The sequence below is a fragment of the Citrobacter sp. Cc139 genome (genome assembly GCF_030334645.1).
Taxonomy (GTDB): Bacteria; Pseudomonadota; Gammaproteobacteria; order Enterobacterales; family Enterobacteriaceae; genus Citrobacter; species Citrobacter werkmanii.
Genome location: NZ_JAOWDM010000082.1, coordinates 285,777 through 401,119 on the forward strand (window position 1 = coordinate 285,777; position 115,343 = coordinate 401,119).

Below are 115,343 nucleotides of genomic sequence, written 5' to 3' on the forward strand. Positions count from 1 at the left end.
CGAAATGTATTGCCCCTGTTGGACAGGTCTTGACGCAGGCAGGCTCCTGCCCGACGCTGACGCGGTCCACACACAGCGTACATTTATACACGCGGTTATCCTCTTTATTGAGGCGCGGAATATTAAATGGACACCCGGCAATACAGTAGCCGCAGCCAATGCAGTGCTCTGACTGGAAATCGACAATCCCGTTGGCGTACTGAATAATCGCCCCGGCAGACGGGCACGCCTTCAGGCAGCCCGGATCTTCACAGTGCATACAGCCGTCTTTACGAATTAGCCACTCAAGCTTGCCGTTCTGTTCGGTTTCGCTAAATCGCATCACCGTCCAGGATTTGGCGCTGAGATCGGCGGGGTTGTCATACACCCCGACGCAATGACCGACTTCATCGCGGATATCGTTCCACTCTGAACATGCCACCTGGCAGGCCTTACAGCCTATACAGGTGGACACATCGATCAGTTTCGCGACCTCTGCTTTGTAATCACGGGCCTGAGGCGGCGGCGTGATGGAGTTTGTTGCGGACCGTTTGATGATGTCCTGCGTTTCCATAGACATATATTCGCCCCCTTACGCCTTCTCGATGTTTACTAAAAACGCTTTGTATTCCGGCGTTTGCGAGTTTGCATCACCGACATTCGGCGTCAGGGTGTTGGCGATATAGCCTTTACGCGCGACTCCTTCAAAGCCCCAGTGGATCGGGATCCCAACCGTTTCGACCTGCTGACCATTGACGTTCAGGGTACGCAGACGACGCGTAACCACCGCAACTGCGCGAATAAATCCACGCTTGCTGCTGACTTTCACGCGATCGCCGTTATTGATACCTTTCGCTGCCGCCAGCGTTTCGCTGATTTCCACAAACTGTTCTGGTTGAGCAATCGCATTCAGCAATGCGTGCTTGGTCCAGGTATGGAAGTGTTCGGTCAGACGATAAGTCGTCCCAACGTACGGGAAGTCCTGTTTGGTTCCCATGCGTAGCTTATCCGCCTCGTACAGACGGGCTGCCGGGTTGGAGATTACGTTCGGGTGCAGCGGGTTGGTACCCAGCGGCGTTTCCATTGGCTCGTAGTGTTCCGGGAACGGCCCTTCCGCCATCTTATCAATGGCGAACAGACGACCCAGACCTTCCGGCTGCATGATAAACGGATTGGTGCCGCTGCCAGGCGCCGCGGTGTTGAAGTCCGGGATGTCGTTCCCCGTCCACTTCGTACCGTTCCACTGGATCAGCATGCGTTTGGGATCCCACGGTTTACCCTGCGGATCCGCCGACGCGCGGTTATACAGAACGCGACGGTTCAGTGGCCATGCCCATGCCCAACCCAGCGTATTACCCAGCCCTGACGGGTCGGCGTTATCGCGGTTGGCCATCTGGTTGCCCTGCTCGGTCCAGCTCCCGGTATAAATCCAGCAGGAAGATGAGGTTGTGCCATCATCACGCAGAAGCGCAAAGCTATTGAGCAACTGGCCTTTCTTCGCAATCAGCACACCGTTGGCATCATAGAGATCTTCCAGCGCATAGCCGTTGTTCTCTTTCGCCACTTCCTCTGAATGCGGTTCGTCCGGCTGCTTATAGTTCCAACTCATTTTCAGCACGGGTTCAACTGCTTTACCGCCTTCAGTGCGGTACATGTCGCGCAGACGGTGGTAAATGCCGGCCAGAATTTCGCCATCGTTACGGGCTTCGCCCGGCGCGTCCTGACCTTTCCAGTGCCACTGCAGCCAGCGACCGGAGTTGGCGATTGAGCCATCCTCTTCCGCAAAGCAAGTCGACGGCAAACGGAAGACTTCGGTCTGGATAGATGCCGGATCAACGTCGTTCGATTCGCCGTGGTTTTGCCAGAACGTTGAGGTTTCTGTCACCAGCGGATCGATAACGACCAGATACTTCAGTTTGCTCAGGGACTGCACCACTTTGTTTTTGTCCGGGAAGGACGCAACCGGGTTAAAGCCCTGACAGATGTAGCCGGTGACTTTTCCGCTATCCATCATATTGAAGTATTTGATGACGTCGTAGGACTGATCCCACTTCGGCAGCCACTCAAAGCCCCAGTCATTCTCTTTCTGCGCCGCATTGCCGTAGAAAGATTTCATCAGGCTAACGAAAAACTTCGGATAGTTGCCCCAGTAGTTAACCTGATCGGCCAACGTCGCTTTTGGCGTGTTCGCAGCCAGATAGGTTTGCAGATCTGTCTGTTTTTCTGACGGTAGCGTCAGGTAGCCCGGCAGACTGGTAGAGAGCAGTCCTAAGTCTGTTAACCCCTGGATGTTGGAGTGACCGCGCAAGGCGTTGACACCGCCGCCGGCCATCCCCATGTTGCCGAGCAGCAACTGGATCATCGCCATGGTGCGGATGTTTTGCGCCCCGACGGTATGCTGCGTCCAGCCCAGCGCATACAGGAAGGTGGTTGTGCGATCGGCTGCGCTGGTGGAAGCCAGCACTTCGCAGACTTTCAGGAAGTCTTCTTTTGGCGTACCGCAGATATTTTCCACCACATCTGGCGTGTAACGGGATACATGCTGTTTCAGCAGGTTCCACACGCAGCGCGGATGGCTTAATGTTTCATCGCGTTTGGCGTAGCCGTTTTCATCGAACTGATAGTTCCAGGACGATTTATCGTACTGACGTTTATTCGCGTCATACCCGCTGAACAGACCCTCTTCGAAAGCAAAATCATCCCGCACCAGCAGGCTGGCGTTGGTGTAATGCTTAACATATTCAGCGTTGATTTTGTTATTTTCAATCAGGTACAGCAAAACGCCGGACAGGAACGTAATGTCCGTGCCGGAACGAATCGGTGCGTAAATATCCGCCACCGAGGCTGTACGTGTAAAACGTGGGTCAACAACAATCAGCGTGGCGTCATTGTTGTTTTTAGCTTCCATCGCCCAGCGGAATCCCACCGGATGTGCTTCAGCGGCGTTACCGCCCATCACCATCACGACGTTAGCATTTTTAATATCAACCCAGTGGTTGGTCATCGCACCGCGACCAAATGTTGGAGCAAGACTTGCTACCGTTGGTCCGTGTCAGACGCGCGCCTGGTTGTCTACTGCCAGCATGCCGAGTGAGCGCACAAATTTTTGCGTCAGCATGCCGGTTTCATTACTTGCTGCAGATGCGCACAGCATCCCGGTTGAAAGCCAGCGGTTAACCGTTACGCCCTGCTCATTTTTCTCAATAAAGTTGGCGTCACGGTCAGTTTTCATCAGCTTCGCGATGCGGGAGAAAGCTTCATCCCAGCTGATACGCTGCCATTTGTCGGAACCAGGAGCTCGATATTCCGGGTAACGCAGACGGTTTTCACTGTGTACGTAATCCAGTAATCCTGCGCCCTTAGGACATAATGCCCCCCGGCTCACCGGATGATCCGGATCACCTTCAATATGGTAAATCGACTCTTTGGCGTTTTTTGCTCCATCACCCAGGCTATACATTAATAGCCCGCAACCTACGGAACAGTATGTGCAGGTGTTTCGGATCTCTTTGGCGCGTAATAACTTATAGTTTCGTGCCTGAGCCAGTGCCATTTTGGGTGCAAAACCCAGAGCGGCTACTGTTGTTCCCGCCATACCGCCCGCGCAGATTTTAAAAAATTGTCTGCGGCTGACGTCCATTGCTTTCCTCTTTTTTGCAGGGATTCGTACAAGAAATCTCTCAAAGTGCGTAATCGAGGCAGCCTGAAAGATGACATGTACAACTTCGCGACGAAACTATCAGCTATATCCATATTTTTTTTGCGTCAAATCAAAAACGAAACGGTTCCGCTACTAAATAGTGCACTTTGTTTAACCCTTGTACCCACAAGGAGGTATGCAAAAGGTAATTAATTAGCGTGCTACGGTGTAAAAGTGCTATAAATTTCAGCTTATTTTTTGCCAGTGGTATGAACAGAGAAACAGAATGACAAAACAAAAAGCAACGTTAATTGGTCTGATTGCCATCGTACTCTGGAGCACGATGGTTGGACTTATTCGGGGTGTGAGTGAGGGACTGGGGCCTGCTGGCGGCGCAGCGATGATTTTTTCATTAAGCGGCCTGTTGCTCATATTTACTGTCGGATTTCCAAATATCAGAAAAATTCCTGTTCGCTATTTAATCGCCGGTAGCGTGCTTTTTGTTAGCTATGAAATTTGTTTAGCACTGGCCCTGGGTTATGCCGCTACCCGTCATCAGGCTATTGAAGTCGGGATGGTAAATTATCTCTGGCCAAGCCTGACGATATTGTTCGCCATATTATTTAATGGTCAAAAATCAACCTGGCTGGTCATTCCTGGATTAATTATCGCATTGACCGGTGTTTGTTGGGTATTAGGTGGTGAAAACGGCCTCAATCCTGGCGAAATTATCAGCAATGTTGCCAGTAGTCCACTCAGCTATTTTCTCGCCTTTCTGGGCGCTTTTATCTGGGCCACATATTGCACAGTGACCAATAAATATGCAAAAGGCTTTAACGGCATCACGGTGTTCGTCTTACTGACAGCCGCTAGTCTGTGGGTTTACTATTTTGTCACCCCTCAACCGGAAATGGTTTTCAGCACTCCGGTGACGATTAAAATGTTCACTGCAGCATTAACGTTAGGATTTGCCTATGCTGCGTGGAATATTGGTATTTTGCACGGTAATGTCACCATTATGGCGGTGGGTTCTTATTTTACTCCCGTACTGTCCTCCGCGCTTGCCGCCGTGCTACTCAGCGCCCCGCTATCACTTTCTTTCTGGCAAGGCGCGCTGATGGTTTGCGCTGGCTCGCTACTTTGCTGGTTGGCAACGCGCCGCGCCTGAAAAAAAACCGGGTTTTATCACAAATAAATAAAATCCGGCTATACTTTAGCCAGGCTGATGGATAATTATTGCGCATTGCTCTTGTATTTTTTGTTTATATTTGTTTAATTAAATGTTAAATATATGAATATTAGTTAATGCGCGAAAGTATTTCACATTTATCTATATCCCTCCATATGTATATATTACACATGCGAAACTAACGCCATTTAAACCATAGCTGTCATAATAGTCCCCTGCGTAAATATATCTCATCAGATTTGTCACATATTAAGATTAATACAATCAGCTGTATTATGTAGATCTGGATCACACAACTTCAAATATTTCGCAATATTATGAAACTTATTATTGAACTTATACCACTGCGTCATTTAAAAATGGTTTGCCATTGACGAACCCCTTCGTTTAGCAATGGTTTAGGAAACACACCAAGAAAAAATTATAAGGATTATTTAGAATGAAACTTAAATTAGTTGCAGTGGCAGTGACTAGCCTGTTGGCGGCAGGTGCAGTAAACGCGGCTGAGGTATATAACAAAGACGCAAACAAACTGGATATCTACGGTAAAGTTCACGCTCAGCATTATTTCTCTGATGACACCAGCAGCGATGGCGACAAAACCTACGCACGTCTGGGCTTCAAAGGCGAAACTCAGATCAATGACCAGCTGGTTGGTTTCGGTCAGTGGGAATATGAATTCAAAGGCAACCGTTCTGAAGATCAGGGTTCCGAAGCAGACAAAACCCGTCTGGCATTCGCTGGCCTGAAATTCGCTGAATACGGTTCTTTCGACTACGGTCGTAACTACGGCGTAGCTTACGACATCGGCGCATGGACCGACGTTCTGCCAGAGTTCGGTGGCGATACCTGGACCCAGACTGACGTATTCATGACCCAGCGTGCTACCGGCGTTGCAACCTACCGTAACACCGATTTCTTCGGTCTGGTTGAAGGTCTGAACTTCGCTGCTCAGTATCAGGGCAAAAACGATCGTAACAATGAAGTAGAAGCAAACGGCGACGGTTTCGGTCTGTCTACTACTTATGAGTACGAAGGTTTTGGCGTTGGTGCGACCTACGCGAAATCTGACCGTACCGACCGTCAGGTTCGTAACGGTAACAACGGTCTGTACGCATCCGGTCAGAATGCGGAAGTATGGGCTGCTGGTCTGAAATATGATGCGAATAACATCTACCTGGCGACCACCTACTCCGAAACCCGCAACATGACTACGTTCGGTAAAATCGACGGTATTGCTAACAAAGCTCAGAACTTTGAAGCTGTTGCTCAGTACCAGTTCGACTTCGGCCTGCGTCCGTCCGTTGCTTACCTGAAATCCAAAGGTAAAGATCTGGGTTATTTCGGCGACCAGGATCTGGTTGAATACGTAGACCTGGGTGCTACCTACTACTTCAACAAAAACATGTCTACCTTCGTTGATTACAAAATCAACCTGCTGGATGACAACAACTTCACCCGCTATGCAGGTGTAAGCACTGACAACATCGTGGCTGTTGGTCTGAACTACCAGTTCTAATTTTGTTGTAGTCTGAATACAAAGCCAGTCCTTTCGGGGCTGGCTTTTTCTCTTGATGTAGTCTCGGTCATAAGGAGTATGCCGTGCAGACGTTCACTGGTCGTTGTCTTTGCGGACAGAGTCATTTTACCGTTGACGTCGAAATGCTGGATGTCTATGCCTGCCACTGTACGTTGTGTCAGAAATGGTCGGGTGGCATCGCTATGTATCTGGAGGCCAGCGCTCATCCGCAGATGTCGCCGGATTCAGCCCAACCCTCACACTTTCCTTCTTCAAATCGTGGTGAACGTTTCTTCTGTTCCGGCTGTGGGTGCCCGCTGTGGTTTACCCTGACGGGTAGCGAACGCTATTTTGTGCCGTGGACGCTACTGGAACTTAACGAGGTAGATCGCCGCCGCCTGGTGTTAGCAGCAGAGATCTATACGGAAACTCAACCTGCATTCTGGAGACTGACGGGGCAATACGCTCGCTTGAGTGGAAAAGAAGTCGAAGAGATGGATTACCCCTGTCATTTAGCCCACTAGTTATTGACGCTGTAGCTTTGCCAGACTGAACCACATCCCTATCGCTAATACGATAAGCATACTGCCAGCGCTGCTTAAGGCCACGCTATGTGACCAGGTAAAGGCTTCTCTGGCAGCCGCCAGCACTGCCTCACTCAGCGACGACGGGAGCGAATGCGCAAGTTGCACCGCTTCGCCCATTGATGATGAGGCGCGCTCTATCTCCTGCGGATTGAGTCCGGCAGGCGGCAGAATCGAGGCAGAAAAGCTCCGGCTCAACAGCAAGCCAAAGATAGCGATGCCAAGCCCGGCGCCAAGCTCATAGGCCATTGTCTCAATGGCGCCAGCAGCGGCCGCTTTTTCTGCCGGGGCTGCGGCCATGATCGCCGCCGTTGAGGCCAAAAGCGCACTCGCCGCGCTGAATCCGAGCAAGGCCATCAATATCCACGCTTGTATCTGCTGCGTACTGAAATCCGTCATCGCCAGACCGTAAAAACTGACGGCGCTGAGCGCCATGCCCGCCGTTGCCACACAACGTAATCCCAGACGTGACACCAACATGCCGGCAATGGGGCCGCTGAAACCACTTGCCAGCATCACCGGTAGCATAAACAGACCGGCCTGATACGGCGTCAAACCGTGCACAAACTGGAGCTCCTGAGCCATCAGCAATTCGAAACCAACCAGCGTAATCATCGCGGTCATCGCCATCACTACGCCGCTTAAGATAATGCGATGCGTAAACAGCCGCATATCAATCATTGGCCGCGAAGCTGCAAGCTGGATACGGACAAACTGCCCCAACAGCAATGCTCCGGTTAACAATGTCAGCACGATGGCAGTGGTCGCCATATGACCTTTCAGGGCGGTTTTGGCGCTATAGACCAGCAGCAGAATAGCGACAATCAGCATTATCGCATGACCAAAATTTAACGATTGATCGCGACGTCCAGCCTGGCGTGGCACGAAACGGGCCGTCAATGCCATTACCACCACAACAATAGGCACATTGATTAAGAACACGGATCCCCAATAGAAGTGCTCCAGCAGTATGCCGCCCACTAATGGCCCAAACGCCGCGCCGCCGGAACCGACAGCGGCCCAGACGCCGAGCGCCATATTGCGATGACGCTGTTCGGCAAAGGTGGCGCGAATACCCGCGAGCGTAGCCGGAACAATCATCGCCGCCCCGATCGCTAATACCGCCCGCGTGGCAATCAGCCAGCTGGCGCTGTGGGCAAACGCAGCGGCCAGCGATGCCAGGCCAAATAAGCCCCCACCCAACAGCAGCAGACGTTTAAAACCGATGCGATCGCCCAATGCCCCCATTGGCAACACCATGCCAGCCATTACCAGCGAATAAATATCAATAATCCACAGCAGCTCGTTACCACTGGCACCCAGCGTCATACTCAGCGTGGGCGCGGCAACGTGCAGCACCGTTGCATCAATCGCAACAGGGATGTAGACCAGTACAATAATGACTAACGTTAACCACTGACGAAACATAAAACTCCCTAACGAAACCGAAACTGGACACATGTCCAGCTTTAGCGATCCTACGGAAAATTGAACGTATGTCCAACTTTTTGTTAGACTGCGTGCTATTGAGATACAGGAGGAATGATGAGCTATCTGAACCGGGATGAACGTCGGGAAGTGATTCTGCAAGCGGCGATGCGCGTTGCGCTGGAAGAAGGGTTTACTGCCATGACCGTACGACGTATAGCGGCGGAAGCCCATGTGGCGACGGGTCAGGTGCATCATCACTTTTCCTCTGCCGGTGAACTCAAGTCTCAGGCTTTTGTGCGCCTGATCCGTACCCTGCTTGATGCTGAACTGGTCAGCGAAAACGCCAGTTTTCGGGAACGGCTGCATGCCATGCTGGGCAGCGAAGATGGCGGGTTCGAACCCCATATCAGGCTGTGGCGTGAAGCACAGGTGCTGGCAGATAAAGATCCTGAGATCAAAAGCGCCTATCTGCTGACCATGCGGATGTGGCATGAGGAAACGGCTAACATCATCACTCAGGGACAGAAAGCCGGTGAGTTTTTATCCACCCCAGATGCCGCCGATGTCGCATGGCGTTTAATCGCACTGGTCTGCGGCCTGGATGGTATGTATGTGTTGGGCATAGAGGAAATGGCCGATCCCGCTTTCGAACACCACCTGGATCGTATGATTACGCTTGAGTTATTTAGTTGATGTTATAGATGAATAAACAATACATCATTTAAGTTTACAATTAGTAACACTTAACCAACATGTAATTCTCCCCTTATCCCGCGCTATTGCGCTTTTTTATCTATTCTTTCAGTCAATATTCCCAAAACCTTTCAGTAGTTTCTAAAAAGAAGCCGCGCGGCCTGTATGCATTTATTTCTTTTTCATGAACGGCATGTGCATGGAGAATAATATGTCATCATCAAATGAGAAAAATAATCGTTATCTTTTGACTGACTGGAAACCAGAAAACCCTGCCTTTTGGGAAAACAAAGGCAAGCACATTGCCCGTAGAAATCTTTGGATATCAGTAACTTGCCTTTTGCTTGCCTTCTGCGTCTGGATGCTGTTTAGCGCCGTAGCCGTCAATCTGAATAAAATTGGTTTTAATTTCACCACCGATCAACTGTTTTTATTAACGGCATTACCCTCCCTTTCTGGTGCAATATTGCGCGTTCCCTACTCCTTTATGGTACCTATATTTGGCGGTCGCCGTTGGACCATTTTTAGCACGATTATTCTGGTTATTCCCTGCGTCTGGCTGGGATTTGCCGTGCAAAATACCGCTACTCCGTTTGGAGTATTTATTATTATTGCGCTGATGTGCGGTTTTGCTGGCGCTAACTTTGCCTCCAGCATGGGCAATATTAGTTTTTTCTTCCCCAAAGCAAAGCAAGGCAGCGCGCTGGGCGTTAACGGCGGTCTTGGCAACCTCGGCGTCAGCGTGATGCAGTTGATCGCGCCGCTGGTGATTTTTCTGCCCATATTTACCTTTTTGGGCGTCCAGGGCGTACCGCAAGCTGATGGCTCGTTATTGTCGCTGGCCAATGCCGCATGGATTTGGGTTCCACTTCTGCTAATAGCCACCCTGGCGGCAGGTATGGGAATGAATGATATTGCCAGTTCGAAGGCTTCTATTGCTTCCCAGTTACCGGTCCTCAAGCGTTTTCACTTGTGGCTGTTAAGCCTGCTGTATCTTGCAACTTTCGGGTCATTTATCGGCTTTTCGGCGGGCTTTGCCATGCTGGCGAAAACGCAATTTCCTGACGTGGATATTCTGCAACTGGCGTTCTTCGGCCCCTTCATCGGCGCGCTTGCGCGATCGGCGGGCGGCGTCATCTCTGACAAGTTCGGCGGTGTACGCGTCACGTTAATTAACTTCATCTTTATGGCACTGTTCAGCGCCCTGCTGTTTCTTACTCTGCCGGGGTCCGGTGAAGGAAACTTTGTCGCCTTCTATCTGGTGTTTATGGGGCTGTTCCTGACCGCGGGTCTGGGAAGCGGGTCGACCTTCCAGATGATTGCGGTGATCTTTCGCAAAATCACGATTTACCGGGTGAAACTGCGCGGTGGTACAGAGGAACAGGCCCAGCGTGAAGCGGTAACCGACACCGCCGCCGCGCTTGGATTCATCTCAGCCATTGGCGCTGTGGGCGGCTTCTTCATCCCCAAAGCGTTTGGTTCATCCCTGGCGCTAACCGGCTCTCCGGTGGGGGCTATGAAAATATTTTTGGTGTTTTACATCGTCTGTGTGCTGGTGACTTGGCTGGTCTATGGCCGTAAATCACAAAAAAAATAACGAAATGGATACCGCTGGATCGGACATTCAGGCAGGCCTGGTGTGCGATCCATCGTCGGCAATATTATCGAAGCAGGAGTTATGTCATGAGTAAACTGTTAGATCGCTTTCGCTACTTTAAACAAAAGGGCGATACGTTTGCCGAGGGGCATGGGCAAGTGATGCACACCAATCGGGACTGGGAAGACAGTTATCGTCAACGCTGGCAGTTCGATAAAATTGTGCGCTCTACCCACGGCGTGAACTGTACCGGTTCATGTAGCTGGAAAATCTACGTCAAAAACGGACTGGTGACCTGGGAAACGCAGCAAACTGACTACCCGCGTACCCGCCCTGACCTGCCAAATCATGAACCCCGCGGCTGTCCGCGCGGCGCCAGCTACTCCTGGTATCTTTACAGCGCCAACCGCCTGAAATATCCGTTAGTGCGTAAACGTTTGATTGAACTGTGGCGCGACGCCCTGACCCGCCAGTCCGACCCGGTGCTGGCCTGGGAATCGATTATGAACGACCCGCAAAAATGCCAGAGCTACAAGCAGGTACGCGGTCGCGGTGGTTTTATCCGTTCTAGCTGGAAAGAACTTAATCAGTTGATTGCCGCCGCCAACGTCTGGACGGTAAAGACCTACGGCCCGGATCGCGTGGCCGGATTTTCACCTATTCCGGCAATGTCGATGGTCTCCTATGCCGCAGGCACGCGTTATCTTTCCCTTCTTGGCGGCACCTGCCTGAGCTTTTATGACTGGTATTGCGACTTACCGCCTGCGTCGCCAATGACCTGGGGCGAACAGACCGACGTTCCTGAATCCGCCGACTGGTATAACTCCAGTTATATTATTGCCTGGGGTTCTAACGTCCCACAGACCCGTACGCCTGACGCGCACTTTTTTACCGAAGTGCGCTACAAAGGCACTAAAACCATTGCCGTTACGCCCGACTACTCGGAAGTCGCGAAACTGTGCGACCAGTGGCTGGCACCAAAACAAGGCACCGACAGCGCGCTGGCGATGGCCATGGGCCACGTCATCCTGAAAGAGTTCCACCTCGACAGGCCCAGCGACTACTTCCTCAATTACTGCCGCCGCTATACCGATATGCCAATGCTGGTCCTGCTGGAGGCTCGCGAAGACGGCAGCTACGTGCCTGGCAGAATGATGCGCGCTTCAGACCTTGTTGACGGTCTGGGCGAAAACAACAATCCGGAGTGGAAAACCGTGGCCTTTAACAGCGACGGTGAGCTGGTCGTGCCGAACGGCTCCATCGGCTTTCGCTGGGGTGAGACGGGAAAATGGAACCTCGAGTCGTTGGCCGCAGGGGGAGAAACAGAACTTTCCCTCTCGTTGCTGGGTCAGCATGATGACGTGGCTGGGGTAGCATTCCCCTACTTTGGCGGCAACGAAAACCCGCATTTTCGCAGCGTAAAACAACAGCCGGTGCTGGTACGGCAACTTCCGGTAAAACGCCTCAGCCTCGCCGATGGCCGCAGTTGTCCGGTAGTGAGCGTTTATGATCTGGTACTGGCGAATTACGGTCTCGATCGTGGTCTGGATGACGTTCATAGCGCGCAAGATTACAGCGAAGTGAAAGCCTACACCCCGGCCTGGGGAGAACAAATTACCGGTGTGCCACGCCGTCATATCGAACAAATCGCCAGAGAGTTTGCCGATACGGCACACAAAACTCACGGCCGGTCGATGATCATCCTCGGGGCTGGCGTTAACCACTGGTATCACATGGATATGAACTACCGTGGCATGATTAACATGCTGGTGTTCTGTGGCTGCGTGGGGCAAAGCGGCGGTGGCTGGGCGCACTATGTGGGTCAGGAGAAACTGCGTCCGCAAACCGGCTGGTTACCGCTGGCGTTTGCGCTGGACTGGAACCGCCCGCCGCGTCAGATGAACAGCACTTCGTTTTTCTACAACCACTCCAGCCAGTGGCGTTATGAAAAACTTACCGCGCAGGAGCTCCTCTCTCCGCTGGCCGACGCGTCGAAATTTAGCGGGCATTTAATCGACTTTAACGTACGCGCCGAAAGAATGGGCTGGCTGCCGTCCGCCCCGCAGCTTAACCTCAACCCATTGACCGTGAAAGCGAAGGCTGAACAGGCTGGCTTGTCTCCTGTTGAATACACCGCACAAGCGCTGAAATCGGGTGATATCCGTTTTGCCTGCGAGCAGCCGGATAGCGGCCACAACCATCCGCGCAACCTCTTTGTCTGGCGCTCTAACCTGCTCGGCTCCTCCGGTAAAGGGCATGAATACATGCTCAAATATTTGCTGGGTACCGAAAGCGGGATCCAGGGAGAAGCGCTCGGTTCAAGCGAGGGCATTAAACCTGAAGAGGTGGAATGGCAGGCTGCGGCGATTGAAGGCAAGCTTGATCTGCTGGTCACGCTCGATTTCCGTATGTCCAGTACCTGTCTGTTCTCCGATATCGTTCTGCCTACCGCCACCTGGTACGAAAAAGATGATATGAACACCTCGGATATGCATCCGTTTATTCACCCGCTGTCGGCGGCGGTCGATCCGGCGTGGGAATCGAAGAGCGACTGGGAAATCTATAAAGGCATCGCCAAAGTGTTCTCGGAGGTCTGTGTCGGGCACCTTGGGCAAGAAACCGATGTCGTCCTGCAACCACTGCAACACGACTCACCAGCAGAACTGGCGCAGCCGTTTGACATCCTCGACTGGCGCAAAGGCGAATGCGATCTTGTTCCAGGAAAAACTGCGCCTAATATCGCCGTCGTGGAGCGTGACTACCCTGCCACCTACGAACGTTTTACCTCGCTCGGCCCGCTAATGGACAAGCTTGGAAACGGTGGCAAAGGTATCTCCTGGAACACCCAGACCGAGGTCGATTTCCTCGGCAAGCTGAACTACACCAAACGCGAAGGTCCGGCGAAAGGTCGCCCGCTGATCGACACCGCACTGGATGCGTCGGAGGTGATCCTCGCCCTGGCGCCGGAAACCAACGGTCAGGTGGCAGTCAAAGCCTGGGAAGCGCTGGGCGCCATGACCGGACGCGACCATACGCATCTGGCGTTGAACAAAGAAGATGAGAAGATCCGTTTTCGCGATATTCAGGCGCAGCCGCGCAAAATTATCTCCAGCCCTACCTGGTCCGGTCTTGAAAGCGAACATGTCTCCTATAACGCAGGCTATACCAACGTCCACGAGCTGATCCCATGGCGCACCCTGTCCGGTCGCCAGCAGTTGTATCAGGATCACGCGTGGATGCGTGCATTTGGTGAAAGCCTGGTGGCCTACCGTCCGCCTATCGACACCCGCAGCGTTAGCGAAATGCGCGACGTTCCGCCTAACGGTTTCCCGGAAAAAGCGCTCAACTTCCTGACGCCGCATCAGAAATGGGGGATCCACTCCACCTACAGCGAAAACCTGCTGATGCTGACGCTGTCGCGCGGCGGCCCCATCGTCTGGATCAGCGAGACCGATGCCAAAGAGTTGGGTATTGAAGATAACGACTGGATCGAAGCCTTTAACGCCAATGGCGCGCTTACCGCCCGTGCGGTAGTGAGTCAGCGCGTGCCACCGGGAATGACCATGATGTATCACGCTCAGGAACGAATCATGAACATTCCCGGCTCAGAAGTCACCGGGATGCGTGGCGGGATCCATAACTCGGTCACCCGCGTCTGCCCGAAACCGACGCATATGATCGGTGGCTATGCGCAGTTGGCGTACAGCTTTAACTATTACGGTACGGTCGGCTCTAACCGCGATGAGTTCATCATGATTAGAAAAATGAAAAATATTAACTGGCTGGATGATGAAGGTCGCGATCAGGTACAGGAGGCGAAAAAATGAAAATACGCTCACAGGTAGGCATGGTTCTTAATCTTGACAAGTGTATCGGCTGCCACACCTGCTCCGTCACCTGTAAAAATGTCTGGACCGGGCGCGAAGGGATGGAATATGCATGGTTTAACAACGTCGAGACCAAACCAGGCATTGGTTATCCGAAAAACTGGGAAGATCAGGAAGAGTGGCAAGGCGGCTGGGTTCGCGATGTCAACGGCAAGATAAGACCGCGTCTGGGCGGCAAGATGGGGGTGATTACCAAAATATTCGCCAACCCGGTGATCCCGCAAATCGATGATTACTATGAACCGTTTACCTACGATTATCAGCATCTGCATAGCGCACCGGAAGGCAAAAACCAGCCCACTGCGCGTCCACGTTCTTTGATCGACGGTAAACGGATGGACAAGATTATCTGGGGCCCCAACTGGGAAGAGCTGCTCGGCGGCGAGTTCTCAAAACGCGCCCGTGACCGAAACTTCGAGAAAATGCAGAAGGAGATGTACGGTCAGTTCGAAAACACCTTCATGATGTATTTACCGCGACTCTGTGAACACTGTCTGAACCCAAGCTGTGTCGCCACCTGCCCGAGTGGTGCCATCTATAAGCGTGAGGAAGACGGCATTGTGCTGATCGACCAGGACAAATGCCGCGGTTGGCGTTTGTGTATCAGCGGTTGTCCATACAAGAAAATCTATTTTAACTGGAAGAGCGGTAAGTCAGAGAAGTGCATTTTCTGTTACCCGCGTATTGAGTCCGGCCAGCCGACGGTATGTTCGGAAACCTGCGTTGGGCGTATCCGTTATCTCGGTGTATTGCTGTACGACGCCGACCGCATCGAGGAAGCGGCCAGTACCGAGCATGAGACCGACCTGTATGAGCGTCAGTGCGATGTGTTCCTCAATCCGCACGATCCGGCGGTCATCGAAGAGGCGTTAAAACAAGGCATTCCACAGAATGTTATCGACGCCGCCCAACGTTCGCCGGTCTACAAAATGGCAATAGACTGGAAGCTGGCGTTGCCGTTACATCCTGAGTATCGCACTCTGCCGATGGTCTGGTATGTGCCGCCGTTGTCACCGATTCAGTCGGTCGCTGATGCCGGTGGCCTGCCGCACAATGGCAATATTTTACCGGCGGTGGAATCACTGCGTATCCCGGTACAGTACCTCGCCAATATGCTAAGCGCTGGCGATACCGCCCCGGTACTACGCGCGCTCAAACGCATGATGGCGATGCGCCACTATATGCGCTCACAAACCGTCGAAGGCGTGACGGATACCCGCGCCATTGAGGAAGTCGGTCTGACCGTTGAGCAGGTGGAGGAGATGTATCGCTATCTGGCTATCGCCAACTATGAAGACCGCTTCGTGATCCCGACCAGCCACCGTGAAATGGCGCGCGACGCTTTCCCGGAGAAAAACGGTTGTGGTTTCACCTTTGGCGACGGCTGTCACGGTTCGGATACCAAGTTCAACCTGTTTAACAGCAGTCGTATTGATGCCATCGACATTACCGAAGTGCGCGATAAAGCGGAGGGTGAATAATGCAAATCCTCAAGGTTATCGGACTGCTGATGGAATATCCGGACGAACTGCTGTGGGAGTGTAAAGACGACGCGCTGGCGCTGGTGTCCAGCGATGCCCCAATGCTTATCGAATTTAGCCAGGCACTGCTCAATGCGCCATTACTGGATAAGCAAGCCGAATGGTGCGAGGTGTTTGATCGGGGGCGCGCCACCTCACTGCTGTTGTTCGAACATGTCCATGCCGAGTCGCGTGATCGCGGCCAGGCGATGGTTGATCTGCTGGCGCAGTACGAAAAGGTCGGGCTCCAGCTTAACTGCCGCGAGCTGCCGGATCATCTACCGTTGTATCTGGAGTATTTAAGCGTGCTGCCGGAGGCCCAGGCCAAAGAAGGTTTACAGAATGTCGCCCCCATTCTGGCACTGCTTGGCGGTCGCTTAAAACAGCGCGATACGCCGTGGTATCAGTTGTTTGACGCCTTGCTGCTGCTTGCCGGTAGCCCCCTTTCAAGTGACAGTGTCACCAGGCAGGTTGGCGCAGAAACACGTGACGATACCCGTCAGGCCCTGGATGCGGTCTGGGAAGAGGAACAGGTGAAGTTTATCGAAGATAACGCCACCGCTTGTGACAGCTCACCGTTACAAAACTATCAACGACGCTTTAGCCAGGACGTGGCGCCGCAGTATGTCGACGTCAGCGCGGGAGGTCCGAAATGATACAGTATCTGAACGTCTTCTTTTACGATATCTACCCGTATTTGTGCGGCACGGTGTTTATCCTCGGCAGTTGGTTGCGTTACGACTACGGGCAATACACCTGGCGCGCCTCTTCCAGTCAAATGCTGGACAAACGCGGTATGGTGTTATGGTCAAACTTGTTCCATATCGGCATTCTGGGGATTTTTTTCGGTCACCTGTTTGGCATGCTGACCCCGCACTGGATGTATGCCTGGTTCCTGCCGATTGCGGTGAAACAGCAAATGGCAATGATTCTTGGCGGTGTCTGCGGCGTGTTAACGCTGATTGGGGGCGCGGGGTTGCTGGTGCGGCGCCTGACTAATCCACGCATTCGCGCAACATCATCCACCGCTGATATTCTGATCCTGTGCATTCTGCTGGTTCAATGCATTCTCGGCTTAACCACTATTCCGTTCTCCGCACAACACCCTGACGGTAGTGAAATGCTGAAACTGGTCGGTTGGGCGCAGTCGGTGGTGACTTTCCAGGGGGGCGCATCTGCGCATCTGGATGGCGTGGCGCCGATATTCCGTGCCCATCTGGTGTTAGGCATGACGATATTCCTACTGTTTCCATTCACACGTCTGGTACACGTGTGGAGTGCGCCGTTTGAGTACTTCACCCGCCGCTATCAAATTGTGCGCTCGCGCCGCTAATTGACTCTGATGCTTGGTGGCCTAAGCGCCACCAGGTCTGCATCGCTATCCCGCTTTTTGTACGCTATGATGCTTCTCCATTCCAGGGAGAACGCTAATGAAACCACAGGTTTACCACGTCGATGCCTTGACCTCGGTCCCCTTTCGCGGCAATTCAGCGGGCGTGGTGCTGCATGCTGACGGACTGAGCGAAGCGCAGATGCAGCTCATTGCCCGCGAGCTGCGTCATTCGGAAACTGCATTCCTGCTGACCAGCAACGACAGCGATGTACACATCCGCTATTTCACGCCGACGGTCGAAGTTCCCATCTGTGGACATGCTACCGTCGCCGCGCACTACGTGCGGGCCAAGGTACTGGGTCTGAGCAACACGACCGTCTGGCAAACCTCGCTGGCCGGGCGCCATCGGGTGGATGTTGAAACTGTAGGGAATGACTATCGCATTAGCCTTGAGCAAGGAGCACCTGGATTTGAACCACCGCTGCAAGGCGCGGTTCGCGCTGCAATTATCCACGCCCTGCATCTGAGCGAAGACGATATGCTGCCAGGGCTGCCGATCCAGGTTGCCACCACCGGCCATTCGAAAGTGATGATTCCGCTAAAGCCTGAGGTAGACCTGGACGCCCTTGCCCCAGATTTGAAGGCTCTGGCGACCATCAGCCAACAAATTGGCTGTAACGGTTTCTTCCCTTTTCAAATCCGTAAGGGCGAAAACGCCACCGATGGACGCATGTTTTCACCCGCAATTGGTATTGTGGAAGATCCAGTCACCGGCAATGCCAACGGGCCGATGGGCGCGTGGCTGGTTCACCACCGACTGATGGCGCATGATGGCAAAACGTTACGTGTTCAGGGGCATCAGGGCCGTGCGCTGGGTCGTGACGGTATAGTTGATGTGACGGTCGCTATTCGTGATAACCAGCCGGAAAAAGTCACCATTACCGGTTCGGCGGTGATCCTGTTTCATGCAGAGTGGGCAATAGATTTTTAATCTATTCCTGTGGGCCGGATAAGACGGTTACGCCGCATCCGGCACTATTCCCGATGGTGTTATTTCCCCGCTTCCGGGTGCGTATCAAACGCCGCCATTACCGTCGCCAATTCTGCTTCAGTAAATCCATGCTTCACATCATCCACGCCCAATCCAAACCGCGCCTGCAATAAGGCGTACAGGCTGGCGGTGTCGGGCAGATTAATCTGCTCTACCGCATGGCCATCCTGATAATGGGTAAAATGAAAATTGGTTAACGTAAATTTACCGCCGTCTGGCAGATGACGACACATCAGCAGATGATGACGAAAATGCGACTGCGGCCAATGCGCCGACCAGAAGTTGCCCATCAGATAATCGCTCTGATGCTGCATAACCAGGTCAAAACGGTACATTGATTGCCAGTGTTCGTGATGACGGAACTGCAAAATCCAGTCTTCACCGTCCTGAATCAGACGATACTCTCCGTGTGGTGTGTGCTGTGCAACATCTGCCTGCAGACGAATCGGCGCTGTCAGCGTTTGCCCACCGAATCCGACGTCAGCGATCCACTGCTCTCCCTGTAGCTCAACCAGCAGCAGACGATGCGTGCGTGGCGGTAGGCTTGACGGATTCGCCAGTACCACACGTCCAAGTAAACTGCGAACGGTAAAACCGATTTCGCGGAGCGCCCGCTCAAATAACCCATTTTGCTCAAAACAATAACCGCCGCGACGCGCCGTTACCAGTTTCTCTTCCAGCGATGCGTCGTCGAGTTGCATTTCGCGTGGCAGCAGCACATCGAGATTTTCAAAAGGAATGGCGCTGTTGTGCAGTAAATGTAGCGCTCGCAGGGTTTCAATGTTGACGTTGGCCGAACCTGACCAGCCAATACGGGCAAAATAAGCGTTTAAAAAAGGCGTCATACCAGCTTCCTGTTTGTGTAATGTTGTACTTATAACGCATTTTTAATTTTACGCTGTCGATTTTGTGCGTTGTTCTTCCTCACGAGGCGACAAAATCGCTAATACCGTTAATATCTAAGTTAATTGTGGTGTGTTATCTCTCAGCCAAGGAGCATCCATGAGCCATTTTCGTCCTCTCGAATTAAAACATGCCAGTCGACTGCTAAATCACGGCCCTACCATTTTAATCACCAGTCGGGACGATCATACAGAGCGGCGGAATGTGATGGCCGCTGCGTGGTCAATGCCCGTGGAGTTTGAACCACCGCGTATCGCAATTGTGGTTGATAAAACCGCCTGGTCGCGGGAACTGATTGAACGCAGCGGCATGTTTGGCATCGTTATTCCGGGGGTTGCCGCCGCCAACTGGACCTGGGCCGTTGGCAGCGTTTCCGGTCGCGTGGAAGATAAATTCAACTGCTACGGCATTCCTGTGGTGCAAGGACCGGTGCTGGGTTTACCGCTGATAGAAGCAAAATGCCTGGCCTGGATGGAATGCCGTCTACTGCCTGCAACGGCGGCACAGGAAAAGTATGACACCCTGTTTGGGGAAGTGGTCTCGGCGGCCGCTGATGAGAGAGCCTTCGTGGAAGGACGATGGCAGTTTGATGATGACAAGCTCACTACCCTGCATCACCTTGGGGCCGGAACGTTTGTCTCCAGCGGAAGACGCATTACCGCAGGTGAATAATTGCCTGCTAACGAATGGCGGCTCATGTTTTTCATCCCTCACCGTCTTCTTAAAACTTCTGAAAAACCAGTCGGATGAATCGCTGTCCTTCCTTGCTGAATCATTTGCGTGAATTATAGTTAAACTTGCTCTAAGTCAAATATCTATTCCAAATCCAATCAGTCAAAGCAGCATCTCCCCAGAACTGTACTTATAAAGTGTCAGAGAGGTTTTACGATGCAACTGAATAAAATCGCACAAAGTTTTATCCTTGCCGGGTTACTCACCTCTGCCTCTGCTCCCCTGATTGCCGCTGAAGCGCCAAAAGACGCAACCGCTTCCACGCAACAAGCGAACAATGCGCTTTTCAATCAACTGCCCTTCTCCGATAACACCGACTTTACCGATGCTCATAAAGGCTTCATCGCCCCTATTCCTCAGGATGTGATCAAAGGTGAGCAAGGAAATGTCATCTGGAATCCGCAACAATATGCGTTCATTAAAGAAGGCGATAAAGCCCCGGATACGGTAAATCCGAGCCTGTGGCGTCAGTCCCAGTTGATCAACATCAGCGGACTGTTTGAAGTGACGGAAGGCGTTTACCAGATCCGTAACCTCGATCTGTCCAACATGACGATCATTGAAGGTAAAGAAGGCGTCACCGTTGTTGACCCGCTGGTATCAGCAGAAACGGCCAAAGTCGGGATGGATCTTTACTTTAAAAACCGCGGTCAAAAACCCGTTGTCGCGGTGATTTATACGCACAGCCACGTTGACCATTACGGCGGCGTACGCGGCGTTGTTGATGAAGCAGACGTTAAAGCGGGCAAAGTGAAGATTTATGCACCTGCCGGCTTTATGGAGGCGGCGGTGGCTGAGAATATCATGGCCGGCAACGTTATGAGCCGTCGCGCGAGCTATATGTACGGCAATCTACTAAAACCTGATGCCAAAGGTCAGGTTGGTGCCGGACTGGGAACCACGACCTCCGCGGGAACCGTCACCCTGATTGCGCCAACCAATATAATTGAAAAAGATGGGCAAAAAGAGGTCATTGATGGCCTGACCTATGACTTCATGTTGGCCCCAGGCTCCGAAGCGCCTTCAGAAATGTTGTGGTATATCGAAGAGAAGAAACTGATTGAGTCTGCTGAAGATGTCACCCACACCCTGCACAACACCTACTCCCTGCGCGGGGCCAAAATTCGTGAGCCGTTGCCATGGTCCAAATACATTAACGAAGCGATTGTACGCTGGGGAGATAAAGCAGAAATCCTGATGGCGCAGCACCACTGGCCAACCTGGGGTAATGACAAAGTCGTGAACCTGTTGAAAAGCCAGCGAGATCTATATCGTTACATCAACGACCAGACGCTGCGTATGGCTAACGAAGGTCTGACCCGCGATGAAATCGCCGCGAACTTTAAACTGCCGGACTCACTGGCGCATACCTGGGCTAATCGCGGTTACTATGGTTCCGTCAGTCATGATGTGAAAGCGACCTATGTGCTCTATCTAGGCTGGTTTGATGGCAACCCGGCAACGCTGGATGAACTGCCGCCGGAAGAAGCGGCGAAGAAATTCGTCGACTATATGGGCGGAGCGGACGCCATTCTGCAGAAAGCGAAAGCCGACTATGACCAGGGTAACTATCGCTGGGTGGCCCAGGTGGTGAGCAAAGTGGTGTTTGCCGATCCCAATAACCAGGCCGCGCGCAACCTGGAAGCTGATGCGCTGGAACAGCTAGGATACCAGGCTGAATCCGGTCCGTGGCGCAACTTCTACCTGACCGGCGCGCAAGAGCTGCGTAATGGTGTGGTTAAAGGCCCAACCCCGAACACCGCCAGCCCGGATACCGTACGCGCCATGACGCCGGAAATGTTCTTCGACTATCTGGCGGTACATATTAACGGGCAGAAAGCGGGTGATGCCAAATCGGTGTTTAACATCGACCTTGGCAGCGACGGTGGTAAATATAAGCTTGAACTGGAAAATGGCGTGCTAAACCATACCGCCAATGCCGAAGCAAAAGAGGCTGACGCCACGATCACATTGAATCGCGACACGCTCAATAAAATCATCCTCAAGGAAGTGACGCTGAAACAGGCGCAAGACAGCGGCGATGTGAAGATAACCGGCGACGGCGCTAAACTTGACGCTATGCTCGGCTATATGGATAAGTTCGAATTCTGGTTTAACATCGTTACACCGTAAACCTGTTGAAAACGGGCGGAAAATTCGCCCGTTTTATCTCACATGCTGTAGCCAGGTTTTTTAATTAACGTTGCCATCTGCGGCTTAATCTCCGCATCCCACACGCCCTGCCACGCCTCTGGCTCAACTTGATTCAGCGCCACGCTTACCGAGCTGTCTTTGCTTTGCAAATGACGAATAATGACGTCGGTAATATCCGCCGCCAGCGCGGATTTTTGCTCGTCGCTCAGATCGCGGGGAAAACATTTAATATCAACGTGCGGCATAGCAGGTTCCTTATTGTTTTGGTCAGAAGTGTATTTTCTCAAATAATCTTATTGTTTTTCAGCACGGAACGTAGCCGTGGGTGCTGGCAAACCGCATCAGCGATAGCGCTAATATTCGGCGTGTTGTCCTGGAACCAGTCATGTCCCGGCCCCCAGCTACGCATCACACAAATATAGACGTCCAGCAAGGTTAGCTGCTCTCCGAACGCGTACGGCTCGGCGCTTAGCTGGTCATTCAACCACATATAGAGAGATTTTCGGTACTCAATACAATTTTTTTTCAATTGCGTCGGAGCATCCGGCACCCAGCGTTCAGGATAATCGGCATAGGTAAATGTGGGATAGACATTTGCCACCAGCCATATCAACAGACGCTGGAACTGCTGACGCTCGCTGCGCCCAACGGAGGGCGAAAGCTCGGGACAACGATCGAGGATCATCAGGGCGATCGCCGCTGTTTCCGTCATGACTTCGCCATTTTCCAGTACCAGTGTGGGCACCTGGCATAGCGGATTCATTGTCTTAAGCAACTCCCGCGAAGGACCATCGCTGTCAAAACCGTCGACATTAATAAAACTGTAAGGGATCTCCGTCAGTGTGAGCATCACTTCACTGATGGCCGATCCCCAGCCCGGCACCCCATAGACCTTAATCATGCTGTAACCCTCAACGTTAAAACACTAAGTGTAGAGCAGCATTCAATAACCTATGCAGGCATGATTATTACTCTCATAATAACAATGATCGGATATCGGGAGAAATAAGCGATGCGTTCCAGTATGTTTGAATATATGACCATTTTTATACAGGTTGTTGAGCAAGGTGGATTTGCCAGAGCAGCAGACGTATTACACCTGCATCGCCCCGCAGTGACCAAAGCCATCCAGCATCTTGAAGACGAACTGGGGGCAAAGTTGCTTAACCGCACAACCCGTAAAGTGACGCTGACCGATGAAGGTGACGCTTTTTACCAACGCACAAAAATACTGCTTGGCGACGTTGATGACATCATGGCCTCTTTCTCTCCAACCCGCCCGCCACGCGGAAAACTCAGGGTTAATGCCCCTCTGTCGCTGGCGCATTCCGTGTTAGTTCCTGCGCTGAAAGATTTCCAGTCGCGATATCCTGACATCGAGATGGTACTCACCTCCACCGACCGTAAAATCGATATGCTTGCCGAAGGTATCGACTGCATGATCCGTATCGGCGAATTACAAGACTCTTCCCTGATATCCAGGCGACTTGGTGAAGTAAAGATGGTGACCTGCGCGTCACCGGATTATTTGCAACAACATGGCGTACCACAGACGCCAGAGGATTTATCCCGACACCAGGCGCTTAACTTTTTTAGCGAGCGTCACCGGGAAGCGCTGGAGTGGTCCTTCATTAGCGGAGGTAAAACTTTATCGTTCACGCCCACCGGGCGGATAAGCGTTGATAACTCCGATATATTGCTGACCGGCTGTTTATCTGGACTCGGCATCATACGTGGTGTTCATGCCGTGCTGGCCCCCTACCTCCAGTCGGGTCAGCTCGTTGAGGTGCTGGCCGATTACGCCGGAGAATCAAAACCGGTTTCTGTGCTTTACCCCGACAGACGTCACCTCACTCCTCGCGTACGGGTATTCATTGACTGGCTGTGCGAACTTTTTAGCCAACAAAAACCGCGGCTTCAGGGATTGTTACGAAATGAGTAATAGTGAAGTTCCGCAACTGCGGTTTTTCACTCTCATCTGAATCGTTAAATTGTGCGGACCCAATACAGAACAATTTACTGAGGTCTGCTATGTCTAAGGTCGTAGTTTTTAATCAAATTGGTGACGCTGACGTCTTGAAGATTCAGGACATGCAGGTTCCCGCGCCTGATGCAAATGAGGTTCAGATCCGCGTACGGGCAATTGGTATCAACCGTGCGGAGATTATGTACCGCACAGGCCAGTATATTTACCAACCTAATTTCCCGGCACGGTTGGGTTATGAAGCTGCCGGAGTCGTTGAATCCGTAGGAGACAACGTAGGTGAGTTTGCACCAGGGGATTACGTTAGCGTCATTCCGGCTTTCAGCTTTCATCAATATGGTATGTATGGAGAAGTCGTTAATGCCCCGGCACACGCGGTCGTAAAACATCCGCAAAACCTCAGCTTTGCCGAAGCCGCCGCCAGTTGGATGATGTATGTGACTGCATTCGGTGCACTGGTTGAATATGCGGATATTAAACCTGGAGATAATGTGCTGATCAATGCTGCTTCCAGTAGCGTGGGACTGGCGGCAATTCAGATTGCTAATATGCTCGGCGCAAAGCCTATTGCGATGACACGAACCAGCGAGAAGCGAAGCCAGCTTTTGCAGCTTGGGGCAGCAGATGTTATCGCCAGTCATGAGCAAGATCTTGTCACTGAGATCTCACGCATTACTGATGGCAAAGGAACCCGTGTGGTCTTCGATCCGGTCGGTGGCCCGGGAGTGGCAAAAATTGCCCAGGTGATGCCAGCCGGTGGGATCTTTTTCCAATATGGCTCGCTTGATGCACGCGACCTTTCTATACCGGTCATTGAGATCCTCGGTCGCCATTTGACTTTCCGTGGTTATGAAATTTTTGAAATCACCTCGGACGCAGAAAAACTTTCGCGAGCGAAACGGTTTATCTTTGAAGGATTGCAGTCCGGGCAGCTCAAGCCGCTGATTGATAAAACCTTCGCCTTTGATGATATCGTCGAGGCACATCAATACATGGAAGCCAACGGTCAGGTAGGCAAAATCGTCGTCACTGTATAACCCCTGTGCGGCAATGTGTCTCAAAGCACGTTTCTGCTGCTGACATCCTGTGAGTTCTGCATCATTATCGATAATTGACTGGTGTCGCGGGTGTTTAAAGTACCCGCGCCACTGCTGGTATATTGTGTGGCTGTACCAAAAACATAGTGATTGGAGCAGCCACACAACACCCTGTCGCCAGTAGCTACATATGCTTTACCATTTTCCATCCAGTCCACTGCAGAAGCGAAAATTGGAAAATGTCCATTGCATTTCCGACAAATTGCCCTGTCACCGGTTTGGGCAAAAGCTCTATCACCATCATACCAGGATGCAGAAGCAGTAATAATTTTTCCATAACTTGTTTTATCGCCGAGACAGGCCAGTGCTCTTACCATTTTCAATTCCTTAGTTAAAAAGTGGTAATACTCAATGGCATGATACATAACACATGATTTAAGCAAAGTTTTACTATGCTTGCTCACAACTTTACTAAGGGTGATATATTCCAGATCCAAGTCATTATTCAACTGATAATAAAGTGATTTTTTGATAATTAGTCACTAATATTGTTACTCAAAAGGAAGACTAATTTAGGATTAACGGACGTTCATATTTTCTTGATAATTTCACTCTTTGGACGCAGTACTCAAAGCACTTTCGACAAAAACTGCTGGGTACGCGTGTGGCGTGGATGATTCAGCACCTGCTCGCTGCTGCCCTGCTCGACAATTTTGCCATCGACCATAAACACCACCTGATCCGCCACTTCCCGGGCGAAGCCAATCTCGTGCGTTACTACAACCAGCGTGGTTCCCGACTGCGCCAGCGCTTTGATAACATCCAGCACTTCGCCCACCAGTTCGGGATCAAGCGCTGATGTGGGTTCATCAAACAGCATGACACGCGGATTTAATGCCAGTGCACGGGCAATGGCGATACGTTGTTGCTGTCCGCCGGATAAGTGACGCGACCAGGCATCGGCTTTATTACGCAGTCCTACCGCATCAAGCAGGGTTAATGCCCGCTCGGTAGCGGCTTTACGTGTTGCCAGACCGTGCGCAATGGGCGCTTCAATCAAATTCTCCAACACCGTTAAGTGCGGGAACAGGTTAAAGTTCTGGAACACATAGCCGACGTTAACGCGCTGACGCAAAATTTCCGCCTCTTTCAGCTCATACAGCTTATCTCCCTGCCGACGATAGCCAATGTAATCGCCATCAATTTGAATAAAACCTTCATCGACGCGCTCCAGATGGTTGATAGTCCGCAACAGAGTGGATTTCCCGGAGCCGGATGGGCCAAGAATAACGGTTACCGTACCGGGTGGGATCTCCAGCGACACATTATCCAGCGCTTTGTGGCGACCGAAGTATTTGCTGACGCCGGTAATAGAAATATGGCCTTCAGGCGAGTGGGACATGGGCGGCCTCCTGCTGTGGACGTTGACGACTGCGTTTTTCTGCACGACTCACCCGGGCGGTATTGATCGCTGAACGTCGTTCGCTACGTGCCAGCGCGCGTTCGACCAGGTGCTGAATTAACGACAGGACGCTGGTGATCACCAGATACCACACTGCGCCGACCATCAGCAGCGGGATCACCTCCTGCGTGCGGTTGTAGATCATCTGGATGGTGTAGAACAACTCAGGCATGGCCAGCACGTATACCATCGCCGTCCCTTTCGCCAGACTGATGATTTCATTGAACCCGGCAGGCAAAATAGTGCGCAGCGCCTGCGGCAGGATAATTCGCAGCGTACGTCGCCATGCCGGTAAGCCCAGCGCCGCAGCAGCCTCGTACTGACCGTGATCAACCCCCAAAAATCCACCACGAATAATTTCAGCGGTATAGGCGCTTTGCACCAGCGTCAGGCCGACTACCGCAGTGGAAAACTGGCCGAGTACATTGATGGTCTCAAAACTGCCCCACTGAATGGGAGTAAACGGAATACCAATCGTCAACGTGTCGTACAGATAGGAGAAGTTGTACAGAACGATTAACACGACAATCAGCGGTAACGAGCGAAACAGCCAGATGTATCCCCATGCCAGACCGTTCAGCAGCCAGGAAGATGAAAGTCGCGCCAGCGCCAGCAGACCGCCGATGAGAATACTCAACAGCGTACCGATAAGCGTCAGCAACAATGTTTGCCCAAGACCGGACAAGATAACCGGATCGAAGAACCAGCGGGCAAACACGCCCCATTCCCAGCGCGGGTTAAACGCCACGGACTGGATAATCACCGCCAGAACAAACAAAGCAATGATCGCTCCGACGGTACGCATGGGATAGCGCGCCGGTACGACTTTAATGCTATCAGTCGTTTTCATTTTATCTCCTCAGGCTATTCTGGCCTGACCGGCGATGGTCAACAGTTTAGTAAAGCGCAGTCGTCCATCAAACGGCGGCTGGCTGTACTCTTCGGGATCGCGCTCCGTATCAAACTGCGGATCGTAGCCCTGACTTAAATACAGCCGGACGGCCTCCGGCTGGCGAAATCCTGTGGTCAGATAAATCCGGCTGTAGCCCGCGAGTAGCGCCCTACGCTCCAGCTCCTGCACTACGCGCGCCGCCAGCCCCTGCTGTCGCAGGCTACTTTTCGTCCAGATACGCTTAATCTCGGCGGTATCTTTGTCGTAAGGTTTGTAGGCCCCGGTGGCGATGATCTCACCGTTACGTTCCAGTACTACGAATAGCCCCTGCGGCGCCAGATACCATTCGGTCAGTTCCACCTCTGCGTCGCGAGAAAAATAATCGCCATAGCGGGCGGCATATTCACCAAACAGACCGTTCAAAATGGGTTGCAGCTCGCTGGCTTCAGGTGAGACCACGCGAAATTGATCGCTCACGATAACCTCCTTAGTCGCCTAACCCGGCTGGGTTGATCTCAGATTGCGGAATGCGTTCCACCCCTTCCCCCCAACGGTTCAGTACCTTGTCGTAGTCGCCGTTGCCAATCACGCCGTTGAGGGCGGTTTGCACAGGCAGAACCAAACCGCTGTCCTTTTTCAGCGTCACGGCGATATGTGCCGCTTTTGGCCAACCGCCATCAACGCTACCCACCAATTGTGTTTTACCGTTGAGCGCGGCTTTCCACGCGCCAATAACGTTAGGACCGAAGTAGGCATCAGCGCGACCTGACTGCAGGGCCAGAGTCTGGGCGGCATCGTCTTTGGTATACACTGGCGTAAACGGCTGTAACCCTTTCTTCACGTTTTCATCGTTCCAGGCCAGCAGGATGGCTTCCTGGTTCGTCCCCGAACCGACGATAATGCGCAGACCGGCGATATCTTCCGCCTGCTCGATTTTCTTCAGCTTGCTGCCGGTTTTGACATAAAAGCCCAGGGAGTCCTTACGATAGGTCGCGAAATCGAATTTCTCTTTGCGCGCTTTTGTGACGGTAATATTGCTGATCGCGGCATCATATTTGCCGGAGGTGACGCCCAGCGGCCAGTCTTCCCATGATGTGGGCACAACGTTGAGTTCCAGCCCCAGACTGTCTGCCACCAGACGGGCAATGTCCGCCTCGCTGCCGATCAGTGTTTTATTGTCATCGGCAAACACAGTCAGCGGCGGCTGACTGAGCCCGGCAATCGCCACGGTGAATTTGCCCGGTACGGCCAGGTGCAGGTTCGCAGGTAATTGCGCAATCGCCTGCGGATTTTTTGCCGTATTAATCGGCGTTTTATTGGCTTCCAGGCTTACGCCCGTGCCGTTAATAGTCACGTCATTTGCCCAGACGGTCGCGCTGAAAGCCAGCGACAGCGCGAGGAACACTGATTTTTTCTGCATAGCGCTTTTCTCTTATTGTGTGAATTGATTTGCAGGTGTCGCTAATCCCAGGCTTGCACGCAGGGTCGTACCGGGATATTCATGGCGGAACAGGCCACGAGCCTGAAGCACGGGGATAACCTGTTCGACAAAACGTGGGAAGGTATCCGGCGTTCCTCCCTGAATGATAAAACCGTCAGCCGCTTTCTCGTCGAACCACTGTTGAAGGCCGTCGGCTACCTGCTGCGGCGTGCCGCTAAAACGCGGACGCGGGCTGGCGGCTTCCAGGGCAACCTGACGTAGCGTTAACCCCCGTTCGCGCGCATTACGCTTGATCTCATCGGTCGTGCTGCGAAAGCTATTTTGTCCGAGGGAACCCAGATCCGGGAACGGTGCGTCCAGCGGATATTGGGCAAAATCATGATGTTCGAAGTAGCGGCCAAGGTAGTTCAGTGCGTCAGTAATGGAAACCAGCGCAGCGGTAGTCTGATACTGCTGCTCTACGTCCTCTGCACTGTCGCCAACAATGATGCTGACGCCCTGGAATATATGCAGTTGTTCGGAACCGCGCCCGGTGGTTGCTAATTGGCTTTTTACATCCTGATAGAACGCTTTAGCCTCCGCCAGCGACGCCTGATGAGTAAAAATGGCATCAGCATGCTGCGCCGCTAATTTCTTGCCATCGGATGAAGCCCCAGCCTGAAATATAATTGGACGGCCTTGTGGTGTTCGCCCGATATTTAACGGCCCGGCAACCTGAAAATAATCCCCATGATGGTTAAGCGTATGCAATTTTTGCGGATTAAAAAATTCTCCGCTTGCCTTATTACGGGTAAAAGCATCATCTTCCCAGGAATCCCACAGTCCTTTCACTACCTGTAAATATTCATCGGCAATACGATAACGCTGGGCATGCTCTGGATGCTGGGCGCGGGAATAGTTTTTTGCCGACCCTTCCAGAGGCGACGTCACCACGTTCCATCCGGCACGGCCCTGGCTGAGATGGTCGAGGCTGGCAAACTGCCGGGCGGTGGTAAAGGGCTCGCTGTATGACGTGGAGACGGTGCCAACCAGTCCCAGATTGCGGGTGATGCTGGCCAGCGCAGATAATACCGTCAGCGGCTCAAAGCGATTTAAAAAATGTGGAATTGATTTTTCATTAATATACAGACCATCGGCGACAAAAATAAAATCCAACTTCCCTTTTTCCGCAATAAGCGCTGTTTCTTTAACAAAGTCAAAATTAATACTGGCATCGGCCTGCGCCGCCGGATGACGCCATGCAGACATATTTCCCGATGCGCCATGCAGAATAGTGCCGAGCCGTAGTTGCCGATTTTCAGCCATAATAACCCCTACCCAACAGGTAAAATTAAATGTGTGCAAATGCCGTCTTTGCTAAATGAGCAAAGTAGTGCGCGGCGGGTTCTATTAAACGTTCATCCGGATTAAATCCCGGATGATGTAATCCGTATTCGCTGGCGCTACCAATACTGACGAACGCTCCAGGCGTATTTTGCAGGTAGACGGCAAAATCCTCCCCGCCCATATGCAGGTCGGCATAGTGGGTAGCGTAGCCTGATTGTTTCGCCACGGCGGTGGCGATATCCGCCCAACGATCATCGTTCACCAGCGCGGTCGGTCCCGCATGCCAGATAACATCAATTTGTGCGCCAAAAGCGTGGGCAAATCCGGCGGCGATGTCATTTACCCGGGCTTTGACCTGCTGCTGCACCTCAATGCGATGCGTTCTGAGCGTCCCTTCCAGCTCTACGGACTCTGGCAGCACGTTCCATGTGTTTCCTCCCTGAATACGGGTCACGCTGAGCACCACTGAATCCAGGGTGTTAACGTCGCGACTGGCAACGCTTTGCAATACTGTTACCAGTTGGCTGGCGAGCAGGATGGCGTCTTTGCCTTCATGCGGACGCGCCGCATGTGCGCCTTTGCCATTGATACGTAACACAAAGCGATCAACATTGGCATAGAATGCACCGCCGCGCGTGGCGAACTCCCCTACCGGCAAACCCGGTTCATTGTGCATGCCAAAAATAGCCGCGACGTTTTGCAGTGCACCGGCGCGAATCAGTGTTTTGGCGCCGCCAAAACTCTCTTCCGCGGGCTGAAACAAAATACGTACTCGCCCCGGTAAGTCTGCTTCCTGCTGCTTAAGCAGCAGCGCGGCGCCAAGCATGACGCTGGTGTGAATATCGTGCCCGCAGGCGTGCATCACCCCCGGCGTGAGTGAGCGAAACGGAACATCGGCGCTTTCTTCTATCGGCAAGGCATCAATGTCCGCCCGCAAGGCGATGATCTCTTCTCCCTGACCAATTTCCGCGACCAGACCGGTTTTCAGGTTGAATGGCAGAATCTGGACATCAGCACTGCGCAACCAGTCGCGAATACGCGCCGTCGTCGCCACTTCCTGCAGGGAAAGTTCCGGGTGTTGATGCAATTCACGACGCCAGTTGATAAGCGTTGTCGCCAGTGTCATCAGACCACCTCCACGGCGTTATGGGCTTGTGCCAACAACCGTAGCGACGTCAGACGCGCGTGCCCCTCTGCCACTGGCGTGTCGATAATGAACTCATTAATGCCAAATTGCGTATGCAGGGCATTCAGTTTTGCCAACACGTCGTGGGCAGTACCGTGTAACAAGGCCTGTTCACGACGCGCGATTTTGCGGGGCGGACTGCCAGCCTGCGCAGCGAATGCCAGCGCTTGCTCTTCGCTGGCAACCGTGATGCGTTGGCCATTTTCGAGTTCCACGCCCCAGATCTGCACGTTTTCCGCAAGCTGCGCGGCGGTGTCGTTACTGTCAGCCACAATCACCTGGACGGCGACTATCGTCGGGCGTGTGCTGTGGGTCTGCCAGAAGGACAAAACGTCACGCAATAACGCTCTGTCACCGTTGAGGTGTGCCGCGAAGATGAAATTCCAGTCGGATTGCGCTGCCAGCTGAGCGCTTTGTACACTGGCTCCCAGCACAAACCCTTCTGGCGGTCGCGGTGGGATTGGCGTCGGGAAAACCGTTTCCCCGCTTTCCGTGCCGTTCAGCGCCAGCCAACCGTTAAGCTGAGAAAGTTGGTCAGCAAAACTGCCTTTTTCATCCTGATGAAGTCCCAGCTGTAACGCCTGAGTCGACAGGGGTAAGCCGCCAGGCGCTTTTCCGACGCCAAGATCGACACGTCCGGGGGCCAACGATGCCAAAAGATTAAAGTTTTCCGCCACTTTGTACGGGCTGTAATGCTGCAGCATCACGCCGCCGGAACCGACGCGGATACGCTGGGTTTGCCCAAGGATCCAGGCGATCACCAGCTCCGGCGACGGGCTGGCCAGCTGTGGTGTATTATGGTGTTCCGCGATCCAGAAACGATGGTATCCCCACTCTTCTGCCAGTTGCGCCAGACGCAAGGTCCGGGCAAGCGCCATCACGGCAGTTTCTCCTTCCCCAACGGGGCTTTTATCCAGAATACTCAGGCGATATGACATGTTACAGGCCCATATTTGTTAACATGTCTTTATTATTAAATTATCAAATAACCATAATGAAACACTTAATTCACATTTGCTCAGCAAAAAAGTAGATAACCAGCCCTGTTGCTGTCAGGGATAAGATTCGGCTTATCTCTCACGGGCGAAACACGCCGCAAAAACAGCCTGCACGTATTACCTACAAAATATAATAGGGTTGTTGTTACTACCGTAATACCCTCCTTATCCTTTCTGCCAGTGTGCTTTTTATGGGGATTTTTTTAGCGTGATTTACATTAAGTCAGATTAAATAGCTTGCCACGTTATATATTTGTATTAGATGTTTCACTTTCATGACAATTAACAACTTTTATACGTTGGGATTTTTATTATAACTACTTCCACCGAAATCATGATTAGTAGAGAATACAGCGTTTCTTATTAAAATGGTTTAAACAGTTTTTAATATCCCCTGGCTTTATTGCGGGGATTTTTTATGGCTTATACATACCACCTGGGGCCTCTATGAAAAGTAACATGCCTGTTACACAAATTGAGTACGCACTTAACGATAAAGCGACGCTGCTTTCGACAACAGATAAAGAAAGTCATATTACCTACGCCAACTCTGCTTTTATTGACGCCAGCGGATTCAGCGAACACCAGTTAATGGGCGAGCCGCATAATATTATTCGCCACCCTGATATGCCCTCTGCCGCTTTCGCCGATATGTGGTACACGCTACAGCAGGGGGACAGTTGGACGGGAATGGTGAAAAACCGGCGGCAGAATGGCGATCATTACTGGGTGCGGGCCAACGTGACGCCGGTCTGGCACAATGAAAAACTCACTGGTTACATCTCGGTACGCACTGTTCCTTCGCGCGATGAAATAACCCAAAGTGAAAACTTATATCAAAAAATAAATAGTCAGCAGCTTAAAGGCTTTCGTCTGTTTAAAGGTATTATCATTCGTCGCGGCATAATGGCATGGGTTTCAATGTTTAAATGGCTGAGTATTAGCCAGCGCGTCAATTATAGTTTAGGGGTAACTGCCCTGCTGGCGTTGTTATTTATCTTATCCCCTGTGAATTCTATTATTCAGGCGGGTGGGCTGTTGATGCTGTTTCTGGCACTGGCTATTTACCTTAAGTATCAAATTTGTCAGCCAGTTAATACGATACTGACGCAAATGAAGAAAGTGGTGTCTGGTCGTAAAGCCGATAACTGTCATTTAAACAGGGTCGATGAAATAGGAATGTTGATGCGTCTGGTTAATCAATCCGGGCTTAATCTGAATTCACTGGTCGATGACGTCAGTACGCAAATATCCGGTATTCGCGCCATCAGTCAGCGGGTATCAAAAGAAGGTACTGCGTTGCACAAGCGTTCAGAAGAAACCTCCGCTGACCTGCAACAAACGGCTGCCGCCATCGAAGAAATTGGCAGTGCGGTACAGCAAACCGCTGAAACGGCGGCGCAGACCATGACCATGGCAGATAAAACCAGCGCCAACGCGGCAGCAGGCGGCGATATCATGAAACAAACCATTGCCATGATGCAGGCAATCTCGCGTGATAACGGACAGATAGTCGACATCATTGGCGTTATCGATAGCATTGCCTTTCAGACCAATATCCTGGCGCTCAATGCCGCGGTTGAGGCCGCGCGAGCCGGAGAATCCGGGCGCGGCTTCGCCGTTGTCGCAGCAGAAGTTCGCAATCTGGCGCAGCACTCGGCGTCGGCGGCAAAAGAGATCAAACAGTTGATCGAGAAGAACGTCGCCAACGTTAACAGCGGCGTCAAAATGGTGGAGCGAACGGAAACGCATCTCACCGGGATGATTGGTGATGTCCTACAGATGTCGATGATGATCAAAGAGATTAGTCTGGCCACGCGAGAGCAAACCCAGGCGCTGGATCTGATTAACGATTCAATTTCACGCGTGGGCGCCATGACACACAATAACGCCGAAATGGTGGAACGTGTTACTGATGCTACCGCCGATCTGACCCAGCGATCATCACGCTTACAGCAGGCCGTTCAGGTCTTTGGCGTATCAGCATAACGTTACGGCGCTTATCGGGCGAATGTCTTAATAAGCGCACTCCTCTCCCTGGTTAAAACGCCCCTTTATTTTATTGGCTGAATCGAGGCCACACCGCGCCAGTTCCGGCTGCACAAAAATGCTGAATTCTTGTTATCGGGGCTTTGCGCAAGTGAACAATTGAATGTAGGATGCTCGGCCGGCAGTTTTCCCCCGTAACACAATGAAGGGTAACGCTGTTTTCGCCGCAGCAGGTGCGGCAAAAAGGATTTTGTAAATCAGTCAGGTCAACAGGAAACGTAATGAACACACACAACACGCAAGCCGCGGAACAACATGCGGCGAAACGACGCTGGTTGAATGCTCACGAAGAGGGGTATCACAAGGCGATGGGCAATCGACAGGTACAAATGATCGCCATTGGCGGCGCGATTGGTACCGGATTGTTTTTAGGGGCAGGCGCACGGTTGCAGATGGCTGGCCCCGCTTTGGCGCTGGTCTATCTGGTGTGCGGTATTTTTTCGTTCTTTATTCTTCGCGCGCTTGGCGAACTGGTTTTGCACCGCCCTTCCAGCGGTAGCTTTGTCTCCTACGCCCGCGAATTTTTAGGTGAGAAAGCCGCCTATGTGGCGGGCTGGATGTATTTCATCAACTGGGCGATGACCGGTATTGTCGATATCACCGCAGTTGCGCTGTATATGCATTACTGGGGCGCATTTGGCGACGTGCCGCAGTGGGTGTTCGCCCTCGGGGCGCTGGCCATTGTCGGCACCATGAACATGATCGGCGTGAAGTGGTTCGCAGAGATGGAGTTTTGGTTTGCGCTGGTCAAAGTGCTGGCGATTGTGATTTTCCTGGTTGTGGGTACCGTTTTCTTAGGTAGCGGAAAACCGCTGGATGGCAACGCCACGGGTTTTCACCTGATAACCGACAATGGCGGATTTTTCCCGCATGGCCTGCTGCCAGCGCTGGTACTGGTTCAGGGGGTCGTCTTCGCGTTTGCCTCCATCGAACTGGTCGGTACTGCCGCGGGTGAGTGCAAAGATCCGCAAACGATGGTGCCGAAAGCGATCAATAGCGTTATCTGGCGTATCGGTCTGTTTTACGTGGGTTCGGTGGTCCTGCTGGTTCTGCTTCTGCCCTGGAATGCCTACCAGGCGGGGCAAAGCCCGTTTGTCACCTTCTTCTCCAAACTTGGCGTGCCGTATATCGGCAGCATCATGAATATTGTGGTGCTCACCGCGGCGCTTTCCAGTCTGAACTCCGGCCTGTACTGCACCGGGCGTATTTTACGTTCCATGTCGATGGGCGGTTCCGCGCCAAAATTTATGGCTAAAATGAGCCGCCAACAGGTGCCATGGGCCGGGATCCTCGCCACACTGGTCGTGTATGTTGTAGGGGTATTCCTGAACTATCTGGTGCCGTCGCAGGTGTTTGAGATCGTGCTTAATTTCGCCTCGCTGGGCATCATTGCGTCGTGGGGATTTATCATGGTTTGTCAGATGCGTCTGCGCCGGGCGATTAAAGAAGGTAAAACCGCAGACGTCAGTTTTAAACTGCCGGGTGCGCCGTTTACCTCATGGCTCACGTTGCTGTTCCTGCTGAGCGTGCTGGTGCTGATGGCGTTTGATTATCCAAACGGCACTTATACCATCGCATCATTACCGTTAATCGCCATCCTGCTGGTTGCGGGCTGGTTCGGCGTGCGTAAACGCGTAGCGGAAATCCACCGCACCGCGCCGTAAGGATAAAAGGCCTGACAGGTTACCCCTTCAGGCCTTCTTTTTTAGTCTGCTTCAATGAGCTGCGCAACATCGTTGCTATTAATTTCCCGCGCATTCCCATCCTGATCGGTATAGCTGGTCATTCCCGTGTCTTTATCCAGCTTTGGCTTGCCCTGGGTGGTAATCGTTTGTCCGCTTTTGGTCGTCATAACGTAATTGGTTGTGCAACCTGCCAGCGTAAACAGCATGACGCCTGCACAAAGACACATAAATGGCTTTTTCATGGTATTCCCGTGTTATTCAGTTAGCCGTTGAGGGCGTAGTGTAAGTCCCTGAAGTTAGTCAGGCTACTGGCGGGGTGTAACGAGGCGTATCGTGAGGTTTAGAGAAATGACAGGAGGGGTTTCCCCCTCCGGTTAATTACAGCGCAATACGAATCACATCGTCCGGCTGAGTAGCTTCCTGCTCGCGGGTAGATTTCTGTTTCACGCTAACGTACAGCGTTTTACCGTCGGCGGAGAGCGCCAGGCTGTTCGGGAATGTTGGAGTCTCGAACGTTTTGACAACTTTGTAGCTTTTCGCGTCGATCACGCTTACTTTACCGGCCTGACGATGGGTCACATAGGCCTCGTTGCGCGCCGGGTTGAACAGCACGGCCAGGGATTCCGGCGCGGCGACTTTCGCCAGTACATTGCCGTTGCGGGTGTCAATAACCAGCACTTCCGCAGCCTTAGAGTCGGTAACAAATGCGCGGTTACCCGCCGTGTCAAGACTCAGGTTGATAAAGAAGTGCTCTTTTCCATCATCCAACAGCTTTTTACGGCTGAGAATTTTGTTATTGGTGGTATCGATAGTGATAAATTCGCCGTCCGCATTGGCGGTGTACAGGCGTTTAGCCTTGCTGTCGACAGCCAGAGCGGTGCTCATTTTGCCAGTATTTTGGATTGTGTCCTGAAGTTTGATCGTCTCACCGTCCACGACCCAAATTACGCTCTCTTTACCAATACCGCTAATGTAGACCGTGTTGGTCGCATCATCGGCGACCAGCTCACGCGGCTGCAGCGGGCGCACATCTTCAGAACGCTTACGCGCATCCAGCACCAGGCGCCCTTTCACCGCGCCTGTTTTGGCATCCATCGCCGTCACCGCGCTGTTTACCGTATTACCAAACCACAGCGTTTGCGTGGTGTTATTGATGGTGGCGCCAAACGGTTTGAGATCGTTATGGATAACCTGAGTCACTTCGAGCGTCACCGGGTCAAGACGGTAAACCACGCCCCCGGTATCCAGTTTGCGGCTCTGTGAGGTCGCCAGCCACAGCGCGTTCTCTTGCTGGCTGTATGCCATTTCATAGGCACCTTTGCCCACGGCTTTGCGCAGCAATTCTTCCGCAGCCTGTGTCGTAAAAGATGATGCCACGAGCAGTGAACCTAACAGTAAAGAACCACGCAGGCGCGGCGAAAACAGATGACGTAAAGACATGACGACTCCCTTTGATAAATTCGTTTGTTACTGCTTCACATAGCTTCAATGAGCAAAATCATGGTTTTGCCTTTTTAAGAATGAGAATAGTAATCATTATTCATCGCAAAGTGGAGCACTTCTTCACATATTGACTACACTCGTTTTCATTGCCCGAAAAATTACCGCAATTCAGTAGAGTTAAAATTCATCTTTTTTATAAAAAAATTCACATGCTTACCGTCCGTTTTCCGGCGTCAGCATCATAAACTGGCCTTATTCATGACGATTTTTTCAGCCCGCTATACTGTCTTTCCTGTTTCATTACTGCCTGTCTTTCTCTCGACTTTTGCCGCGGCAGACAGTGAGATAAACGAGCAAACGCTGATCGTTAGCGCGACGCCACAATCCGTTTCAGAACTGGATACCCCTGCCGCCGTCAGCGTTGTTGCCGGTGAGGATATGCGTCTGGCAACACCGCGCATTAACCTGTCCGAATCGCTGACCAGCGTCCCTGGGCTACAGGTGCAAAATCGGCAGAACTACGCGCAGGACCTCCAGTTGTCGATTCGTGGTTTTGGTTCACGCACCACGTATGGCATCCGCGGCATTCGTATGTACGTAGACGGAATCCCAGCCACCATGCCGGATGGGCAAGGCCAAACATCCAATATCGATATCAGCAGCGTACAAAATATTGAAGTCCTGCGGGGTCCCTTCTCTGCGCTGTATGGCAATGCTTCCGGCGGTGTGATTAATGTCAGTACTGAAACAGGGCGTGAGCCGCCCACCATTGAAGCCAGCAGCTATTACGGTAGTTTTGGCACCTGGCGATACGGTTTAAAGGCCACCGGAGCGCTGGGCGATGGTACTCAGCCAGGCGATGTGGATTACACCGTTTCAACGACCCGATTTACTACCCATGGGTATCGCGATCACAGCAGCGCGCAAAAAAATCTGGCTAATGCCAAACTGGGCGTACGCATTGATGACGCGAGTAAACTGACGCTGATTTTCAACAGCGTGGATATTAAGGCCGACGATCCCGGAGGCCTGACGAAGTCAGAGTGGGATGCCAATCCGCAGCAATCGCCCCGCGCCGAGCAATTCAATACGCGAAAAACCATCAAGCAGACCCAGGCGGGATTGCGCTATGAACGCCAGCTTAGCGCGCAGGATGATCTCAGCATCATGACCTATGCGGGGGAGCGCGAAACCACCCAGTATCAGTCGATCCCAATGGCCCCACAGTTAAGACCCTCCCATGCCGGAGGCGTTATCACTCTGCAACGTCATTATCAGGGGATAGATAACCGTTGGACTCACCGTGGCGAATTGGGGATCCCGGTAACCTTCACCACCGGCATAAACTATGAAAACATGAGTGAAAACCGTAAAGGCTATAACAACTATCGGCTTGATAATGGTGTGCCTGAGTATGGTCAGAAAGGCGACGTGCGACGCAATGAACGTAACCTGATGTGGAACCTCGATCCCTATCTGCAAACCCAGTGGCAATTGACGGAGAAGCTTTCGCTGGATGCCGGCGTTCGTTACAGTTCCGTGTGGTTTGATTCCAACGATCGCTACATTACGCCGGGTAACGGCGATGACAGCGGGGACGCCAGCTATCACCAATGGCTCCCTGCCGGATCGTTGAAATATGCGATGACGGACGCCTGGAACCTCTATCTGGCTGCGGGGAGAGGATTTGAAACGCCGACAATTAACGAACTCTCCTACCGTTCCGATGGCCAAAGCGGTATGAATTTTGGTTTACAGCCGTCCACAAATGACACCATTGAAATCGGCAGCAAAACGCGCATCGGCGATGGGCTGTTTACCGCGGCCCTGTTCCAGACCAACACGGATGACGAAATCGTCGTTGATAGTAACAATGGCGGTCGTACGACCTATAAAAACGCCGGGAAAACCCGCCGTCAGGGAGGCGAGCTATCCTGGGACCAACGCTTTGCCACAAACTGGCGCGTAAAAGCGGCATGGACCTGGCTGGATGCAACCTATCGCAGCAATGTCTGCGGCGATCAAAACTGCAACGGCAACCGACTGCCCGGCATAGCGCAAAACATGGGATTTGCTTCACTGGGCTACGTGCCTGATGAAGGCTGGTATGCGGGAGCAGATGTGCGTTATATGGGGGACATTATGGCTAATGATGAAAATACGGCGAAAGCCCCGTCATATAGCGTAGTCGGCCTGAATACCGGCTATAAATTTTATTACAGCAACCTTATGATCGACCTGTTTGGCCGGGTGGATAACCTGTTTGATAAGACCTACGTCGGTTCGGTGATTGTGAATGAATCAAATGGCCGATACTACGAACCGGCGCCAGGACGAAACTATGGCGTGGGTATTAATCTGGCCTGGCGTTTTGAATGATACTGGCGGGAATCGCTCCCGCCAGCACTCTTTACGCATCGTCTGCTACGCGAATAACCACCTTGCCGAAGTTTTTACCGGTCAGCAAACCGATAAAGGTCTGCGGCGCATTCTCCAGACCGTCAGTGACCTGCTCACGGTAGTGGATTTTACCCTCTTTAACCCAGCGCCCCATCTCCCGCTGAAACTCATGAATGCGGTGACCATAATCCTGACCAATGATAAAACCCTGCATCCGGATACGCTTTTTCAGTAAGGTTGCCATCAGCAACGGTAATCGGTCAGGGCCGGTCGGAAGCGATGTCGCATTGTAACCGCTGACCAGTCCGCAAAGCGGAATGCGCGCCGAGGTATTGAGTAACGGCAGCACAGCGTCAAATACCTTACCGCCAACGTTCTCGTAGTAAATATCAATCCCCTGCGGACACGCTTTTGCCAGTTGTTGTGCAAAATCGTGCGCATGGTGATCGAGACAAACATCAAAGCCCAGCACTTCGGTGGCATGCCGGCATTTCTCTGCCCCGCCCGCTACACCGATCACCCGACACCCTTTGAGCTTACCAATCTGTCCAACCGTTGCGCCCACCGGGCCAGTTGCAGCGGCAACAACCAGCGTTTCCCCTGCTTTCGGCTGGCCAATGTCCAGCAAGCCCATATAGGCGGTAAATCCCGGCATCCCTAAAACACCCAGCGCCCAGGAGGGATGTTCAGGATTATCGCCAAGCTTCACCAGCCCGTTGCCGTCCGAAATGTCATAGTCCTGCCAGCCACTGTAGCTCAGCACCCATTCGCCAGGCTGGTAATCAGGATGGTTGGAGGACACGACGCGGCTCACAGTGCCGCCGACCATCACACCGCCAATCTCAACGGGAGGCGAGTAAGACGGTTCATCGCTCATGCGCCCACGCATGTAAGGATCGAGAGAAAGGAAAACGGTGCGCAGCAAAACCTGACCTTCTCCCGGCGTTGCGACTTCATCTTCTTCAAGACGGAAGTTATCCGGGATTGGCGCGCCATGTGGGCGGGAAGCCAGTACCCAACGGCGGTTACGATTAGTCTGTTGACCCATGATGTGCTCCTCTGCTTTTAGCATGAATCCATCAATAGTAGCAGCCTGCGCCAGCATTTAGCTCACGACATGGTTTAATCGCACAACCAGATAAACGCAGGTTTGCGTGGTTTCATTGATAAACCGACAGTCATTCGGCGGCCCCAGTTCCAGACAATCGCCCGCTTTCATTTCATGACGCACATCGCCTTCCACAAAGACTAACTCCCCCTGCTGTAGCCAGATAAGCTGTCTGGCCTGCACGTAGGAGGATGCTGGCATTGGGATATCGCTTCCGGCGGGCAATTCGATTTGTACCAGGTCGATGGGGAGATCGCTGCGCGGTGAGACATGGCGTCGCAGATAGTGGCTCTGCGGATCGTGCCAGACGGGCTGGTCAGCGAGGCGCAGCAGCTTGCCCTCCTGCATTTCGGCTCGCGCAATCAGCATCGACATGCTGATGCCAAACGCCCCGGAGAGCCTGCCCAGCAGCGTGGCCGTGGGGCTACTCTCACCACGCTCTATTTTATGGATCATTGCCCGCGACACGCCTGCACGCTCAGCGAGTTCCGTCAGAGACCAGCCGCGAGATTCTCGTTCAAGGCGAATTCTTGCACCGATCCGTTGATTTATGCTGTCTTCAATAGTATTCATATTGTAATACTATAGTGAACAATCCCTGAGGTTCAACATGTCAATTCGATTTGCCAGCAAAGCTGACTGCGCCGCTATTGCTGAAATTTATAACCACGCGGTACTGCATACGGCGGCTATCTGGAACGATCAAACGGTCGATGCCGAAAACCGTATCGCCTGGTTCGAAGCCCGCCAGTTGATGGGCTATCCCGTGCTGGTAAGTGAAGAAAACGGCGTAGTCACTGGATATGCTTCGTTCGGCGACTGGCGTAACTTTGACGGATTTCGTCATACCGTTGAGCATTCGGTGTATGTCCATCCTGATCATCAGGGCAAGGGCCTGGGACGAGCGCTGCTCAGCCGACTGATAGAAGAAGCGCGGGCGTGCGGAAAACATGTAATGGTGGCGGGGATTGAGTCTCAGAATCAGGCGTCGCTGCATCTGCACAGTATGCTGGGATTTAACATCACCGCACAAATGCCGCAGGTTGGCACCAAATTTGGTCGCTGGTTGGATCTGACCTTTATGCAGTTACAGTTAGACGATCGTCGCGATCCGGATGCCGGCAGATGAACCAGACGCTGACCCTCTCCTTTCTGATTGCCGCAGGTATTGGTCTGGTGGTGCAAAATACCTTAATGGTGCGTATCACGCAGACCTCCTCGACGATCCTGATTGCCATGCTGCTGAACTCACTGGTTGGGATTGTACTGTTTGTCAGCATTCTGTGGTTTAAGCAAGGCGCCGCGGGGTTTGGCGAACTAGTCTCCAGCGTGCGCTGGTGGACGCTGATCCCCGGTTTGCTGGGGTCTTTTTTTGTTTTTGCCAGTATCAGCGGCTATCAAAATGTGGGAGCCGCCACCACGATTGCGGTACTGGTCGCCAGCCAGTTAATTGGCGGACTGGTGCTGGATATTGTGCGCAGTCATGGTGTATCACTCCGTGCGCTGGTGGGGCCAGTTTGCGGCGCGGTGCTGCTGGTCGTCGGGGCCTGGCTGGTCGCGAGACGCTCTTTTTAACTGCCGGATGGCGCTTCGCTTATCAGACCTACGGAATTTATCCAGCCTGAACATACAGGCCGGATAACAGTAATAACGAATTAAAGGATTGTGCCGCCTTTGGTCAACTGTTCGCGACGGGCTTCCATATCCTCTTTATGCTGACGACCATGATGTGCGATAGCCGTACGCAAACGCTGTTGCTGGGTGTAGCGATCTTCCCGGCTCAGCGCGGCATCATCGCTGAGTTCAATCAGCAATTCATTCATATGCGTAATGACGCTCTCTTCAATGGCGGCATCAACTCGTGCGCTGACCTCATCCAGATGCGACATAACCTCTCCTTAACTCATTAATTTAATTTTGCTTTTGAAAAATCACTGCCCATCAGGCTGACGCTGTATCCGCTGACGTTGCTACGCGTGGCATAGAACGTTTTGCCATTTGCCAGGGCTATCCACGGAGCCTGCTGGTAGAAAATCTCTTGCGATTGCTGGTACAGCGCGGTGCGTTCTTCAGGTTTGCTCACCAGTTTCGCCTTTTGAACCAGAGAATTATACTCTTTATCGCACCAACGCGCGGCGTTAGATCCGGTTTTAATGCTGTCGCAGCCCAACAGTACATCCGCGAAATTATCCGGATCGCCGTTGTCTGACATCCAGCCGAACAGCGCGGTGTCATGCTCGCCTTTGCGCATTCCGGAGAGATATTCGCCCCACTCGTATGACACTATTTTTGCCTTTACGCCGACTTTTGCCCAATCGCTCTGGATCATCTCGGCAATACGTCGGGAGTTCGGGTTGTATGGACGCTGAACCGGCATTGACCACAGCGTCGCTTCAAATCCGTTTTCCAGCCCAGCCTGTTTCAGCAGATCTTTCGCTTTTTGCGGATCGTAAGCGTAATCTTTTAGATCGTTATTGAACCCCATCATATTCGGTGGAATCGGCGATTTTGCCACCGTACCGGAACCTAAAAAGACGGCGTTAATAATGGCTTTTTTATCGGTCGCGTAGTTCAACGCCTGACGCACCAACACGTTATCAAACGGTTTTTTCTCGGTATTAAACGCCAGATACCCGACGTTCAGCGCTTCAACCGAATGCAGCGTCAAATCTTTATTCTTGTTGATCTCGTCAAACTGGATTGGCGCAGGCGCCGGGATAATCTGGCATTCGTTAGTTTGCAGTTTTGCCAGTCTGGTCTGTACATTTGGAGTGATCGAGAATATCAGGTGCTTCGTCGGGACGGCGCCATCCCAGTAGTTCGGGTTGGCCAGATAACGGATTTGGGAATCCTGTTTGTACTGCTGCAACACATATGGCCCGGTGCCAATCGGCCAGTTATCAACGTTTTCCGGGGTGCCTTTTTTCAGCATCGCGTCAGCGTATTCCGCAGAAAGAATGGAAGCGAAATCCATCCCCCAGTCGGCAAGAAACGCGGCGTTAGGTTCATTCAGCACAAACTGAACGTGATAATCATCCACCTTCTTCACTTCTTTGATCAGTTTATCCAGACCGACATCGTTAAAGTATTCGTAGCTACCCTGAGAAACCTTGTGGTAGGGATGATCGGCATCTTTCTGGCGTAATACCGAGAAAACCACGTCATCGGCGTTGAAGTCGCGGGTGGGTTTAAAGAATTTATTACTGTTGAATTTCACCCCCTGACGCAGGGTAAACGTGTAAGTCTTCCCATCGGGAGAAATTGTCCAGTCCGTTGCCAAAGACGGTATTGGGGTATTCTTTACCGGATCAAAGTTAATGAGTCGGTTGTAGAGCACCTGTGAACTTGCCACAAACGACGGACCGGAACTGGCGATTTGCGGGTTAAATGACTCCGGCGACGCTTCTGAGCAGTAGATGATGGTGTCAGTGCTGGCCGCGAACGCAGCGCCTGAGGGTAAGGCGGCGCTGAGCGCCAGCGCGAGTAACGTTTTCCTTGCAATCATGGTTATAAGCCTTCTTATTTTATTATTAACCGGAATATCAGAGCATAGCTGACAAAAACTGACCAATAACAAATCACTATCAGGTTATTCTAATCCGGTGGTTTTCGCTGAATTATTCATCACCACAAGCGAATTAATTTCCCTTAAGTCTTTTTCAAAACGTCAAGATTTTTCCCGGCACTCTATGCCATGAAAATTCGCCCCTTTTTGCCTCTCTTCTGCCGTTTGCTCGTTTTTATAAACCGTAAAGTAGATGTGTGAAGAAGTCTAAGGGGTAACAACGTGGCAAAAACTCTCTTGCGCAGCGGCAATTTGGATGACTATCAGGCCGTGGGTGGCGGTGGTCAGGCCGTGTTTGATTCAGCACTGCAAATTCGTGAAACGCTTCGCTTGCGTAAACAGCAGGCGATGGTGGATTGTCTGGCGATCCCACAAATTAACGACAACGGCGATCGGGTTGACTGGTATTCTCCGGTTGAAGGAAAAGTCGTTGCGTGGAAAGCCGCTGATGAAGAGGCACGTTTTCGTGCGCTGCGCTATCTGGGGAGCACGCTGGAAAATGCGGCGGCCCTGAGCCGTAAAAGCCTGCAATCGGGGAAAACCGCCCTCCAACTGTTTGGTTCATTGCTCGAAAAAGCCATCCAGTTTCCTGGCGAGAATCACGTGTTTCTGGTTGATGGTAAACCCGTTATTACGTTCTGGGGCTTCGTCAATCTGAATGAAAATCCCCGCGACGATGTGCTCGATTGCCTGCGCCTTGCCGATATACCACCGGTTGTCACTGTGACAGAGCCTGACCCGGAAGAAGAGACTTCACCTGCAATCACCTTCACTGAGGCCGATGCCCCTTTACTGACGCCGGTCATTGAACCGCCAAAATCGGTTGAACCTGAACCACAACCGCTGGCCATGATCAACGAACCGGAAGTCACACCGCCACCGGTACAGGTGAAGCCCGCACGTCGCCTGCCGCTGTGGAGTCTACCCGTTGCCGCCGTAATTATCGCTGCCATTGTCGGACCGTTGCTGTGGAAACAACAAGCCGTTATCCCTACCCCCTCAGTTGCCCCCATTGCAGTGGCTAAAGCAGACATGACGCCGTTGCCCGAACTGACCTCCGCACTACCTTTGCATCGGGCTGAAGTCATTCCGGTAGCGAAAAAAGAGAAACCTGACGCAGGACCGGTAGTGATTGCCGCTATTCCCAAAGATGCGCTGGTCATGGATGCCAGCCAGATGAAGGCAGGAACGACGCGTTTCCTCAACGGTAACTGGCGCGTCATGGTCGACGTGAAAGATCCGGTCAGCGGCAAAGCGCCGTCGCTACGTTATCAGATCCAGACGAATAAAGGCACTGCACGCGTCGTTCATGGCGACAATATTGTTTGTCGTGCCGAGATTTTCTCTGGTTTGCATCAGACTGGCGAATTAATGATTAAGAGTCGCGGCAATGCCCGTTGCACGGACGGATCACGTTATCCGATGCCTGAAATTACCTGCAAAGCGGGAACCAATGACGTCGCCACCTGCACCGCACGATATGACGATCACGCGGAAATCCCTCTGACGATCAAAAAGATAGGTGCCTGATTTTATGTTGGTGAATCTGTGTGACTACAAACAAAGCGTGACGCTCATTGCCAATAGCGGTGTGCAATTTCTGGATTTTGGCCTGACGCCGCAGGAATCTGCGCATCATGGCCGCTTTGTGCGCAAAACGGCCAACGGTCCCCTGCTACGGCTGGACTTCGATCTGACAACGGGACGCTATACCTTGCCGGGCAGCACCGGCGGTCAGCCCGAAGTGGTGAAGCCGGAAAGCACCCAGACGCTGCATTATTCTCTGGATGTGCTCGACGGCGTCTGGCTACCGCTGCCGTTCCTACGCTTTAATCCGCCGCGTACGTTTGTTGACGGCCCGGATAACTGGGCGCGTGTACAGGTGCGAAAACTGGCGCAACCAGACAGCGCGGGCAACACTCACCGCGTTACCCTGGCGCTGGACAGCCAGCTCACTGAAAATGCCCCGGCAGCGTTAACCCCCAACGAAAATGACCTGCTTAACGGTACGCGATTTGCACTGGCCTGGCATGATAACGAAATTGCCGATTTCCTCGACCAGACCTGGATTGACGGCTGGCTGCGCGAATCCTTTATGCATCATGTCACGCAGCATGAGAATCGCTCAGAACATGAGATCCAGCAGGCGCTGCGTAATTTTGAATATCAGGCGCACTGGTTAAATTTGTTAACCCTGTTAGGTGAACAGCTTTCTATTCCGGAAGTCAAGCTGGTCACACATACGCTCAGCACACCGGCGATTCCCGTCGATCTGATCCTGGACATTGGTAATACCCATACCTGCGGCGTCCTGATTGAGGATCACGGCGATGCCAATGATGGACTGCGCCAGACCGCTGAATTACAGGTGCGGTCATTAAGCGAGCCGCAGTTTCTTAACGATCCACTATTCACCAGCCGACTGGAGTTTTCCGAAGCGCGGTTCGGTAAACAGCACTTTTCCGTTGAGAGCGGTCGTGATGACGCCTTTATCTGGCCGTCGATTGTTCGCGTGGGCGATGAAGCCCGAAAGCTGGCGATGCAACGTATGGGTACGGAAGGCAGCAGCGGGATCTCCAGCCCGCGCCGTTATCTGTGGGATGAAACGCCGGTGCTGCATGACTGGCGCTTTAGCCAGATGAATGGCAAAACCCAGCGCGAACCGCTGGCTACCGCCTTCCCGCTGATGAATCTCATGAATGATGACGGACAACCGCTGTTCAGCCTGCCGCAGGATGACCGTCTGCCGGTGTTCTCACCGCAATACAGCCGCAGCACGTTGATGACGCATATGCTGTGTGAGATCCTGGCTCAGGCGCTGGGTCAAATTAACAGCGTGGCGACGCGTTTGCGCCTTGGTTTCCCGGCCTCTCCTCGCCAGTTGCGCACATTGATCCTGACCCTACCCTCAGCGATGCCAAAACAGGAGCGCGAGATTTTCCGCCTGCGTATGTTTGAAGCCATTGCACTGGTCTGGAAAGCAATGGGCTGGCACCCGCAGGATGAAGACTTCACCACCCGTAAGCAGCAGGAAAAGAGCGTGGTTCCCGTCCCTGAGATCCAGATGGAGTGGGATGAAGCCAGCTGCGGTCAGTTGGTGTGGCTGTATAACGAGGCGATTTCCCACTACGATGGTCACACGGAATCGTTTTTTAATGCCCTTGCCCGCCCGGACCGTCTGCCGGAACCTGGTGAGATAAAAGGCCGTGCGCTGCGCGTGGCATCCATCGATATTGGCGGTGGGACCACGGATATGGCCGTCGTCCATTACCAACTTGATGACGGCGTTGGCGCGAACGTCAAGATCACCCCGCATTTGCTGTTTCGCGAAGGCTTTAAGGTTGCGGGCGATGACATGCTGCTGGACGTGATTCAGCGTTGCGTACTACCTGCCCTGCAAACCCGCTTGCAGCAGGCTGGTGTGACCGACGCCGCCGCATTACTGGCTACGCTGTTTGGCGATTCCGGGCGCATCGATACTCAGGCGATCCTGCGTCAGCAAACGGCATTACAACTCTTTATGCCGCTCGGTCATGCGGTGCTCTCCGCCTGGGAACAAAGCGATATTAACGATCCGGTAGCCGGACTGCATGCCACCTTTGGCGAGCTGCTCAGCCAGCAACCCACGCGTAACGTGATGAACTATATCCAACAGGCTATCGATCATGCGTTGCCGTCTGGTTCACCAGCGTTTGATGTTTTGAGCGTGCCGTTACAGGTGCAGTTCAGGCAGTTACAAGAAGCGTTACTGGCGGGGCAATTTACCCTGACCTCGCCGCTGCACGCGGTTTGTGAGGCTATTTCACATTATCGTTGCGATATTTTATTAGTGACCGGCAGACCCGCTTGTTTACCGGGCGTACAGGCGTTGATCCGCCATCTTCAACCCGTTCCGGTTAATCGTATGATCTGGATGGATAACTATCGGGTGCACGAGTGGTATCCGTTCAGTCAGCAAGGGCGGATTGGCAACCCCAAATCCACCGCAGCAGTCGGTGCAATGCTATGCAGCCTGGCGCTGGATCTGCGTTTACCGCGCTTCAATTTTAAAGCTGCCGATATCGGCGCTTACTCGACCGTACGTTATCTTGGCGTGCTGGATAATACGGTCAACACGCTACGCGATGAGAACATCTGGTATCACGATATCGATCTGGATAAACCCGGCGCGAAGCTGGATACTCGTTTGCACTTCCCGCTGCGCGGCAATGTAACGTTAGGCTTCCGCCAATTGGCAAACAGCCGCTGGCCTGCCACGCCGCTGTATACGCTGAGCATAAATTCTGCCGAACTGGCAAAAAGTATCGCCGGAGATGGCGTGTTAAATGTACGGCTGCAGTTACGCGGCGGCAGCAAAGAGAGCGGCCCGGAATGCTTCGTACTCAGCGATGCCTGGTTACAGGATGGCACCCCCGTTGCCGCCAATGCCTTAACGTTAAAATTGAATACGCTGGCGGATCGTCGCCATAGCGGTAGCCATTACTGGATTGATAGCGGGAGCGTGTACCTGAAATGAGTAAGATGTTAAACACTGCGCAGGCCGCCATCGAGTGGGTGACAGAGACCCGCCAGCGTTCGGTACGTCTTGATGATGAGGCGGATGCCCTGCTGACACAACTTACGTTAGCCGCGGTTAATGAATCTGCGCTGACAGCGACCTTTTCAGCACGAGGCTGTGTTGGGTTATATGGGCACTCACAGTCAGCGAAAGCGCATCTGCTCGCGGCATTGTGCAGCAATGCCAATGGCAAAGTGAACATCGTGACCCCGGATCGCAGTTTTGATTATTTTTCGCATATTAATCCGGGGCATGCACCGACCAATATGGCGATTCGCTTTACGCGTGAAGATAATCCGCTCAATAGCGAATGGCCGCTGCGCTTACGCTTACTCAGTGAAGCCGAACTGGTACAGCTGTTTATCACACAGTTCTGTGCGCCCCCGGACAACCGCCAGGTTGAGAAATCGATTATTGAGGCGCGCCTGGAAAAATGGCAAACCCTGCGTCAGCGTCATCCGGTGCAAGGCATCACGGCTCAGGATGTCGCGGCAATCGGTCGTTTCTGGCGCTCCTGCGTACCGGCTAATCAGCAGCAAATTGACGATGCGCTATGGCATCAGTTTGCTACGCTTCTCCCCGCACTGGATCTGACGACCCGGGCAAACGCCTGGGCATTATTGTGGGGAGAACAACCAGAGCTAACGCAGCAGTGGCTGGCGCTGGCGCATACGCTGCAACAAACCGGGAACGCGCAAGAACTGGCGGCTCCGCTGAGCCTGCTGGTTGACCATTTTGGTTTACCTGCTGAGAGTTTTCTCACTCAGGTGGCATTGCACGGGAGTGAGGCGCAAAGTGATGTGGTTGTTCATCCAATTGAAAACCATCAGTTGCTCAATGCGGTCAGTCTCTCACAGGCATCACTAGCGCTGTTGACGCGCGAGCTGATCCTGACGGTGGAAGATGCTGTGCTGGAGAATGTCGATCTGCTCGATATCCCTCTCGCCCCGGATGCTCATCCCCATCCGCTGTGGCAAGCAAAATTAGGCTGGATGCTGGAGCATTATCGCCAGCAACTGCAACCGGATATGCTCTTAATCTGCAATGCGGTATCTACCCGCGCCCAGACGCCAGCCATTACCCGCAAGCTGCTGGGCTGGGTCAACGATACGCAACCCGTACATGACGCCGCATTACCGGGCGTAGTCTGGGCCATCACCCCACAGGATGCGCGTTTTAGCACCCAGCAAAACCTGGATGAGTCCGTGCAGCAATTAATGGGCAAACCGGGACTGCACTGGGGTACGCTGCAGGCGCTGGATAACCACAGCTTACAACGCCTTGTCGAATGGCTGACTCAGGCGACTTCACCACAACAGCGTCAGGCCAGGCTGACCTCTCTGCGCGAACAGCACCAACAGCGCATCCGCGAAACGCTGATGAGTTGGATTAATACCCGCGATGATGAGTCAGGTAGCAGCGAGTCGGTGATCCGCCAGTTACAATCCCAGGCGGCAAAACATGGCGAGCTACTGGAGGGGTTACTGCCGCCAATGCGCCTCTTTGAATCGCTGCTGCGTGTTCATCAGCCGCGCGAGGAACAGGTGAACGGGCTATTTAATGAAGAGATCGACCTGTTTGCTGAAGTGCGTGACATACCGCACTCGCCGGAGAGCAAAGAAACTGGTTATCTGGCACACAAAATGTGGGTTAATCACGTACGTCAGTGGTGTCGCGATGAAAATAATGCGCGCCGTTTAGGCCTCGATCCTCGTACGCTAAGGCAGGTGGCTGACATTCTTGTGACCACCAGTTATCGCCTGGAGATGCCGCAACGCTTACAGCGCATGATGCAGCGCGAAAACGTCTGTGCGGCGCAGCTACATGCCGATATTGGGGATTTTATTACCTGGCTTGGATTTAGCAACGTTGCTGAGGAACAGCGCCCTGCCAGCAGGATACAAAAAGGCGCGGCTATTTTTAGCGCGCCAAAGCAACAACCGATGTCGCGCCTGGCCAAACTGGAAGAACAGCCCTCGCACGGCGCAAGCCGCTATGTTTACGACTGGCTGGTTGCTTTGTACACCCGCGCGAATGAGAACGTGGGATATCAGCACCCACAGGATGTTACTGAAGTCGACAAAAAACGTTTAGATGCCCTGCTTTCCGTCTGAAACGGCCTCATCAGAAAAGTGAAAACATCAGCGCGACGGGAAAGCTCATTGGCCAGGTCGCCCCGACTAATACCGCGCTGAGAAAACGAATCCGCTTTTTCTCGCGTGACAGAAACCAGGTGATGATTGCCGTGATAGCGGCCATCACCGCATAAAAGACCAACATTTTTTGGTACAGAGACATGTAAGGCATCCTGGCCGGAAGGTGAAATCGCGCGCAATATGCTCTTTTTCATGACTCACATCAAGTTTTATTAATTATTTTAAGAGAAACGGCGGTAAAACAACCCGTTTTCATTATGTTCAGAATTCGTACTATTGCGGATAGTTATAACCCGTACTATACCCATAGGGGTTAAAACGAAAGGTGGCACAAATGAATGTTTCCAGTAAAACTGTGGTGCTGATAAATATATTTGCTGCTGTAGGACTTTTCAGTCTGATTTCCGCAAGGTTCGGCTGGTTTGCTTGATGTGACTCTTCTGAATTAATTGCAGCGTCCACTGGCAGAGAGGGTTTTCTCTCTGCCATTAGCCAACGATTTTCCCACTCTGCCTTCATCCGGTAAATCATCCTTAGGATGTATTATCCCTAATCCTTCTGCGGCATTATTTGCCTGTAAAACGGGCTGGCGTGGTGCCGGTATGCTGACGGAAAAATGCGATAAAAGCACTGTCACTGACAAATTCCAGATGTTGCGCCACCTGACTACCAGGACTCCCGTCAGCCAGCATTTCCATGGCTTTTAACAGTCTAAATTGCTGCCGCCAGTGCTGATAATGCATCCCGGTATCTCTGATGAAGATCCGGCTGATGGTCTTCTCACACGCCCCAACCCGTTGGGACAACTGATTCAGTCGCGGTGGCAACGCGCCCATGCGCAATTGCTCAAGCCATACGTCCAGCCGTGGATCTGAGGGAAATTGTAATGTCCAGTTTTCACTACGCGCGGCCCGCAATTCCTCACAAAAAACAGTGATGAGGCTGGCCTGTTGCACCGCAGGCATATCCCATGACCAAAAGGCCATGCGTTCTATGACTTCGAAAAAAAGTGGATTAACCTCGACGATATGCATGGGCAGATCGGATAACGGCAGCGAGGTTGAAAAGTACAAAGAACGATAAGCCATTACGCCACGCATGATGGCGCGATGAACCGTACCGGCCGGGATCCAGACCGCACGCCGTGGCGGCAGCAGGCACAGGGCCTGCTCCAGTTCAATCGTGATGCTCCCCGCCGCCGAAAAAAGGAGTTGATGACGAAGGTGGCTATGGCGTCCGGAATCGTGTACGCCCATATCGGCGGCAATCCCGATTACCGGGTTATCAAAGCTATCCGCATCGAAAATTTCATCGGGGGCAATTTTCATTATCTGTCCGATATTTGATATATAAAGTCCTGATAATAGTAATAAGACATCCCCCTTTCAGCAATAATTCCCGCCTGTTTTCGGTCTCTTCGGATATTGCTATGAATATTCTTCGTCGTCCGCCGCTTTGGCTGCTCACTCTGCTGATAATGTTTCCACAACTGGTGGAAACCATTTACAGCCCGGCATTGCCAGGTATCGCTACCGCTTTTCACATAAGCAGTGAACGTGCAGCTCAAACACTCTCCGTTTACTTTGTGGCCTTCGCCGTCGGTGTGGCGATGTGGGGGTGGCTGAGCGACAGTATCGGACGACGGCGGGCGATGCTGGCAGGACTAATCTGCTACGGCACAGGTTGTGCATTGGCCGTTGTTGCCACCAATTTCAACGTGTTGCTGCTGGCGCGGATGGTGTCAGCCATCGGAGCGGCTGCCGGGTCAGTCGTGGTACAAACCATATTGAGGGACTGTTATGAATCAACCACGCTATCCCGCATCTTTTCCGTGATGGGGGCTGCGCTGGCCCTGAGTCCGGTTTTCGGCCTGCTAAGCGGAGGTTGGCTGGTAAGCCTGTATGGTCATATCGGTGTATTCGTTGCTCTTGTTTTGCTGGCGATATTACTGCTCATACTGACAGCAACCCGTTTGCCGGAAACAAGGCCGGAGAATACGATCCGCCCGCGGATGGCTGTGCTCCTGCCCCGCATGGCTCGGGACGATGAGCTGTGGAAAAATGCTATGCTGGTCGCCCTGTTAAATACCATGCTGTTTAGCTATTACAGTCTGGCGCCATTTCTTTTCAGGCAGTTGGGATAGAGTTCCAGAGCCTTTGGCTGGACGGGGGTGTTACTTGCGCTTGCTTCGCTGTCGGGAAGCCTGTTGAATCGGCGTCTGTTAACGACAGGTCTGACGCCGCAACAGCTGGTACGTCATGCCTGTGTGCTGGCCATGTTCTCAGGTCTGGCGGCGTGGTGGCTACAGCATACTGAATGGATCCTGATACCGGTGTTTGGGGTGGTACTGGCCTATGGTATCGCCATTCCCAATGTATTGAGCCAGGCACTGCGTCGCTATCGTGAACAAGCCGGGGCCGCTGGTGCTTTGTTCGGGTTAAGCTATTACCTGTTGCTGGGAATGATGCTGGGATTGGCTGGCATGGTGCAACAACTGGGGCTGGTGCTGAGCGGCTGTGCACTACTTGCCTGGCTTTGCAGCTACCGCCGCTGATAACCGGACGGTATACCTGAAAGCACAAAGCCCCGGCGTTAAGCTGGGGCTTTGTCGTATCAATTAGCCTGACCTCGCGGATATTTCCAACTTACCGCCGTCCGATGGCGACGAGGCCAGTGGCGCGAATAGTATAGAGACCCGTTTGCTAATTTTTAGCTATCCGTGCCTCATTAGGTGTTCACGTCTAAATTGTTACTCATGCTTGATCATGACATGGCGAACAATCGTGTAATCCTCAAGCCCGTACACCGACATATCTTTGCCATAACCAGACTGTTTTTGCCCACCGTGCGGCATCTCGCTGACCAGAGTGAAGTGGGTATTGACCCAGGTGCAACCATATTGCAGACGAGCACTGAACCGATGCGCGCGGCCGACGTCCCGGGTCCAGACAGAAGATGCCAGTCCGTATTTCGAATCATTCGCCCACGCCAGCACCTGGTCTTCATCATCAAATACGGTCACGCTGACCACCGGACCAAAAACTTCCCGCTGCACGATGGCATCTTCTTGCTTTGCCCCGGCCAGCAGCGTTGGGGCAAAGTAGTAGCCTGCGCCGTCCACTTTTTTACCACCGGTGATAACCTTGATATGCCCCAGGGCTTTGGCCTCATCGACCGCTTTGGCCACGCGATCAAGATGTGCCTGCGAACTTACCGGTCCCAGCTCCGTCGATTCGTCGTTCGGCGCGCCAATTTTCAGGCTGGCAACCGCGGCGCCAAGTTTCTCAACCAACGCGTCATAAATGCCTTTCTGGGCATAGATTCGACAAGCGGCGGTACAGTCTTGTCCGGCGTTGTAATAACCAAAGGTTCGCACGCCGCTCACTACCGCATCCAGATCCGCATCATCAAAAATGATGACCGGGGCTTTGCCGCCCAGTTCCATATGTGTGCGCTTAATTGAAGACGCGGTATGCTGGATAATGTGTTCGCCAGTGGCAATAGAGCCGGTCAATGAAACCATGCGGACCTTTTCATGTCCGGTCAGCGGATCGCCCACGGTTTTTCCACGGCCAAACAGCACGTTGACAACGCCTGCCGGATAAATATCTTTGGCAAACTCGGCCAGTTTAAGCGCCGTCAATGGGGTAATTTCCGACGGTTTAATCACCACGCAGTTCCCCGCCGCCAGCGCCGGAGCCAGTTTCCACGCCGCCATCATCAGCGGATAGTTCCACGGGGCAATAGAGGCGACCACGCCCAGCGGATCCCGGCGAATCATTGACGTATGCCCTTCCAGATACTCTCCGGCGGCCTGTCCTTGCAGGGTGCGGGCCGCCCCGGCGAAGAAGCGGAAAACATCGACGATGGCCGGAATTTCATCGTTGAGCACACAGTGCAGCGGCTTACCGCAGTTGAGCGATTCCAGCTCAGCGAAGGTTTGCGCGTTATCCGCGATAGCATCCGCCAGTTTCAGCAGTAACTCGGAACGTACTTTCGGTGTGGTTTGTCCCCAACTGGCAAAGGCACTGTCGGCCGCACGGACCGCGGCATCAACCTGCGTGGCTGAGGCCTCGGCAATCTCCAGAATGCATTCACCAGTTGCAGGGTTATAGACTGGCTGCTTTTCACCTTCACCGTTGACCAGCTCGCCATTAATCAGTAATTGATGTTGCATAGCAATTTCCCATATCGTCGTTTATTTACCGTTTCCGGCGAGAGTGTCGCCTTCACGCGTTAGCCACCAGGCCCCTAAAATTGGCAGTGTAGTCACCAGCATTACCAGCAATGCCACAACGTTGGTGACAGGCACATCCCGTGGACGACCCAGTTGATTGAGCAGCCACAAAGGAAGTGTTCTTTCATGTCCGGCGGTGAACGTTGTCACGATGATTTCATCAAATGACAAGGCAAACGCCAGCATTCCGCCCGCCAGCAGTGCTGATGCCAGGTTCGGCAGCACCACGTAACGAAAGGTTTGCCAGCCGTTGGCGCCAAGATCCATAGACGCTTCAACCAGACTCCATGAGGTACGGCGAAAACGCGCCACAACGTTGTTAAACACCACCACCACGCAAAACGTCGCATGCCCCACCACGATCGTGAGAAAACCCGGTTCCAGGTTGATGGTTTTAAACGCCGTCAACAGCGCCAGACCGGTGATGATCCCCGGTAACGCGATTGGCAACAGCAGCAACAGCGATATTGCACTCTTGCCAAAAAAGTCCCTGCGCCACAGCGCGGCAGCGGCCAGCGTCCCCAGAACGAGAGCAATAGCCGTCGACAACGCAGCGATTTTAAGTGACAACGTCACAGACTCCAGAATATCGCTACGCTGCGCCGCAACGCTAAACCACTTCAGCGTCAACCCCTGCGGTGGAAAACTAAAAGCAGCCTCCTCAGTATTAAAAGCATAGGTGGCGATGATGAGGATGGGAAAGTGCAGGAAAATAACCCCGCCCCATGCCGCCAGTTTGAGTAACCAGGGTGCGCGTTCAGAGTGCATCGAAAGCTCCCAGACGCTTCACGAACGCCAGATACAGTGCGATTAACACAATCGGCACCAGAGTAAATGCCGCCGCCATCGGCATATTGCCGATCGCCCCTTGTTGCGAATACACCATGTTGCCGATGAAATACCCCGGCGGTCCCACCAGTTGCGGCACGATAAAATCGCCCAACGTCAGAGAGAAAGTAAAGATAGATCCCGCCGCGATACCGGGTATTGCCAGCGGAAGAACCACATAGCGGAAGGTTTGACGCGGGCGCGCGCCCAAATCAGCGGAAGCCTGTAACAGTGACGGCGGAAGCCTCTCCAAAGCAGCTTGTACCGGGAGGATCATAAACGGCAACCAGATGTAAACGAACACCAGAAAGCGCCCTAACCCTGAGGTCGACAACGTATTGCCGCCGACAGCAGGTAGCGTCAGGAACGAAAGCAGCAGCGGCTCCAGCCCAAGATGGGTTAAAAACCACTGCGCCACACCGTCTTTCGCCAACAGTAACGTCCACGCGTAGGCTTTAACAATGTAACTGGCCCACATCGGCAGCATCACCGCAATGTAAAAAAAGGCTTTCATTTTGCCGCTGGTATAGCGCGCCATATACCACGCCATCGGAAACGCCAGAATCGCGCTGGCAATGGTGACCGCTATCGCCATCGTCAGGGTACGCAAAATGATGTCGTAGTTGGCGGGATTAAACAGCGCCTGCAGATTCGCCAGCGTCAGGTCCGGCGTGACCGACATGGTGAAATCGTCGAAGGTATAAAAACCTTGCCACAACAGCGTCAGCAGTGAGCCAAAGTAGACGATGCCAAACCACATCAGCGGCCCGAGAAGCAGTAAAAACAGCCCCAGCCCCGGATTACGCCAGAAAAAACCGGAAATCTTGTTCAGATTTGTCGGTTGCGATGGCGAATGTAAGACGTTCATAGCCATTCACCTCTCCTCAACCAACGGCACCATCACGTCGCGTGACCACGATGCCATCACCTGCTGACCCGGCGACAGCGTTGACGGCAGCATTTCTCCCGTCAGGTTCGCCTGGCTCACCAGTAATTTTTCACCGCCAGCCAGTTTCAGTTCAAACCGTGTCGCCGCGCCCTGGTACTGCACCGCCTGGATAACGCCCGGAGCCTGGACTTCTCCCCCGGCATCATTCAACCGAATGTGTTCCGGACGCAGGGAAAACATTCCCTGTAGCCCGCAAACGTTCGCTGACATCGTGGCATCAAAGACATTGGACGTCCCGACGAAGCTCGCCACAAACGGTGTCCGTGGACGCATGTACAGTTCACGCGGAGAATCCACCTGTTCGATACGACCGTTATTAAACACCGCCACACGGTCAGACATCGACAGCGCTTCGCCCTGATCGTGAGTGACAAAAATGAAGGTGATACCGAGAGATTGCTGTAACTTCTTCAGCTCTAATTGCATCTGTTCGCGCAACTTAAGATCCAACGCCCCGAGCGGCTCATCCAACAGCAGAACGCGCGGTTCATTGACCAGCGCCCTGGCAATCGCCACGCGCTGACGTTGTCCGCCGGAAAGCTGTGACGGTTTGCGCTCATGAACAAAACCGAGTGCAACTTTATCAAGCGCCTCACGGGCTTTGGCGTGACGCTGTTTTTTATCAATCCCTTTGACCATCAGCCCGTAAGCGACGTTGTCGAGGATCGACATATGTGGGAATAGCGCGTAGTCCTGAAATACCGTATTGACGTCCCGCTCCCAGGGGGGCAATTCGCTGGCCTGTTTTCCAAAAATGGTGATTGCGCCGCCTGAAAGCTGCTCGAACCCGGCAATCAGGCGCAGGCAGGTGGTCTTGCCGGAGCCGGATGGCCCCAGCATTGAGAAAAACTCCCCGTCGTTAATCGCAATACTCACGCCATCAACTGCACGAACATCCCCGTACAGACGCGAGACGTTATGAAACTCTACTGCGTACGTCATAAAACCCCCAGCGGAATTAACGACCGCCCATAATGGCGATGTAATCCTGCGTCCAGCGACTGTAAGGAACGAATTTGCCGCCTTCCGCAATTGGCGTTTTCCAGAAAGCGATTTTGTCAAAGTAGCTATAGCCGTTGGTTTCACAGCCCTTTTCACCCAACAGCGGGCTGGCTTTACATCCTTCAGGCACCACTGGCAGAGAACCAAACCAGGCCGCTACGTCGCCCTGTACTTTCGGGGTTAATGACCAGTTCATCCATTTGTAAGCGCACACCGGGTGTTTCGCTGCACTGTGCAGCATGGTGGTGTCAGCCCAGCCGGTAACCCCTTCTTTTGGGAAAACCGTGGCAACAGGCTGCCCTTCGGCTTTCAGGGCGTTAGCCTGATAAGGCCAGGCGCTGGATGCCACCACGCCTTCGTTTTTGAAGTCACTCATTTGCACAGTGGTATCGTGCCAATAGCGATGGATTAGCGCATGTTGATCGCTCAGGACTTTGATAACCGCCTGGTACTGTTGTTCGGTGAGTTGGTAGGGATCGGTGATGCCTAATTGCGGCTGGGTGGCTTTAACGAATAACGCGGCATCGGCAATATAGATCGGACCATCATAGGCTTGCACGCGTCCTTTATTGCTTTTTCCATCCTCGAGTTTTTGCTCAACAAACACCACGTTCCAGCTATCCGGCGGCGTTGGGAAGGTTTTGGTGTTATACATCAGCAAGTTTGGTCCCCACTGATACGGGGTGCCATATACTTTTCCGCCAACGTTAAACCACTCGCCTTTCACCACGCGTGGATCGATAGTTTTCCAGTTTGGGATCAGCGCGGTGTTAATCGGCTGCACGCGTTTACCCATAATCAGACGCAGTGAAGCGTCGCCGGACGCGGTCACCAGGTCGTAGCCGCCTTTTGCCATCAGGCTGACCATCTCATCCGATGTGGCCGCCGTTTTCACATTGACCGCGCAGCCGGTATCTTTCTCAAACTGCGAGACCCAGTCATATTGTTTATCGGTTTGTCCGCGTTCGATATAACCCGGCCAGGCAATAATATCCAGGCGGCCTTCTGGTTTATCTAATGATGTCGGGGGTTCGGCTGCCTGTGCAGTCATCAGCGTCATACTGAGCGCACACAGGCTACTGAGGGCAAATTGCTTGCTCATAACATCTTACTCCTGTCTAAAAAATATTGAGCGGCAGCCTTGCCGTAAATATATGTCCTTTCCTAAAAATAGTCGGGGTGTGCTAAGCGTTCCTGCTGGCGCAAGGAAATTTAATCAGGTTGTGAGCTAACGCTCATTACGCTACTGATTCAGACTGTGTGTTCTAATCTTCTGGAGTATAGACAAGGGGTTAGGTGCAGAGGTGGCAATAGTTAGAACTATTGATTTTTTGTATGGTAGCACCCGATATAAATAACATCAGGGTTCGGTATTCTCTATTTCGAAAATAAGAACGCACTATTCTTTTATATTGAATAGCGCGTTACATTTTATTTCATCATGTCGCGAATTAATTTTCCAAGCTGTTTCACCGCCAGTTCCTCGCGTTCCCCCCAGTGCCATGCGGTATTAAAGCGAAAGAAACGTGTCCAGCTTCCCGAGGTTGAGAACATTTTTCCCGGCGCAATGCTGATGTGGTGCGCCAGCGCTTGCGTACTGAGCTCTCCCGCATCCAGCGGTTCCGGCAGTTCGAGCCACAGAAAATAGCCGCTGTCGTTGTGGTGAATTTTGACCTCCGCCGGAAGATGGCGCAGTAGCGTTTGCCAGGCCTGCTGTTTGCGTTCCGCAAGCTGACGGCGTAAACGACGCAAATGCGCGTCATAGCGTCGTGTTGACAGATAGTCGACGAGTGCAAGCTGCATGGGAGAACTGGTGGATAAGGTGCTCATTAGCTGGAGTCGCTGAATGCGCCGGGCATGTTTCCCCGCCGCCACCCAGCCAATGCGAAATCCGGGCACCAGGCATTTTGAAAATGATGAGCAATGCAGAACGCTATCGCTGCGATCCCAGGCTTTAGCGGGGAGCGGTTTTTCCCGGCCAAAGTAAAGTTCGCTATAAACATCATCTTCAATCAGCATGACATGATATTTCTCCAGTAATGCAACCAGATGCGCTTTTTTCTCTGCGCTGAGCGTAAACCCCAGCGGATTTTGGCTGTTGGTCATCAACCAGCACGCTTTTACCGGATACTCCTGCAACGCCTGCTCCAGCGCGGCCAGATCGATCCCCTCTTTGACATCAGTGGCAACAGACAGCGCCTTCAGACGTAATCGCTCCAGTGCCTGCAATGCGCCATAAAAACAGGGGTTTTCGACAATCACCCAGTCCCCCGGTTCAGTGACCGCCTGCAGACTCAGGTTGAGAGCTTCAAGCGCACCGGTGGTGATCACAATTTCGTCAGGTGAAATGGTCATTCCCTGTTGGGCATAGCGACGGGCAATGGCATGGCGCAATTCATGATTCCCCGGCGGCAGGTTTTCAATCACGCTCATAGCCGTGGCCGTTTTACTCACCTGCGCCAGCGAGCGGTTTAACTGCTGAAGGGGAAACAAACGCGGGTCAGGGAATGCGGAGGCAAATGGCATTACTGACGCATCCCGGCTGGCCTGCAGCATATCAAAAATGTAGGTGTTGATATCCACCGCTTCGTCGCGCATCACCTGCACCTGAGGTGCTGCAGAATGACGTTCAGGGCGCGCGGCAACATAATAACCCGACTGGGGGCGGGCAATAATCCGCCCCTGGCTTTCCAGCAACTGATATGCGTGGCCAACGGTCATAAAACTCATCCCGCTACTGACCACCTGCTCACGCAATGAAGGCAGACGATCGCCGGGTTGCCATACGCCAGACGCGATTTGATCGCGAATTTGCTCTGCCAGTCGCTGGTACTTTTTCATCTTTCGTCCTGATTACCGGTGTTGGTGACAACCACTATATATATCAGTTTACATAATCAAGATATTTTTTATAACTGTTATGGTTAACAGTTTTACAACATCGTTACTGACAGTTCTTTTCCTAAAGCGCGGGCAGCTATCTGCACAGCATCAATTTTTGTGGCGTGCTTTAAATCGAATAAACGGGTGATTTCCTGCTTAGGCCTGCCGATCCTGTTTGCCAACTCCTGCTGGGTAATATTCGATTCAAGGAAGGCATTTAACAACAGAACCTTAGACGCAACGCTCAGTGGTATTTCCACATAGTCAGCGCCAGCGACAACCGCTGAAGGCAAAGGAATCGGTTCGTTATCGTCGAAATAGAATTCAAAAGCGGTGACCAATGCGGCCTGCGCGGCCTGCAAAGCATCATGGCGAGTTTCTCCCTGAGTTAATGCTTCAGGAATATCCGGAAAAGACACCATGAACCCACCTTCCACGGCGGGTATTAGATTAACGGGATAACGCATAATTTTCTCAAAATTTCTCATATAGTCAGCCTTATAGAGATGATGATTACTGTAAGCCAAGCTGCTTTTGGATCGCTTTCCGCAGGGCCTCTTTTATCTCATCACCAGGATGCCTGGGCATAACGCTACGCCTTCCCTGATACCTCAACTTCAGATGATTTGAGCCGTTTGTAACTTTAACTCCCTGAGATTCAAGCCAGCGTCTGAACTCACTTTGCTTCACTGCGCCTCCCTGTCGTCTATTATATACACAAAGTAAACATTTATGATTACTTTTTTGATTGTGTTGCTATTAATAACGCAAAATCACTAGCGTGGGGAGGACGCTATTTAATAACAGGAATCCAGCTTCCAGATTTCATATCAGCCAGGTCAACCTATAACAGAGCGACAACTGTTATGGTTAAAAAGAACTGTTCTGTTTCTGCCCTCCATTGCTTCCCAGGCTTAGAATTGCGCCAAATCAATTTTGCCTGCGGAGTTAAGCATGTTCGGTCTTGACGCGTTTCACCTGGCGAGGGTCCAGTTCGCGTTTACGGTATCCTTCCACATTATCTTTCCGGCCATTACCATCGGCCTCGCCAGTTATCTGGCAGTGCTCGAAGGGCTGTGGCTAAAAACGAAAAATCCCACCTGGCGCTCGCTATATCATTTCTGGTCGAAAATATTCGCCGTCAACTTTGGTATGGGCGTGGTTTCCGGGCTGGTGATGGCCTATCAATTCGGCACCAACTGGAGTGGTTTTTCCGAGTTCGCCGGGAGCATCACCGGACCGCTGCTGACCTATGAAGTATTAACCGCCTTTTTCCTCGAAGCGGGTTTCCTGGGCGTAATGCTGTTCGGCTGGAATCGCGTGGGGCCAGGCCTGCACTTCTTCGCGACCTGTATGGTTGCGTTGGGTACCATTATTTCTACCTTCTGGATCCTCGCCTCCAACAGCTGGATGCAGACGCCGCAAGGCTATGAAATCGTTAATGGTCAGGTTGTTCCCGTCGACTGGTTCGCCGTTATTTTCAATCCTTCATTCCCTTATCGTTTGCTGCATATGTCCGTTGCCGCCTTCCTCAGCAGCGCGTTATTTGTCGCCGCTTCTGCGGCGTGGCATTTGCTGCGCGGAAATAATACGCCGGCTATTCGCGCTATGTTTTCGATGGCGCTGTGGATGACATTAATCGTCGCCCCGCTCCAGGCATTGATTGGTGATATGCACGGTTTGAATACGCTGAAACACCAGCCGGCAAAAATTGCGGCGATTGAAGGACACTGGGAAAATCCGCCCGGTGAACCCACTCCGCTATTGCTGTTCGGCTGGCCGGATATGGAACAGGAGCGTACCCGCTATGGACTGGAAATCCCAGCGCTGGGCAGTCTGATCCTGACCCACAGCCTGGATAAACAAGTCCCGGCCTTAAAAGAGTTTCCTAAAGAAGACCGGCCCAATTCAACCATGGTGTTCTGGTCGTTTCGCATTATGGCAGGGCTAGGCATGCTGATGATCCTGCTGGGCGCGATCGCCCTGCGGCTACGTTACAAGCAGCGGCTATACACCTCACGTCCTTTCCTGCGTTTTGCATTATGGATGGGGCCCTCCGGTCTGATTGCCATTCTGGCTGGCTGGGTAACCACTGAAGTTGGCCGTCAACCGTGGGTGGTCTACGGTCTGCAACGTACCGCGGATGCCGTTTCCGCGCATGGCGATTTACATATGAGCATCAGCTTGCTGTCATTCTTTGTGGTGTACAGCTCCGTGTTTGGCGTCGGTTACAGCTACATGATCCGCCTGATCCGTAAAGGGCCACAGGAACATGAACCGTCAACGCCGCCATCCGGCACGCCTGCACGACCGCTTTCTGCTGCAGTTCTCGATTCTCAACCGGAGGCTCACCGCTAATGGGTATCGATTTATCAGTTATCTGGTTTGTCATTATCGTGTTCGCCACGTTGATGTATATCGTGATGGACGGTTTCGATCTCGGTATCGGCATTTTGTTTCCTGCAATTCAGGATGCAGATGACCGTGATGTGATGGTGAATAGCGTCGCCCCCGTGTGGGACGGCAATGAAACGTGGCTGGTACTGGGCGGAGCCGGACTATTCGGCGCTTTCCCCCTGGCCTATGCGGTGATTGTCGATGCGCTGACGATCCCGCTCACCCTGATGCTGCTCGGCCTGATTTTTCGCGGTGTCGCTTTTGAGTTTCGCTTCAATGCCACGCCGGCACATCGACCATTCTGGGATAAAGCTTTTCTCGGCGGTTCAATTCTGGCGACATTCACTCAGGGAATCGTGGTAGGTGCAGTGCTTAACGGATTTTCTGTCACCGGACGCAGCTACAGCGGCGGCCCTTTCGACTGGCTGACCCCGTTCACGCTGTTCTGCGGTGTTGGCCTGGTCGTGGCTTACGCCCTGCTGGGGGCCACATGGCTGGTGATGAAAAGCGAAAATCCGTTGCAGGATAAAATGCGCCGCGTGGCCAAAAAACTGCTGCTGGCGATGCTGGTTGTTATCGCCATTATCAGCCTATGGACGCCGCTGGCGCACAGTGCGATTGCCGAGCGCTGGTTTAGCCTGCCTAACCTGTGGTACCTGATGCCGGTTCCGCTGCTGGTGGTGTTGATCAGCATGTTGTTGTGGCGCTCGCTGGACCAACAGCACAGCCATGCACTGCCCTTTGTTTTGACGCTGGGATTGATCTTCCTTGGGTTCAGCGGTCTGGGGATCAGCATATGGCCGCATATCATTCCGCCGTCCATTACGCTCTGGCAGGCGGCAGCGCCTGCGCAAAGTCAGGGCTTTATGTTGGTTGGCGCCCTACTGATTATCCCGATAATCCTGGTGTATACCTTCTGGAGCTACTACGTTTTCCGCGGCAAAGTTCAACATGGTGAGGGGTATCATTGATGCAACAATCAATCTGGAAACGCCTGATGTGGCTGGTGATCCTCTGGGGCGGCAGCGTGCTGGCCCTGGCCGCCGTCGGTATGTTCTTTCGTTTACTGATGACGGCTGCTGGCTTTAAGTCCTGATACCCTCCCTGAAAACAACCGGGCAGCGCGATGCTACCCGGTTGTAACAAATCCCAACGTTGACCAAACAAAAATGCAAAAAACATCTCATTCGCAAAACAGAGATTGCCATTTCCCCGATTAAAATATTGAATAGTCACCTGGCGAAATTATCGCCACTTTCGCTGCTAACGTACCAGAGGGTTCATGATGTTTAAGAAAGGGTTAACGGTGTTATTGCTGGCCAGCGCGCTTTTTTCGGGTCAACTTCTCGCAACCAATCAGGGACACGAGTATCTCCAGGTGCAGGATGCCGATCACGTATTACGGCACACCGCCGACAGCGATGAACTGCGCGTGACGGCGGAAGAATCCGCCGCCGATCTTCGCGAACATCATTACTGGCAAAAATCACGCAAACCTGATACTCACCAGGGTTAAGGTTTACGCTTTGGCAATGTTTTCATCAGTTCTTCGGGACTGACGGAAGCGACGATGCTGCCCGGCAACGGCATTTTCAGAATGTGATGTTTCATCTTGCCGATTACATGCATTTCGCACGGTCGGCAATCAAATTTCAGCGTCAGAACTTCATCGCCGTTTACCAACTGCATCGGTGTCGCTTTCCAGCTCTTGATGTTTCCTTTCGCCTGTTTTGGACACAGGTTAAACGCAAAACGCAGACAATGTTTGGTGATCATCACCGGCACATCGCCCTTTTCTTCATGCGCTTCATAGGCCGCATCAATCAACTGAACGCCATAGCGGTGATAAAACTCACGCGCTTTATGGTTGTAGACGTTTGCCAGGAAGCTCAGATGCGTTTGTGGATACACCGGCGCCGGCTGTGACACCGGTTTGCGACTGCCGCGCTGATAGTTTTGCAAACGCGCCGCATCCAGCATATCGACAGCTTCACGTCGCAGTTGATTAAGTTGACCGTTTGGCACAAACAGCGCCCCCGGCAGATTAACCTGAATATCGCGGGCGTAATAAAGCGTTTGTCCAAGTTTGGACAGACCATCCTGCAGGTTGCTCAACGCTTTTTCCGCATTGTTCGCTTCGTCAAAGTGGCCGTCCAGCGTATGCGTGATGCTCACCCCCTCTTCACTGGTGAGCGTCAGGATCAACTGCTCCTGCCAGCCGCCCAGTTCAATATCAACCGCGATACGACGTTCGCTGGAGGTTTTGGTTAACGCCTGCTGCCAGTTATGATCGAGATTACGGTTCAGCGGATGATGCGCACGCACTTTGTGCAAATCGGCTGGCATTTCATTCGGCCACACCCGATATCGATTGTGCCCCGTTTTTTCAACGGTATTGGCACGGAAACCAACCACCTCACGCTTGATTAATACGTTCAGACCATCGCCGTTCGCCAGCGGCTCGGTGACCTCAACATCCAGATGATCTTTCGCGACCTTCAGAACTTCACCAACCGGCAGACCAATGAATTTTGGCGAGTCAAACGCGCCGATATCGCCCTTACGCGCATTGACAAAATAATCGGTGCTACCGCGATGGAAGGTTTTTTCCGTGGAGGGGGTAAAGAAATGTTCGGTGCGTCCGGCTGATGAACGGGCAAGGTCGCCGCGCTCTTCAATGATGGCGTCGAGCATCTGACGATAATGCGCGGTAATATTCTTCACATAGCTCATGTCTTTGTAGCGCCCTTCGATTTTGAAAGAGCGCACGCCTGCATCAATCAACGCGCCCAGGTTGGCGGTCTGATCGTTATCTTTCATCGACAGCAGGTGTTTTTCATAGGACACCACGCGCCCCTGATCGTCTTTCAGGGTATACGGCAGACGGCAGGCCTGGGAACAGTCGCCGCGGTTAGCGCTACGTCCGGTTTGCGCATGTGAAATATAACACTGACCTGAATAGGCAACGCACAACGCACCGTGAATGAAAAATTCAATGGTCGCGTCCGTGGCCTGGTGGATGGCGTTAATTTGCTCAAGACTCAGTTCCCGCGCCAGGACAATCTGGGTAAATCCGACATCAGACAGAAACTTCGCCTTCTCGACGCTGCGAATATCACACTGCGTGCTGGCATGCAGCTCAATGGGGGGAATATCCAGCTCCAGAATCCCCATATCCTGCACAATCAGAGCATCAACACCGGTCTGGTACAGATCGGTAATTAATCGCTGTGCGGGCTCCAGTTCATCATCGTGCAAAATCGTATTCAGCGTCACAAAGATTTTCGCCCCGAAGCGATGAGCGAATGGCACCAGTTCGGCGATATCTTTCAGGCTGTTGCTGGCGTTATGACGCGCGCCAAATCCCGGTCCGCCAATGTAAACGGCGTCTGCGCCGTGCAGAATGGCTTCGCGCGCAATGGCGGTATCCCGAGCCGGGCTTAACAATTCAAGGTGATGAGGTTGCTGGCGCATACAGTTGTTACCATCCACAAGCGGTAAAAATGGCGGCTATTGTAGTCACAAGCGCGGCATTTCGGAATAGTTTTCCCGATCAACTGCGCGGGTAATGGATCAGCGAATGAAAGTGAACCGTTTGTTCACCGCTGTTACGGTAACTATGGGCCGTATCGCCGGCAAAACGGACACCTTCACCGGCTTTAATGGTACGCCATAGACCATCAATGCACATATCCAGCAGTCCACTAATCACCACTACGTGCTCTATAACACCGCTTTCGTGTGGCGTGGATTCACTAAGCGCGCCGGGCGCCAGCAGTATCGAAAAGTGATCGAAACACAACTGAGGATCCCATGGGAACAGCGGCGTGACGACCATCGCCTGGTGTTGGGGATCGAAAGACGGCGTGCCGTCTGACTCAGGAGGCGAAATAAACGTTGAAAATGGGACATTCAGCCCGGTGGCGATTTTCCACAATGTCGCCACTGTAGGGCTGGATTCATTGCGTTCAATCTGCCCCAGCATCGCTTTTGACACGCCGGTTTCCTCCGCCAGACGCGAGAGACTCCATTCCCGCTGGTGGCGCAGCGTTCTGAGCGTCGTCGCCAGATAGTGAGTTAAGTTATCCATATTTCTCCTCCTTCGCCCTTCCTTCTCAAGGCTACAGCTTAGCACTTGTACGCTATAACGCACAGTGCTACAGTGACTGACCGTTATAACGCACACGGAGTTGCTATGCGCACATTTTCAATCCCTCTGCCTACCGTGCTATCAGGTTTTGTCGCGGTGCTGGTCGGTTATGCCAGTTCGGCAGCCATTATCTGGCAAGCGGCGCTGGCCGCAGGTGCGACGACAGGGCAAATTGCGGGTTGGATGACCGCGCTGGGAATAGCGATGGGCGTTAGTACGCTGGCGCTGACATTATGGTATCGCGCCCCTGTTCTCACTGCATGGTCAACGCCCGGCGCCGCACTGCTGGTTACGGGCCTGCAAGGGGTAACGATTCAGGACGCGATCGGTATTTTCATCGTGGCTAACGCCTTAATTGTGCTGTGCGGCGTAACCGGACTCTTTGCCCGACTGATGAAAATAATCCCCCACTCGCTGGCGTCAGCCATGCTGGCCGGGATCCTGCTACGCTTTGGCCTGCAGGCGTTCAGTAGCCTTAATAGTGAGCTTATCTTATGCGGTAGCATGCTGGTGGCATGGTTAGCGTTTAAAGTCATTGCCCCACGGTATGCGACAATCGCCGCGATGCTGATAGGTATAATCATCGCGCTGATAAAAGGTGACATTGTCACTAATGAGGTAAGTTTATCTCCAGTGTTACCTGAGTTTATCGCCCCGCATTTTTCATTTGCCCACAGCATTAGCATCGCCCTCCCGCTGTTTCTGGTCACCATGGCCTCGCAAAATGCACCTGGTATCGCCACCATGAAGGCGTCAGGCTATGCGTTACCCGTTTCACCGTTGATTGTCTTTACCGGTCTGCTGGCGCTGCTGTTTTCCCCTTTTGGCGTCTATTCCATTTGCATTGCCGCCATAACCGCGGCAATTTGCCAAAGTCCCGAAGCGCATCCTGATGCAAAGCGACGTTGGCTTGCCGCGGCGGCGGCGGGTGTCTTCTATCTTTTGGCAGGGGTTTTTGGCGGTTCGGTCACCGGACTGATGGCGGCCTTGCCCGTAAGCTGGATCCAAATGCTGGCGGGCCTGGCGCTGCTTGGCACGATTAGCGGCAGCTTATACCAGGCATTACATCATGAATCCGAGCGTGATGCGGCTATCATTACTTTTCTGGTCACTGCCAGTGGCCTGACGCTATGGGGGGTTGGGTCGGCATTTTGGGGGCTGATCGCCGGAGGTGTGTGCTACGCGGTGTTTGCTTTATTTCGCCGCACGTAACTGCGTTGGCGTTTTACCCGTCACCTGCTTAAACCGGTTGCTGAAATGGCTCGCTGAACTGAACCCGCAAGCCATCGCAATATCCGACAAACTGCGGGAAGAATGACAGACCAGATGCCGGGCTAATACCATACGTCGTTGCATAACGTACTGATGCGGCGCCATATTCATTGACTGGCGAAACATTCGGGCAAAATGGAACTCACTCAGCGCCGCCTCACTTGCCAAATCGCTCAGGGTAATGGGGTACGCCAGATGCGCTTCTATGTAGGCCAGCACATTGCGCAATGTGGCAGGCGCAAGTCCCCCGGTGACAACGGGCAACTGCCATTGGACGTTGCTGTAATGCTGGATCAGATGCGTGAGCAGTAGCGAAGACGCGGCGCTGAGCGTGAGATGGTTGGCCGGTTGTTGCCAGTCATTCCCGAGTAAAAACTGACGATAAACCGCTGTTATCCCCGGATCGCTGCCAAACGTATGCTCATCCAGCGTGAAGCTATAAGGGCTTTTGTCCCAGACTTTTTCACCCACTTCGCGCAAATGGCCGTCCGTACAATAGAGATGAACAAAGGAAAGATCGTCGCGGATATCCCAACTGGATTCGCTCTCTTTCGGCATCAGGCAAAAACGGTCCGGCCCACCGCCATTCTTCCAGCCGCCGGCCGTCTTGTGGTAACTCTCGTAACCATCGGCGATGTATAAGCTGAGGGTATGGTGATCGCAATACTGGGTAATGGTATCACGCTTATTTGACCAGGCCGCCAGTTGGATCCCTGAATGTAACGCAACCGACTCGTGCAGCACGGCATTGTGTTTGCGTAAGTTTTCAAAGGCACCGTAGGGCTGAGACATACCATCACATTCAAAATAAGTTAGCAGGCTTTCAGTCTATATCAGCTACATATTGTTAACAGCTTCCTTTTCACATTTGCGCGAAAAAAAGCGCAAGATTTTGCAAGTCCACCGCAATCTGATGAAAGCCCCCTGCTACCCAACGTGACACAGTGTGCGCCTGAAGACCAAAAAGAGAGAGTTGTATGAACGCACTATTGTACTGCCTGGTGGTGGTGATTTGGGGGACGACATGGATTGCCATTTATCTGCAACAAGGACCGGTTTCAGCGCCGGTTTCTATCTTTTGGCGCTTTGCCGTTGCCAGCTCGGTAATGATAATAATCCTGTTGGTTAGTGGTAAATTACGCAAACTATCTGGTCGTGACCATCTGTTTTGTCTGTTACAAGGCGGATGCGTTTTTTGCTTTAACTTTTGGTGTTTTTATACGGCTGCGGCGTGGATTAACACGGGCCTTGAATCGGTGATTTTCTCGATGGCCGTCCTGTTCAATGCGGTCAATAGTTTTCTGTTTTTCGGCCAAAAACCGCCGGTACGCTTTTATATTGCCGCCGGTCTCGGTCTGACCGGCATTGTCACCCTGTTCTGGCAGGACTTGCTCACCAGTGGGTTCAACCATTCACTGCTGCTGGGCATCGGCTTAAGCGCTCTGGGAACCTTTGGTTTTTCATTGGGCAACATGATAAGTCTGCGCCATCAGAAAAAAGGGCTGGAAGTATTGACCACCAATAGCTGGGCCATGTTGTACGGTACATTTCTGATCGCCGCTATTGCGCTGGTGCGTGGCGATGACTTCACTCCGCAGTGGACTTTCAGCTATCTTAGCGCACTGCTGTACCTGGCTATTTTTGGTTCGGTGATTGCCTTTGGCGCCTATTTCACACTGGTCGGTCGCATTGGTCCCAGTAAGGCCGCATACAGTACGCTGCTTTTTCCTCTGGTCGCACTAACGCTGTCAACATTGTATGAAGGGTATATCTGGCAGGTAAATGCGATTGTGGGATTAGTATTGATTTTGCTGGGGAACCTGGTGATGTTTGCCCGACCAGAAGCGCTGATGGGTAAGCTCGTATATCGTCGCCGGACGGCATAAAAAAACGCACCATCTAAGGATGGTGCGTTCATCATTATTATTGTGTTTTTTTGTTCACGTCAAACATGGAAGCATCCGTCGCCATGTCATCAACAACTTTCTTCAACGTTTCGAACGCCATCGGCGTGCTTTCGTTGTTCAGATCTTTACCTTCACCCTTACGTACAACCTTAACAACCGGTTTATTGGTCGCCGCATCAATCAACTCACCCTCAAAATAGAGGTTGGTATCCATGGTACGGTGGCCCGTTGCCATTTGCGTTCCCGCAACCAGCAGCGCAACCGGGATCACTTCGTAGAACTGCAGCCCTTCTTTACTGGTCGCTACACCGGTAATTGCCCCGCGGAAAATCAGGCTACGTGGCCCAGGGGTAGTCACCAGGGGTTTACGTTTACTGATTGCGGATTTCAACTGTGTATTGGTGTAGGTCAGTAGTTGATCAAGCACCTTCTGCCCTACCTGCGTAGTAGGTTTAGGAACCGGATAATACGTTACCGGGTTATATACAATGTTGTCATATTTGGATTCGTTGTAGTTCGGGTCAACCCAACGGAGTACCGTTTGTCCGGTTGCCGATTTCGTTTCCTTCAGATCAGAGTAATTTTTTAAAAACCCAGAATATTTATCCGGTTCGGTCACTTTTGACGCACAGCCGGATAATGCCAACAAGCCAGTAAGCACTGCAACTTTAAATAAAGTATGAGTACGCATGAAACGATCCCTTTAGTTTTCGCAATGATGCGTAAAAAGAATAGCAAAACAGATTCATTTTTGATGCACTAAAAATGGTAAGGACCGCACAATTTTATCTTTGCGCTCAACATAAAAAATGCTGAACGCAGAGAGAGTTAACCCACACAGGAGCTTCAGGCAGTTTTGCGTGCCAGCATAGTGGCAAAGCGCAGTTTAATGCGATTACCATTTTCATCCGTACGATGAAGTTCACCCACGTCTTCGTTGTATTTCAGCAGATCCCACCCGCTGTAATAGTTGCGTAATTCACCCGCTTTAAACGCAAACGGAAAACCAACAGTGCACGGGAAATCATCAGTGTCCATTGCCGCAACGATTAAATTATATCCGCCTGGCTTCGTGCAGCGCTGCATATTATCTATCAGTCCCGGGATAGTTTTAGCCTCAAGGAACATCAGCACAACGGTAGAAAGAATAAAATCATATTCGCCATCAAAGCGTAAGGCGTTAAGATCCGCGACTTGCGCATGCAGGTTGGTCAGTCCTTCCGCCGCTTTAATGCGCTCAAGGTTCGCTATGCTCATGGGGTTTTTATCCCATGCGGTAACGTCATAGCCGTTTGCCGCAAGGTACAGGCTGTTACGACCATTACCGCAGCCCAGATCTAATGTTGTACCTGGCGCGACCACTTTTGCCGCTTCAACAACATCGGAATGCGTACGGGTTAAATCGTATTTCTCAGTAAAGTAGTTTTCGTCGCAATGAGTCATCATTTATCCTCAGATTTCAGTAATGCAGCACGTTCTGTGCGGATAAGCAGCTTTCCCTGCAGCAGCAAAGCAAGCGTACGTATCAGTAATAATGCAATGATAAAATTGGTAAAAATAAACAGAGGGATAGACAGCGTATGAAAAAATCCTGATTCGCTGCCGTGTCCGAGATGCAGGCCCGTCGTCGCCAGGGCCGACACGCCAAACGAGAAGCTCCAGAACGAGGCATTAAATGGTTGCGACAGGTACCATGGCATGAGACGTAGCATAAACAGAAGTTGCAGCAGACCATAGCCGAACAGCATTTTGGCTAACGTATCCCCCTCACCGCCGTTGACGCTAAGCCAGGCGCTGCAAGCGACCAGCGCGGGCGCCAGTTGAATGCCAAGCGAAGTCCGTAAGACCGCTGGCAGTTCCCCGCAGCTACGTAAACGTTGCAGGATCACCGGTTCCAGGCTGAGCCAGGAAAATACGCCTGCCCCCAAAAACACCATTCCGGCATCATTGAAACCAAGCGCACCACAAGCCATTGCGCTGATAAAGTTATTAGCGACGGTCGGCAGATACAGACCCGGCGTGGTGGCTTCCTCCGGATGCGCTCCACGCCATAACCCTGCCGTTTGCCAGGCCGCGTACGCCAGCTGTATCACCACGCCAATGCTGAATAACCCGATCGCCAGCGGTCGATACCAGGGAACAAAACCAATTGCTACCAGCATGGTTGTGGCCGGAAACAGACTGACAAAGCTACTCATCACCGGGTGACGAATTTCAGCCAGTACGCTGTGCGGAAAGTGCAGCAAGCGACGCATAAAAGCCAGCGTCAGCAGCCCCCAAATGGCCATGGCGAGAATCACTAAACCGTCGCCAATCCAGTGGCTCACCGGCCAAATCTGGCTGGCATAGCGCCAGGCGAATCCCATCCCGATTGTCCCCAGTACCATGCCAAAATAACCGGCCGGAAGATTGAGGACCCGTTCATTCTGTTTGCTCTTACTCATTTTGTTTATTTTTTAAAGTATATTTGAAATGCATTTTATGGAATTTCAGCCGGTTTAGCCAGTGCGGAAAACTTTGCTACGTTTAACTAAGGTGCGCAACATGGAAATAAGCAATGACCAAATATCGACTCAGCGATGAGCTTCGCTCCTTTAGTTACCAGGATAATGGCAATAAAAAAAGCGTATTACTACGCCAAATCATTGCGCTCATTGATTTTAATGATGTTACCGCCGGTACGCCTGGCGGCTGGATTGATGACGAAAGCGTCTTGTCGCAAAGCGGTGATTGCTGGATTTACGATGAAAATGCGCTCGCATTTTCCGGCGCATCGATAACCGGAAACGCCCGGGTTACTCAGGCAAGCGTCGTCAGAGATGGCGCGCAAATAGGCGATGCCGTGTGGATTGACCGGGCAGAAATCAGCCATTACGCACAAATACGTGACAACGTCACGATACAGGATTCGGTTATTCGCGGCGAGTGCCTTCTCTGGGGTAATGCACGCGTTGTATGTGGATCCGAAATCATTGCCGCCAGGGGACTCACTGTTGAAAACGACCAGTTGCTGCAGATTTACGATCGGGCGGCCATCAGCAACTCACGCGTAGTGCATCAGGCGCAGATCTATGGCGATGCAAAAATCAACTACGCCTTTATTGAACATCGGGCGGAAGTTTTTGATTTTGCCCAGGTGGAAGGTAATGAAGAGAATAATGTCTGGATTTGCGATTGCGCCAAAGTCTACGGGCATGCGCGCGTTATCGCCGGAACCGATGAAGATGCTATTCCTACCCTGCGCTACAGCTCACAGGTGGCAGAACACGCGGTAGTCGAGGGTAATTGCGTGCTGAAGCACCATGTGTTGGTCGGGGGACATGCTACATTACGCGGCGGACCAATCCAGCTTGACGATCACATCCTGGTTGAAGGTCACGCCTGCGTTCTTGGAGAAGTGTTGGTCGAGAATCACATTGAGATAACCGGCCAGGCGCACATTGAAGCATTTGATGGCGATGCTATTCATCTGCGCGGGCCGAAGGTGATCAATGGTGAGCAGCGCATTACGCGCACACCTATCGCAGGCTTATTCTGAGGGACCATCAATGATGCGGGCATAGAGATTCACATCATAGTAATCGCCATTGAGGAACTCCGCTTGTCGTAAACATCCTTCCAGTTGGAAGCCATTGCGCAATGCCACCCGGTTGCTCTCAACGTTTTCTACGCGGCATTTAATCACAAAGCGGCGAATTTCCTGGCGCTGCGCATAATGATGAATCAATGCCTGTAGCGCCAGGGACATAATGCCCTTACCCTGATGAGCTTCATCCAGCCAGTAACCAATATAGGCCGCTTTGTTCAGCGGCTCTATCTGGTTAAACGCGATGACGCCCACCACATTCTGTTGTGCAAAAATCAGGAACATTTTGGCGTAGCCGCGCTGGTGCAACATCATATTTCCCTGCACGTTTTTGCGCGTGTCGTCCTCGGATTCGACAAACTGCGGCCAGTTCAGCGACTGCTGGAGCCAGGTTTTATTTTTCAGCACCAACTGATGCAGAGGGGTGACGTGTTGTTCTTCGACGGCACGCAGTTCCAGCGAATCATTAATGGTTATCACTTCTGGCATTTTCTTTCCGTTACGATCGTTAAGCAGCTAATTCTGCTCATCATAAAACAGGAAGGGCTTCCCTGTTGGAAGCCCTTTTACACAGCAAGCGCTGTTTTACTTAGCTCTCACCGACACTCTCTTTTTGCAAAATTTTGAGCAGATCTTCCTTCAGGTGGAGTTTCTGTTTCTTAAGGCGAACAATGTCCAAACTATACCCCCGACCATCCGCACCTTCCAGTCTGGAGATCTCATGATCAAGGCTGTTGTGTTTTTCGAATAAGGACAGAAAGCGAGGGTTCTCGGTTTTCAGTCGGGAAATAAGGTCTCTGTATTCTGGAAACATACTTTCTCCCTGTTAGTGGACAAGAACGTGTATAAGAAATACACAGCTCCAGAGTACCCATTTCCCATACAGAAAAATGCGAACAGGATCGAGTAAATAGCGTACAGACTATTTTCAGAAAGATTGCAGATACGGCTCCCCCTCAGGAGAGCCGTAAAAGGAGTGATTAACGCATCTCACGGTCGTCAACGTACTGACGTTTATCCGGCGCTGGCGGGAAGTACTGATACAGCCAGGTTTCGCTGATGGCGTCGCCCTGGCAACGCAGGAACATACGCATATCTACCGGGTCGGTTGAGTCAGACGTCGGATACCAGTCAAACTGGATACGGTAGCCGTCGATAGGCTCCACGTAGAGGATCTCAATCTGTTTTGCTTCACCGCTGGAGAGCGTTATCACCGGCTCAATGCCTTTCGGCGCAGCGGCTTTCAGATCGCCACCGACGAAGTCAACGGCAAAACGACGCGCCCATTTCTCCGGGTAGTGCTCGCCCGGCGCCCATCCTTCCGGGAAGCCGCCCATGCCTGTACGGGTCGCCATCACGCGAGCCAACGGCGAACGTACCGGCGGCTGCGCGCTCCAGTACAGACGATATTTAAATTCCAGCTCATCGCCGGCTTTAATCGACTTTTCCGGCTGCCAGAAGCAGACGACGTTATCCAGCGTTTCGCCAGTCGTCGGGATCTCCATCAGGCCGATGGTCCCCTTGCCCCACTGGTTACGCGGTTCGACCCACAGGCTCGGACGCTTGTTATACCAGCCCATGATGTCCTGGTAATGAGAGAAGTCGCGATCGAGCTGCAGTAAACCAAACCCTTTCGGGTTGTTATCGGTATAGGCATTGAACTGCAGTTTTTGCGGGTTATTCAGCGGACGGCAGATCCACTCGCCGTTGCCCCGCCACATCGCCAGACGATCGGAGTCATGAATCTGCGGGTGAATGGTGTCGCACATCCGGCGTTCATTGTTGCCACAGCTGAACATGCTGGTCATCGGCGCAATGCCGAGTTGCTTGATGTCTTTACGCGCGTAGATATGGTTTTGTACATCCATGATCACCTGCGTTTTCTCGCAGTGGATCACGAACTTAAAGGCACCTGTTACGCTTGGGCTATCGAGTAGCGCATACACGGTAAAGGAGGTCGCGCCCGGTTTAACCGTTTCGAACCAGAAAGCGGTGAAATCAGGAAACTCTTCTTTGCTGTCGGTATAGGTATCTACCGCCAGACCACGCGCCGATAAACCGTACTGGTAGGTGTCATCTACTGCGCGGAAGTAGCTGGCGCCGAGGAAAGAAACCACATCACGACGAGCCAGTTCTGGCGCTTTAAATACGCGGAAACCCGCGAACCCGAGGTCGGTTTGCCCTTCCAGTTGTTTGGTATCCACACCCGCGTCGTTGTATTTAAACAACTCTGGACGGAAGTGGATTTCACGCGCCATATGCGTACTGTCATCGACCGAGAACATGCGAACCCGGCGGCGGAATCCCATTCCCACATGGAAGAACTGCGCATCAAGCTGACGATTTTCAACATTGTTCCACAGAGACTGCTCTGCGTCATATTGAATGCTGTTGTAGGCCTGCGGCGTCAATTTCGCCAGCGTGTCGGGTAACGCACGCGGCTCGCCGCCCCAGGGTTTCTGTGCTAAGTCGTGGGCCATCGATTGCAGAACGGAAAAATCAAAACGTACGGTTTTTCCGTCTGCAATGTCAGACTCTGCCGCAAAGGCGGCGCGGGAAAAGAGTGATGCAATACCACTGGTTCCGCACACGGCGGCCATTGCCATTGAACCTTTAATAAATCGTCTGCGATTCATGCCTGAAAGTGAGTCCTTCTGGTCGTGTAAATGGTCCCGCGCCGGTCAAAATCTGCGGCAAGAGAGTGCACATTTCTGACCGCTCACTCTAGACAAAATTCATTAATAATCCAATTGTTGGTCGCCGATTATCTGTACAAAATCGAAAATATTTTATGTCGATGGGAACAGACTGAATCCCGTGTAAATTCTGTTAAAGTAAACCACACCGCCGTTTACTTCGCTCTTCAGCCTCCTGATACAGCATAAATTCGTCATATACCTTGCAACCCAATGCCTCTTCAAACGCGTCGCGACTGGAATTCCCATGGCTGCGAGCCTGAGTTTCATTACCCAGATTTGACTGAAAAATCCCCGCAGCGCTAACCGGTAAGAAATCTTCGTAGGTGATAGGTTGCGCAACCAGCCAGCCGCGCTCAATGAGCGGTTGCGGATCGTCATCCGGGCGAATAGCCTGGCGATGCGCTTCACCTGATGGCGTCAGTCGATAACGAAACCAGGCGAGCCCCTGTTGGCGCAGCAGAAACTCGCTATCCGGGAATGCCTTGAATACCTCCTGAAGATGCAGCTGGTGCGTCAGATTGTCTTTTCCCGTTCCCGCTTTATTCAACAGTTCGTCATACAAGGCTCTGCCTTTCGGTGTGAGCGCTACGCCGCGCTGTTCAATCTCGCCAAAACGCGCCGTGTGAGTGCCGCGCATTTCACCGGCAAACAGCACCGGTTCTTCCAGCGCTTTGAAACTGGTCTGACGTAATAAAATCGGCACCTCGCGGCGCGGCGGCCCTTCAATCAATATTTTCGGCTCTATGCCGCATTCCGGCATCATGGACTGTACCCGGTCAATATCCAGCGTGCGCGGCGTCAGATGGTTGATGTGACACCCAGGGAAACACACCACATCGGCAATCAGCCGGTGTTCGTTGTGTAATGCGTGATAGGTCGCTTCATCTACCGTGGCGTGCTGATGCCAGCGGAAGGTTTCCAGTGCTTCATGGACAAACTCCTGCGCCTGCTCAGGCGTAAAACTGCCCTGCGCATCAAACTCATCCAGCAGTTCATGACAACGACGAGTGAAAATGTCGCGTTTTGCAAGGATCTCCGCAGCCTTTTGCCGCAGCGCTACGTTCTCGATTAATTCGAGCCGTAATAACGAGGTGAATACCCGAAACGGGTTGCGCGAAAGCGATGCATCGTCGATGGGCCGAAAAGCCGTGGAATGTACAGGGACGCCGGCCTGAGAGAGGTCGTAGTAACTCACCGGATACATGCCCATAATGGCAAACATCCGGCGCAGCGTAGCAAGCTCCTGCGCAGTGCCCACCCGGATGGCGCCGTGGCGCTCAACGTTTAGCCGGGCCAGTTCATCCGCATTAGCCAGTTTTTCATGCAGCGTCGGATTATTTTCCAGTACCGCCAGATTCACATCAGCGACAAGTTCCAGCAACGTGCCATACTGCGGGACTTCCTGCTGGTACATTGCTGACATTGCCTGCGAAAATTGTTCCCGAATCTCATCTGCCGTGATGGTGTTCGCCATAATGTCATGCCTCCAGTGAATATTACCTGGAGTGTAGAGAACGCTGCAAAGTCCGGTGGGAAGAATTTACAAAGTGTGACCCCGCGTAAGTTTCCCACCCCATACAGACGGCGAACAGAACCTACTGGCGTGGTTTTAAATGACTTTCCAGCCAGGGGAGCATCTGTTTTTTACGGCTGAGCATACCTTCCACCTTGCAGGGCTGCGGGATGTCAGAAAGCTCAGAACCGGCAAACCACAGACTGGTGTCGCCCAGATTAATATCGGTGAGCATGAGCACAACCAGTGCGGCATTCTTTTCCTGCGCATAGCGCGTCATTTCCTGGCGTAATTCATCCAGCACTGTATCAACCTGTTGCAGCGCGTACAGTTCAAGCTGCGCCACACAGACCTGATGCCCCTGGATAGTGAAGGTTTTAATGTCTTTCTGCAGGAGTTCGCGGGCGCTCATCCCTTCCACGCTCGTTTTGGTAGACAGCAGGTCGCGACTGAAGGCGTCCAGGTCTACACCGGCCTTTTGAACCAGCGCATCGACCGCCAAACGATCATCAACGGTGGTCGTGGGTGAACGAAGCGTGACAGTGTCGCTCAGCACGGCACCCAGCAACAAAACGGCCTCCGCGGGAGATAACTGGCTACGCTCATCTTCCGACATCAGTTGCCATAACAGCGTCGCGCTACTGCCGACAGGCTTCACCCACACTTCTGGCGGCAGACGGGTGACTAATCCACCGAGTCGGTGGTGATCGATAATCCCCACGACGTTACTGTCTGCCAGCGATTGCGGTCCTTGGGCAGGTTCGGTGAAATCAACCAACCAGACGTCACGATCGGTCAACTCAAACGTCAGCCGTTCAGGAAGTGCCAGCCCCGCTTGCGCAAAGATAAACTGCGTTTCGCGGTTAGGTTCACCCAGACGCCATGCCGTGGCCTGCTGACCGCGTAAGGTAAGCCAACGCGCCGTCATTGCGGCAGAGCAAATGGCATCGCTATCGGGATTAAGGTGTCCTACTACATGTATCATTAATCAGTGCCTTGTGAGAGAAAGGGTGCAAAAGCAAACAATATTCAAAGTATAACGACTGGGTGCATTCCCTTCCATGATCCCACCACCCTGCCTGGCTGTACAAAACACGAGCAAAATAAATAAGTTGTAAGTAAAACATGATAAATGTTAATAATATTTTGCTATCAAGTTATCAAAAACGAACAACTTCACTTGTCACCGACACGGCTCTGTTTTTAACATCGCTTATGGAAAAAAATGTTCTGTTCAATCAGCGCATTCGCTTGCGCCACCTGCATACTTTTGTCGCCGTTGCACAACAGGGAACGTTGGGGCGCGCGGCTGAAACCCTTAATCTGAGCCAGCCGGCCCTCTCCAAAACACTGAATGAACTGGAGCAACTGACCGGTACCCGGCTCTTTGAACGCGGTCGCCTTGGCGCGCAGTTAACATTGCCCGGCGAGCAGTTTCTTACCCACGCGGTGAGAGTACTGGACGCACTCAATACTGCCGGACAGGCGTTAAACCAGCGCGAAGAGTCGCAGACTGACGTCGTACGGATTGGGGCCTTACCCACCGCTGCGCTGGGTATTCTTCCGGCGGTAATCGGTCCGTTCCATAAGCAGCAAATGGAGACGACGCTGCAAGTTGCCACCATGAGTAATCCCATGATTCTGGCCGGTTTAAAATCGGGAGAAATCGATCTCGGTATCGGTCGGATGGCCGATCCGGAATTAATGGTCGGTCTGAATTACGAGCTGTTGTTTCTTGAGTCGCTCAAACTGGTAGTGCGGCCTAACCACCCGTTGTTGCAGGAAACCATCACGCTGAGTCGGGTGATGGAATGGCCCGTTGTGGTGTCACCAAAAGGAACCGCTCCTCGTCAGCACGCGGAGACACTGCTGCAAAGCCAGGGTTGCAAAATGCCGCCGGGCTGCATCGAAACGCTGTCAGCATCGCTTTCCCGCCAGCTGACGGTTGACTACGACTATGTATGGTTTGTGCCGTCAGGCGCGGTCCGGGAAGATTTACGTCAGGCGACGTTGGTATCATTGCCGATTCCCACCCACGGGGCGGGTGAACCTATTGGCATTCTTACCCGTGTAGACGTGCAGCTTTCCTCTGCCGCGCAAATTCTCATTGGCGCGATACGCAAAACCATACCGTTTTGATACCAAAAATTAAGGGACCATCTGGTCCCTTATAGCGTGTTAAAACGTTTCCCAGTTATCACCACTGGCCGTTGCTGCCTGCGGGCTTGAATGGCCCGATATTTTGGTACCAGCAGCGCGCTTTATTGCGCTTCCCCCATTTAAGCGGAATATACCGACGGCTTCAGTTAAACGTGCCGCCTGTTCTTCCAGCGATGCCGCTGCGGCCGACGCTTCTTCAACCAGAGAAGCGTTTTGCTGCGTCACCTTATCCATCTCCGAAATCGCCTGGCTCACCTGCACAATGCCCCGGCTCTGCTCATCAGAGGCCGCCGCAATTTCCAGCATGATATCGGTCACGCGTTTTACCGCATCGACAATATCCGTCATGGTATTACCCGCCGCGACCACTTCATCGGAGCCCTGGTCAATGAGTCGTACCGATTCGCTAATCAAACCCTCAATCTCTTTTGCCGCCTGCGCGCTTCGGCTCGCCAGCGTGCGTACCTCACTGGCGACCACGGCAAACCCGCGTCCCTGCTCTCCCGCCCGCGCCGCTTCTACCGCCGCGTTCAACGCCAGGATATTCGTCTGGAAAGCAATGCTGTTTATAACGGCTGTGATTTCAGAGATTTTCTTCGAACTACCTGAGATATTGCCCATGGTTTTCACCACGCCAGAAACCATCTGACCGCCACGACTCGCCTTGCCGGAAGCGTCTTCCGCCAGCTTGCTCGCATGGTGCGCGTTGTCAGCGTTTTGCTTCACCGTAGCCGTTAGCTCTTCCATACTGGCAGCCGTTTCTTCAATCGCCGCGGCCTGTTGCTCTGTACGTGAGGACAAATCGGTATTCCCTGCAGAAATCTCACTGGTACCGCGATAAATTTCCTCTGCCCCCTGGCGCACCGTGCCCACGGTTTTCACCAGCGAATGCTGCATAGTTTGCAGATGACGACTCAGGCGACCAATTTCACTGCGCCCGGTCGGTTCCTCTGGCATGGTCAGGTCGCCTGCCGAAATTTGCTCGATGCGCAGGGCTGCACGTAACAGAGGATGGATAACGGTGCGGCGCAGAACGATAAACGTCATCACGGTGAGCACCAACGCGAGGGCAAATGCGCCGAGCATAAACGCCATACCAAGTTGTGTACGTTGGTGCGCCTGCTCACTAAGGTTATTCGCCCTGGCAGTACGAATCTCAATGGCTTTCAGCAGCACCTTGTTGTAAGCGGAATCCAGCGGTCTGGCCTGTTCATTTTCATGGTTGATAATCGCTTCAAACATGCCGTTTTTAGCGTATTTCAGCATCGGCTGTAAACCGTCGGTATAGGCTTTGAAGCTGGCGCTTAATTCGGCGTCTAACGCTTCATCAGCAGACGTTTTCACCGTACGCGCCATATAAGCATTGAAGCCGTCCTGCGATTGCTTAATCCGTTTTTCTGCCTCGGCGATATTGGCCTTCATGTCATCCATTTCGGCAATACGGCTCGCCGCGCCGGCATGGATCATGTTGATACGTGCGGTGCGTAAGTGGTTAGAGCTGTTAGATAACCCCATCCTGACCTGAATCTCGTCGGTCACGTCGCGCTGATCGCGATCGGCCTGCATAAGAAAATAGCTTGCCAGCCCTGAACTTAAGGCGAACAACAGAAGGATGCCACCGAGAATGGAGGAAAACAGCGGAACCAGTCGGATTTGATGCAGAAATCCCAGTTTATGCTGGGCCTGCATCGATGTTGTGTTGTCCATGACCGTCGACTCTCTTGTAGGGTTTATGCGTGAAAACACGCCCGTTAGATAGTCATCGGCAATCCGTGAGGTTTACTTACCGTAAAAAGCGACGGATTCGTCACACTTTCACAACATAATTCTAAAAAATTCAGGAAAGTGCCAGCGGATAAATCCGCTGGCCAATGAATCAGTTATCGCCAAAGTGGATAACGGTACGGATGGACTTACCCTGATGCATTAAATCGAATGCTTCGTTAATCTGCTCCAGCGGTAAGCGATGGGTGATAAATGGATCCAACTGGATTTTTCCGCTCATCGCTTCTTCGACCATTCCCGGGAGTTGAGTGCGCCCTTTCACGCCGCCAAACGCCGAACCGCGCCAGACTCGCCCGGTAACCAGTTGGAACGGACGCGTTTTGATTTCTTGTCCGGCGCCTGCCACGCCGATGATGATGCTCTCGCCCCACCCTTTATGGCAGCATTCCAGCGCCGCACGCATTACGTTAACGTTGCCGATACATTCAAAGCTGAAGTCCACACCGCCATCGGTAAGCTCAACAATCACATCCTGAATCGGTTTATCGTAATCATTCGGGTTGATGAAATCCGTTGCCCCCATTTCACCCGCCAGTTTGAATTTCTCCGGGTTGGTATCAACGGCCAGAATACGTCCGGCTTTCGCCTGCACCGCGCCCTGAATCACCGCCAGGCCGATGCCACCAAGACCAAATACGGCCACGGTATCGCCTTCTTTCACTTTCGCGGTGTTATGTACTGCCCCGATCCCGGTAGTGACGCCACAGCCCAGCAGACATACTTTGTCCAGCGGGGCCTGCGGGTTAACCTTTGCCAGTGAAATCTCCGCGCAAACGGTATATTCACTGAAGGTACTGGTGCCCATATAGTGATAAATCGGCTCGCCGTTATAGGAGAAGCGAGTCGTGCCATCCGGCATCAACCCCTTACCCTGGGTGGCGCGTACGGCCTGACACAGGTTGGTTTTCCCCGATTTACAGAACTTACACTCACCGCATTCTGCCGTGTACAGGGGGATGACATGGTCGCCCGCTTTCAGGCTGGTGACGCCTTCGCCGACTTCAACCACAATACCGCCGCCTTCATGGCCAAGCACCGCCGGGAACACCCCTTCCGGATCGTCGCCTGAGAGCGTAAAAGCGTCAGTATGACACACGCCAGTGTGGGTAATTTTAACCAGAACTTCACCTTTCTTTGGCGGTGCGACGTCGATTTCGACAATTTTTAGCGGTTGGCCGGGGCCAAATGCAACTGCTGCACGTGATTTCATTGGTCTCTTCCCATTATTGCGAGGTGATGGTGTTATTTTAGATAAGCGCGAAGAAGATGGCCGATTTCAGCCATACGCACGGCTCGCTGGTCTGGCGTTGTCTCGCCGCTGACCAGTTCGTCTTTCAGGTGGATCTCAACCATTTCGCCCATCAGGCCATTGGATGCGCCGCGTACAGCGGCAATTTGTTGCAGGATCGCAAGGCACGGTTCGCCGGACTCCAGCGCCCGCTCAAGCGCGTCAACCTGACCGCGAATACGGCGAACACGGGTGAGGATACGTTTTTTATCTTCAGGTGAATGTGGCATACGCCCTCCAGATACTATAGGGGGGTATACTATCAGAATTTTTATGTAATTGTAAAATATAAGAATTATTAAATATCAGTGAGTTAGTAAGAATAGATAGTGGGCATATGGGGACATATGCGGCCTTTTCGATGCTCCCATTCATGCCCCCAAGTGCGTTTTCGCTCCCAAATCTGCCCCCCAAAAACCGATGATTATGATGAGACTTTTTGAGCGAAAAACGCCCACTGATCCCAGGGGGCGGTTATGTAAGATTGGACCATCCATTTACTCGTCTTCACTGCTCCAGAACCCGTAAACGGGGTATCATCCATCCTGAGCGTTAGCCAACACCGCTGCATTCAGTGCAACGTCAGCCAGTAACGAGCCGTCTGCTGAGTTGGTTGAACACAGGTACCGCCAGCAGAATTAATACAGTCGCCGTCTTTCGCGGTTACGCTGGTACCGGGAGCAATAGCAACATGTTTTACGGTGGTGCCGTTGGCGGTGGTTGCCTCGGAATAATGAGAACAGGCAGACAGCGCGCACAGCGCCATGCCCGCAGATAACTGCGAGTAGAGTTTTTTTCATGGGGATTACCTCATTCAGAGTTTTATGCTACGTAGAAAACTATTTACCCCGAAAAACGGCCCATTACTCAGATGCAAAATCAGCACTCACCGGGAGGATTTAACGACGCAGCGACAGTGAGAAGTTACCGATTGAGTTTGCGGAAAATATATGCAGATGACCAGAGAATTACCAGACTGTTAAATTCAATAATTTAGACTAAATGAACTTGTTACATCTAATTATTTACTCATCAGTTTCGATTAAGTACACTGCCAAACGAAAATGTAGGCAACCAATAAGGTATCAGTAAATGAAAAAAACATTCTCTTTCTTAATCTGGTTTGGAATCGCTTTATCGGCGCTCCTAGCCATAACATCAGCATTATCAAATATAATACTAATGTTTAGTGCTTTTCCTGATTCTATCGGGGACAAGTATGCTTATATGTTTATATTAGGGCGCTGGACATTTACGGCAGCAATGATTCTTATTTGCTGGCTACTGTATCGCCTGACAAAAAAATGATGAACTACAATCCTTTGAAAAAATACTCTACCGCCTGATTGAACAAATCAGGATTTTCTTTTGATAGTCTGGTTGCTTTCTCGAATGGCTCAACCCGCTCCTGAACAGCAAAATAGAGAAGATCTAAATCTCCAAGGTCCTTTAGCTTTCGGTAAACTTCATAGTTTGATATTTTTAGAAATCTCGAAGCATGAACTGCCCTCGATACTCCCCCACCAATCATTAGCAATGTGCTGACCGACATACTAAAAGCAATAGACACGGTGATCCGAGAAGAGATTAAGGCGCCAATTTTTAAACCAGTAAGCTCGCCGAAAGTATAACTACCCAATGTAGAAGCTACTGTGTCTTTTGCTACCTTTGTTACGATATCTGGCAAATTAACGTGTTGCATGAAATCATCAATGAATACATTAACCGCTTTTGCTACAAAATAAATATCTCTCGTTGATGTTGCCCGCTTCACTAGTCCGGCAAGCCGAATATTATCATCCATATTCTCCCGTCTTTCATCGGTATGGATAAAATCAGATGCGAGATAATACAAGTCTACAGGAAAGTGAATCAGGCCTTTAATGTATGCAACCAGCATCCCTTCATTTTCTAAATCCAAAGCTGAGAGCATTTCTTTTGCCAAATCCTTTGCGTTTTCCATACCTTAAGATCCATGTGGTATTATTTTAATACACAATCATAACGGCCAACTTATGAATATTCCATAATTATAATGTTCCAGACTGTCCATTTTAAGAATAACGCTCACCAAAAATAAAATGCCAGGCAGGTACCGAGCAGTTCCGCTGTTGGTCGCGGATCACCATCTTCATTTTCAGGCTGATTTACGCGCTAACCGGATGCCTCCTGGAACTCAGTGATGCCTTACGCCCCCTTTCCCTCACTACGTCGCCGTGGGAACCCGACCGTATGAATGCCGTCGTCGCTATGCCATCGTTGCTACTTCATTTCCCCCCCTCGGGCATAAAAAAGCCCAACACGGCATGAGAAGTGTTGGGCAAAGTCTGTATGAGGCGCTGATGTTTTTCAGTCGCTTATTCTCCCATCTATCCAGAGGGATTGAATGCGGGTTAAATAATAACCACAGCAATCACGGTAGACTACAAAATAAGCAGTCCATTATAGGAGGATTAAAAGCAAAAAGACGCGTCACACTTTCGCATGCTGGGCATTATCTGCTGGTGCCAACCCGTCATGGTTACGTTTTCCGGGAACACATTTTATCCTGGTCTGCTGCATCGCATCTAAGGCTTTCGACCCAATGTCACAGTAGAGAGCGCTTAGACAAAAGGGATTACTAGTATGTCTTACTATTTTGCCTCGACGTGAGAAACGTTATCGTCAACGCACTAAGAAGTAATATAGCGCTGAGTCCAAAAGAACTTTGCCATCCCAGACGGTCGAACATTAGCCCCCCAGCCGTTGAACCAAGCGCAATCGAAAGCTGGATAACGGCGACCATCAGACCACCGCCCGCCTCAGCATCCTCGGGCAGTGTCCGCGCCAGCCATGTCCACCACCCCGTTGGCGCAGCAGTAGCGAGCATTCCCCACAGGCTTAATAGCACAGTAACAGCCCAGGCACAGTGCCCGACCAGGAGTAACATTCCGGCAATGATGGCCATCAGTAAGGGTATAGCCATGAGTGTTTGATAAAATCGGGCGTTCAGGAATGTCGTCACTATAAGCGTACCAGCCAACCCCGCGATGCCAATTGCGAGCAAAATCAAAGATAGACCAGAAGCATTCACCCTGGTCACCGTCTCCAGAAACGGACGGACGTAGGTAAATAACGCAAACTGCCCCATAAAGAAGAGTCCGCAGGCCAGCAGACCGGTTGATACAATGGAGGCACGAAACAGATGAAGTACCGACCCACGCGGCTTGTGCACCGTATCCTTTTTCATTTCGGGCAAACTGATGCTTTGCCAGATGAACGCGATTATCGCAAGAGGCACAAGGCATAAAAAAGCCCCACGCCAGCCGACGGTTGCCCCCAGGTAACTGCCCAGCGGGGCTGCCACGACGGTTGCCAGCGCATTCCCGCCATTAAAAATAGCCAGCGCCCGGGGAACCTGGTGCTGCGGTACCAACCGTATTGCCGTTGCTGCCGACAATGACCAAAAGCCGCCAATGACAATACCAATTGTGGCTCTTCCCAACATATAAAGCGGATAACTGGGAGCTAATCCGATCATTATTGCCGACACAGCCATTAAAATGGTCAACCCCAGCAGAAGATATTTACGATTCAGATCCCCGGCAACATGTGAAATGGTCAGGCTGGTTAGTACTGCCAGCACGCCGGAAATCGCTATTCCCTGACCAGCCAGTCCCTCTGAAACGTGCAAATCTCTGGCAATCGGCGTCAATAAACTGACCGGCATAAATTCTGAGGCAATAAGAATAAAGACGCAGAGCGTCATGGCAAATACGCCGCCCCAGTGTGCGTGCGTTTTATTACACAAGGTATTATGGCTCAGTGTGGACATTATTATTTTCTCTGTATATTGCCGAGGCAAAACAAGGGCAAAGCCACCTGCCAAACAGGTAGCTTTGTTAAGTTTTCCGGCCAGGAATTTATCTTAAGGAGGTTTTGAAAAACTGCTCAAATTTGCTGAATGGTATTTTACCGGCCACATTGTCATATAAATCAACATGGTTAGCCCCCGGAACAACCACCAGCTCTTTATCTTTACTGCCAACGGCCTTAAAAGCGTCTTCGGCAAAATAACGTGAGTGCGCTTTTTCACCCGTTACGATCAGCACAGGAACAGTAATTTCATTGGCGTAGCTTAGCAGCGGCATATTCATAAACGACAGGGGCATTGTTGCGTTCCATGCGCCTGTTGAATTGACAGAACGCACATGGAAACCACGTGGCATCCGGTAATAATCGTAAAACTCTTTCAGTACCGGATGCGGATTCGCAGGTAAGGTTTCCGGCAGAATACGATCCCCTGCACTGACATTACCTTTTTCGTCAACATTAATGTCATGTCCACCCGGGGCAAATGTGCCCTTTTCCGCATCTTTCCAGCGCTGCGCATTCAGATACTGCAATACCGCGTGGCGGTCTGCGGAGGTATACCGGTCTTTGCCATCACCGACGCCATGGCCCATTGCGCGACTCATGTCATACATTACGCTGGTCGCAACGGCCTTAACACGTGTATCCATTGCTGCGTCATTTAACGCCATCCCGCCCCAACCGCAGATACCAAGTAAGCCGATGCGATTGCGATCCACTTCTTTTTGTAGGCCAAGGAAATCAACCGCCGCGCTGAAATCCTCGGTGTTGATATCAGGAGAGGCAACATTGCGTGGAATACCGCCGCTTTCGCCGGTATATGAAGGATCGAAGGCCAGCGTCACAAAACCCTGTTCAGCCAGCGTCTGCGCGTACAGTCCACTGGACTGCTCTTTTACAGCGCCAAAAGGACCGCTAACCGCAATTGCCGCCAGTTTGCGTTCGCCTCGATCTTTTGGAATATAGAGATCTCCAACTAACGTGATCCCATAGCGGTTCTGAAAAGTTACCTTGCGATGATTGACTTTCGTACTCTCGGCGAAGGTTTTATCCCATTTTTCGACCATCGAAACGGGCGCGTTTGGGTTGGTTGTATCAGCATAACTCATCGTTGTGACTCCATTTAATGATGCGCATAGCAGCATGGCAGGTAGGGTGGTCGACAGTTTTCTGGTGAAAGCTTTCATCACTTGTTCCCCTAAAAATAGGTTGTGGGTACAGGTCTTATACGGACAACATTGCTGTGCCTGGTTGCAATGCGCTCATTATAGGTAGCAGTATTCGTTCTGATTAGAGGGTGTAAAATGCTAGAATTAATATCATATTGTTATAAATGGCGGCATGTCAGGCGAGGACTGAAGAATGGCAAAACGGGAAAACTATAACGATCTCTACCTGTTTATGCAGGTAGTGCGGGAAGGCAGTTTTACCGCGGCCGCACAACGACTTGGGTTGGCGCAATCAGGCATCAGCCGTTCAGTGCGTGAGCTGGAGCAGCGTCTGGGGGTTCAGTTGCTGGCCCGTACTACGCGTAAATTGTCGTTGACGCATGCCGGCGAACAGCTCTACCGGACTGTAGAATCGGGGTTCGATGCTTTGAATTCAGGGCTTTCCACTCTGGCGTACTATCGTAATACTCCCTCAGGTACGGTACGTATCAATGCCAGCCAGCACGCCATTGATAAAGTACTCCTGCCGAAGCTGGCGGTATTTAAACAACGCTACCCCGATATCCGACTTGAACTTATTAGCGAAAGTCGGTTCGTCGATATTATTGCTGAACGATTTGATGCGGGCGTCCGCCTGGGTTCAGAAGTAGGTAGTGGCATGGTCGCGGTGCGCATTTCACCCGATATGGAGATGGCGGTAGTTGGCACGCCGGAGCATTTTCGTCGCTACGGCTTTCCCCAAACACCAGCGGATTTAGTGATCCACCCCTGCATCGCATATCAGTTTGGTGATGGAAGCCTGTATGCCTGGGAACTCAACGATGGTGGTAAAAAAATCACCCACCGGCCGCAGGGACAGTGGGCCTTTGCTGACAGTTACATGGAAGCAAAAGCAGCCAGACTGGGCCTGGGGCTGGGTTATGTCCCCGAAGAGTTGATTGCCGATGATTTAGAACGAGGCACGCTTATCCGGGTTCTGCAACGTTACAGTCAGCGTCTGGATGGTTCATTTCTGTATTACCCGCACCGTAACGTATCACCTGCCCTGCGAGCCGTCATCGATACATTAAAAATTTGAATCAGCAGATATTAAGACTCACCTGACGCGCAGTAAATCAGTAAAACGCGTTGTATAGCGAGGTGAGAGCATCTCTCGTTTCATTTGCCACGGCTGTTCAATCCCCTGTCCGGCAAACCAGATTGTCCCACGTCCCTTTTTATTCAACCGATCAATCACCATCATTAATTCCGCGCTGTGGCTCCGGGGGGCGTTGCCATCAAAAAGATTCAGTTGCGCCACGCCAGAACTGAAAAAATCGCCCAACATCACACCCGCTTTTTGATAATGTTGCCCCTCTCGCCAGATAGCGTCCAGGCTGCGCGTTGCCGCACTCATGATTTCCCGGGTGTCCTGGGTCGGGATCAGCAGTTTTACCGACGCGCTGTTAGCGTAATAAGGTTCCTTCAGGGCAAATGGACTGGTTTTGATAAACACAGAGATAAACCGACAGAACTGATGCTCCCCGCGCAGCTTTTCCGCCGCACGTGAGGCATAGGTGCAAATCGCTTCACGCATCGCGTTGTAATCAGTGAGTTTTTCACCAAACGAGCGTGAACAGACGATTTCCTGTTTAACCGGCGAAAACTCTTCCAGCGCCAGGCACGACTCACCGCGCAATTCCCGTACGGTTCGTTCAAGAACCACGTTGAAGTGTTTGCGAATAAAGCGAATGTCGGTATCAGCCAGGTCACGGACGGTTTTAATCCCCATCGCGTCCAGTTTTTTACTGATACGGCGGCCCACGCCCCACACTTCACCGACAGGGAGTGCAGCCATCAGCTTACGTTGGTGGTCAATATTTGATAAATCCACCACTCCGCGAGTCTGTTGCGGCCATCTTTTGGCGGCGTAATTCGCGAGCTTTGCCAGCGTTTTGGTCTGGGCGATGCCAACGCCAACCTGAAGGCGTGTTTTCTGTAGAATTGTGGCCCTGATTTCGAGACCAAAATCCGTCAGATCCCTACAATTTCTTACTCCCGTCAAATCGCAGAAGGCTTCATCAATACTGTACCTTTCCACATGTGGAGAGAGGTCTTCCAGGATAGACATGACCCGGCTGCTCATATCCGCATACAGTTCATAGTTGGAACTAAAACACACCACGCCGTAGCGCCGAAACAGATCTTTCTGTTTGAAGTACGGAGCGCCCATTGTGACGCCAAGCGCCCGAGCCTTCGCGCTACAGGCGATAACACAACCGTCGTTATTGGAAAGAACGACAACCGGTTTGTCTTTCAGATCGGGCCGGAATGCCATCTCACAACTGGCGTAAAACGAATTAACATCCACCAGGGCAAACATAATTAGCCAGCCGCCTTAACGATAAACGTCACCACGCCAAAGATATCCAGCGAGTCCTCGCTGCTGATTATGATGGGCGCGTAGGCTCTGTTCTCTGGCCTGAGCATCACAATTGGATGCAATTGCAGACGTTTAACGGTGAATTCACCCTCAATGGCGGCAATCACGATGTCTCCATGAGCCGGGTTTCTGGCGCTGTCGACAATCAGCAAATCACCCTCACCGATCCCCGCCCCGACCATAGAATCACCCGATGATTTTACAAAATAGGTTGCGCTGGGATGCTGTACCAGCAGGTCATTGAGATCGATACCTTTCTCAACGTAATCCTGCGCCGGAGAAGGAAAACCACAGGGCACAAGGTCGCTGAACAGGGGAAAATTTTTCGTTTGTCGACGTTTTGCAGGCTGGAAAAACAACATAATAATCTGCCTCTCACTTAACTGTATTTATATACAGTAGTTTTAATGAGGACGGCGATCAAGTGACGAGAGTAGCGAACTGGGTATTGTTTAATCATCTCGTCGGTAAGCTTTTATCGTGTCTGGAAAAATAATTTTTTGTTTTATTCCGCAGAGGAAGATGTTCATTTAACCGGAACGATAAGGACATCTGCAAGCGGTAAAAAAGCCCCGCGCTTGCGGGGCTTTACGTCAGGAACGCTTACGCGGCATCATGCGCAGCAGCGTATTATCCTTCCAGAAGTAGTGATGCATCAGGGCGGCTGCGGCATGTAAACCAATAACAAAATAGCCCAGGTTTGCCAGCGTCACGTGCCAGGACTTCAGCATCTCCACGAGATCAACGTTGGCTTTTGCCGCATATGGCATGACAAGGCCAAATGCAAGCCACGGATTGCCCCGGTTGTACATCATCACCAGACCAATAATCGGCAACGCAATAAACAACAGATAGATAACCAGATGCCCCAGATGCGCCATTCCGGTCATCATCGGTTTCGGTTTTGGCACAATCGGCGGCGCCGGATATTTCAGCCTGACCAGCAGACGCGCCACCATCAGCGTTAAAATCGTGATGCCACAGGATACGTGCACCATGTTGAACAAGGGACGATAGCTACGCGGGAAAAACCCGCGAAACTCCATGGCGCTGTAGGCCACAATGACCAACAAAAAAACCAGCCAGTGAATACCAATTTGCAGGCCAGAATACTTATTCCCCATAACACTTCCTGAATAAAAACAATAATGCGTCAACATAACGGGCTTTTGTTAAAAATTCATTAATTTTTGTTCATCCATTATCAGTCAGTTACGTTTAAGCGCAAAAACAGCTATTGCCCCGGATGCCTGACTGGACTATGCCTGGTAGGGAAAATATGTCGTACCGCCTCATCCTGACAGGAGAAAACCATGAGAAAAATTGGCATTAACGGTTTTGGTCGTATCGGTCGTCTGGTATTGCGTCGACTACTGGAGGTCAAAAGCAGCGTGGAGGTCGTCGCCATTAATGACCTGACCTCGCCCAAAATTCTCGCCTATCTGTTAAAACACGACTCAAATTACGGTCCATTTCCCTGGAGTATCGACTTTACCGAAGACGCGCTGATTGTCGACGGTAAAAAAATCGCTGTTTATGCAGAAAAAGAGGCCAAAAATATCCCGTGGAAAACCACTGGCGCAGAGATCATCATCGAATGCACCGGTTTTTATACCTCAACAGAAAAAGCCAACGCGCACCTGGACGCAGGCGCCAAAAAAGTCCTGATATCCGCCCCTGCCGGGGATATGAAAACCATTGTTTTTAACGTGAACGACGACACGCTGGATGAGAACGATCGAATTATCTCCGTCGCATCGTGCACCACTAACTGCCTGGCGCCGATGGCGAAAGCCCTGCATGACAACTTCGGTATTCAACTGGGCACCATGACAACCATCCATGCCTACACGGGGACACAATCGCTGGTAGATGGCCCTCGCGGAAAAGATCTGCGCGCCTCGCGGGCGGCGGCGGAGAACATCATTCCCCATACCACCGGTGCGGCGAAAGCGATTGGCCTGGTGATTCCGGCATTGAGCGGAAAATTAAAAGGCCACGCCCAGCGTGTACCGGTGAAAACCGGATCCGTCACGGAACTGGTGTCGGTATTGAGTAAAAAGGTCACCGCTGAAGAGGTTAATAACGCGCTGAAAAAAGCCACGCTGAATAATGAGTCATTTGGCTATACCGACGAGGAGATTGTCTCGTCAGATGTGATTGGCTCACATTTCGGTTCGGTATTTGATGCGACACAAACTGAGATTACCGAAGTGGGCGATCTGCAACTGGTAAAAACCGTCGCCTGGTACGATAACGAGTACGGTTTTGTGACCCAACTTATTCGCACGCTGGATAAATTTATCAAGCTCTGACGTTGTGGCGGAGGTCGAATGCACGGGATAGCCGACAAAGTGTAAAAATTACGCCGGGTGACGTACAAACTCACCCGGCTAAAAGCTTAGGACTGCAGATAAACTACCTGCGTTTGCAGATATTCATTCAGGCCGTGTTTACCGTCTGCCCCACCAATCCCGGACTTGCGCCACCCCGCGTGGAAACCCTGCATTGCCTCGAAGTTTTCACGATTAATATAGGTTTCACCAAACTTCAGCCCCTTAATCGCCTTCATCGCGGTGTTCATATTTTGCGTGTAAATTGATGAAGTCAGCCCGTAGTCGCTGTCGTTGGCCATCGTCAGTGCCTCTTCCAGCGTATTAAACGCCACCACCGGCAGCACCGGACCAAAGGTCTCCTCGTGCATAATCGCCATTTCCTGACGCACATCCAACAGTAATGTCGGCGGATAGTAATAGCCTTTGCCTTCTACCGCCTTACCGCCCAGCACTACTCTGGCCCCCTCCTGCACCGCTCGCGCAACTTTCTGCTCCACTCGTTCCAGCGCAGCGGCGTTAATCAACGGTCCCATCGCAATGTCATTGCGCTCAGCCGGATTGCCGAACTGTACGGCTTTCATCGCTTCACCCAGACGATTAACGAACTGGTCATAAATACCTTTCTGGACGTACACGCGTTCGGCGCAGTTGCATACCTGCCCGGTATTGATCACCCGTGAGTCAACAATTGCCTTTACGGCCAGCTCAAGGTCAGCATCATCCATCACGATAGCTGGGGCTTTGCCCCCCAGTTCCAGGCAGACTTTAGTGATGTTTTTGGCCGCTGCAGCCATAATTTTTTCGCCCGCTCCGACGCTACCGGTCATGCTGACCATTGCGACTTTCGGGTTTCCGGCCAGTTCCTGGCCGACCGTTTCACCGCGTCCCAGGACCAGATTAAATACCCCGCGAGGCAAGCCGATATCATCAACAATTTTGGCAAAGGCGATGGCGTTGTTGGGCGTAAACTCACTCGGTTTAATAACAATGGTATTGCCCGTCAGCAGCGCGGGGGCCAGTTTGCGAGCAATCAGGAAGAACGGAAAATTCCACGGCAGAATGCCCGTTGTCACGCCCAGAGCACGCTTAAACAGCAGGATATTCTCACCCGGGCGATCGCTTTGCAGGATCTCGCCTTCATAACGGCGTGCCCACTCGGCCATGTAATCGATATAATCGGCGGTAAATGCGACTTCAACGTCGGCCAGTTGCTGTATTTTCCCGCCTTCAGCCACTATCAATGCGCTGATTTCGCTGGCGCGTTGGCGGATACCCGCAGATATTTTGCGTAGCCAGTTCGCCCGTTCAATGGCAGGCAGCGCTTCCCATTCAGGCTGAGCGCGCTCGGCGGCGTCTATCGCTTTACGCGCATCTTCGGCACGTCCATCCGGAATACGTGAGATAACCTCTTCCGTGGCCGGATTGACGACATCAATCCAGGCGTCATCGTGCCAGGTCACAAACTGCCCATCGATATACATAGGATGTTGTACGGGTACTGACATGCGCTTCTCCTGTAATTGATTTGTTTTTAACAAGTAAAACTATTGTTAATTAATATCAATCATGCCTGACGAATTATCACTACAGTGACTGTTCTGTGAGCGGCTTCATAAAAGCGTCTGGCAAAGCGCTGATGAAAGGAAAAAACGGGCGGGATTTATGCCCGTTTGCAACAAAACGCTTACAAACGGGCAGCGGGGATCACAGAGAGCGGCTCTCCAGTAAGTCTGACAGCGCGGTATCGCTTTTCAGTTGCTGCCAGGCGGCCTCAACGTTACCGGGAATATCCACGTGCACGATAAAATCGCGGCCACAGGGACCATAGCCACTAACATCGTCCCGCAGACGCGGCAACTCTCCGGTAATGAGCGAAAGATAGCGATCCACTGACCATAGCCCTTCGGCCGTCGGCGCAAAGTCCACGCCGTCGCCCTGTTGGACCAACTCCGGGACGAATCCCGGGAAACCCAACCAGCGTGGCGCATGCGGCTCATCGCGGGTTACGCGCTGAAAGGTGGCCATCGTTCGGCGTTGCATGGTCGGATCCTGTACCACAATGACAGTATGCATGCCTTCTATCGCCTGGCTCAGTAACGCACAGCTAAATCGGGCATTCTCACCGCAGTTTGTTGACTGGTCTTCCACCCAAATCTTCTCCCCCGGAATGTGCCAGAACTGGTGAGCGATATCGGCAAGGATCGCCGCTTCCGCACGTCCGGTGGTTCGAATGATATTGTAGCGAGGATGTCGGGCAATCGCGTCATACAGAAAGCGCGTAGAATGGCCGATGCCCCCACTAATCAATAAGGGAACCTGTTGGTCTTTCGCGATCCGACAGGCGGCATCGATGGTCGGGATCACCGCGTTCCCCGCCAGAATTACGCAATCTGACTGAACCGTGATGTCCCCCGTAAAATCGCTCTGCGCCAGCCATTGCCCTACAGTATTGATCGCCGCCAGCGTGGTCGCGGAAAGCGTCGGAAACTGACTCATATTCATGACTCCTGGTGTTTATTCTTTACCGGGTACAGAGGCCGGATGGCGGTTACGCCTTGTCCGGCCGGTGGTTCAGCGCGGCGTTATCCCGTGATCTGATCCATCGCCTGCAGAATACGTTTATCTGAAATAGGGTACGGCGTACCAAGCTGCTGGGCAAAGTAGCTGACGCGCAGCTCTTCTATCATCCAGCGGATCTCTTTGACGTCGTCATCTTCACGGCGCGCAGGCGGTAGTTTATTGAACCATTGCTGCCAGGCCTGCTGCACACTATCCACTTTCAGCATCTGTGCACGGTCACGGTGCGGATCGATGGCCAGTTTTTCCAGACGCTTTTCAATAGCCTGCAAATAACGCAACGTATCGCCCAGGCGTTTGAAACCATTACCAGTGACAAATCCGCGGTACACCAGCCCGCTCATTTGCGCTTTGATATCTGAAAGCCCTAACGCCATGGTCATATCCACACGCCCTTTCAGACGCTTATTGATATTAAACACCGCGGTCAGGATCTGTTCGACCTGCTTCGCGATATCCACCACCGTATCGTTCAGTTCAGCCCGCACCTTCTCATGCAACGCCGCAAAGCCCTCTTCCGTCCACACGGGACCACCATGGGCGTCGATCAACCGATCCACACCGCAGGAGATACAGTCGTCAATCAACTCCAACACTTTGCCATACGGGTTAAAATACAGCCCCAGCTTGGCTTTGTTAGGCAACTTCTCGTGTAAGTATTTGATCGGTGAAGGAATGTTCAACAGCAACAGGCGGCGTAAGCCGCACCACATAGCCTGTTGCTGCTCCAGCGGATTATCAAACAATTTGATGGCGACGCTGTCACGCTCATCGACCAGCGCTGGCCACGCTTTTACCTTATAGTTACCGCGTTTTTGCTCGTAACTTTCCGGAAGCTGTCCGAAGCTCCAGATATGCAATCCGCTCTGTTCGATACCGTCATCCGCCACCGCGGACAGCGTTTCCTGAACCTTACCCTTCAAGGCATCTTTCAGATCCTGTAGCGAGCGTCCTTCCTGTAGCTTCTTGTTCTTGTCATCCACCACCCGGAAGGTGATTTTTAGGTGATCGGGTACCTGATCCCAATGCCAGTCATCGCGGTCAACGGTGACGCCGGTCATCCGGCGCAGTTCACGTTCCAGCGCGTCCAGCAGCGGCAGTTCCAGCGGCGTCACGCGGCCTAAAAATGCCTCAGCATAGTTCGGAGCAGGAACAAAGTTACGTCGTACCGGTTTCGGCAACGACTTAATCAGGGCGATCACCAGCTCGCGGCGCAGGCCAGGAATCTGCCATTCAAAACCGCTCTCTTCGATCTGATTGAGCAGTGGGAGCGGAATATGCACGGTCACACCATCCGCATCGGCTCCCGGTTCGAACTGGTAGCTCAAACGCAGTTTGAGATTGCCCTGGTGCCAGAAGTTCGGATAATCCAGCTTACTGATTTTTTCCGCGCCCTCTTTGATAAGCATGCTCTTTTCAAAGTTGAGCAGGTCCGGGGTCTCGCGGGAAACTTTCTTCCACCAGCTATCAAAGTGGCGAGCAGAAATCACATCATGGCTAATACGCTGGTCGTAAAACTCAAACAGCGTTTCATCATCAACCAGGATGTCGCGACGGCGCGATTTATGTTCTAACTCTTCCACCTCCGCCCGCAGCTTCAGGTTGTCACGGAAGAAAGCATGGCGCGTTTGCCAGTCGCCCTCCACCAGCGCATGACGAATGAACAGTTCACGTGACAGCGCCGGATCGATCTGGCTGTAGTTCACCTTACGGGCAGCAACAATCGGTAAGCCGTAGACGGTGACCTTTTCTGTCGCCATGACCGCGCCCTGCGCGCGTTCCCAGTGCGGTTCGCTGTATGAACGTTTGATCAGATGCTGCGCAACTGGCTCCACCCACTCGGGATCGATACGCGCGGCAATACGTCCCCACAGGCGGCTGGTTTCCACCAGCTCCGCCACCATCGTCCATTTCGGCGGTTTTTTGAATAAACCGGAACCCGGGAAGATCGAGAAACGGGCGTTACGCGCACCGGTAAATTCCTGCTTATCGGCATCTTTCATCCCAATATGGGACAGTAAACCGGTCAACAATGCGACGTGGATCTCCCGATATTCAGCGGGTTCGCTGTTGACCGGAATGCCCAACTCTTTTACCACCTGGCGCAGTTGTGTGTAGATATCCTGCCATTCACGTACGCGCAGATAATTAAGAAAGTCGACTTTACACTGACGGCGGAACTGGTTTGACGACAACGCTTTTTGCTGCTCGCCGAGGTAATTCCATAAGTTCACAAACGCCAGGAAATCAGACTCTTTGTCATGGAAGCGGCGATGCTTCTCGTCGGAAGCTTGCTGCTTGTCCATTGGACGCTCGCGCGGATCCTGAATGGACAGCGCCGAGGTGATGATCATCGCCTCACGCACACAGCCATGTTTTTGCGCTTCCAGCACCATACGCGCCAGACGCGGATCCACCGGAAGTTGCGACAGCTGGCGGCCCAACGGCGTTAATTTGTAAGCGGTTGCCTGTTCATCGGTGGTTATCGCACCCAACTCTTCGAGCAGGCGCACCCCGTCCTGAATATTGCGTTTATCCGGCGCTTCAACAAACGGGAACGCCGCGATATCCCCCAGTCCCAGCGCGGTCATCTGCAAAATAACGGACGCCAGGTTGGTACGCAGGATCTCCGGATCGGTAAACTCCGGACGCGACAGGAAGTCGTCCTCAGAATACAGACGAATACAGATCCCTTCCGAAACGCGACCGCATCGGCCTTTACGCTGGTTGGCAGAGGCCTGCGACACCGGTTCAATCGGCAAACGCTGGACTTTCGTGCGATAGCTGTAGCGGCTGATACGCGCGGTGCCAGGATCAATGACATACTTGATACCCGGTACGGTCAGCGAGGTTTCCGCCACGTTGGTGGCCAGCACAATACGACGACCGCTGTGCGACTGGAACACACGGTTCTGCTCGCTATTGGAGAGACGCGCATACAGTGGCAGCACTTCGGTGTGACGCAAATCCAGCTTATTCAGGGCATCAGCGGTATCGCGGATTTCGCGCTCGCCGCTCATGAAGATCAGTATGTCGCCCTGGCTTTCACGGCCTAACTCATCTACGGCATCAAAAATTGCCTGCAACTGGTCACGCTCGGTGTCATCTGCGTCTTCAACAATCGGGCGATAGCGAACTTCCACCGGATAGGTTCGACCAGAGACTTCGATAATCGGCGCATTGTTGAAATGCTTAGAAAAGCGTTCCGGGTCAATGGTCGCCGAAGTGATGATAATTTTTAGATCCGGACGACGCGGCAGGAGTTCTTTCAGGTAGCCAAGCAGAAAATCAATATTCAGGCTGCGTTCATGCGCTTCATCGATGATGATGGTGTCGTACTGCATTAGCAGCCGATCCTGCTGGATTTCCGCCAGCAGGATACCGTCCGTCATCAGCTTAACCATGGTGTTGTCACTAACATGATCGCTAAAACGGACCTTATAGCCGATACAGCCGCCCGGCTCGGTTTGCAGCTCTTCCGCAATACGATTCGCCACGGTACGCGCCGCCAGACGACGCGGCTGAGTATGGCCGATCAGCCCTTTCACCCCGCGCCCTAGCTCCATACAGATTTTCGGCAACTGGGTGGTTTTACCTGAACCGGTCTCACCAGCCACAATCACCACCTGATGGTCGCGAATGGCTTCCAGAATATCCTGTTTTTTCTGGCTGACAGGCAGGTTTTCCGGATAGCTGATGACCGGACGCGCCGCTTCACGCAGCACAACTTTACCGGCTGCCTGCTCGATCTCTTTTGCCATCTCCTGGTAAATGGCCTGTTGTGCATCAGGATTTTTAACCTTCTTCACGCCGTGCAAACGGCGGGTAAAACGCAGTCTGTCACGCAGCATCAGCGAGTCCAGCTGTTGCTGCAACATGGTGAAGGTTAATTTTGGTTGTTCTGTCATAGCGTTAAAAGGCAGCCTTCTGCCGGGTTAAATCTCTTTTAGATGATAGATATAGAGTACCACATCGGGGCTTTTCATGTGTTGTTCAATAATTTCGAACATAGGATTCGATATATTGCGCTATCACTGCGACAGGATTGTGAATAAAGTGTCAACAAGCAACGGGGCACTACCCCTTCAAACACATAAAAGGAAACACCCATGAGCAAGGTATTAGTTCTTAAATCCAGTATTCTGGCAGGGTACTCTCAGTCTGGTCAGTTGTCTGATTATTTTGTTGAACAGTGGCGTGAAAAGCACTCTGCTGATGAAATCACCGTCCGCGACCTGGCTGCAAACCCTGTTCCGGTACTGGATGGCGAACTGGTGGGTGCGCTGCGCCCAAGCGATGCGCCGCTGACGCCGCGTCAGCAAGAAGCGCTGGCGCTGTCTGACGAATTGATCGCTGAGCTGAAAGCGCATGATGTGATTGTTATCGCCGCGCCGATGTATAACTTCAACATTCCGACGCAGTTGAAAAACTACTTTGACCTGATTGCCCGTGCCGGCGTGACCTTCCGCTACACCGAGAAAGGTCCGGAAGGTCTGGTGACCGGTAAACGCGCAGTGGTGCTGACCAGCCGTGGGGGTATTCATAAAGATACGCCGACTGACCTGATCACACCGTATCTGAACGTGTTCCTGGGCTTTATCGGTATCACCGACGTGAACGTGGTCTTTGCTGAAGGTATCGCTTACGGCCCGGAAGTGGCATCTAAAGCCCAGTCCGATGCGAAAGCCGCTATCGACAGCGTGGTTGCTGCCTGATAATTCACCCTCTCACCATCCGGTGGGAGGGATTCTCGGTACTTACTTCTTTGCCCGCACATGTACCTGCTTGCCGTGAATGCGATTAATATCACGCCAGATGGTGGCATACTCCCTGCACTTCGCCAGATTTTCTTCCCAGCAATGAAGTAAAAATTGTTCCGGCTCCGCGACATCCCGGCTTAATAGCTTGAATACCCAACGATTCCAGACATACCATTTGAGAAGCCACATGATTTCACTCCACGACGCGACCGGTGTTGAACTATATCAACATCCGTTTGATGCCGTGTGGCAACTATTGCGATGTCGATGAATCATCCGGAAGGATCCTCCACTTGTAATACCATTCCTCCAGTGGCGTTCAGAAATGATTATTCTTTCCTCAACCACTTACCATTAATACCTTGCACGTACTCCCCCGGTTTAGCGCGAGCGACTAACTTTTGTCCGGCCATTTTTGCCACTTCCTCTGGCGGAATATTATTGCTCTCAGCCAGCTGCTGATAACTGGCGCTTCGCGCCTTATTAATCTCACTCACCAGCGCCTGCGTTTCAGCATCGGTTTGTAATGCCACCAGATAACCATTGAGTGTTTCCCCCACTCGCCCCTGAGTTCTGGCTTCATTCAGGGTCAACGCCCATGCATTGCTGGTGATAAAACTCAGCGCCACCAGGATCGCTGCAAGCTGTTTTTTCATCATTACCTCAGAACAGATCGCTGCGCGATTTCAATAAGCTCTCGACGTCTTTATCAACTTTGATATGAATCTCATGTTCGATTTTGACGTTCATATTAATCGTGATCGGCTCTTTTGGCGCAGCCACTTCGATTCTCGGGGTACAACCTACCACCAGAGATGAAGCCAGCAACCCCAGCATGGCGGCTAACGTTTTCATTGTTGTTCCTCACATTCCTTGCCTTCCAGGCAATGGGTTTCCGGCAGCGTTGCATTTTGCTCAAGCCAAGCCTGTAAATTGTCGCCAAAACGCAAACTGCGCCATAGCGTAAAGACGTTTTCCTCGTGGGTGTAATTCAAATTAACCGTCCCCACTTTGCCATCTACCCGGCTATTGCCAGTAACGGTTGCCTGCATCGTTAAGACACCCAGGTTATCCAGGTTTATTTTCGTCCAGGAATGGGTTATTTCCATATAGCGCAGCCAGTTAATTGCCGCGCCAGCCGCCATATTATCTTTAACGACGGCATCCGCCGTGTCTTTATCTATACGCAGCGTCATCGGACCTGGGTTGGTTAACCAGCCGTCTTTGATGATCCACTTTTCGTTATCCAACCATAATGGCAACGCGCCGCTGACCGGACCCGACATAGCGAACTGCTTGGGGTTAACCGCGCTAATAAGCTCGCTGGAGGAGATATTCTGCACCCGTAATAAGGCCGGGTCGTGCTGTGGCATCCGCAGTTGCCGCATGATGACTTTGCCTCCCAGCAGTTCGGCGCTGACATCGCTCAGCAGTAACGGATTGCCTTCACTCCAGGGGTACGCTCCCTGCAGATCGGCAGTAATATTTTTCGCCGTCACCTGATTCACGACTTCCGCAATACGCAATGAAACAGGCCCACGCGTACCCAACTGCCATGCGCCTTCGCTAAACCGAAACGGCAAGATAAAATCGACGCCATTAATTTGGTTATCAGGCATCCAGGCGCTACCGCCTTTTAATACCCCATGACCGCCCGCTTCAAAACCCTGTTCCGGTGCGGCCGAGAATGCGACCTGCGCATAGAGATCACCTGCACGCAGTTTCATTTTCCAGTCAGGCGGGAGCAGCGGCTGGAACACGGTGAGTGATTGTTTTGGCCACCAGGCCTGTCCGCGCAGACGGATCCCGTCCCAACGGCCATTTAGCTGTACGGGGCCAATCGCCCCTGCGTGAAGCTGGCCCTTGAACTGGAAAATCGTCGGGTCGCTGCCTTCCACGCTGAACTTTAGCGTTGAGGGAGGTAAGACGCTTCCGCCGGTGAAGACGGTTTTTCCTGCGTCCAGTGACAGTGCGCCGCTAAACGTCGGTTTGGTCGCGTCCCGTACCCATACGATCGGTTCGTCCATTACCAGGCGTGGGTTTTCCACCGTCATGGTGCCGTATTGCAAGTGGTCAAATCCGGTGGAGAGATCAAAGAGCTTCAGCGTGTTGTCATGCCACTCTCCCTTACCCGCCACGTCCCAGCGGGCATGCATCGGCGTAAAGCTGCCTTCGCCCCAGTAGCGCCATTGCCAACGACCAGCATCAGGAAGAAAATCATTTGCCAGACCATCCAGGTGCAGTTCAAAGCCCCCCATCTGGTTTTCATGCGCACGCAAAATAGCCTGTAGACGACCATCCACACCGCGTTGTGTTACCTTTACGCCCGCCAGCGGCCAACGAATCTCGTCAATATCCAGCGAATCAATTACCCGCCCCCGCGAACGCAACAGCGCCCCTGGCTCAAACGCCAGTTGCGGATCGTTCAGGCTACCGGTGAGTTTGGCGGGTAATTTCGCGTAGAAGATCAGATCGCCCTGTTTCGCTTCGCCGATCAGCTGTAACGGCATCTCGTTGTTATCGACACCCAGCTTACCCGGCCCCAGCGTTAAAACAGCGTTTCCTTTGCCTGCATCGCCTTGCGTCAAAACGTTCAGCCGCCCACTCACCACGGCGTTTTCCAGCCCGGCCTGCCAGTTTTCAACTTTCATGCCCAGCCGTCCGCTTAACGGGAATCCCTGATAAGGCCAGTTCCAGCGACCGTCGCTGATGGTCAACTGCTGGCGGGTTATTTCCCACGGAAGATCGAGCAGCGGATCGGCACTATCGCGCGCCATGACGATCAGTTGTCCGCTGTTTTTTTGCCACTCCAGTTCGGCGTCCACAAGCGTAGGCTCCTGCGGCAAGTTCAGCGTCGCAACGGCATGACCGCTCACCGGTAACCCATCAGGAACCAGCGGCATGGTAAATTCACCGACAAGTTTTACCGGCGGTTGCCCTTCAAATGCAGCGACATCCAGCTCATTTACCGTGAGATTTTGCCCGTGCAGCCGCCCCTGGAATTTAACCTTTTCCCCCTGGTAGCGCAGTTGCTGAGTAGAGGGCGTTAGCGAAAGCGACAGTTTCCCCTGCCATTCCTGCCAGGGAGAGAGAATAAGTTTGTCGATGTTAATCCAGGTATTGGGCAGCATCGATTGCCATTCAGCCAGCGTTTTGGGTGCTACCGGAGACGCTTGTGTCTGCGGTAATTTGGCCAGGCAAGCGGAATCCAGCTCAATTGTCCCGACATTGAGCAACCAGCGGCTGGGATGGGACAGGTCCGCCTGAGTAATGCGCGCCAGCGGGCAATCATCGACCAGATAGCGGAGTTCCGGGATATGCAGCCCATGCCGTGTCAGCCGTGGACTCTCATCCAGCGCGATACGTGTCCCCACAGGTAACCAGACGCCCACCAGGGTCGGGACCCACAGGCCAAGCGTCATCACCAGCGTCAGCGGCACGAGAATCAATAATAAGAGGAGTGCCAGAACGGCTTTATATTTACCCTTCATGGGTAGTTAATATCCTGAATTAGCAAAATTTAAGCCGGTTTAGGCCTGTATTGTGGCATGTTTAACTGCATATGCCCACATTAAGGACAGATAACAGCGCTATGTGGCACGCTGTTACACATGCCGTCAGGAATGATTCCAACACAGTAGCGCGTGGATTCGGACTCAATGATGGTTCAGTTGTCCATCGCTATGTTTAGGTCCTATCCGACCAGCCTCTATCAGTATTTCTTCTATAAGTTCTTCAAGACACTCCTTGCCATGATGATCACAGACAAGATGCACCTGGCGGGAAATTTCTTCAGGTTTCATTCCATCGCATAAAGCCGCCTTAAGCATTAAGGTGGCCCATCGTTTTGCTTCAGAGTGAGTTAGCATAACTCCTCCCGATATCTGCTACCTGTATAAGCGTAGCTGTCTGAATGTGAATCACCTGGCTTTTTACCCACACTACCTGCTCAGCGAATGGAAAATATCCAGTTGTTGAAATCGCGTAACCTGCCCACACTAACAAAAGATACGCTTTAAACATTCATTACTTCTATGGCTATCAATAACTTTTTAAATTTTGTAAAATAATTTTAATTGGATTAATGTGACGTCAAAATCACTGGAGAAAGTCTTATGAAACTCGCCATCTATAGTACAAAACAGTACGACAAAAAGTATCTGCAGCAGGTTAACGAGGCTTTTGGTTTTGAACTTGAATTTTTTGACTTTCTGCTGACGGAGAAAACAGCTAAAACAGCCCATGGTTGCGAAGCTGTATGCATCTTCGTCAACGACGATGGCAGCCGACCGGTTCTGGAAGAACTCAAAAAGCTGGGTGTGAAATATATCGCCCTGCGCTGCGCCGGATTCAATAACGTCGATCTCGACGCGGCAAAAGAGCTGGGTCTGCAGGTGGTACGCGTCCCGGCCTATTCGCCTGAAGCCGTCGCTGAGCATGCGATTGGCATGATGATGACCCTGAACCGCCGTATTCATCGCGCGTATCAACGTACCCGTGATGCCAACTTCTCTCTTGAAGGGCTGACCGGCTTTACCATGTATGGCAAAACGGCCGGGGTGATTGGTACCGGTAAAATCGGTATTGCTGCGCTACGGATCCTGAAAGGTTTTGGTATGCGCCTGCTGGCGTTCGATCCCTACCCAAGCGCCGCTGCTCTGGAATTAGGCGTGGAATATGTCGATCTTAAAACGCTGTTTGCTGAGTCCGACGTTATCTCCCTGCACTGTCCGTTAACGCCGGAAAATTATCATCTGCTCAATCAGGAAGCCTTTGAGCAAATGAAAAACGGCGTGATGATTATTAACACCAGTCGCGGAGCGCTGATCGATTCACAGGCGGCTATCGATGCCCTGAAAAACCAGAAAATTGGCTCTTTGGGAATGGATGTGTATGAAAACGAACGCGATCTGTTCTTTGAAGATAAATCCAATGATGTGATTCAGGATGATGTGTTCCGTCGCCTGTCAGCCTGCCATAACGTGCTGTTTACCGGGCATCAGGCGTTTCTGACCGCCGAAGCGTTGACCAGCATTTCTGAAACGACACTGCAAAACCTGGAACAAATCTCCAAAGGCGAAACCTGTCCAAACGCCCTCTTTTAATCCCTGTGCTCCCCTGATTTAAGGGGGGCATTTTCAGACAATTGCCGATGATAAAACAGTCAGTATCATTATCATATTGAATGTATTCCGGTCACGAAATTAGAGAATGTTAATGAAAAAAGTTGTCACGTTGATTGCCCTCAGCACGCTGATGGCTGGCTGTGTGAGTAATGGAAACGTTTCCGTCAATCGCGACCAGTTACAGCATCACCGTTTCGTTTTGCAGAGCGTGAATGGTAAAGCCGTTACCGTCGCCAACAACCCACCCGAATTAAGTTTTGGCGAAAACATGACGGTATCGGGAAAGATGTGTAATCAATTCCACGGTCAGGGCAAGTTGTCCGACGGCGAGTTGAAGGTGAAAGATATGGCGATGACCCGCATGATGTGCGCCGATCCACAGCTTAACGCGCTCGACGGTATCGTCAGCGAAATGTTTAAGCAAGGCGCACAGGTAGATTTGACTGCTGACCAGTTGACACTGGCGACAGCAGAACAAACGCTGACGTATAAACTTGCGGATTTAATGTAATGAACGCGCAGGCTCAATAGCTCCCACAGCTTCCGGCGGCAAGCGACTGCTCACTACAGCGTTTGCCGTTGGGTAGCGCGCACATCCCGATGGCTGAGCCATCCAGTTGACGGGCAACGGAGAGCGAACCACCAATCATGGCGCAATTTGCTTCTCCAGAACTGGACATTGCTGCCTTCATGCCCGGTGCGACATGTGCTGCCGTTGCCTGCTGAACAGGTTCACTGCTACACGCCGATAATAATAACGCGGCACACCCTACCCAAAACGCTGCGCGCATCTTACTCCCCTCTGAAGATTAACCAAACGACACAGCCATAAATAATAGGCAGCAGAGACACCGCCGTCGAGAGGCAAACCACGCATTTATGCGCGCTGTTTACATTTTCTGGCAATTTTTTGGCTGCTCCTTTGATCAAACCATTCATTCTCATAATTCCAGGGACACAAAAGCGAAAATGCGCCTGAATGGCTTTTGCTAAAATAGAAGGATAATTACAGGACTCGCAACGCTTACGCGTGTCCCTCTTTTTGCGCAATGTAAGGGTGTCAGTATGCAAACAATTGACGGTAATGGTGCGGTTGCTTCGGTCGCATTTCGTACCAGCGAGGTTATCGCCATCTACCCGATTACGCCCAGTTCGACGATGGCGGAACAGGCCGATGCCTGGGCCGGAAACGGGCTTAAAAACGTGTGGGGAGATATCCCTCGCGTCGTAGAAATGCAGTCGGAAGGCGGTGCGATTGCGACCGTTCACGGCGCGTTGCAGACCGGTGCGCTCTCTACGTCGTTTACCTCATCACAGGGTTTGCTGTTGATGATCCCAACGCTGTACAAACTGGCCGGTCAGTTGACCCCGTTTGTACTGCACGTTGCAGCGCGAACTATTGCCACGCACGCGTTATCGATCTTTGGCGATCATTCCGATGTGATGGCTGTACGCCAAACCGGATGCGCGATGCTGTGCGCCAGTAGCGTGCAGGAAGCGCAGGATTTTGCGCTGATTTCACAAATGGCGACCCTGAAAAGCCGGGTTCCGTTTATTCATTTCTTTGATGGATTCCGTACATCTCATGAAATCAATAAAATTGTGCCGCTGGCTGATAGCACCATCCTCGGACTGATGCCTCAGGCGGAGATCGATGCTCACCGCGCTCGGGCGCTAAATCCAGAGCATCCGGTTATCCGCGGTACATCAGCGAATCCGGACACCTATTTCCAGTCACGCGAAGCGACAAACCCATGGTACAACGCGGTTTACGATCACGTAGAGCAGGCGATGAACGACTTCGCCGCGGCTACGGGTCGCCAGTACCAGCCATTTGAATATTACGGTCATCCGCAGGCAGAACGCGTCATTATTTTAATGGGCTCGGCGATTGGCACCAGTGAAGAAGTCGTCGAAGAGTTGATGGCGCATGGCGAGAAAGTTGGCGTACTGAAAGTCCGTCTGTTCCGCCCCTTCTCCGCCAAACATTTACTGCGCGCACTGCCGGAAAGCACGCGCAGCATCGCCGTTCTGGATCGCACCAAAGAACCCGGCGCGCAGGCAGAACCATTATATCTGGATGTCATGACCGCGCTGGCGGAAGCTTTTAACTGTGGCGAACGAGAAACCTTACCGCGTGTGATTGGCGGACGCTATGGTCTTTCGTCCAAAGAGTTTGGCCCCGACTGCGTCATGGCGGTCTTTAATGAGTTGAATAGCACGAAACCTAAACCACGCTTCACGGTCGGTATCTATGATGATGTCACCAATCTGTCATTGCCGTTGCCGGAAAACACCCTGCCCGGCACCGCTAAGCTCGAAGCGCTGTTTTACGGTCTGGGTAGCGATGGCAGCGTGTCGGCCACCAAAAACAATATCAAGATTATCGGTAACTCTACGCCATGGTATGCGCAGGGTTATTTCGTGTATGACTCGAAAAAAGCAGGCGGCCTGACCGTCTCCCACCTGCGCGTCAGTGAGCACCCCATTCGTTCAGCGTATCTGGTTTCACAAGCCGATTTTGTCGGCTGCCACCAGTTGCAATTTATCGATAAGTACCAGATGGCCGAACGCCTGAAACCTGGCGGTATATTCCTGCTTAATACCCCATACAGTGTGGATGAAGTCTGGGCGCGTCTGCCGCAGGAAGTTCAGGCGGTGCTGAATCAGAAGAAAGCCCGTTTCTACGTGATTAATGCGGCTAAAATCGCCCGTGAGTGTGGTCTGGCGGCGCGTATAAACACCGTGATGCAAATGGCGTTCTTCCACCTGACGCAAATTTTACCAGGCGACAGCGCGCTGGCAGAGTTGCAGGGGGCGATTGCGAAAAGCTACAGCAGCAAAGGCCAGGATCTGGTCGAACGTAACTGGCAGGCGCTGGCTCTGGCGCGTGAATCCGTCGCCGAAGTGGCCCTGCAGCCTGTTGATCCGCATAGCGCCAACCGCCCACCGGTGGTTTCTGATGCCGCACCCGATTTCGTGAAAACCGTCACCGCAGCAATGCTTGCCGGTCTGGGCGATGCGCTGCCCGTTTCCGCGCTGCCGCCGGACGGTACCTGGCCAATGGGGACTACGCGTTGGGAAAAACGCAATATCGCCGAAGAGATCCCAATCTGGAAAGAAGAGCTGTGTACGCAATGTAACCACTGCGTTGCCGCCTGCCCGCACTCGGCTATCCGCGCCAAGGTGGTTTCCCCAGAAGCGATGGAAAACGCCCCTGCCAGCCTGCATTCTCTGGATGTGAAATCACGCGATATGCGCGGCCAGAAATATGTCCTGCAGGTTGCGCCTGAAGATTGCACCGGTTGTAATCTGTGCGTCGAAGTGTGCCCGGCGAAAGATCGCCAAAATCCTGAGATCAAAGCCATCAATATGATGTCGCGCCTTGAGCATGTCGAAGAAGAAAAAGTTAACTATGACTTCTTCCTCGATCTGCCGGAGATTGATCGCACCAAACTGGAACGTATTGATATTCGCACCTCGCAATTGATTACACCGCTATTTGAATATTCCGGCGCCTGCTCAGGCTGTGGTGAAACGCCGTATATCAAACTGCTTACGCAGTTGTACGGTGACCGCATGTTGATTGCGAATGCCACCGGGTGTTCATCAATTTATGGCGGTAACCTGCCCTCAACGCCATACACCACCGATGCCAATGGGCGTGGGCCAGCATGGGCAAACTCGCTGTTTGAAGATAACGCCGAGTTTGGTCTGGGCTTCCGTCTGACGGTGGATCAACACCGGGCGCGCGTTATGCGTCTGCTGGAGCAGTTTGCCGATAACATCCCGGCTGAACTCAATGACGCTTTGCACGCAGAAGCCACGCCGGAGGTCCGTCGTGAGCAAGTCGCGGCCCTGCGCGAGCACCTGAAAGATGTCGAAGGCGCACAGCAGTTGTTAACCGATGCCGACGCGCTGGTTGAGAAATCCATCTGGCTGATTGGCGGCGATGGCTGGGCCTACGATATTGGCTTCGGCGGGCTGGATCACGTTCTTAGCCTGACCGAGAACGTCAATATTCTGGTGCTGGATACCCAGTGTTACTCCAACACGGGTGGGCAAGCGTCAAAAGCCACGCCTCTCGGGGCTGTCACTAAATTTGGGGAGCACGGCAAACGTAAGGCTCGTAAAGATCTTGGCGTCAGTATGATGATGTACGGGCATGTTTATGTCGCGCAGATTTCCCTGGGCGCCCAGTTGAACCAGACGGTGAAAGCTATTCAGGAAGCAGAGTCCTATCCGGGGCCGTCGCTGATTATCGCGTATAGCCCTTGTGAGGAGCATGGTTATGATCTCGCGTTGAGCCACGATCAGATGCGTCAGCTCACGGCAACCGGGTTCTGGCCGCTGTATCGCTTTGATCCGCGTCGTGCTGACGAAGGTAAACTGCCGCTGGCGCTGGATTCTCGCCCGCCATCAGATGCTTTGGCTGAAACTTTACTTAACGAGCAACGCTTCCGCCGCTTAAATGCCCAACAGCCTGAAGTCGCTGAACAGCTGTGGAAAGACGCAACAGCCGATCTGCAAAAACGCTACGATTTCCTGGCGCAACTGGCAGGTAAAGCGGAAAAGAGCGGAACCGAGTAATACGTTTAGATCACTATTAAAGTGGAACGAAAAAAAAGCCCGAACAGTTGTTCGGGCTTGTCAATTTATTCGCTGGCTAATTAATATTGGCTATCAATACGACAACGAAAAAATAAAACGTGACAATAAAGGCATATAACACGCGCAGAATAGCTCAACAAAATTCACTTGTATAATTTTTATTTTATATATATTAAATCCATACATTCATAATAATTATCACTGTTTCTGTAGAATTATTTATTTAAGGTTTTACTTAAGACGTAACAATTCATATTTATCTGTTTACGGAACTTCTCCTTTAGCATGCTTTTACTCCCTACATGGGTAGTCACAGGTTAATAAAAAAACTAAAGGATTATTTCAATGAACAGAAAAGTACTGGCTCTCGTAATTCCTGCCCTGCTGGCTGCAGGCGCGGCTCACGCTGCTGAAATTTATAACAAAGATGGTAACAAGTTAGACCTGTATGGCAAAGTAGACGGCCTGCACTACTTCTCTGACGACTCTTCTAAAGATGGCGATCAGACTTATATGCGTATGGGTTTCAAAGGTGAAACTCAGGTTAACGATATGATCACCGGCTACGGCCAGTGGGAATATCAGATTCAGGCTAACGGTACTGAAGGCGACGATAAAGGCGATTCCTGGACTCGTCTGGCCTTCGCAGGTATTAAAGTTGGCGATTACGGCTCATTCGACTACGGTCGTAACTACGGCGTACTGTACGATGTAGAAGCCTGGACCGATATGCTGCCAGAATTCGGTGGTGACTCCTACACCCAGGCAGATAACTTTATGACTGGCCGTGCGAATGGTGTTGCTACTTACCGTAACAACGATTTCTTCGGTCTGGTTGACGGCCTGAACTTTGCACTGCAATATCAGGGTAAAAACGAAAACCAAAGCCTGAATGACGATGTAGGTACTAATAACCGCAAAGATGGCGATAAGCGCTATGACAATGGGGACGGTTTCGGTATCTCCTCAACCTATGATCTGGGCATGGGCGTAAGCTTCGGTGCAGCCTATACCTCTTCTGACCGTACTAACGAGCAGATTAATTCCTATAATGCTGGTGGCGACAAAGCTGATGCTTGGACTGCTGGTCTGAAATACGATGCGAACAACATCTATCTGGCAACCATGTATTCCGAAACCCGTAATATGACCCCATACGGTAAAGATGGTATCGCCAATAAGACTCAGAACTTCGAAGTCACTGCACAGTATCAGTTCGACTTTGGCCTGCGTCCGGAAGTGTCTTTCCTGATGTCTAAAGGTAAGGACCTGGCGACTGTAAATGGTAACGATGATAAAGATCTGGTTAAATATGCTTCTGTAGGTGCAACTTACTTCTTCAACAAAAACTTCTCCACCTACGTTGACTACAAAATCAACCTGCTGGATGAAGACGATAGCTTCTACAACAAAGATCACGCTGACATCTCTACCGATGACGTTGTAGCTCTGGGTATGGTTTACCAGTTCTAATTTTGTCAGCCCGCCGGCAACGGCGGGTTTTCTTTCTGTTATCGCAATTCTGTTTTATCCAGATCAAAACATTATATCTGTTGCTTCAAAACACATCCCTGATAGATGATATATTGCATAAAGACCTGTAGTAGAGGATACCTGCAATGAATCATCACCCTGTAAAATCATCCCGTATTGCATCCGTCGGTTATGACGAATCCTCCTGCACGCTTGAAATTCGCTTTCATCAATTGTCTACGCTGCAATACCAGCATGTGCCTGCCCGTATTTTTCGTGATTTCCTGAGCGTAGTCTCTAAAGGTCGATTTTATGATGGGGTAATAAAAGGAAAATTCCCTGAAATCAAAATAAAGTGATGCCAAAATGTGATCTTTGTCATTGTACATAAAGTGCCATTACGCGGTAAGCTTTAGATGGATACTTAAACAGGAGGTTTTATGAACAGAACGATTCTTGTACCCATCGATATTTCAGACTCAGAATTAACTCAACGCGTTATTGCCCATGTTGAAGCAGAAGCAAAAATTGACGATGCGCAGGTCCATTTTTTGACCGTTATTCCGTCACTGCCCTATTACGCTTCCCTGGGACTGGCCTACTCGGCAGAGTTGCCGGCCATGGACGATCTGAAAGCCGAAGCGAAATCTCAACTGGAAGAGATTATCAAGAAGTTCAATATCCCAACGGACAGAGTGCACGTTCATGTCGCGGAAGGTGCGCCGAAAGATAAAATTCTGGAGATGGCTAAAAAATTACCGGCTGATATGGTCATTATCGCTTCTCACCGACCTGACATCACCACTTACCTGCTGGGCTCTAACGCCGCGGCCGTGGTGCGTCATGCTGAGTGTTCAGTTCTGGTTGTCCGCTAAGCTGTCTGGCCCGCACATCGTGGCGGGCTTTTTGTTTTACCCTTCATACCCCTCGATTCCTGTCCTAAATGTGCTGACATTTTTCCCGCTTATCCGTACCATACACGCCACGGTTTTTATATCAGACTTCTTTTGCCGGACTATCCGGCGTGATGCATACTCTTCTGATGCCACACTATGAATTGAGCCTCTATTAAATGTCGCAAAATCAAGATATTAGCAAGAAAGAACAATACAACCTGAACAAATTGCAAAAACGTCTGCGTCGCAACGTGGGCGAAGCGATTGCCGACTTCAATATGATCGAAGACGGCGATCGCATTATGGTGTGCCTTTCCGGAGGGAAAGACAGCTATACCATGCTGGAGATCCTGCGTAATTTGCAGCAAAGCGCCCCGATCAGTTTTTCCTTAGTTGCGGTTAACCTCGATCAGAAACAACCCGGCTTCCCCGAGCATATTCTGCCGGAGTATCTGCAACAGTTGGGTGTTGAGTATAAAATCGTCGAAGAAAACACCTACGGGATCGTCAAAGATAAAATTCCTGAAGGCAAAACGACCTGCTCGCTATGCTCTCGCCTGCGTCGCGGCATTCTGTACCGCACGGCAACCGAGTTAGGCGCCACCAAGATTGCGCTCGGCCACCATCGTGATGACATCCTGCAAACGCTGTTTTTAAACATGTTCTACGGCGGGAAAATGAAAGGTATGCCGCCGAAGCTGATGAGCGATGACGGTAAGCACATCGTGATCCGTCCACTGGCCTACTGCCGTGAGAAAGATATTGAGCGTTTCTCCGAAGCGAAAGGTTTCCCGATTATTCCGTGTAACCTGTGCGGCTCCCAGCCTAATCTGCAACGTCAGGTCATCGCTGATATGCTGCGCGACTGGGACAAACGCTATCCAGGCCGCATTGAAACCATGTTCAGCGCAATGCAGAACGTTGTGCCTTCTCATTTGAGTGATATCAATCTGTTCGATTTTAAAGGCATTAAACACGGTTCAGAGGTGGTGGACGGTGGTGATTTAGCGTTTGACCGCGAAGAGATCCCGCTGCAACCCGCGGGCTGGCAGCCAGAAGAGGATGATACCCAACTGGATGAACTGCGCCTGAACGTGGTGGAAGTGAAGTAACTTATCATGCCGGATAAACGGAGCGCCATCAGGCGCTCCAACGCGTATTTATTTCAATAAACGAACGCGGCAGGTCTTGCCTTTAATCTTACCGTTTTGCAATTGTTTCCATGCCTTATGCGCCACAGTCTGGCGAACAGCGACGTAAACATGCGCCGGATGGACGGCGATTTTGCCGATATCAGCGCCAGCCAGACCAATATCACCGGTCAGAGCGCCCAGAACATCGCCGGGACGCATTTTAGCATTTTTACCGCCATCAATGCATAACGTGGCCATCTCAGCGTTCAGCGGCAGAATTGAACCATTGCCCGGCGCAGGCAACCAGTTCAGTTTTAGCTGCAGCATTTCAGCCAGGATATTGGCACGTTGGGCTTCTTCCGGCGCGCAGAAACTAATCGCCAGACCGCTGTTGCCAGCGCGAGCGGTACGGCCAATACGATGGACATGAACTTCCGGATCCCACGCCAGTTCGAAGTTAACCACCAGTTCCAGCGACTTGATATCCAGACCACGCGCGGCCACATCGGTAGCGACCAGTACACGTGCGCTGCCGTTGGCAAAACGTACCAGCGTCTGATCGCGATCGCGCTGTTCAAGATCGCCATGCAATGAGAGTGCGCTTTGCCCCGCCGCATTCAGTGCATCGCATACGGCCTGACAATCTTTTTTGGTATTACAAAAAACCACACAGGATGCAGGCTGGTGCTGGCTGAGCAATTTTTGCAGCAACGGAATTTTGCCGTGGCTGGACGTTTCAAAAAACTGCTGTTCAATGGCTGGCAGCGCATCAACCGTATCAATTTCGATCGTTAGCGGATCTTTCTGTACCCGGCCGCTGATGGCGGCAA

The 115,343-nt window shown here is 52.1% G+C and carries 103 protein-coding genes and 1 pseudogene (2 of these 104 cut by a window edge); 43 read left to right on the top strand and 61 right to left on the bottom strand.

What is annotated here, in order from left to right; all coding sequences use genetic code 11:
* A protein-coding gene (fdnH, locus tag OGV69_RS13605) for a formate dehydrogenase N subunit beta (RefSeq protein ID WP_038640640.1) crosses the window boundary here: on the bottom strand, window positions 1-559 show its 5' portion. Its footprint begins 326 nt before the window's first position; 559 of the gene's 885 nt are visible here — the first part of the coding sequence; the start codon lies at window positions 557-559; its stop codon lies beyond the left edge, outside the window.
* Window positions 560-571: 12 nt separating this feature from the next.
* Window positions 572-3,619 carry a formate dehydrogenase-N subunit alpha gene (gene fdnG / locus OGV69_RS13610; RefSeq protein ID WP_114140356.1) on the bottom strand — a complete coding sequence of 1,016 codons (3,048 nt, stop codon included), beginning with the start codon at window positions 3,617-3,619 and terminating at the stop codon, window positions 572-574.
* A 286-nt stretch (window positions 3,620-3,905) separates the two neighbouring features.
* On the opposite strand from fdnG, the gene yddG reads away from it, so the two are divergent.
* The 3 genes from yddG (at window position 3,906) to OGV69_RS13625 (ending at window position 6,851) form a co-directional block, all read left to right on the top strand.
* Complete coding sequence (gene yddG / locus OGV69_RS13615) at window positions 3,906-4,787, top strand: aromatic amino acid efflux DMT transporter YddG (protein ID WP_121529058.1); 882 nt, start codon at window positions 3,906-3,908, stop codon at window positions 4,785-4,787.
* Between the two features lie 460 nt (window positions 4,788-5,247).
* Window positions 5,248-6,327 carry a porin OmpD gene (gene ompD / locus OGV69_RS13620; RefSeq protein WP_038640648.1) on the top strand — a complete coding sequence of 360 codons (1,080 nt, stop codon included), beginning with the start codon at window positions 5,248-5,250 and terminating at the stop codon, window positions 6,325-6,327.
* A gap of 83 nt (window positions 6,328-6,410) precedes the next feature.
* Window positions 6,411-6,851 (top strand): GFA family protein, encoded by a 441-nt coding sequence (locus OGV69_RS13625; RefSeq protein ID WP_038640650.1) that lies wholly within the window; start codon window positions 6,411-6,413, stop codon window positions 6,849-6,851.
* Here OGV69_RS13625 and OGV69_RS13630 read toward each other — a convergent pair whose 3' ends face one another.
* A complete protein-coding gene (locus tag OGV69_RS13630; protein ID WP_069324908.1) occupies window positions 6,852-8,339 on the bottom strand; it encodes an MFS transporter in 1,488 nt (495 codons plus the stop codon).
* 117 nt (window positions 8,340-8,456) lie between these two features.
* Here OGV69_RS13630 and OGV69_RS13635 point away from each other — a divergent pair, with 117 nt between their 5' ends.
* The 7 genes from OGV69_RS13635 to OGV69_RS13665 all read left to right on the top strand — a co-directional run bounded on the left by OGV69_RS13635 (window position 8,457) and on the right by OGV69_RS13665 (window position 18,363).
* Window positions 8,457-9,035, top strand: coding sequence for a TetR family transcriptional regulator (locus tag OGV69_RS13635; protein ID WP_038640653.1), 579 nt, complete (start codon window positions 8,457-8,459; stop codon window positions 9,033-9,035).
* A 211-nt stretch (window positions 9,036-9,246) separates the two neighbouring features.
* Entirely contained in the window at window positions 9,247-10,632 is a 1,386-nt protein-coding gene (locus OGV69_RS13640; RefSeq protein ID WP_069324909.1) for a NarK family nitrate/nitrite MFS transporter, read from the top strand.
* A gap of 86 nt (window positions 10,633-10,718) precedes the next feature.
* Window positions 10,719-14,459 (top strand): nitrate reductase subunit alpha, encoded by a 3,741-nt coding sequence (locus OGV69_RS13645; RefSeq protein ID WP_227409092.1) that lies wholly within the window; start codon window positions 10,719-10,721, stop codon window positions 14,457-14,459.
* Window positions 14,456-16,000, top strand: a complete 1,545-nt coding sequence (gene narH, locus OGV69_RS13650; protein ID WP_069324911.1) for a nitrate reductase subunit beta — start codon at window positions 14,456-14,458, stop codon at window positions 15,998-16,000. Before OGV69_RS13645 ends, narH begins: the two co-directional genes overlap by 4 nt.
* A complete protein-coding gene (gene narW / locus OGV69_RS13655; RefSeq protein ID WP_038640661.1) occupies window positions 16,000-16,695 on the top strand; it encodes a nitrate reductase molybdenum cofactor assembly chaperone in 696 nt (231 codons plus the stop codon). The genes narH and narW overlap by 1 nt, the downstream gene beginning before the upstream one ends.
* A complete protein-coding gene (narI, locus tag OGV69_RS13660) occupies window positions 16,692-17,372 on the top strand; it encodes a respiratory nitrate reductase subunit gamma (protein WP_069324912.1) in 681 nt (226 codons plus the stop codon). The genes narW and narI overlap by 4 nt, the downstream gene beginning before the upstream one ends.
* 97 nt (window positions 17,373-17,469) lie before the next feature.
* On the top strand, window positions 17,470-18,363 hold the full coding sequence (locus tag OGV69_RS13665) for a PhzF family isomerase (protein ID WP_069324913.1): 894 nt from the start codon (window positions 17,470-17,472) through the stop codon (window positions 18,361-18,363).
* 59 nt (window positions 18,364-18,422) lie between these two features.
* On the opposite strand, the gene nhoA is transcribed toward OGV69_RS13665, so the two are convergent.
* The gene (gene nhoA, locus OGV69_RS13670) at window positions 18,423-19,268 is read right to left on the bottom strand and encodes an N-hydroxyarylamine O-acetyltransferase (RefSeq protein WP_069324914.1); all 846 of its coding nucleotides are present in this window, start codon (window positions 19,266-19,268) and stop codon (window positions 18,423-18,425) included.
* Window positions 19,269-19,425: 157 nt separating this feature from the next.
* On the opposite strand from nhoA, the gene OGV69_RS13675 reads away from it, so the two are divergent.
* Both OGV69_RS13675 and OGV69_RS13680 read left to right on the top strand, forming a co-directional pair.
* Window positions 19,426-19,998: a flavin reductase family protein gene (locus tag OGV69_RS13675; RefSeq protein ID WP_038640667.1), complete on the top strand. Its 573-nt coding sequence runs from the start codon at window positions 19,426-19,428 to the stop codon at window positions 19,996-19,998.
* Window positions 19,999-20,214: 216 nt separating this feature from the next.
* On the top strand, window positions 20,215-22,191 hold the full coding sequence (locus OGV69_RS13680; protein ID WP_069324915.1) for an alkyl/aryl-sulfatase: 1,977 nt from the start codon (window positions 20,215-20,217) through the stop codon (window positions 22,189-22,191).
* Between the two features lie 38 nt (window positions 22,192-22,229).
* Here OGV69_RS13680 and pptA read toward each other — a convergent pair whose 3' ends face one another.
* Both pptA and OGV69_RS13690 read right to left on the bottom strand, forming a co-directional pair.
* Entirely contained in the window at window positions 22,230-22,457 is a 228-nt protein-coding gene (gene pptA, locus OGV69_RS13685) for a tautomerase PptA (RefSeq protein WP_069324916.1), read from the bottom strand.
* A gap of 38 nt (window positions 22,458-22,495) precedes the next feature.
* Window positions 22,496-23,113, bottom strand: a complete 618-nt coding sequence (locus tag OGV69_RS13690; RefSeq protein ID WP_069324917.1) for a glutathione S-transferase family protein — start codon at window positions 23,111-23,113, stop codon at window positions 22,496-22,498.
* A 111-nt stretch (window positions 23,114-23,224) separates the two neighbouring features.
* On the opposite strand from OGV69_RS13690, the gene OGV69_RS13695 reads away from it, so the two are divergent.
* Both OGV69_RS13695 and OGV69_RS13700 read left to right on the top strand, forming a co-directional pair.
* Window positions 23,225-24,154, top strand: coding sequence for a LysR family transcriptional regulator (locus tag OGV69_RS13695; protein ID WP_069324918.1), 930 nt, complete (start codon window positions 23,225-23,227; stop codon window positions 24,152-24,154).
* An 89-nt stretch (window positions 24,155-24,243) separates the two neighbouring features.
* Window positions 24,244-25,233 carry a zinc-dependent alcohol dehydrogenase family protein gene (locus OGV69_RS13700; RefSeq protein ID WP_069324919.1) on the top strand — a complete coding sequence of 330 codons (990 nt, stop codon included), beginning with the start codon at window positions 24,244-24,246 and terminating at the stop codon, window positions 25,231-25,233.
* Window positions 25,234-25,253: 20 nt separating this feature from the next.
* Here the strand turns inward: OGV69_RS13700 and OGV69_RS13705 are convergent, their stop codons facing one another.
* From OGV69_RS13705 to OGV69_RS13735, 8 genes are all read right to left on the bottom strand, one after another.
* Window positions 25,254-25,610 (bottom strand): PAAR domain-containing protein, encoded by a 357-nt coding sequence (locus tag OGV69_RS13705; RefSeq protein WP_247672816.1) that lies wholly within the window; start codon window positions 25,608-25,610, stop codon window positions 25,254-25,256.
* 251 nt (window positions 25,611-25,861) lie between these two features.
* The gene (locus OGV69_RS13710; protein ID WP_038640679.1) at window positions 25,862-26,635 is read right to left on the bottom strand and encodes an amino acid ABC transporter ATP-binding protein; all 774 of its coding nucleotides are present in this window, start codon (window positions 26,633-26,635) and stop codon (window positions 25,862-25,864) included.
* Window positions 26,619-27,545: an amino acid ABC transporter permease gene (locus OGV69_RS13715; RefSeq protein WP_069324920.1), complete on the bottom strand. Its 927-nt coding sequence runs from the start codon at window positions 27,543-27,545 to the stop codon at window positions 26,619-26,621. The genes OGV69_RS13710 and OGV69_RS13715 overlap by 17 nt, the downstream gene beginning before the upstream one ends.
* 9 nt (window positions 27,546-27,554) lie before the next feature.
* Window positions 27,555-28,064, bottom strand: coding sequence for a GNAT family N-acetyltransferase (locus OGV69_RS13720; RefSeq protein WP_069324921.1), 510 nt, complete (start codon window positions 28,062-28,064; stop codon window positions 27,555-27,557).
* Window positions 28,065-28,074: 10 nt separating this feature from the next.
* A complete protein-coding gene (locus OGV69_RS25340) occupies window positions 28,075-29,007 on the bottom strand; it encodes an ABC transporter substrate-binding protein (RefSeq protein ID WP_006684496.1) in 933 nt (310 codons plus the stop codon).
* A gap of 12 nt (window positions 29,008-29,019) precedes the next feature.
* The gene (locus OGV69_RS25345; protein ID WP_069324922.1) at window positions 29,020-30,333 is read right to left on the bottom strand and encodes an LLM class flavin-dependent oxidoreductase; all 1,314 of its coding nucleotides are present in this window, start codon (window positions 30,331-30,333) and stop codon (window positions 29,020-29,022) included.
* A gap of 25 nt (window positions 30,334-30,358) precedes the next feature.
* A complete protein-coding gene (locus OGV69_RS13730) occupies window positions 30,359-31,480 on the bottom strand; it encodes an amidohydrolase (protein ID WP_038640686.1) in 1,122 nt (373 codons plus the stop codon).
* On the bottom strand, window positions 31,480-32,478 hold the full coding sequence (locus OGV69_RS13735; RefSeq protein WP_069324923.1) for an MsnO8 family LLM class oxidoreductase: 999 nt from the start codon (window positions 32,476-32,478) through the stop codon (window positions 31,480-31,482). The genes OGV69_RS13730 and OGV69_RS13735 overlap by 1 nt, the downstream gene beginning before the upstream one ends.
* 507 nt (window positions 32,479-32,985) lie before the next feature.
* On the opposite strand from OGV69_RS13735, the gene OGV69_RS13740 reads away from it, so the two are divergent.
* Together OGV69_RS13740 and ansP are read left to right on the top strand one after the other, a co-directional pair.
* Window positions 32,986-34,527, top strand: coding sequence for a methyl-accepting chemotaxis protein (locus OGV69_RS13740; protein WP_227409091.1), 1,542 nt, complete (start codon window positions 32,986-32,988; stop codon window positions 34,525-34,527).
* A gap of 281 nt (window positions 34,528-34,808) precedes the next feature.
* Window positions 34,809-36,251: an L-asparagine permease gene (gene ansP / locus OGV69_RS13745; RefSeq protein ID WP_038640693.1), complete on the top strand. Its 1,443-nt coding sequence runs from the start codon at window positions 34,809-34,811 to the stop codon at window positions 36,249-36,251.
* 41 nt (window positions 36,252-36,292) lie between these two features.
* Here ansP and OGV69_RS13750 read toward each other — a convergent pair whose 3' ends face one another.
* Together OGV69_RS13750 and yncE are read right to left on the bottom strand one after the other, a co-directional pair.
* Window positions 36,293-36,514, bottom strand: a complete 222-nt coding sequence (locus OGV69_RS13750; RefSeq protein ID WP_038640695.1) for a YgdI/YgdR family lipoprotein — start codon at window positions 36,512-36,514, stop codon at window positions 36,293-36,295.
* Between the two features lie 136 nt (window positions 36,515-36,650).
* Window positions 36,651-37,712 (bottom strand): 7-bladed beta-propeller protein YncE, encoded by a 1,062-nt coding sequence (gene yncE, locus OGV69_RS13755; RefSeq protein WP_038640696.1) that lies wholly within the window; start codon window positions 37,710-37,712, stop codon window positions 36,651-36,653.
* Window positions 37,713-37,973: 261 nt separating this feature from the next.
* On the opposite strand from yncE, the gene pqqU reads away from it, so the two are divergent.
* Window positions 37,974-40,094 (top strand): TonB-dependent receptor PqqU, encoded by a 2,121-nt coding sequence (gene pqqU / locus OGV69_RS13760; RefSeq protein ID WP_069324926.1) that lies wholly within the window; start codon window positions 37,974-37,976, stop codon window positions 40,092-40,094.
* A 31-nt stretch (window positions 40,095-40,125) separates the two neighbouring features.
* Here the strand turns inward: pqqU and curA are convergent, their stop codons facing one another.
* Complete coding sequence (gene curA, locus OGV69_RS13765; RefSeq protein ID WP_204563528.1) at window positions 40,126-41,163, bottom strand: NADPH-dependent curcumin/dihydrocurcumin reductase; 1,038 nt, start codon at window positions 41,161-41,163, stop codon at window positions 40,126-40,128.
* Between the two features lie 57 nt (window positions 41,164-41,220).
* Complete coding sequence (locus OGV69_RS13770) at window positions 41,221-41,796, bottom strand: helix-turn-helix domain-containing protein (RefSeq protein ID WP_038640700.1); 576 nt, start codon at window positions 41,794-41,796, stop codon at window positions 41,221-41,223.
* Between the two features lie 37 nt (window positions 41,797-41,833).
* On the opposite strand from OGV69_RS13770, the gene OGV69_RS13775 reads away from it, so the two are divergent.
* Together OGV69_RS13775 and OGV69_RS13780 are read left to right on the top strand one after the other, a co-directional pair.
* Window positions 41,834-42,352, top strand: a complete 519-nt coding sequence (locus tag OGV69_RS13775) for a GNAT family N-acetyltransferase (RefSeq protein WP_069324927.1) — start codon at window positions 41,834-41,836, stop codon at window positions 42,350-42,352.
* Entirely contained in the window at window positions 42,349-42,798 is a 450-nt protein-coding gene (locus tag OGV69_RS13780) for a DMT family transporter (protein ID WP_038640705.1), read from the top strand. The genes OGV69_RS13775 and OGV69_RS13780 overlap by 4 nt, the downstream gene beginning before the upstream one ends.
* Window positions 42,799-42,878: 80 nt before the next feature.
* Here the strand turns inward: OGV69_RS13780 and OGV69_RS13785 are convergent, their stop codons facing one another.
* Together OGV69_RS13785 and OGV69_RS13790 are read right to left on the bottom strand one after the other, a co-directional pair.
* Entirely contained in the window at window positions 42,879-43,112 is a 234-nt protein-coding gene (locus OGV69_RS13785) for a YdcY family protein (protein ID WP_038640708.1), read from the bottom strand.
* Window positions 43,113-43,129: 17 nt separating this feature from the next.
* The gene (locus OGV69_RS13790) at window positions 43,130-44,728 is read right to left on the bottom strand and encodes an ABC transporter substrate-binding protein (RefSeq protein ID WP_069324928.1); all 1,599 of its coding nucleotides are present in this window, start codon (window positions 44,726-44,728) and stop codon (window positions 43,130-43,132) included.
* 282 nt (window positions 44,729-45,010) lie between these two features.
* Between OGV69_RS13790 and OGV69_RS13795 the strand changes: the two genes are divergently transcribed.
* Genes OGV69_RS13795 through OGV69_RS13805 form a run of 3 tightly spaced genes read left to right on the top strand, consistent with a single transcriptional unit; the run spans window position 45,011 to window position 51,460 of the window.
* Complete coding sequence (locus OGV69_RS13795; protein WP_069324929.1) at window positions 45,011-46,318, top strand: SrfA family protein; 1,308 nt, start codon at window positions 45,011-45,013, stop codon at window positions 46,316-46,318.
* 4 nt (window positions 46,319-46,322) lie between these two features.
* Entirely contained in the window at window positions 46,323-49,304 is a 2,982-nt protein-coding gene (locus tag OGV69_RS13800; protein ID WP_110498826.1) for a virulence factor SrfB, read from the top strand.
* Entirely contained in the window at window positions 49,301-51,460 is a 2,160-nt protein-coding gene (locus OGV69_RS13805; protein ID WP_286469294.1) for a virulence factor SrfC family protein, read from the top strand. The genes OGV69_RS13800 and OGV69_RS13805 overlap by 4 nt, the downstream gene beginning before the upstream one ends.
* Before the next feature lie 10 nt (window positions 51,461-51,470).
* On the opposite strand, the gene OGV69_RS13810 is transcribed toward OGV69_RS13805, so the two are convergent.
* Window positions 51,471-51,644 carry a GhoT/OrtT family toxin gene (locus OGV69_RS13810; protein ID WP_069324931.1) on the bottom strand — a complete coding sequence of 58 codons (174 nt, stop codon included), beginning with the start codon at window positions 51,642-51,644 and terminating at the stop codon, window positions 51,471-51,473.
* 192 nt (window positions 51,645-51,836) lie between these two features.
* Between OGV69_RS13810 and yncL the strand changes: the two genes are divergently transcribed.
* Entirely contained in the window at window positions 51,837-51,932 is a 96-nt protein-coding gene (gene yncL, locus OGV69_RS13815; protein WP_071524268.1) for a stress response membrane protein YncL, read from the top strand.
* A 136-nt stretch (window positions 51,933-52,068) separates the two neighbouring features.
* On the opposite strand, the gene OGV69_RS13820 is transcribed toward yncL, so the two are convergent.
* Complete coding sequence (locus OGV69_RS13820; RefSeq protein WP_069324932.1) at window positions 52,069-52,830, bottom strand: AraC family transcriptional regulator; 762 nt, start codon at window positions 52,828-52,830, stop codon at window positions 52,069-52,071.
* Window positions 52,831-52,931: 101 nt separating this feature from the next.
* Between OGV69_RS13820 and OGV69_RS13825 the strand changes: the two are divergent.
* Window positions 52,932-54,056 (top strand): annotated as a pseudogene (locus tag OGV69_RS13825) (multidrug effflux MFS transporter).
* A 195-nt stretch (window positions 54,057-54,251) separates the two neighbouring features.
* Here the strand turns inward: OGV69_RS13825 and patD are convergent.
* From patD to OGV69_RS13865, 8 genes are all read right to left on the bottom strand, one after another.
* Window positions 54,252-55,679 (bottom strand): aminobutyraldehyde dehydrogenase, encoded by a 1,428-nt coding sequence (gene patD, locus OGV69_RS13830; RefSeq protein WP_038640724.1) that lies wholly within the window; start codon window positions 55,677-55,679, stop codon window positions 54,252-54,254.
* 21 nt (window positions 55,680-55,700) lie between these two features.
* Entirely contained in the window at window positions 55,701-56,507 is an 807-nt protein-coding gene (locus OGV69_RS13835; protein WP_003020204.1) for an ABC transporter permease, read from the bottom strand.
* Complete coding sequence (locus OGV69_RS13840; protein ID WP_069324933.1) at window positions 56,497-57,441, bottom strand: ABC transporter permease; 945 nt, start codon at window positions 57,439-57,441, stop codon at window positions 56,497-56,499. Before OGV69_RS13840 ends, OGV69_RS13835 begins: the two co-directional genes overlap by 11 nt.
* The gene (locus tag OGV69_RS13845; RefSeq protein WP_048214151.1) at window positions 57,442-58,458 is read right to left on the bottom strand and encodes an ABC transporter ATP-binding protein; all 1,017 of its coding nucleotides are present in this window, start codon (window positions 58,456-58,458) and stop codon (window positions 57,442-57,444) included.
* A gap of 16 nt (window positions 58,459-58,474) precedes the next feature.
* Window positions 58,475-59,620 carry a putative ABC transporter substrate-binding protein YdcS gene (gene ydcS / locus OGV69_RS13850; protein ID WP_069324934.1) on the bottom strand — a complete coding sequence of 382 codons (1,146 nt, stop codon included), beginning with the start codon at window positions 59,618-59,620 and terminating at the stop codon, window positions 58,475-58,477.
* Window positions 59,621-59,949: 329 nt separating this feature from the next.
* The gene (locus OGV69_RS13855; RefSeq protein ID WP_069324935.1) at window positions 59,950-61,359 is read right to left on the bottom strand and encodes an aminotransferase-like domain-containing protein; all 1,410 of its coding nucleotides are present in this window, start codon (window positions 61,357-61,359) and stop codon (window positions 59,950-59,952) included.
* A gap of 92 nt (window positions 61,360-61,451) precedes the next feature.
* Entirely contained in the window at window positions 61,452-61,868 is a 417-nt protein-coding gene (locus tag OGV69_RS13860; protein WP_087856629.1) for a type II toxin-antitoxin system HicB family antitoxin, read from the bottom strand.
* A gap of 46 nt (window positions 61,869-61,914) precedes the next feature.
* On the bottom strand, window positions 61,915-62,091 hold the full coding sequence (locus tag OGV69_RS13865; RefSeq protein ID WP_085048165.1) for a type II toxin-antitoxin system HicA family toxin: 177 nt from the start codon (window positions 62,089-62,091) through the stop codon (window positions 61,915-61,917).
* A 264-nt stretch (window positions 62,092-62,355) separates the two neighbouring features.
* On the opposite strand from OGV69_RS13865, the gene OGV69_RS13870 reads away from it, so the two are divergent.
* The 4 genes from OGV69_RS13870 to OGV69_RS13885 all read left to right on the top strand — a co-directional run bounded on the left by OGV69_RS13870 (window position 62,356) and on the right by OGV69_RS13885 (window position 65,314).
* Window positions 62,356-63,759 (top strand): cytochrome ubiquinol oxidase subunit I, encoded by a 1,404-nt coding sequence (locus tag OGV69_RS13870; RefSeq protein WP_069324937.1) that lies wholly within the window; start codon window positions 62,356-62,358, stop codon window positions 63,757-63,759.
* Window positions 63,759-64,769: a cytochrome d ubiquinol oxidase subunit II gene (gene cydB / locus OGV69_RS13875; protein WP_069324938.1), complete on the top strand. Its 1,011-nt coding sequence runs from the start codon at window positions 63,759-63,761 to the stop codon at window positions 64,767-64,769. The genes OGV69_RS13870 and cydB overlap by 1 nt, the downstream gene beginning before the upstream one ends.
* Window positions 64,769-64,894 (top strand): DUF2474 domain-containing protein, encoded by a 126-nt coding sequence (locus tag OGV69_RS13880; RefSeq protein WP_064507023.1) that lies wholly within the window; start codon window positions 64,769-64,771, stop codon window positions 64,892-64,894. Before cydB ends, OGV69_RS13880 begins: the two co-directional genes overlap by 1 nt.
* A 189-nt stretch (window positions 64,895-65,083) precedes the next feature.
* Window positions 65,084-65,314 carry a DUF2554 family protein gene (locus tag OGV69_RS13885; RefSeq protein WP_038640744.1) on the top strand — a complete coding sequence of 77 codons (231 nt, stop codon included), beginning with the start codon at window positions 65,084-65,086 and terminating at the stop codon, window positions 65,312-65,314.
* Here OGV69_RS13885 and OGV69_RS13890 read toward each other — a convergent pair.
* Window positions 65,311-67,272 carry a peptidase U32 family protein gene (locus OGV69_RS13890; RefSeq protein ID WP_204563540.1) on the bottom strand — a complete coding sequence of 654 codons (1,962 nt, stop codon included), beginning with the start codon at window positions 67,270-67,272 and terminating at the stop codon, window positions 65,311-65,313. The two genes, OGV69_RS13885 and OGV69_RS13890, sit on opposite strands and share 4 nt — an antisense overlap.
* A 79-nt stretch (window positions 67,273-67,351) precedes the next feature.
* Window positions 67,352-67,888, bottom strand: a complete 537-nt coding sequence (locus tag OGV69_RS13895) for a helix-turn-helix domain-containing protein (RefSeq protein ID WP_042308263.1) — start codon at window positions 67,886-67,888, stop codon at window positions 67,352-67,354.
* 105 nt (window positions 67,889-67,993) lie between these two features.
* On the opposite strand from OGV69_RS13895, the gene OGV69_RS13900 reads away from it, so the two are divergent.
* Complete coding sequence (locus OGV69_RS13900; protein ID WP_069324940.1) at window positions 67,994-69,160, top strand: benzoate/H(+) symporter BenE family transporter; 1,167 nt, start codon at window positions 67,994-67,996, stop codon at window positions 69,158-69,160.
* Here OGV69_RS13900 and OGV69_RS13905 read toward each other — a convergent pair.
* The gene (locus tag OGV69_RS13905; RefSeq protein ID WP_069324941.1) at window positions 69,143-70,012 is read right to left on the bottom strand and encodes an AraC family transcriptional regulator; all 870 of its coding nucleotides are present in this window, start codon (window positions 70,010-70,012) and stop codon (window positions 69,143-69,145) included. The two genes, OGV69_RS13900 and OGV69_RS13905, sit on opposite strands and share 18 nt — an antisense overlap.
* A gap of 185 nt (window positions 70,013-70,197) precedes the next feature.
* Between OGV69_RS13905 and OGV69_RS13910 the strand changes: the two genes are divergently transcribed.
* Window positions 70,198-71,106: a DMT family transporter gene (locus tag OGV69_RS13910; protein ID WP_110498010.1), complete on the top strand. Its 909-nt coding sequence runs from the start codon at window positions 70,198-70,200 to the stop codon at window positions 71,104-71,106.
* A 37-nt stretch (window positions 71,107-71,143) separates the two neighbouring features.
* On the opposite strand, the gene OGV69_RS13915 is transcribed toward OGV69_RS13910, so the two are convergent.
* The 3 genes from OGV69_RS13915 to tehA all read right to left on the bottom strand — a co-directional run bounded on the left by OGV69_RS13915 (window position 71,144) and on the right by tehA (window position 73,571).
* Window positions 71,144-71,818, bottom strand: coding sequence for a DUF3313 domain-containing protein (locus tag OGV69_RS13915; protein ID WP_038640757.1), 675 nt, complete (start codon window positions 71,816-71,818; stop codon window positions 71,144-71,146).
* A 155-nt stretch (window positions 71,819-71,973) separates the two neighbouring features.
* Complete coding sequence (gene tehB, locus OGV69_RS13920; protein WP_069324943.1) at window positions 71,974-72,570, bottom strand: tellurite resistance methyltransferase TehB; 597 nt, start codon at window positions 72,568-72,570, stop codon at window positions 71,974-71,976.
* Window positions 72,570-73,571: a dicarboxylate transporter/tellurite-resistance protein TehA gene (tehA, locus tag OGV69_RS13925; protein ID WP_069324944.1), complete on the bottom strand. Its 1,002-nt coding sequence runs from the start codon at window positions 73,569-73,571 to the stop codon at window positions 72,570-72,572. The genes tehB and tehA overlap by 1 nt, the downstream gene beginning before the upstream one ends.
* A gap of 113 nt (window positions 73,572-73,684) precedes the next feature.
* Here tehA and ydcK point away from each other — a divergent pair, with 113 nt between their 5' ends.
* On the top strand, window positions 73,685-74,665 hold the full coding sequence (gene ydcK, locus OGV69_RS13930) for a YdcK family protein (protein WP_069324945.1): 981 nt from the start codon (window positions 73,685-73,687) through the stop codon (window positions 74,663-74,665).
* Here the strand turns inward: ydcK and rimL are convergent.
* The 5 genes from rimL to OGV69_RS13955 all read right to left on the bottom strand — a co-directional run bounded on the left by rimL (window position 74,657) and on the right by OGV69_RS13955 (window position 79,910).
* Entirely contained in the window at window positions 74,657-75,202 is a 546-nt protein-coding gene (gene rimL / locus OGV69_RS13935) for a 50S ribosomal protein L7/L12-serine acetyltransferase (protein WP_038640764.1), read from the bottom strand. The two genes, ydcK and rimL, sit on opposite strands and share 9 nt — an antisense overlap.
* Window positions 75,203-75,302: 100 nt before the next feature.
* Entirely contained in the window at window positions 75,303-75,527 is a 225-nt protein-coding gene (locus OGV69_RS13940) for an HP1242/YdcH family protein (protein WP_038640766.1), read from the bottom strand.
* A 166-nt stretch (window positions 75,528-75,693) separates the two neighbouring features.
* The gene (locus OGV69_RS13945) at window positions 75,694-77,349 is read right to left on the bottom strand and encodes a glucan biosynthesis protein D (RefSeq protein WP_038640767.1); all 1,656 of its coding nucleotides are present in this window, start codon (window positions 77,347-77,349) and stop codon (window positions 75,694-75,696) included.
* Between the two features lie 193 nt (window positions 77,350-77,542).
* Window positions 77,543-78,886 carry a 2-oxoadipate dioxygenase/decarboxylase HglS gene (hglS, locus tag OGV69_RS13950; RefSeq protein WP_069324946.1) on the bottom strand — a complete coding sequence of 448 codons (1,344 nt, stop codon included), beginning with the start codon at window positions 78,884-78,886 and terminating at the stop codon, window positions 77,543-77,545.
* 121 nt (window positions 78,887-79,007) lie between these two features.
* Window positions 79,008-79,910 carry a manganese-dependent inorganic pyrophosphatase gene (locus tag OGV69_RS13955; RefSeq protein ID WP_069324947.1) on the bottom strand — a complete coding sequence of 301 codons (903 nt, stop codon included), beginning with the start codon at window positions 79,908-79,910 and terminating at the stop codon, window positions 79,008-79,010.
* A gap of 230 nt (window positions 79,911-80,140) precedes the next feature.
* Here OGV69_RS13955 and OGV69_RS13960 point away from each other — a divergent pair, with 230 nt between their 5' ends.
* On the top strand, window positions 80,141-81,064 hold the full coding sequence (locus OGV69_RS13960) for a LysR substrate-binding domain-containing protein (protein ID WP_038640774.1): 924 nt from the start codon (window positions 80,141-80,143) through the stop codon (window positions 81,062-81,064).
* Window positions 81,065-81,103: 39 nt separating this feature from the next.
* Here the strand turns inward: OGV69_RS13960 and OGV69_RS13965 are convergent, their stop codons facing one another.
* From OGV69_RS13965 to OGV69_RS13980, 4 genes are all read right to left on the bottom strand, one after another.
* The gene (locus OGV69_RS13965; protein WP_069324948.1) at window positions 81,104-82,792 is read right to left on the bottom strand and encodes a methyl-accepting chemotaxis protein; all 1,689 of its coding nucleotides are present in this window, start codon (window positions 82,790-82,792) and stop codon (window positions 81,104-81,106) included.
* Between the two features lie 169 nt (window positions 82,793-82,961).
* Entirely contained in the window at window positions 82,962-84,080 is a 1,119-nt protein-coding gene (locus OGV69_RS13970) for an S-(hydroxymethyl)glutathione dehydrogenase/class III alcohol dehydrogenase (RefSeq protein ID WP_038640779.1), read from the bottom strand.
* Window positions 84,081-84,112: 32 nt separating this feature from the next.
* Window positions 84,113-84,388, bottom strand: a complete 276-nt coding sequence (locus tag OGV69_RS13975) for a metal/formaldehyde-sensitive transcriptional repressor (RefSeq protein ID WP_003833178.1) — start codon at window positions 84,386-84,388, stop codon at window positions 84,113-84,115.
* Between the two features lie 341 nt (window positions 84,389-84,729).
* On the bottom strand, window positions 84,730-84,924 hold the full coding sequence (locus OGV69_RS13980) for a hypothetical protein (protein ID WP_051594518.1): 195 nt from the start codon (window positions 84,922-84,924) through the stop codon (window positions 84,730-84,732).
* A 326-nt stretch (window positions 84,925-85,250) separates the two neighbouring features.
* On the opposite strand from OGV69_RS13980, the gene OGV69_RS13985 reads away from it, so the two are divergent.
* Entirely contained in the window at window positions 85,251-85,466 is a 216-nt protein-coding gene (locus OGV69_RS13985) for a hypothetical protein (protein WP_038640782.1), read from the top strand.
* A 4-nt stretch (window positions 85,467-85,470) separates the two neighbouring features.
* On the opposite strand, the gene OGV69_RS13990 is transcribed toward OGV69_RS13985, so the two are convergent.
* From OGV69_RS13990 to OGV69_RS14000, 3 genes are all read right to left on the bottom strand, one after another.
* Window positions 85,471-86,121, bottom strand: coding sequence for an Ssp6 family T6SS pore-forming effector (locus OGV69_RS13990; RefSeq protein WP_069324949.1), 651 nt, complete (start codon window positions 86,119-86,121; stop codon window positions 85,471-85,473).
* Window positions 86,122-86,778: 657 nt separating this feature from the next.
* Window positions 86,779-87,972, bottom strand: coding sequence for an MFS transporter (locus OGV69_RS13995; RefSeq protein WP_227409089.1), 1,194 nt, complete (start codon window positions 87,970-87,972; stop codon window positions 86,779-86,781).
* A gap of 88 nt (window positions 87,973-88,060) precedes the next feature.
* On the bottom strand, window positions 88,061-89,197 hold the full coding sequence (locus tag OGV69_RS14000; protein ID WP_071888134.1) for an alpha/beta hydrolase: 1,137 nt from the start codon (window positions 89,195-89,197) through the stop codon (window positions 88,061-88,063).
* A 175-nt stretch (window positions 89,198-89,372) separates the two neighbouring features.
* Between OGV69_RS14000 and OGV69_RS14005 the strand changes: the two genes are divergently transcribed.
* Window positions 89,373-90,257 carry a LysR family transcriptional regulator gene (locus OGV69_RS14005; RefSeq protein ID WP_038640791.1) on the top strand — a complete coding sequence of 295 codons (885 nt, stop codon included), beginning with the start codon at window positions 89,373-89,375 and terminating at the stop codon, window positions 90,255-90,257.
* An 18-nt stretch (window positions 90,258-90,275) separates the two neighbouring features.
* Here the strand turns inward: OGV69_RS14005 and OGV69_RS14010 are convergent, their stop codons facing one another.
* The 3 genes from OGV69_RS14010 to cybB form a co-directional block, all read right to left on the bottom strand.
* A complete protein-coding gene (locus tag OGV69_RS14010) occupies window positions 90,276-91,541 on the bottom strand; it encodes a Y-family DNA polymerase (RefSeq protein ID WP_069324951.1) in 1,266 nt (421 codons plus the stop codon).
* 2 nt (window positions 91,542-91,543) lie between these two features.
* Complete coding sequence (locus tag OGV69_RS14015; protein WP_038640795.1) at window positions 91,544-91,963, bottom strand: translesion error-prone DNA polymerase V autoproteolytic subunit; 420 nt, start codon at window positions 91,961-91,963, stop codon at window positions 91,544-91,546.
* Between the two features lie 231 nt (window positions 91,964-92,194).
* Window positions 92,195-92,725, bottom strand: coding sequence for a cytochrome b561 (cybB, locus tag OGV69_RS14020; RefSeq protein WP_069324952.1), 531 nt, complete (start codon window positions 92,723-92,725; stop codon window positions 92,195-92,197).
* Between the two features lie 189 nt (window positions 92,726-92,914).
* Between cybB and gap the strand changes: the two genes are divergently transcribed.
* A complete protein-coding gene (gene gap / locus OGV69_RS14025; RefSeq protein WP_069324953.1) occupies window positions 92,915-93,916 on the top strand; it encodes a type I glyceraldehyde-3-phosphate dehydrogenase in 1,002 nt (333 codons plus the stop codon).
* 86 nt (window positions 93,917-94,002) lie between these two features.
* On the opposite strand, the gene aldA is transcribed toward gap, so the two are convergent.
* From aldA to hrpA, 3 genes are all read right to left on the bottom strand, one after another.
* Window positions 94,003-95,442, bottom strand: a complete 1,440-nt coding sequence (gene aldA / locus OGV69_RS14030) for an aldehyde dehydrogenase (RefSeq protein ID WP_069324954.1) — start codon at window positions 95,440-95,442, stop codon at window positions 94,003-94,005.
* 199 nt (window positions 95,443-95,641) lie between these two features.
* Entirely contained in the window at window positions 95,642-96,433 is a 792-nt protein-coding gene (locus tag OGV69_RS14035; RefSeq protein WP_069324955.1) for a YdcF family protein, read from the bottom strand.
* 86 nt (window positions 96,434-96,519) lie between these two features.
* The gene (gene hrpA, locus OGV69_RS14040; protein WP_069324956.1) at window positions 96,520-100,422 is read right to left on the bottom strand and encodes an ATP-dependent RNA helicase HrpA; all 3,903 of its coding nucleotides are present in this window, start codon (window positions 100,420-100,422) and stop codon (window positions 96,520-96,522) included.
* A gap of 201 nt (window positions 100,423-100,623) precedes the next feature.
* On the opposite strand from hrpA, the gene azoR reads away from it, so the two are divergent.
* Complete coding sequence (gene azoR, locus OGV69_RS14045; protein WP_006684422.1) at window positions 100,624-101,229, top strand: FMN-dependent NADH-azoreductase; 606 nt, start codon at window positions 100,624-100,626, stop codon at window positions 101,227-101,229.
* 42 nt (window positions 101,230-101,271) lie between these two features.
* Here the strand turns inward: azoR and OGV69_RS14050 are convergent, their stop codons facing one another.
* The 5 genes from OGV69_RS14050 to OGV69_RS14070 form a co-directional block, all read right to left on the bottom strand.
* A complete protein-coding gene (locus tag OGV69_RS14050; protein ID WP_042308220.1) occupies window positions 101,272-101,463 on the bottom strand; it encodes a hypothetical protein in 192 nt (63 codons plus the stop codon).
* Window positions 101,464-101,603: 140 nt separating this feature from the next.
* Entirely contained in the window at window positions 101,604-101,930 is a 327-nt protein-coding gene (locus OGV69_RS14055; protein ID WP_038640808.1) for a YdbL family probable chaperone protein, read from the bottom strand.
* 7 nt (window positions 101,931-101,937) lie between these two features.
* Window positions 101,938-102,129: a YnbE family lipoprotein gene (locus tag OGV69_RS14060; protein ID WP_069324957.1), complete on the bottom strand. Its 192-nt coding sequence runs from the start codon at window positions 102,127-102,129 to the stop codon at window positions 101,938-101,940.
* A complete protein-coding gene (locus tag OGV69_RS14065; protein ID WP_069324958.1) occupies window positions 102,126-104,765 on the bottom strand; it encodes a YdbH family protein in 2,640 nt (879 codons plus the stop codon). The genes OGV69_RS14060 and OGV69_RS14065 overlap by 4 nt, the downstream gene beginning before the upstream one ends.
* A 165-nt stretch (window positions 104,766-104,930) precedes the next feature.
* Window positions 104,931-105,143, bottom strand: a complete 213-nt coding sequence (locus OGV69_RS14070; protein ID WP_074458538.1) for a hypothetical protein — start codon at window positions 105,141-105,143, stop codon at window positions 104,931-104,933.
* Window positions 105,144-105,389: 246 nt separating this feature from the next.
* On the opposite strand from OGV69_RS14070, the gene OGV69_RS14075 reads away from it, so the two are divergent.
* Both OGV69_RS14075 and hslJ read left to right on the top strand, forming a co-directional pair.
* The gene (locus OGV69_RS14075) at window positions 105,390-106,379 is read left to right on the top strand and encodes a 2-hydroxyacid dehydrogenase (protein ID WP_038640813.1); all 990 of its coding nucleotides are present in this window, start codon (window positions 105,390-105,392) and stop codon (window positions 106,377-106,379) included.
* A 112-nt stretch (window positions 106,380-106,491) separates the two neighbouring features.
* Window positions 106,492-106,911, top strand: a complete 420-nt coding sequence (gene hslJ / locus OGV69_RS14080; RefSeq protein ID WP_038643179.1) for a heat shock protein HslJ — start codon at window positions 106,492-106,494, stop codon at window positions 106,909-106,911.
* Between the two features lie 13 nt (window positions 106,912-106,924).
* Here hslJ and OGV69_RS14085 read toward each other — a convergent pair whose 3' ends face one another.
* Window positions 106,925-107,191 carry a putative hemolysin gene (locus OGV69_RS14085; RefSeq protein ID WP_003833199.1) on the bottom strand — a complete coding sequence of 89 codons (267 nt, stop codon included), beginning with the start codon at window positions 107,189-107,191 and terminating at the stop codon, window positions 106,925-106,927.
* Window positions 107,192-107,465: 274 nt separating this feature from the next.
* Here OGV69_RS14085 and nifJ point away from each other — a divergent pair, with 274 nt between their 5' ends.
* The 5 genes from nifJ (at window position 107,466) to ttcA (ending at window position 114,492) form a co-directional block, all read left to right on the top strand.
* Window positions 107,466-110,990: a pyruvate:ferredoxin (flavodoxin) oxidoreductase gene (nifJ, locus tag OGV69_RS14090; protein ID WP_069324959.1), complete on the top strand. Its 3,525-nt coding sequence runs from the start codon at window positions 107,466-107,468 to the stop codon at window positions 110,988-110,990.
* Between the two features lie 366 nt (window positions 110,991-111,356).
* Window positions 111,357-112,484 (top strand): porin OmpC, encoded by a 1,128-nt coding sequence (gene ompC / locus OGV69_RS14095; protein ID WP_069324960.1) that lies wholly within the window; start codon window positions 111,357-111,359, stop codon window positions 112,482-112,484.
* A 146-nt stretch (window positions 112,485-112,630) separates the two neighbouring features.
* Entirely contained in the window at window positions 112,631-112,843 is a 213-nt protein-coding gene (locus tag OGV69_RS14100) for a KTSC domain-containing protein (protein WP_069324961.1), read from the top strand.
* Between the two features lie 81 nt (window positions 112,844-112,924).
* Entirely contained in the window at window positions 112,925-113,359 is a 435-nt protein-coding gene (gene uspF, locus OGV69_RS14105) for a universal stress protein UspF (RefSeq protein WP_006684401.1), read from the top strand.
* A gap of 197 nt (window positions 113,360-113,556) precedes the next feature.
* Window positions 113,557-114,492, top strand: a complete 936-nt coding sequence (gene ttcA / locus OGV69_RS14110; RefSeq protein ID WP_042308186.1) for a tRNA 2-thiocytidine(32) synthetase TtcA — start codon at window positions 113,557-113,559, stop codon at window positions 114,490-114,492.
* 48 nt (window positions 114,493-114,540) lie between these two features.
* Here the strand turns inward: ttcA and dbpA are convergent, their stop codons facing one another.
* Window positions 114,541-115,343 carry the 3' portion of an ATP-dependent RNA helicase DbpA gene (gene dbpA, locus OGV69_RS14115; RefSeq protein ID WP_286469300.1) on the bottom strand. 571 nt of this gene lie beyond the right edge of the window, so 803 of the gene's 1,374 nt are visible here — the last part of the coding sequence; the start codon falls outside the window, past its right edge — the gene reads right to left on this strand; its stop codon occupies window positions 114,541-114,543.

Coding starts and splice junctions, on each gene's coding strand:
- narH (WP_069324911.1), top strand. CDS start 14,456: ATGAAAATACGCTCACAGGTAGGCATGGTTCTTAATCTTGACAAGTGT.
- OGV69_RS13700 (WP_069324919.1), top strand. CDS start 24,244: ATGTCTAAGGTCGTAGTTTTTAATCAAATTGGTGACGCTGACGTCTTG.
- OGV69_RS14085 (WP_003833199.1), bottom strand. CDS start 107,191: ATGCGCGCAGCGTTTTGGGTAGGGTGTGCCGCGTTATTATTATCGGCG.
- OGV69_RS25340 (WP_006684496.1), bottom strand. CDS start 29,007: ATGCAGAAAAAATCAGTGTTCCTCGCGCTGTCGCTGGCTTTCAGCGCG.
- aldA (WP_069324954.1), bottom strand. CDS start 95,442: ATGTCAGTACCCGTACAACATCCTATGTATATCGATGGGCAGTTTGTG.
- yddG (WP_121529058.1), top strand. CDS start 3,906: ATGACAAAACAAAAAGCAACGTTAATTGGTCTGATTGCCATCGTACTC.
- OGV69_RS13640 (WP_069324909.1), top strand. CDS start 9,247: ATGTCATCATCAAATGAGAAAAATAATCGTTATCTTTTGACTGACTGG.
- yncL (WP_071524268.1), top strand. CDS start 51,837: ATGAATGTTTCCAGTAAAACTGTGGTGCTGATAAATATATTTGCTGCT.
- ydcS (WP_069324934.1), bottom strand. CDS start 59,620: ATGAGCAAGCAATTTGCCCTCAGTAGCCTGTGTGCGCTCAGTATGACG.
- rimL (WP_038640764.1), bottom strand. CDS start 75,202: ATGCCAGAAGTGATAACCATTAATGATTCGCTGGAACTGCGTGCCGTC.
- OGV69_RS14100 (WP_069324961.1), top strand. CDS start 112,631: ATGAATCATCACCCTGTAAAATCATCCCGTATTGCATCCGTCGGTTAT.
- OGV69_RS13735 (WP_069324923.1), bottom strand. CDS start 32,478: ATGTCATATCGCCTGAGTATTCTGGATAAAAGCCCCGTTGGGGAAGGA.
- OGV69_RS13695 (WP_069324918.1), top strand. CDS start 23,225: ATGCGTTCCAGTATGTTTGAATATATGACCATTTTTATACAGGTTGTT.
- OGV69_RS14015 (WP_038640795.1), bottom strand. CDS start 91,963: ATGTTGTTTTTCCAGCCTGCAAAACGTCGACAAACGAAAAATTTTCCC.
- ompD (WP_038640648.1), top strand. CDS start 5,248: ATGAAACTTAAATTAGTTGCAGTGGCAGTGACTAGCCTGTTGGCGGCA.
- OGV69_RS13995 (WP_227409089.1), bottom strand. CDS start 87,972: ATGTCCACACTGAGCCATAATACCTTGTGTAATAAAACGCACGCACAC.
- OGV69_RS13810 (WP_069324931.1), bottom strand. CDS start 51,644: ATGTCTCTGTACCAAAAAATGTTGGTCTTTTATGCGGTGATGGCCGCT.
- OGV69_RS13715 (WP_069324920.1), bottom strand. CDS start 27,545: ATGAAAACGACTGATAGCATTAAAGTCGTACCGGCGCGCTATCCCATG.
- ydcK (WP_069324945.1), top strand. CDS start 73,685: ATGACCAAATATCGACTCAGCGATGAGCTTCGCTCCTTTAGTTACCAG.
- OGV69_RS14005 (WP_038640791.1), top strand. CDS start 89,373: ATGGCAAAACGGGAAAACTATAACGATCTCTACCTGTTTATGCAGGTA.
- curA (WP_204563528.1), bottom strand. CDS start 41,163: ATGGGTCAACAGACTAATCGTAACCGCCGTTGGGTACTGGCTTCCCGC.
- nifJ (WP_069324959.1), top strand. CDS start 107,466: ATGCAAACAATTGACGGTAATGGTGCGGTTGCTTCGGTCGCATTTCGT.
- OGV69_RS13845 (WP_048214151.1), bottom strand. CDS start 58,458: ATGACGTACGCAGTAGAGTTTCATAACGTCTCGCGTCTGTACGGGGAT.
- OGV69_RS13705 (WP_247672816.1), bottom strand. CDS start 25,610: ATGGTAAGAGCACTGGCCTGTCTCGGCGATAAAACAAGTTATGGAAAA.
- OGV69_RS13990 (WP_069324949.1), bottom strand. CDS start 86,121: ATGGAAAACGCAAAGGATTTGGCAAAAGAAATGCTCTCAGCTTTGGAT.
- OGV69_RS14075 (WP_038640813.1), top strand. CDS start 105,390: ATGAAACTCGCCATCTATAGTACAAAACAGTACGACAAAAAGTATCTG.
- hglS (WP_069324946.1), bottom strand. CDS start 78,886: ATGGCGAACACCATCACGGCAGATGAGATTCGGGAACAATTTTCGCAG.
- OGV69_RS14070 (WP_074458538.1), bottom strand. CDS start 105,143: ATGCTAACTCACTCTGAAGCAAAACGATGGGCCACCTTAATGCTTAAG.
- OGV69_RS13690 (WP_069324917.1), bottom strand. CDS start 23,113: ATGATTAAGGTCTATGGGGTGCCGGGCTGGGGATCGGCCATCAGTGAA.
- OGV69_RS13775 (WP_069324927.1), top strand. CDS start 41,834: ATGTCAATTCGATTTGCCAGCAAAGCTGACTGCGCCGCTATTGCTGAA.
- azoR (WP_006684422.1), top strand. CDS start 100,624: ATGAGCAAGGTATTAGTTCTTAAATCCAGTATTCTGGCAGGGTACTCT.
- narW (WP_038640661.1), top strand. CDS start 16,000: ATGCAAATCCTCAAGGTTATCGGACTGCTGATGGAATATCCGGACGAA.
- tehB (WP_069324943.1), bottom strand. CDS start 72,570: ATGACTCATTGCGACGAAAACTACTTTACTGAGAAATACGATTTAACC.
- OGV69_RS13905 (WP_069324941.1), bottom strand. CDS start 70,012: ATGTCTCAGCCCTACGGTGCCTTTGAAAACTTACGCAAACACAATGCC.
- uspF (WP_006684401.1), top strand. CDS start 112,925: ATGAACAGAACGATTCTTGTACCCATCGATATTTCAGACTCAGAATTA.
- OGV69_RS13805 (WP_286469294.1), top strand. CDS start 49,301: ATGAGTAAGATGTTAAACACTGCGCAGGCCGCCATCGAGTGGGTGACA.
- ttcA (WP_042308186.1), top strand. CDS start 113,557: ATGTCGCAAAATCAAGATATTAGCAAGAAAGAACAATACAACCTGAAC.
- OGV69_RS13980 (WP_051594518.1), bottom strand. CDS start 84,924: ATGGCGCTGTGCGCGCTGTCTGCCTGTTCTCATTATTCCGAGGCAACC.
- OGV69_RS13860 (WP_087856629.1), bottom strand. CDS start 61,868: ATGCGTTATCCCGTTAATCTAATACCCGCCGTGGAAGGTGGGTTCATG.
- ansP (WP_038640693.1), top strand. CDS start 34,809: ATGAACACACACAACACGCAAGCCGCGGAACAACATGCGGCGAAACGA.
- OGV69_RS13665 (WP_069324913.1), top strand. CDS start 17,470: ATGAAACCACAGGTTTACCACGTCGATGCCTTGACCTCGGTCCCCTTT.
- OGV69_RS13955 (WP_069324947.1), bottom strand. CDS start 79,910: ATGATACATGTAGTAGGACACCTTAATCCCGATAGCGATGCCATTTGC.
- OGV69_RS13985 (WP_038640782.1), top strand. CDS start 85,251: ATGAAAAAAACATTCTCTTTCTTAATCTGGTTTGGAATCGCTTTATCG.
- OGV69_RS13895 (WP_042308263.1), bottom strand. CDS start 67,888: ATGGATAACTTAACTCACTATCTGGCGACGACGCTCAGAACGCTGCGC.
- OGV69_RS13855 (WP_069324935.1), bottom strand. CDS start 61,359: ATGAAAAAGTACCAGCGACTGGCAGAGCAAATTCGCGATCAAATCGCG.
- OGV69_RS13840 (WP_069324933.1), bottom strand. CDS start 57,441: ATGGCTATGAACGTCTTACATTCGCCATCGCAACCGACAAATCTGAAC.
- ompC (WP_069324960.1), top strand. CDS start 111,357: ATGAACAGAAAAGTACTGGCTCTCGTAATTCCTGCCCTGCTGGCTGCA.
- OGV69_RS13800 (WP_110498826.1), top strand. CDS start 46,323: ATGTTGGTGAATCTGTGTGACTACAAACAAAGCGTGACGCTCATTGCC.
- OGV69_RS13900 (WP_069324940.1), top strand. CDS start 67,994: ATGCGCACATTTTCAATCCCTCTGCCTACCGTGCTATCAGGTTTTGTC.
- yncE (WP_038640696.1), bottom strand. CDS start 37,712: ATGTCTTTACGTCATCTGTTTTCGCCGCGCCTGCGTGGTTCTTTACTG.
- OGV69_RS13870 (WP_069324937.1), top strand. CDS start 62,356: ATGTTCGGTCTTGACGCGTTTCACCTGGCGAGGGTCCAGTTCGCGTTT.
- OGV69_RS13630 (WP_069324908.1), bottom strand. CDS start 8,339: ATGTTTCGTCAGTGGTTAACGTTAGTCATTATTGTACTGGTCTACATC.
- OGV69_RS14000 (WP_071888134.1), bottom strand. CDS start 89,197: ATGAAAGCTTTCACCAGAAAACTGTCGACCACCCTACCTGCCATGCTG.
- hrpA (WP_069324956.1), bottom strand. CDS start 100,422: ATGACAGAACAACCAAAATTAACCTTCACCATGTTGCAGCAACAGCTG.
- OGV69_RS13680 (WP_069324915.1), top strand. CDS start 20,215: ATGCAACTGAATAAAATCGCACAAAGTTTTATCCTTGCCGGGTTACTC.
- OGV69_RS13970 (WP_038640779.1), bottom strand. CDS start 84,080: ATGAAATCACGTGCAGCAGTTGCATTTGGCCCCGGCCAACCGCTAAAA.
- OGV69_RS13880 (WP_064507023.1), top strand. CDS start 64,769: ATGCAACAATCAATCTGGAAACGCCTGATGTGGCTGGTGATCCTCTGG.
- OGV69_RS13960 (WP_038640774.1), top strand. CDS start 80,141: ATGGAAAAAAATGTTCTGTTCAATCAGCGCATTCGCTTGCGCCACCTG.
- OGV69_RS13740 (WP_227409091.1), top strand. CDS start 32,986: ATGAAAAGTAACATGCCTGTTACACAAATTGAGTACGCACTTAACGAT.
- gap (WP_069324953.1), top strand. CDS start 92,915: ATGAGAAAAATTGGCATTAACGGTTTTGGTCGTATCGGTCGTCTGGTA.
- OGV69_RS13750 (WP_038640695.1), bottom strand. CDS start 36,514: ATGAAAAAGCCATTTATGTGTCTTTGTGCAGGCGTCATGCTGTTTACG.
- OGV69_RS14035 (WP_069324955.1), bottom strand. CDS start 96,433: ATGAGTCAGTTTCCGACGCTTTCCGCGACCACGCTGGCGGCGATCAAT.
- patD (WP_038640724.1), bottom strand. CDS start 55,679: ATGCAACATCAATTACTGATTAATGGCGAGCTGGTCAACGGTGAAGGT.
- OGV69_RS14010 (WP_069324951.1), bottom strand. CDS start 91,541: ATGTTTGCCCTGGTGGATGTTAATTCGTTTTACGCCAGTTGTGAGATG.
- OGV69_RS13635 (WP_038640653.1), top strand. CDS start 8,457: ATGAGCTATCTGAACCGGGATGAACGTCGGGAAGTGATTCTGCAAGCG.
- OGV69_RS13940 (WP_038640766.1), bottom strand. CDS start 75,527: ATGTTTCCAGAATACAGAGACCTTATTTCCCGACTGAAAACCGAGAAC.
- narI (WP_069324912.1), top strand. CDS start 16,692: ATGATACAGTATCTGAACGTCTTCTTTTACGATATCTACCCGTATTTG.
- OGV69_RS13710 (WP_038640679.1), bottom strand. CDS start 26,635: ATGTCCCACTCGCCTGAAGGCCATATTTCTATTACCGGCGTCAGCAAA.
- OGV69_RS13835 (WP_003020204.1), bottom strand. CDS start 56,507: ATGCACTCTGAACGCGCACCCTGGTTACTCAAACTGGCGGCATGGGGC.
- cybB (WP_069324952.1), bottom strand. CDS start 92,725: ATGGGGAATAAGTATTCTGGCCTGCAAATTGGTATTCACTGGCTGGTT.
- OGV69_RS13890 (WP_204563540.1), bottom strand. CDS start 67,272: ATGCGCCAGCAACCTCATCACCTTGAATTGTTAAGCCCGGCTCGGGAT.
- OGV69_RS13885 (WP_038640744.1), top strand. CDS start 65,084: ATGTTTAAGAAAGGGTTAACGGTGTTATTGCTGGCCAGCGCGCTTTTT.
- OGV69_RS13820 (WP_069324932.1), bottom strand. CDS start 52,830: ATGAAAATTGCCCCCGATGAAATTTTCGATGCGGATAGCTTTGATAAC.
- OGV69_RS14065 (WP_069324958.1), bottom strand. CDS start 104,765: ATGAAGGGTAAATATAAAGCCGTTCTGGCACTCCTCTTATTATTGATT.
- OGV69_RS25345 (WP_069324922.1), bottom strand. CDS start 30,333: ATGGCTGAAAATCGGCAACTACGGCTCGGCACTATTCTGCATGGCGCA.
- OGV69_RS13780 (WP_038640705.1), top strand. CDS start 42,349: ATGAACCAGACGCTGACCCTCTCCTTTCTGATTGCCGCAGGTATTGGT.
- OGV69_RS13730 (WP_038640686.1), bottom strand. CDS start 31,480: ATGACACTGGCGACAACGCTTATCAACTGGCGTCGTGAATTGCATCAA.
- hslJ (WP_038643179.1), top strand. CDS start 106,492: ATGAAAAAAGTTGTCACGTTGATTGCCCTCAGCACGCTGATGGCTGGC.
- OGV69_RS13785 (WP_038640708.1), bottom strand. CDS start 43,112: ATGTCGCATCTGGATGAGGTCAGCGCACGAGTTGATGCCGCCATTGAA.
- OGV69_RS14060 (WP_069324957.1), bottom strand. CDS start 102,129: ATGAAAACGTTAGCCGCCATGCTGGGGTTGCTGGCTTCATCTCTGGTG.
- OGV69_RS14055 (WP_038640808.1), bottom strand. CDS start 101,930: ATGAAAAAACAGCTTGCAGCGATCCTGGTGGCGCTGAGTTTTATCACC.
- OGV69_RS13975 (WP_003833178.1), bottom strand. CDS start 84,388: ATGCCACATTCACCTGAAGATAAAAAACGTATCCTCACCCGTGTTCGC.
- OGV69_RS14050 (WP_042308220.1), bottom strand. CDS start 101,463: ATGTGGCTTCTCAAATGGTATGTCTGGAATCGTTGGGTATTCAAGCTA.
- OGV69_RS13675 (WP_038640667.1), top strand. CDS start 19,426: ATGAGCCATTTTCGTCCTCTCGAATTAAAACATGCCAGTCGACTGCTA.
- OGV69_RS13910 (WP_110498010.1), top strand. CDS start 70,198: ATGAACGCACTATTGTACTGCCTGGTGGTGGTGATTTGGGGGACGACA.
- OGV69_RS13945 (WP_038640767.1), bottom strand. CDS start 77,349: ATGAATCGCAGACGATTTATTAAAGGTTCAATGGCAATGGCCGCCGTG.
- OGV69_RS13645 (WP_227409092.1), top strand. CDS start 10,719: ATGAGTAAACTGTTAGATCGCTTTCGCTACTTTAAACAAAAGGGCGAT.
- OGV69_RS13965 (WP_069324948.1), bottom strand. CDS start 82,792: ATGGACAACACAACATCGATGCAGGCCCAGCATAAACTGGGATTTCTG.
- pptA (WP_069324916.1), bottom strand. CDS start 22,457: ATGCCGCACGTTGATATTAAATGTTTTCCCCGCGATCTGAGCGACGAG.
- OGV69_RS13915 (WP_038640757.1), bottom strand. CDS start 71,818: ATGCGTACTCATACTTTATTTAAAGTTGCAGTGCTTACTGGCTTGTTG.
- nhoA (WP_069324914.1), bottom strand. CDS start 19,268: ATGACGCCTTTTTTAAACGCTTATTTTGCCCGTATTGGCTGGTCAGGT.
- OGV69_RS13770 (WP_038640700.1), bottom strand. CDS start 41,796: ATGAATACTATTGAAGACAGCATAAATCAACGGATCGGTGCAAGAATT.
- pqqU (WP_069324926.1), top strand. CDS start 37,974: ATGACGATTTTTTCAGCCCGCTATACTGTCTTTCCTGTTTCATTACTG.
- cydB (WP_069324938.1), top strand. CDS start 63,759: ATGGGTATCGATTTATCAGTTATCTGGTTTGTCATTATCGTGTTCGCC.
- OGV69_RS13790 (WP_069324928.1), bottom strand. CDS start 44,728: ATGATTGCAAGGAAAACGTTACTCGCGCTGGCGCTCAGCGCCGCCTTA.
- tehA (WP_069324944.1), bottom strand. CDS start 73,571: ATGAGTAAGAGCAAACAGAATGAACGGGTCCTCAATCTTCCGGCCGGT.